This window comes from Micromonospora cynarisoli (genome assembly GCF_030518815.1).
Classification (GTDB): Bacteria; Actinomycetota; Actinomycetes; order Mycobacteriales; family Micromonosporaceae; genus Micromonospora; species Micromonospora wenchangensis.
In genome coordinates this window covers 6,062,168-6,176,090 of sequence record NZ_CP130426.1, presented here as the reverse complement: position 1 = coordinate 6,176,090, position 113,923 = coordinate 6,062,168, and the positions used below count along the sequence as shown (strand labels likewise).

At 71.9% G+C, this 113,923-nt stretch carries 107 protein-coding genes, 3 tRNA genes and 2 pseudogenes (1 of these 112 only partly in view); 60 read left to right on the top strand and 52 right to left on the bottom strand.

The features are described 5' to 3' along the window. The 17 genes and pseudogenes from yhhB to Q2K16_RS27160 all read left to right on the top strand — a co-directional run. A protein-coding gene (yhhB, locus tag Q2K16_RS27235; RefSeq protein ID WP_302740985.1) for a cyclophane-forming radical SAM/SPASM peptide maturase YhhB crosses the window boundary here: on the top strand, positions 1-1,212 show its 3' portion. The gene continues 966 nt to the left of window position 1, outside the view; only the last 1,212 of its 2,178 coding nucleotides appear in the window; the start codon falls outside the window, past its left edge; its stop codon occupies positions 1,210-1,212. Beyond that, positions 1,209-2,228: a hypothetical protein gene (locus tag Q2K16_RS27230; protein WP_302740984.1), complete on the top strand. Its 1,020-nt coding sequence runs from the start codon at positions 1,209-1,211 to the stop codon at positions 2,226-2,228. The genes yhhB and Q2K16_RS27230 overlap by 4 nt, the downstream gene beginning before the upstream one ends. 6 nt (positions 2,229-2,234) lie before the next feature. Beyond that, positions 2,235-2,720: a GNAT family N-acetyltransferase gene (locus Q2K16_RS27225; RefSeq protein WP_302740983.1), complete on the top strand. Its 486-nt coding sequence runs from the start codon at positions 2,235-2,237 to the stop codon at positions 2,718-2,720. Next, positions 2,717-3,310: a hypothetical protein gene (locus Q2K16_RS27220; protein ID WP_302740982.1), complete on the top strand. Its 594-nt coding sequence runs from the start codon at positions 2,717-2,719 to the stop codon at positions 3,308-3,310. Before Q2K16_RS27225 ends, Q2K16_RS27220 begins: the two co-directional genes overlap by 4 nt. A gap of 16 nt (positions 3,311-3,326) precedes the next feature. Next, a pseudogene (locus tag Q2K16_RS33305) lies at positions 3,327-3,419 on the top strand (IS5/IS1182 family transposase); the annotation flags it as partial. A 165-nt stretch (positions 3,420-3,584) separates the two neighbouring features. After that, entirely contained in the window at positions 3,585-4,244 is a 660-nt protein-coding gene (locus Q2K16_RS27215; RefSeq protein ID WP_302740981.1) for a WD40 repeat domain-containing protein, read from the top strand. Between the two features lie 647 nt (positions 4,245-4,891). After that, positions 4,892-6,730, top strand: coding sequence for an asparagine synthase (glutamine-hydrolyzing) (asnB, locus tag Q2K16_RS27210; RefSeq protein ID WP_302740980.1), 1,839 nt, complete (start codon positions 4,892-4,894; stop codon positions 6,728-6,730). Between the two features lie 69 nt (positions 6,731-6,799). After that, positions 6,800-7,651, top strand: a complete 852-nt coding sequence (locus tag Q2K16_RS27205) for a TauD/TfdA dioxygenase family protein (RefSeq protein ID WP_302740979.1) — start codon at positions 6,800-6,802, stop codon at positions 7,649-7,651. Positions 7,652-7,653: 2 nt separating this feature from the next. After that, a complete protein-coding gene (locus Q2K16_RS27200) occupies positions 7,654-9,264 on the top strand; it encodes a GMC family oxidoreductase (RefSeq protein ID WP_302740978.1) in 1,611 nt (536 codons plus the stop codon). Continuing rightward, the gene (locus Q2K16_RS27195) at positions 9,261-11,069 is read left to right on the top strand and encodes a GNAT family N-acetyltransferase (protein WP_302740977.1); all 1,809 of its coding nucleotides are present in this window, start codon (positions 9,261-9,263) and stop codon (positions 11,067-11,069) included. Before Q2K16_RS27200 ends, Q2K16_RS27195 begins: the two co-directional genes overlap by 4 nt. 42 nt (positions 11,070-11,111) lie before the next feature. Next, entirely contained in the window at positions 11,112-12,491 is a 1,380-nt protein-coding gene (locus Q2K16_RS27190; protein ID WP_302740976.1) for a DUF8614 domain-containing protein, read from the top strand. Then, positions 12,488-13,189, top strand: a complete 702-nt coding sequence (locus tag Q2K16_RS27185) for a class I SAM-dependent methyltransferase (RefSeq protein WP_302740975.1) — start codon at positions 12,488-12,490, stop codon at positions 13,187-13,189. The genes Q2K16_RS27190 and Q2K16_RS27185 overlap by 4 nt, the downstream gene beginning before the upstream one ends. Position 13,190: 1 nt before the next feature. Further along, positions 13,191-14,444 carry a diaminopimelate decarboxylase gene (locus tag Q2K16_RS27180; protein ID WP_302740974.1) on the top strand — a complete coding sequence of 418 codons (1,254 nt, stop codon included), beginning with the start codon at positions 13,191-13,193 and terminating at the stop codon, positions 14,442-14,444. Continuing rightward, positions 14,441-15,271, top strand: coding sequence for a 2,3,4,5-tetrahydropyridine-2,6-dicarboxylate N-succinyltransferase (locus Q2K16_RS27175; protein WP_302740973.1), 831 nt, complete (start codon positions 14,441-14,443; stop codon positions 15,269-15,271). The genes Q2K16_RS27180 and Q2K16_RS27175 overlap by 4 nt, the downstream gene beginning before the upstream one ends. Before the next feature lie 4 nt (positions 15,272-15,275). Beyond that, complete coding sequence (locus tag Q2K16_RS27170; protein WP_302740972.1) at positions 15,276-16,427, top strand: aminotransferase class I/II-fold pyridoxal phosphate-dependent enzyme; 1,152 nt, start codon at positions 15,276-15,278, stop codon at positions 16,425-16,427. Then, positions 16,424-17,842, top strand: a complete 1,419-nt coding sequence (locus Q2K16_RS27165; RefSeq protein WP_302740971.1) for a M20/M25/M40 family metallo-hydrolase — start codon at positions 16,424-16,426, stop codon at positions 17,840-17,842. The genes Q2K16_RS27170 and Q2K16_RS27165 overlap by 4 nt, the downstream gene beginning before the upstream one ends. Continuing rightward, positions 17,832-18,974 carry a GNAT family N-acetyltransferase gene (locus Q2K16_RS27160; protein WP_302740970.1) on the top strand — a complete coding sequence of 381 codons (1,143 nt, stop codon included), beginning with the start codon at positions 17,832-17,834 and terminating at the stop codon, positions 18,972-18,974. The genes Q2K16_RS27165 and Q2K16_RS27160 overlap by 11 nt, the downstream gene beginning before the upstream one ends. Positions 18,975-19,040: 66 nt before the next feature. On the opposite strand, the gene Q2K16_RS27155 is transcribed toward Q2K16_RS27160, so the two are convergent. The 3 genes and pseudogenes from Q2K16_RS27155 to Q2K16_RS27145 form a co-directional block, all read right to left on the bottom strand. Next, positions 19,041-20,351 carry an MFS transporter gene (locus Q2K16_RS27155; RefSeq protein ID WP_302740969.1) on the bottom strand — a complete coding sequence of 437 codons (1,311 nt, stop codon included), beginning with the start codon at positions 20,349-20,351 and terminating at the stop codon, positions 19,041-19,043. Between the two features lie 221 nt (positions 20,352-20,572). Next, positions 20,573-20,746 carry a hypothetical protein gene (locus tag Q2K16_RS27150; protein ID WP_302740968.1) on the bottom strand — a complete coding sequence of 58 codons (174 nt, stop codon included), beginning with the start codon at positions 20,744-20,746 and terminating at the stop codon, positions 20,573-20,575. A 417-nt stretch (positions 20,747-21,163) separates the two neighbouring features. Continuing rightward, a pseudogene (locus Q2K16_RS27145) lies at positions 21,164-21,331 on the bottom strand (transposase); the annotation flags it as partial. Between the two features lie 66 nt (positions 21,332-21,397). On the opposite strand from Q2K16_RS27145, the gene Q2K16_RS27140 reads away from it, so the two are divergent. Further along, a protein-coding gene (locus Q2K16_RS27140; protein ID WP_489671812.1) for an IS3 family transposase occupies positions 21,398-22,602 on the top strand; the annotation gives its coding sequence in 2 pieces (ribosomal slippage) (positions 21,398-21,685 and positions 21,688-22,602; 1,203 coding nt in all). 27 nt (positions 22,603-22,629) lie between these two features. Here Q2K16_RS27140 and Q2K16_RS27135 read toward each other — a convergent pair. The 10 genes from Q2K16_RS27135 to Q2K16_RS27090 all read right to left on the bottom strand — a co-directional run bounded on the left by Q2K16_RS27135 (position 22,630) and on the right by Q2K16_RS27090 (position 32,128). Further along, positions 22,630-23,130 carry a helix-turn-helix domain-containing protein gene (locus Q2K16_RS27135; protein WP_302740967.1) on the bottom strand — a complete coding sequence of 167 codons (501 nt, stop codon included), beginning with the start codon at positions 23,128-23,130 and terminating at the stop codon, positions 22,630-22,632. An 11-nt stretch (positions 23,131-23,141) separates the two neighbouring features. Next, positions 23,142-23,696: a hypothetical protein gene (locus Q2K16_RS27130; RefSeq protein ID WP_302740966.1), complete on the bottom strand. Its 555-nt coding sequence runs from the start codon at positions 23,694-23,696 to the stop codon at positions 23,142-23,144. 450 nt (positions 23,697-24,146) lie between these two features. After that, positions 24,147-24,701 (bottom strand): class IV adenylate cyclase, encoded by a 555-nt coding sequence (cyaB, locus tag Q2K16_RS27125; RefSeq protein ID WP_302740965.1) that lies wholly within the window; start codon positions 24,699-24,701, stop codon positions 24,147-24,149. 13 nt (positions 24,702-24,714) lie between these two features. Further along, complete coding sequence (locus tag Q2K16_RS27120; RefSeq protein WP_302740964.1) at positions 24,715-25,761, bottom strand: aldo/keto reductase; 1,047 nt, start codon at positions 25,759-25,761, stop codon at positions 24,715-24,717. Positions 25,762-25,772: 11 nt separating this feature from the next. Next, positions 25,773-27,911 (bottom strand): B12-binding domain-containing radical SAM protein, encoded by a 2,139-nt coding sequence (locus Q2K16_RS27115; RefSeq protein ID WP_302740963.1) that lies wholly within the window; start codon positions 27,909-27,911, stop codon positions 25,773-25,775. 239 nt (positions 27,912-28,150) lie between these two features. After that, complete coding sequence (locus Q2K16_RS27110; RefSeq protein WP_302740962.1) at positions 28,151-28,303, bottom strand: hypothetical protein; 153 nt, start codon at positions 28,301-28,303, stop codon at positions 28,151-28,153. A gap of 565 nt (positions 28,304-28,868) precedes the next feature. Further along, positions 28,869-29,018 (bottom strand): hypothetical protein, encoded by a 150-nt coding sequence (locus Q2K16_RS27105; protein WP_302740961.1) that lies wholly within the window; start codon positions 29,016-29,018, stop codon positions 28,869-28,871. Between the two features lie 394 nt (positions 29,019-29,412). Beyond that, on the bottom strand, positions 29,413-30,297 hold the full coding sequence (locus Q2K16_RS27100) for a phosphotransferase (RefSeq protein WP_302740960.1): 885 nt from the start codon (positions 30,295-30,297) through the stop codon (positions 29,413-29,415). A 7-nt stretch (positions 30,298-30,304) separates the two neighbouring features. Next, entirely contained in the window at positions 30,305-31,672 is a 1,368-nt protein-coding gene (locus tag Q2K16_RS27095; protein WP_368052515.1) for an NsdA family TPR-like regulatory protein, read from the bottom strand. Between the two features lie 380 nt (positions 31,673-32,052). Next, positions 32,053-32,128 (bottom strand) — tRNA-Lys (locus tag Q2K16_RS27090). Positions 32,129-32,315: 187 nt separating this feature from the next. Between Q2K16_RS27090 and Q2K16_RS27085 the strand changes: the two genes are divergently transcribed. Next, positions 32,316-33,590: a L,D-transpeptidase gene (locus Q2K16_RS27085; protein WP_302740958.1), complete on the top strand. Its 1,275-nt coding sequence runs from the start codon at positions 32,316-32,318 to the stop codon at positions 33,588-33,590. A gap of 173 nt (positions 33,591-33,763) precedes the next feature. After that, positions 33,764-35,044: a L,D-transpeptidase gene (locus tag Q2K16_RS27080; RefSeq protein WP_302740957.1), complete on the top strand. Its 1,281-nt coding sequence runs from the start codon at positions 33,764-33,766 to the stop codon at positions 35,042-35,044. A gap of 152 nt (positions 35,045-35,196) precedes the next feature. Here Q2K16_RS27080 and Q2K16_RS27075 read toward each other — a convergent pair. After that, positions 35,197-35,269 (bottom strand) — tRNA-His (locus tag Q2K16_RS27075). A 99-nt stretch (positions 35,270-35,368) separates the two neighbouring features. Then, a complete protein-coding gene (orn, locus tag Q2K16_RS27070) occupies positions 35,369-35,959 on the bottom strand; it encodes an oligoribonuclease (protein ID WP_088641757.1) in 591 nt (196 codons plus the stop codon). A gap of 73 nt (positions 35,960-36,032) precedes the next feature. Between orn and Q2K16_RS27065 the strand changes: the two genes are divergently transcribed. Next, the gene (locus Q2K16_RS27065; RefSeq protein ID WP_302740956.1) at positions 36,033-37,307 is read left to right on the top strand and encodes a glycosyltransferase 87 family protein; all 1,275 of its coding nucleotides are present in this window, start codon (positions 36,033-36,035) and stop codon (positions 37,305-37,307) included. A 206-nt stretch (positions 37,308-37,513) separates the two neighbouring features. On the opposite strand, the gene Q2K16_RS27060 is transcribed toward Q2K16_RS27065, so the two are convergent. Next, positions 37,514-38,245: a YcnI family copper-binding membrane protein gene (locus Q2K16_RS27060; RefSeq protein ID WP_302740955.1), complete on the bottom strand. Its 732-nt coding sequence runs from the start codon at positions 38,243-38,245 to the stop codon at positions 37,514-37,516. A 17-nt stretch (positions 38,246-38,262) separates the two neighbouring features. Next, positions 38,263-39,918, bottom strand: a complete 1,656-nt coding sequence (locus Q2K16_RS27055) for a copper resistance CopC/CopD family protein (protein WP_302740954.1) — start codon at positions 39,916-39,918, stop codon at positions 38,263-38,265. 352 nt (positions 39,919-40,270) lie between these two features. Between Q2K16_RS27055 and Q2K16_RS27050 the strand changes: the two genes are divergently transcribed. Genes Q2K16_RS27050 through Q2K16_RS27040 form a run of 3 tightly spaced genes read left to right on the top strand, consistent with a single transcriptional unit; the run spans position 40,271 to position 42,583 of the window. Continuing rightward, entirely contained in the window at positions 40,271-40,801 is a 531-nt protein-coding gene (locus tag Q2K16_RS27050) for a MauE/DoxX family redox-associated membrane protein (RefSeq protein ID WP_302740953.1), read from the top strand. Continuing rightward, positions 40,788-41,504: a thioredoxin domain-containing protein gene (locus Q2K16_RS27045; RefSeq protein WP_302740952.1), complete on the top strand. Its 717-nt coding sequence runs from the start codon at positions 40,788-40,790 to the stop codon at positions 41,502-41,504. The genes Q2K16_RS27050 and Q2K16_RS27045 overlap by 14 nt, the downstream gene beginning before the upstream one ends. After that, the gene (locus tag Q2K16_RS27040; protein WP_302740951.1) at positions 41,501-42,583 is read left to right on the top strand and encodes a hypothetical protein; all 1,083 of its coding nucleotides are present in this window, start codon (positions 41,501-41,503) and stop codon (positions 42,581-42,583) included. Before Q2K16_RS27045 ends, Q2K16_RS27040 begins: the two co-directional genes overlap by 4 nt. A 41-nt stretch (positions 42,584-42,624) precedes the next feature. Here Q2K16_RS27040 and Q2K16_RS27035 read toward each other — a convergent pair whose 3' ends face one another. The 4 genes from Q2K16_RS27035 to Q2K16_RS27020 are packed head-to-tail and all read right to left on the bottom strand — an operon-like array spanning position 42,625 to position 45,336. Continuing rightward, the gene (locus tag Q2K16_RS27035) at positions 42,625-43,389 is read right to left on the bottom strand and encodes an energy-coupling factor ABC transporter ATP-binding protein (RefSeq protein WP_302740950.1); all 765 of its coding nucleotides are present in this window, start codon (positions 43,387-43,389) and stop codon (positions 42,625-42,627) included. Beyond that, positions 43,386-44,156, bottom strand: coding sequence for a cobalt ECF transporter T component CbiQ (gene cbiQ / locus Q2K16_RS27030; RefSeq protein ID WP_302740949.1), 771 nt, complete (start codon positions 44,154-44,156; stop codon positions 43,386-43,388). The genes Q2K16_RS27035 and cbiQ overlap by 4 nt, the downstream gene beginning before the upstream one ends. Before the next feature lie 14 nt (positions 44,157-44,170). After that, positions 44,171-44,620, bottom strand: a complete 450-nt coding sequence (locus tag Q2K16_RS27025) for a PDGLE domain-containing protein (protein WP_302740948.1) — start codon at positions 44,618-44,620, stop codon at positions 44,171-44,173. Further along, positions 44,617-45,336 (bottom strand): energy-coupling factor ABC transporter permease, encoded by a 720-nt coding sequence (locus Q2K16_RS27020; RefSeq protein WP_302740947.1) that lies wholly within the window; start codon positions 45,334-45,336, stop codon positions 44,617-44,619. Before Q2K16_RS27020 ends, Q2K16_RS27025 begins: the two co-directional genes overlap by 4 nt. Before the next feature lie 251 nt (positions 45,337-45,587). Here Q2K16_RS27020 and bcp point away from each other — a divergent pair, with 251 nt between their 5' ends. The 3 genes from bcp to Q2K16_RS27005 all read left to right on the top strand — a co-directional run bounded on the left by bcp (position 45,588) and on the right by Q2K16_RS27005 (position 47,285). Further along, complete coding sequence (gene bcp / locus Q2K16_RS27015; protein ID WP_088641767.1) at positions 45,588-46,064, top strand: thioredoxin-dependent thiol peroxidase; 477 nt, start codon at positions 45,588-45,590, stop codon at positions 46,062-46,064. Positions 46,065-46,606: 542 nt separating this feature from the next. Then, positions 46,607-46,692: transfer RNA gene (locus tag Q2K16_RS27010), tRNA-Leu, on the top strand. Between the two features lie 65 nt (positions 46,693-46,757). Further along, the gene (locus Q2K16_RS27005) at positions 46,758-47,285 is read left to right on the top strand and encodes a GNAT family N-acetyltransferase (protein ID WP_302740946.1); all 528 of its coding nucleotides are present in this window, start codon (positions 46,758-46,760) and stop codon (positions 47,283-47,285) included. 84 nt (positions 47,286-47,369) lie between these two features. On the opposite strand, the gene Q2K16_RS27000 is transcribed toward Q2K16_RS27005, so the two are convergent. Beyond that, positions 47,370-48,446: an expansin EXLX1 family cellulose-binding protein gene (locus Q2K16_RS27000; protein ID WP_302740945.1), complete on the bottom strand. Its 1,077-nt coding sequence runs from the start codon at positions 48,444-48,446 to the stop codon at positions 47,370-47,372. Between the two features lie 63 nt (positions 48,447-48,509). After that, positions 48,510-48,827, bottom strand: a complete 318-nt coding sequence (locus Q2K16_RS26995) for a hypothetical protein (protein ID WP_302740944.1) — start codon at positions 48,825-48,827, stop codon at positions 48,510-48,512. Between the two features lie 479 nt (positions 48,828-49,306). Between Q2K16_RS26995 and Q2K16_RS26990 the strand changes: the two genes are divergently transcribed. From Q2K16_RS26990 to hutH, 7 genes are all read left to right on the top strand, one after another. Beyond that, positions 49,307-50,347: an LCP family protein gene (locus Q2K16_RS26990; protein ID WP_302740943.1), complete on the top strand. Its 1,041-nt coding sequence runs from the start codon at positions 49,307-49,309 to the stop codon at positions 50,345-50,347. Between the two features lie 93 nt (positions 50,348-50,440). Continuing rightward, complete coding sequence (locus Q2K16_RS26985) at positions 50,441-51,289, top strand: MurR/RpiR family transcriptional regulator (protein ID WP_302740942.1); 849 nt, start codon at positions 50,441-50,443, stop codon at positions 51,287-51,289. Positions 51,290-51,301: 12 nt separating this feature from the next. Next, complete coding sequence (gene hutU / locus Q2K16_RS26980) at positions 51,302-52,954, top strand: urocanate hydratase (protein ID WP_302740941.1); 1,653 nt, start codon at positions 51,302-51,304, stop codon at positions 52,952-52,954. A gap of 55 nt (positions 52,955-53,009) precedes the next feature. Beyond that, positions 53,010-54,224 carry an allantoate amidohydrolase gene (locus Q2K16_RS26975; RefSeq protein ID WP_302740940.1) on the top strand — a complete coding sequence of 405 codons (1,215 nt, stop codon included), beginning with the start codon at positions 53,010-53,012 and terminating at the stop codon, positions 54,222-54,224. Beyond that, the gene (locus Q2K16_RS26970) at positions 54,221-55,576 is read left to right on the top strand and encodes a formimidoylglutamate deiminase (protein ID WP_302746628.1); all 1,356 of its coding nucleotides are present in this window, start codon (positions 54,221-54,223) and stop codon (positions 55,574-55,576) included. The genes Q2K16_RS26975 and Q2K16_RS26970 overlap by 4 nt, the downstream gene beginning before the upstream one ends. A 54-nt stretch (positions 55,577-55,630) precedes the next feature. Beyond that, positions 55,631-56,821: an imidazolonepropionase gene (hutI, locus tag Q2K16_RS26965; RefSeq protein ID WP_302740939.1), complete on the top strand. Its 1,191-nt coding sequence runs from the start codon at positions 55,631-55,633 to the stop codon at positions 56,819-56,821. Next, positions 56,809-58,347, top strand: a complete 1,539-nt coding sequence (gene hutH / locus Q2K16_RS26960; protein WP_302740938.1) for a histidine ammonia-lyase — start codon at positions 56,809-56,811, stop codon at positions 58,345-58,347. Before hutI ends, hutH begins: the two co-directional genes overlap by 13 nt. Before the next feature lie 60 nt (positions 58,348-58,407). On the opposite strand, the gene rdgB is transcribed toward hutH, so the two are convergent. From rdgB to Q2K16_RS26915, 9 genes are all read right to left on the bottom strand, one after another. Further along, a complete protein-coding gene (rdgB, locus tag Q2K16_RS26955; protein WP_302740937.1) occupies positions 58,408-59,022 on the bottom strand; it encodes an RdgB/HAM1 family non-canonical purine NTP pyrophosphatase in 615 nt (204 codons plus the stop codon). Continuing rightward, positions 59,019-59,747, bottom strand: a complete 729-nt coding sequence (rph, locus tag Q2K16_RS26950; protein ID WP_302740936.1) for a ribonuclease PH — start codon at positions 59,745-59,747, stop codon at positions 59,019-59,021. The genes rdgB and rph overlap by 4 nt, the downstream gene beginning before the upstream one ends. A gap of 54 nt (positions 59,748-59,801) precedes the next feature. Next, entirely contained in the window at positions 59,802-60,548 is a 747-nt protein-coding gene (locus Q2K16_RS26945; RefSeq protein WP_302740935.1) for an MBL fold metallo-hydrolase, read from the bottom strand. Between the two features lie 193 nt (positions 60,549-60,741). Continuing rightward, entirely contained in the window at positions 60,742-61,707 is a 966-nt protein-coding gene (locus Q2K16_RS26940) for a PLP-dependent cysteine synthase family protein (RefSeq protein WP_145918121.1), read from the bottom strand. A gap of 11 nt (positions 61,708-61,718) precedes the next feature. Beyond that, the gene (locus Q2K16_RS26935) at positions 61,719-62,084 is read right to left on the bottom strand and encodes a MoaD/ThiS family protein (protein WP_145918120.1); all 366 of its coding nucleotides are present in this window, start codon (positions 62,082-62,084) and stop codon (positions 61,719-61,721) included. 62 nt (positions 62,085-62,146) lie between these two features. Beyond that, positions 62,147-62,635, bottom strand: coding sequence for a M67 family metallopeptidase (locus Q2K16_RS26930; protein WP_204927214.1), 489 nt, complete (start codon positions 62,633-62,635; stop codon positions 62,147-62,149). Positions 62,636-62,690: 55 nt separating this feature from the next. Next, positions 62,691-63,191, bottom strand: coding sequence for a DUF2017 domain-containing protein (locus Q2K16_RS26925; RefSeq protein ID WP_088641876.1), 501 nt, complete (start codon positions 63,189-63,191; stop codon positions 62,691-62,693). A 61-nt stretch (positions 63,192-63,252) separates the two neighbouring features. Continuing rightward, entirely contained in the window at positions 63,253-63,543 is a 291-nt protein-coding gene (gene clpS / locus Q2K16_RS26920) for an ATP-dependent Clp protease adapter ClpS (RefSeq protein ID WP_088641781.1), read from the bottom strand. A 130-nt stretch (positions 63,544-63,673) separates the two neighbouring features. Then, the gene (locus Q2K16_RS26915) at positions 63,674-65,239 is read right to left on the bottom strand and encodes a hypothetical protein (protein ID WP_302740934.1); all 1,566 of its coding nucleotides are present in this window, start codon (positions 65,237-65,239) and stop codon (positions 63,674-63,676) included. Between the two features lie 197 nt (positions 65,240-65,436). On the opposite strand from Q2K16_RS26915, the gene Q2K16_RS26910 reads away from it, so the two are divergent. The 4 genes from Q2K16_RS26910 (at position 65,437) to Q2K16_RS26895 (ending at position 71,379) form a co-directional block, all read left to right on the top strand. Then, on the top strand, positions 65,437-68,115 hold the full coding sequence (locus tag Q2K16_RS26910; protein WP_302740933.1) for a helix-turn-helix transcriptional regulator: 2,679 nt from the start codon (positions 65,437-65,439) through the stop codon (positions 68,113-68,115). Between the two features lie 16 nt (positions 68,116-68,131). Then, positions 68,132-69,418 (top strand): nicotinate phosphoribosyltransferase, encoded by a 1,287-nt coding sequence (locus Q2K16_RS26905; protein ID WP_302740932.1) that lies wholly within the window; start codon positions 68,132-68,134, stop codon positions 69,416-69,418. 67 nt (positions 69,419-69,485) lie between these two features. Next, positions 69,486-70,067 (top strand): isochorismatase family protein, encoded by a 582-nt coding sequence (locus tag Q2K16_RS26900; protein ID WP_204927218.1) that lies wholly within the window; start codon positions 69,486-69,488, stop codon positions 70,065-70,067. A gap of 64 nt (positions 70,068-70,131) precedes the next feature. Next, the gene (locus tag Q2K16_RS26895) at positions 70,132-71,379 is read left to right on the top strand and encodes an MFS transporter (protein WP_302740931.1); all 1,248 of its coding nucleotides are present in this window, start codon (positions 70,132-70,134) and stop codon (positions 71,377-71,379) included. Positions 71,380-72,170: 791 nt separating this feature from the next. On the opposite strand, the gene ctaD is transcribed toward Q2K16_RS26895, so the two are convergent. Both ctaD and Q2K16_RS26885 read right to left on the bottom strand, forming a co-directional pair. Continuing rightward, positions 72,171-73,928: an aa3-type cytochrome oxidase subunit I gene (gene ctaD, locus Q2K16_RS26890; protein ID WP_302740930.1), complete on the bottom strand. Its 1,758-nt coding sequence runs from the start codon at positions 73,926-73,928 to the stop codon at positions 72,171-72,173. A gap of 137 nt (positions 73,929-74,065) precedes the next feature. Continuing rightward, positions 74,066-75,172, bottom strand: coding sequence for an FAD-dependent monooxygenase (locus tag Q2K16_RS26885; RefSeq protein WP_302740929.1), 1,107 nt, complete (start codon positions 75,170-75,172; stop codon positions 74,066-74,068). 194 nt (positions 75,173-75,366) lie between these two features. Here Q2K16_RS26885 and Q2K16_RS26880 point away from each other — a divergent pair, with 194 nt between their 5' ends. Together Q2K16_RS26880 and Q2K16_RS26875 are read left to right on the top strand one after the other, a co-directional pair. Beyond that, positions 75,367-76,146 carry an IclR family transcriptional regulator gene (locus Q2K16_RS26880; protein ID WP_302740928.1) on the top strand — a complete coding sequence of 260 codons (780 nt, stop codon included), beginning with the start codon at positions 75,367-75,369 and terminating at the stop codon, positions 76,144-76,146. Positions 76,147-76,299: 153 nt separating this feature from the next. Further along, positions 76,300-77,427, top strand: coding sequence for a glycoside hydrolase family 12 protein (locus tag Q2K16_RS26875; protein WP_302740927.1), 1,128 nt, complete (start codon positions 76,300-76,302; stop codon positions 77,425-77,427). Between the two features lie 73 nt (positions 77,428-77,500). Here the strand turns inward: Q2K16_RS26875 and Q2K16_RS26870 are convergent, their stop codons facing one another. After that, a complete protein-coding gene (locus Q2K16_RS26870) occupies positions 77,501-78,283 on the bottom strand; it encodes an aldo/keto reductase (RefSeq protein ID WP_302740926.1) in 783 nt (260 codons plus the stop codon). 115 nt (positions 78,284-78,398) lie between these two features. Between Q2K16_RS26870 and Q2K16_RS26865 the strand changes: the two genes are divergently transcribed. Next, positions 78,399-79,586 carry a threonine synthase gene (locus Q2K16_RS26865; RefSeq protein WP_302740925.1) on the top strand — a complete coding sequence of 396 codons (1,188 nt, stop codon included), beginning with the start codon at positions 78,399-78,401 and terminating at the stop codon, positions 79,584-79,586. Positions 79,587-79,637: 51 nt separating this feature from the next. Here the strand turns inward: Q2K16_RS26865 and Q2K16_RS26860 are convergent, their stop codons facing one another. Together Q2K16_RS26860 and Q2K16_RS26855 are read right to left on the bottom strand one after the other, a co-directional pair. After that, positions 79,638-80,030, bottom strand: a complete 393-nt coding sequence (locus Q2K16_RS26860; protein ID WP_088641792.1) for a cupin domain-containing protein — start codon at positions 80,028-80,030, stop codon at positions 79,638-79,640. Between the two features lie 266 nt (positions 80,031-80,296). Then, positions 80,297-80,704, bottom strand: a complete 408-nt coding sequence (locus tag Q2K16_RS26855) for a hypothetical protein (protein WP_302740924.1) — start codon at positions 80,702-80,704, stop codon at positions 80,297-80,299. Positions 80,705-80,993: 289 nt separating this feature from the next. Between Q2K16_RS26855 and Q2K16_RS26850 the strand changes: the two genes are divergently transcribed. Further along, positions 80,994-81,683 carry a response regulator transcription factor gene (locus Q2K16_RS26850; protein ID WP_302740923.1) on the top strand — a complete coding sequence of 230 codons (690 nt, stop codon included), beginning with the start codon at positions 80,994-80,996 and terminating at the stop codon, positions 81,681-81,683. A gap of 136 nt (positions 81,684-81,819) precedes the next feature. Here Q2K16_RS26850 and Q2K16_RS26845 read toward each other — a convergent pair whose 3' ends face one another. Then, positions 81,820-82,101: an adhesin gene (locus Q2K16_RS26845; RefSeq protein ID WP_088641796.1), complete on the bottom strand. Its 282-nt coding sequence runs from the start codon at positions 82,099-82,101 to the stop codon at positions 81,820-81,822. Between the two features lie 312 nt (positions 82,102-82,413). Between Q2K16_RS26845 and dacB the strand changes: the two genes are divergently transcribed. Further along, positions 82,414-83,997: a D-alanyl-D-alanine carboxypeptidase/D-alanyl-D-alanine endopeptidase gene (dacB, locus tag Q2K16_RS26840; protein ID WP_302740922.1), complete on the top strand. Its 1,584-nt coding sequence runs from the start codon at positions 82,414-82,416 to the stop codon at positions 83,995-83,997. 14 nt (positions 83,998-84,011) lie between these two features. Here the strand turns inward: dacB and Q2K16_RS26835 are convergent, their stop codons facing one another. From Q2K16_RS26835 to Q2K16_RS26825, 3 genes are all read right to left on the bottom strand, one after another. After that, on the bottom strand, positions 84,012-84,449 hold the full coding sequence (locus tag Q2K16_RS26835) for a nitroreductase family deazaflavin-dependent oxidoreductase (protein WP_302746627.1): 438 nt from the start codon (positions 84,447-84,449) through the stop codon (positions 84,012-84,014). Between the two features lie 76 nt (positions 84,450-84,525). Then, the gene (locus tag Q2K16_RS26830) at positions 84,526-85,425 is read right to left on the bottom strand and encodes a hypothetical protein (RefSeq protein ID WP_302740921.1); all 900 of its coding nucleotides are present in this window, start codon (positions 85,423-85,425) and stop codon (positions 84,526-84,528) included. 223 nt (positions 85,426-85,648) lie between these two features. Further along, entirely contained in the window at positions 85,649-86,242 is a 594-nt protein-coding gene (locus tag Q2K16_RS26825) for a pentapeptide repeat-containing protein (protein WP_302740920.1), read from the bottom strand. 77 nt (positions 86,243-86,319) lie between these two features. On the opposite strand from Q2K16_RS26825, the gene Q2K16_RS26820 reads away from it, so the two are divergent. After that, entirely contained in the window at positions 86,320-87,552 is a 1,233-nt protein-coding gene (locus tag Q2K16_RS26820) for a serine hydrolase domain-containing protein (RefSeq protein WP_302740919.1), read from the top strand. A 42-nt stretch (positions 87,553-87,594) separates the two neighbouring features. Here Q2K16_RS26820 and Q2K16_RS26815 read toward each other — a convergent pair whose 3' ends face one another. After that, positions 87,595-88,653: a hypothetical protein gene (locus Q2K16_RS26815; RefSeq protein WP_302740918.1), complete on the bottom strand. Its 1,059-nt coding sequence runs from the start codon at positions 88,651-88,653 to the stop codon at positions 87,595-87,597. Positions 88,654-88,781: 128 nt separating this feature from the next. Here Q2K16_RS26815 and Q2K16_RS26810 point away from each other — a divergent pair, with 128 nt between their 5' ends. Further along, on the top strand, positions 88,782-89,423 hold the full coding sequence (locus Q2K16_RS26810; RefSeq protein WP_302740917.1) for an NAD(P)-dependent oxidoreductase: 642 nt from the start codon (positions 88,782-88,784) through the stop codon (positions 89,421-89,423). Between the two features lie 77 nt (positions 89,424-89,500). Here Q2K16_RS26810 and Q2K16_RS26805 read toward each other — a convergent pair whose 3' ends face one another. Continuing rightward, positions 89,501-89,965: a PPOX class F420-dependent oxidoreductase gene (locus tag Q2K16_RS26805; protein WP_302740916.1), complete on the bottom strand. Its 465-nt coding sequence runs from the start codon at positions 89,963-89,965 to the stop codon at positions 89,501-89,503. Between the two features lie 28 nt (positions 89,966-89,993). Next, positions 89,994-90,629: a DUF6642 family protein gene (locus tag Q2K16_RS26800; protein WP_145918097.1), complete on the bottom strand. Its 636-nt coding sequence runs from the start codon at positions 90,627-90,629 to the stop codon at positions 89,994-89,996. 318 nt (positions 90,630-90,947) lie between these two features. Between Q2K16_RS26800 and Q2K16_RS26795 the strand changes: the two genes are divergently transcribed. Next, positions 90,948-91,727, top strand: coding sequence for a D-Ala-D-Ala carboxypeptidase family metallohydrolase (locus tag Q2K16_RS26795; RefSeq protein WP_302740915.1), 780 nt, complete (start codon positions 90,948-90,950; stop codon positions 91,725-91,727). A gap of 79 nt (positions 91,728-91,806) precedes the next feature. On the opposite strand, the gene Q2K16_RS26790 is transcribed toward Q2K16_RS26795, so the two are convergent. The 3 genes from Q2K16_RS26790 to Q2K16_RS26780 all read right to left on the bottom strand — a co-directional run bounded on the left by Q2K16_RS26790 (position 91,807) and on the right by Q2K16_RS26780 (position 94,418). Continuing rightward, positions 91,807-92,298 (bottom strand): hypothetical protein, encoded by a 492-nt coding sequence (locus tag Q2K16_RS26790; protein WP_302740914.1) that lies wholly within the window; start codon positions 92,296-92,298, stop codon positions 91,807-91,809. Between the two features lie 154 nt (positions 92,299-92,452). Further along, a complete protein-coding gene (locus Q2K16_RS26785) occupies positions 92,453-93,058 on the bottom strand; it encodes a response regulator (protein WP_489671938.1) in 606 nt (201 codons plus the stop codon). 118 nt (positions 93,059-93,176) lie between these two features. Next, a complete protein-coding gene (locus tag Q2K16_RS26780) occupies positions 93,177-94,418 on the bottom strand; it encodes a sensor histidine kinase (protein ID WP_302740912.1) in 1,242 nt (413 codons plus the stop codon). Positions 94,419-94,551: 133 nt separating this feature from the next. Between Q2K16_RS26780 and Q2K16_RS26775 the strand changes: the two genes are divergently transcribed. The 4 genes from Q2K16_RS26775 (at position 94,552) to Q2K16_RS26760 (ending at position 98,502) form a co-directional block, all read left to right on the top strand. Then, complete coding sequence (locus Q2K16_RS26775) at positions 94,552-95,451, top strand: ABC transporter ATP-binding protein (RefSeq protein WP_302740911.1); 900 nt, start codon at positions 94,552-94,554, stop codon at positions 95,449-95,451. A 5-nt stretch (positions 95,452-95,456) separates the two neighbouring features. Beyond that, complete coding sequence (locus Q2K16_RS26770; protein ID WP_302746626.1) at positions 95,457-96,230, top strand: ABC transporter permease; 774 nt, start codon at positions 95,457-95,459, stop codon at positions 96,228-96,230. Between the two features lie 2 nt (positions 96,231-96,232). Next, positions 96,233-96,940, top strand: a complete 708-nt coding sequence (locus Q2K16_RS26765; RefSeq protein ID WP_302740910.1) for a YqeB family protein — start codon at positions 96,233-96,235, stop codon at positions 96,938-96,940. Positions 96,941-97,068: 128 nt separating this feature from the next. Continuing rightward, a complete protein-coding gene (locus Q2K16_RS26760; protein WP_302740909.1) occupies positions 97,069-98,502 on the top strand; it encodes an amino acid permease in 1,434 nt (477 codons plus the stop codon). Here Q2K16_RS26760 and Q2K16_RS26755 read toward each other — a convergent pair. Further along, on the bottom strand, positions 98,436-99,638 hold the full coding sequence (locus Q2K16_RS26755; protein WP_302740908.1) for a hypothetical protein: 1,203 nt from the start codon (positions 99,636-99,638) through the stop codon (positions 98,436-98,438). The genes Q2K16_RS26760 and Q2K16_RS26755 overlap by 67 nt on opposite strands. A 56-nt stretch (positions 99,639-99,694) precedes the next feature. On the opposite strand from Q2K16_RS26755, the gene Q2K16_RS26750 reads away from it, so the two are divergent. The 5 genes from Q2K16_RS26750 (at position 99,695) to Q2K16_RS26730 (ending at position 103,702) form a co-directional block, all read left to right on the top strand. Next, positions 99,695-100,627 (top strand): ParA family protein, encoded by a 933-nt coding sequence (locus tag Q2K16_RS26750; protein ID WP_302740907.1) that lies wholly within the window; start codon positions 99,695-99,697, stop codon positions 100,625-100,627. Then, positions 100,624-101,037 (top strand): Rho termination factor N-terminal domain-containing protein, encoded by a 414-nt coding sequence (locus tag Q2K16_RS26745; RefSeq protein WP_302740906.1) that lies wholly within the window; start codon positions 100,624-100,626, stop codon positions 101,035-101,037. Before Q2K16_RS26750 ends, Q2K16_RS26745 begins: the two co-directional genes overlap by 4 nt. 199 nt (positions 101,038-101,236) lie before the next feature. Further along, the gene (locus tag Q2K16_RS26740) at positions 101,237-101,458 is read left to right on the top strand and encodes a TM2 domain-containing protein (protein ID WP_302740905.1); all 222 of its coding nucleotides are present in this window, start codon (positions 101,237-101,239) and stop codon (positions 101,456-101,458) included. A 126-nt stretch (positions 101,459-101,584) separates the two neighbouring features. After that, positions 101,585-102,781, top strand: a complete 1,197-nt coding sequence (locus tag Q2K16_RS26735; protein WP_302740904.1) for an endonuclease — start codon at positions 101,585-101,587, stop codon at positions 102,779-102,781. 69 nt (positions 102,782-102,850) lie between these two features. Next, positions 102,851-103,702, top strand: coding sequence for an aldo/keto reductase (locus Q2K16_RS26730; protein ID WP_302740903.1), 852 nt, complete (start codon positions 102,851-102,853; stop codon positions 103,700-103,702). 11 nt (positions 103,703-103,713) lie between these two features. Here the strand turns inward: Q2K16_RS26730 and Q2K16_RS26725 are convergent, their stop codons facing one another. Beyond that, positions 103,714-104,535, bottom strand: coding sequence for a helix-turn-helix domain-containing protein (locus tag Q2K16_RS26725; protein ID WP_302740902.1), 822 nt, complete (start codon positions 104,533-104,535; stop codon positions 103,714-103,716). Positions 104,536-104,637: 102 nt separating this feature from the next. Between Q2K16_RS26725 and Q2K16_RS26720 the strand changes: the two genes are divergently transcribed. Together Q2K16_RS26720 and Q2K16_RS26715 are read left to right on the top strand one after the other, a co-directional pair. Further along, the gene (locus Q2K16_RS26720) at positions 104,638-105,387 is read left to right on the top strand and encodes an SDR family oxidoreductase (RefSeq protein ID WP_302740901.1); all 750 of its coding nucleotides are present in this window, start codon (positions 104,638-104,640) and stop codon (positions 105,385-105,387) included. 147 nt (positions 105,388-105,534) lie between these two features. Next, positions 105,535-106,413, top strand: coding sequence for a cellulose binding domain-containing protein (locus tag Q2K16_RS26715; RefSeq protein WP_302740900.1), 879 nt, complete (start codon positions 105,535-105,537; stop codon positions 106,411-106,413). 6 nt (positions 106,414-106,419) lie between these two features. On the opposite strand, the gene Q2K16_RS26710 is transcribed toward Q2K16_RS26715, so the two are convergent. Next, positions 106,420-106,791: a globin family protein gene (locus tag Q2K16_RS26710; RefSeq protein WP_302740899.1), complete on the bottom strand. Its 372-nt coding sequence runs from the start codon at positions 106,789-106,791 to the stop codon at positions 106,420-106,422. Positions 106,792-106,824: 33 nt separating this feature from the next. After that, on the bottom strand, positions 106,825-108,153 hold the full coding sequence (locus tag Q2K16_RS26705) for an AAA domain-containing protein (RefSeq protein WP_302740898.1): 1,329 nt from the start codon (positions 108,151-108,153) through the stop codon (positions 106,825-106,827). Positions 108,154-108,256: 103 nt separating this feature from the next. On the opposite strand from Q2K16_RS26705, the gene Q2K16_RS26700 reads away from it, so the two are divergent. Continuing rightward, a complete protein-coding gene (locus Q2K16_RS26700) occupies positions 108,257-108,727 on the top strand; it encodes a macro domain-containing protein (protein ID WP_302740897.1) in 471 nt (156 codons plus the stop codon). Between the two features lie 224 nt (positions 108,728-108,951). Here Q2K16_RS26700 and Q2K16_RS26695 read toward each other — a convergent pair whose 3' ends face one another. Beyond that, the gene (locus Q2K16_RS26695; protein ID WP_302740896.1) at positions 108,952-109,638 is read right to left on the bottom strand and encodes a hypothetical protein; all 687 of its coding nucleotides are present in this window, start codon (positions 109,636-109,638) and stop codon (positions 108,952-108,954) included. Positions 109,639-109,820: 182 nt separating this feature from the next. On the opposite strand from Q2K16_RS26695, the gene Q2K16_RS26690 reads away from it, so the two are divergent. Then, positions 109,821-112,883 (top strand): DEAD/DEAH box helicase, encoded by a 3,063-nt coding sequence (locus tag Q2K16_RS26690; RefSeq protein WP_302740895.1) that lies wholly within the window; start codon positions 109,821-109,823, stop codon positions 112,881-112,883. Next, complete coding sequence (locus tag Q2K16_RS26685) at positions 112,880-113,776, top strand: phosphorothioated DNA-binding restriction endonuclease (protein ID WP_302740894.1); 897 nt, start codon at positions 112,880-112,882, stop codon at positions 113,774-113,776. Before Q2K16_RS26690 ends, Q2K16_RS26685 begins: the two co-directional genes overlap by 4 nt. Positions 113,777-113,923: the final 147 nt, after the last annotated feature.

Here is a 113,923-nt window from a genome sequence, read left to right as displayed (position 1 = left end):
CTCCTTACCAGGGACGGCCTTTCGCACACATGCCGGGTCTGCCCCGTGGTCGACGTCTGTGGGGGCGGCTCCGTGCCGCACCGGTACGCCGACAATGGGTTTGACAATCCCACAGTCTACTGCGCCGAGATGCTCGCGCTTATCCAGCACGTCGAGCGCCGAATGGCATCCACCGTCTCCAAGCAGCGCGATGGCCGTGCAGCCCGAGGAGCGGCCGACCGGGTCGACGTCGACGCCTTCGAGCAAGCCGCAACCGCGGTGGCTGCCGTCGACAGATTGATGAGTGACTGGCGTCGCACCGCATCAACGGATATCCGGGCACTGGTCGCACATCATCTGGCGCTGGGTGGATCCACCAAAGAAGCCCGCACGGCTCTCCAAGTGCTCGCCGACGCCGATGACAATCGACTGGCCCGCGTGGCGATCCGGCCCAGTGTGGTGCTGTGGACCCGGGTCGGGAACGACGAGCGATCAGGCACCACGTTACGACGCTTGGACGGCACCCCGGTGCCCTTCGACCCGGCTTACGCGACCACGGTGGCTCAGATGATGGACGAGCCGTCCGATGCGCCGGTACCCGTCCACCGAGACGACCCGTGGCTGCGAGTGCCGTTCAGCGAGCCCATCGTGTTCGCAGATGAAACCGAAGCCGCCCCCGGCCGCCGCCTCGTCGCCGAAGCGATCACGTTGATCACCGACTACGATCCCACGCTGGCCGCCGAGATCAAGTTGATCAGCCCGGAGATTCAGTTCGTCCGTGACACCTCCGCGCATCCGGACAAGGTGGTGTCCTTCAGCGACGACGTTGTGCCCGGGGCGCTCTACCTCGGGCTGGGCAGCCGGACCGGCGGTGTCGATGTCTACGATCTCGCCGACAGCATGATCCATGAACACCGCCATCAGAAGCTCTACCTGCTCAGCCGAGAGGTCGAGCTGGTGGTCGTCGACCGACCGTTGATCGCCTCACCATGGCGGGAGGAACCACGCCCGCCCAGCGGTCTCCTGCACGCCGCCTGGGTCTTCGTCGAGTTGCTACGCTTCTGGCACTTCGTTGAGCAGCATGCGGATCCCGCCGTCCGCACTCGCGCGGCCAGCCAGATCGCCACCACTCAGAAGAGGCTGACTCAAGCGTGGCAGACCTTGGCCACCTGTCAGCTCACGCCAGCTGGCAGGCACCTCACGGCGGTGCTGGAGCAGCGATCCCGAACGTGAACACGCAGTCAATCTCGATTCCCGCTCAACGGCTCCCCGCCGACCCTACGCATCGAGACCAGATACTGACGGACTACTTCGCCGATCGGGTGCCTTACTCCGCGCCGGACGACAACGGCGACTGGAGAGTCACCGTCGATGCCGCGCCCACAGCAGAGTTCTACATCGACCCACGGCTCGATGAGGGGCTCCGCTGGTGGGGCTGCACCGTGGCCGACATTCCGTTTGCCTACCGTAGGAAGAGGGGGGTGTTTCTCAGCCTTTCCGACGCATGGACCTTGCTCTCCATGAGTCAATGGCTCGCGAGGCAGAACGGGCTTCCGCCGCACGTCACCGTTATCCATGTCGATGACCACGACGACCTTATGTGCCCCAGACTCGGTCTGCGCGATGGGCAGTTCGCCGACCTCATCACGGGCCAAACGATGAGCCTGCATGATCCAAGGTCGGTCGCGGATGCCATCAACAGCAGCGCCATCGGAATGGGTAGCTTCCTCGCTCCGCTCCTGCACACCCTGCCGTCAGTCGACATTCGCCACTTGTGCGACACCGCCTACGCGCGCACTCGAGTCGGCCGGTTCTGGCTTGTGCAGGCCACCGAGGCGGACGAGCTCCTCGCTCTCGGCACTCCCAGGCCATCGGTACGGATCATCCCGAGTGCCGGATCATCCTCTTCCGAGCAGGCAGTGGGTACCTACCAGGTGGTAGACGACGAGATCAAGCTCCTCGCTGACATTCAGGACGGGCCGATCCTGCTTCATATTGATCTTGACTTTTTCAACAATCGCTTCAACGGCGACTCCGACTGGGCTACCCACAGCCGCAGACACGACCCAACCTACGACCAAGTGATGCGGCGCGTCGAACGGCTCGTCACCACGCTGACGCCGGTCCGGCATAGAATCGTGGACGTGGAAATCGGCATCTCCCCCGGCTTCTTCCCCGCCGAGCTATGGGCACCGGTCTGCGACGCGCTCATCGAGCAACTCGCCCGCACCTCCGCTGATGGCGCATAGCCCGCGATGACCACACGCAAGTCCGGCGCCAGCCGACCACGCCGCAAAGCCCCTACACAGCGGCGTACCCCACCACCGCCCGCCAGCATCCGCAGCGGCATCCGACCCGCCGTCGACCCCGACAACGTTCGCCTCGCCAGGGGGACCGGCAGCACGGGGCGAGGCGGCGGAACCGGCGGCGGCTTCTGGCACATATTCGTCGGTGATACCCGAGCCGGCAGCGTCTACATCAACGTCATCAACGAGCCGCCGCTCGGCCCGCACGCCAGCATCCAGATCCAGGTGAACCAGAGCTGGCAAGGTCGAGGGGTCGGCCGCGTCGCCTATCGCCTCGCCAGCGAGGCCAGCGACCACGACATCGTCTACGCCCACATGCGCAAGTCCAACCTCGCATCCCGGGCCGCCGCGACCCACGCTGGCTACACGCCCATCCATGACGAGACCGTTCGTCAGCTCATCATGATCTGGAAACGACCCACTCGACGGCGATGACCGGCTGGCTCGACCTGCCCTGGGCCGACTTGCCGGCCAGCGTCCGCGTCGATGTCCTGGGGATCCTGGCCTACCGCAAGCCCGCCATCCGCATCCCGCTTGGTGACCACACCGTGGCCGAGCGCGTCGCCGCAGTGATCACAGAGGTCGGTTGGTCGCACGCCAGCGACGAGGAGTACCTGGTCGCGGCACCGCTCCCGGAGGTCGCCTTACACATCCTTGACGTCGACCGCAGGACCGAGCACCACACACTGGAACTGGGCCTGCTCCTCGGATATCCGCTGTGCTGCGCCCGAGCCGCAGCAACCGCTGGCGAGGAAGACATTGATCGCCTCGCCGCACGTCTCGGTGCGAACTGCGACCGCGCAGGGGCCCCACAACTCGATCCGCGCGATTACCCTTCGGGAATTGCCCTGGTGTCATACATTGCATGCTCACCGCGATGCCCGAGTGCCCTGCGGGACGCACGAGCGGCAATCGGCTGTATCGACACAGCAATCCCGGAAGTGGACATGTCGACAGAACCTTGGCGGACGTGGGGTCAAGCCGCCAGAACGCTGCGAACCAGAACAACTGGCGGTGCATCCTGATCCGCCCATCAGCGACCTCGTGCTGGCCCCGGTCCGCCGACGCCGGATCGACCAGATCGCCATCGTCGACGGTACCCTGACCCGGCCTAAGACCATCGGGCTGGCGTCCCACCAACTCGGACGCACTCGCGCCTTGGCTCGCCGGGTGGCGTCGGGCTCGGGCAGCGGCCGTGCGGCGTTCGACCGGGCCGGAGCCCTACCGGGCTGAGCCCTTACCAGGCCGAGGACGCCGGTTGGGACGGATCGGGCCGGCGGCTCGGAAGCAGGCAGGTCGGTGCCGCGAATCGTGCTGACGGTGACGTTCGGCCCGGACGGCCGGCTGCTCGCCTCGGCCAGCTCGGACGGTGCCGTCCGGCTGTGGGACGTCACCGGTGGTGGTGATCCGGCCCCGGTCGGACGCCCGCTCGTCGGCTTCCGCGGCTATGCCTACAGCGCCGCCTTCAGCCCGGACGGACGCACCCTGGCTGCCGCGAGCGCGGACAGCCACGATGGGTCTGCGCGACGTCCGGCGTGCCCATCAGCCGGGAGGACTGGCACCGTTACCTGCCGGGTGTCCTGTATCCGCCGCCATGCGGCTGACGCGGCCTTGTCGGGCGGCTTCGACCAACATCCGGTCCGCGAGCAGGTGTCATGGTCGAGGACCGAGGAGAAGAGCGAACAGACCCACCGCCGCCAAGGAGGTCGAACCGGCTGCCGGATCAGAAGTTCGGTCCTTGGGAAGCACTTCACGATCAAGGCCGTGAACAGTCGACCGGCACCTTTCGTGCGGCAGTCGATGACGTTGTCGTCGCACCGACCGTGGTGCACGGCGGGCGCTTGGCAGCGACATCATGCGAAGCATCCCGACTGGGGGCGAATCCGCCAGATCAACGTCGCCCTTCGCCGTGGCCCGCCGCTGGCTTGCGCCCTGCGAGACCGCTTCACCGGTCAATGATCAGGACAAGGTGACCCGATCATGGTTGGCCGGCGGGCAAGGACACCTCATCGTGGGAACGTCAGTCTTCACCCTTGTGCTACATACCGGCGGCGGTCATTATTGTTTCGGTCCAAGGCGGAAGATCGGTCCAGCTCCGTGGGATTTGCGAGTGCAACCGTTCACAAGTGTCGGGATCCTGACACCTGCGAGTGGCCTAAGGTCGCCTTATCTTACGGAATTGTTTCAGCACGTCGATCAGGCGCCCTTGGCTGTGCAGGTCGGGGCACGGCGCGACGGGGAGGTGTCCAGCGATTGAGAAGATTGTGGCTAACACTCTCGATCGGACAGCCACGAGTATCGTGATGTGATCACGGGCTTCGATCGATGAACCGATCGCTCAGATGTCCCGGTTGCTTGCGATCCAATCGCATGCGTCTTCGCGTCATGATTCACATCTTCTTCTGAAACCCGTTAATGGTCGGAGCATGCCGGCGGCGTGGCTGGAGTCTCCTCGGTCGCTTGTTCTAGCTAGTTCGGTGCTGGTCTCGCGCGGCAGTTGCGGCGTCGCGGCGGCTGGTGACGAAAAACCGTGCAGGTAAGGCGGCTTCCACCTGCCCGCATCTGCTCTCACATTGCGCTGCGCCGTGTGCACACAGGAGAAAAAGATGAGTGGAATCGTTGGCTGGGTCGACTTTCAACAGGACGTCAGCACCCGCCCGGACATTCTGGAGACGATGACCGCGACCCTGCGACATCGGGGCCCGGACAGCTCCGAGGTGTGGCTGTCACCGCACGCCGGCCTCGGGATCCGAGTTTCGGCCGCCGGCGCGACGCAGGAGGGCGAGCACTTGGCCCGAACGAGGATCGGCGACGCCACGGTGGCCCTCGCCGTGGCCGGGCCGATCTACAACCCTCAGGAACTGCGTCGGGAGATCGGGTCGGCCCACGGCCCGTCCCGGTCCGGGGCGACCGTCGCCGACCTGCTGCTCCAGGCATACCTGCGCTGGGGTGAGCGGTTCGTCGAGCGGCTCGACGGCATGTTCGCCATCGCCGTCTGGGACGGTCGCGACCGGCAGTTGTTGCTGGCACGCGACCGGATCGGGCTCAAGCCGCTCTATGTCCACGCCTACTCCGGAGGGGTGTTGTTCGCCTCCGAGCCGAAGGGCGTCCTGGCGCACCCTCGGTTCACCGCCCGACTCGATCTGACCATGCTGCCGATCGTCCTCCAGCCGCGTCTCGCCATGGCCGGGGAGACCCCTCTAGCGGGCCTGCGGGAACTGGCCCCGGCCGAGATCGTGACCTACGGCGTGGAGGGTGCGTCCAGCCGGCGCTACTGGCAGCTAACCAGCGCCCCGCACCACGACTCCTTCGACAAGACCGCATCACACCTGCGTGAACTCCTGGAGGACGCCGTCGGGCGGCAGCTCGGCACGGACGCCGCGGGCGGTGCGATGCTCTCCGGCGGGGTCGACTCCACCTCCGTGGTCGCGCTGGCTGCACACCTGCTGCGCCGTTCTGGGAGGCAACTCGACACCTACTGTGTGGAGTTCGCCAGCGATCCCTCCCACTTCACCCCCACCGAATTGCGCCCGGACGTGGACGCCCCGTACGCCGCAGCGGCGGCGAGGTTCATCGGCACCCGACACCACACCCTGACCGCAAGCGTGGAAGACCTGCTGGCCGCCATTCCGGCCACCCGTCGCGCCCGGGACCTGCCCGGGTGGGGGCAGTTCGACGCCTCGATGTATCTCATCTTCGGACAGATGCGTGAGCGCACCGCGGTCGCCCTGACCGGGGAGGCAGCGGACGAGTTCCTCGGCGGCTACCCGTACTTCTTCAAGCAGGACCGTCTCCAGCGCCCCACGTTCCCGTGGATCGGCGACGGGCCCCGGCTGGTCGACTACCTGTCACCGGAGTTGCGGGAGGTCGTCCGACCCGAGCAGGACGAGCGTGACCGTTACCACGAACTGCTCGCCCGGGTCCCCGTGCTGCCCGGAGAGGAGCCGACGGAGGCTCGGATGCGCGAGGTCTTCTACCTCGGCATGTGCGGGCCACTCGCGGTGATCCTCGACCGCAAGGAGCGCATGAGCATGGCCCACGGCCTGGAGATCCGCGTCCCGTTCTGCGACCACCGGATCGTCGAGTATCTGTGGAACGTGCCCTGGTCGATGAAGTCGGCCGGTGGGGTTAAGGGACTGCTCAAGGCGGCCATGGCCGACCTGCTCCCGCCCGAGACCGTGAGCCGACGCAAGAGCGCCTATCCGCACCTGCACAGCCCGCAGTACGACCAGTCACTGATCCGCGAGGCCGCCTGGATCGCAAACGACCCGGCGTCCGAGATCGGCTGGATGTTCGACACGCCCCAGCTCAACGATCTCATCGGACAGATCGCCGCGGGCCGGCTTCGCTCCGAACTACCGGGCGGCGCCAGTCCCGCCCACCTGCTCATCCAGCTTGTCGAGATGCGGGCCTGGGTCGAGGCCAATGACGTGGCGGTCCGATGACCACCGGGTCGCACCCGCTACCACCCGTTCCCCGCGTGTGAGCCATCCGAAAGGAAAGTAGGGCGAACTATGCTCGAACTGGTCCCCCTCTCCCAGGGCGTCGGCACCGAGGTACGCCGGATCGACGTCACCGCCGACATCTCCGACCGCGACTTCGAACGCATCCACCAGGCGTGGATGGACACGGCGGTGCTGCTCTTCCGCGACCAGAAGATGACCCCGGAGCAACACATCGCCTTCACCCGACGGTTCGGCGAGGTGTTCTGTTACACCCGCTCGCAGTTCAACGACATCGAGCACCCGGAAATCTTGCTTCTGTCCAACCTCACCCGCGACGGCAAGCCGATTGGCTCGGCCTACAGCGGACGGGTCTGGCACACCGACGGGCACTACCTCACGTCCCCGCCGGTCGGTTCGATGCTCTACGCCATCGAGGTGCCGCCAGTGGGCGGCGACACCTGGTACGCCAACATGTACGCCGCCTACGCCGCCCTTCCCCAGCGGGTCAAGGAACGCATCGAGGACCTGCGGGTGGTGATCAGCCGGGTGCAGTCGCGGCCGTACAACTACCCGGACCGGCCCGCCCCCACCGAACAGGAGCGTGCCGAGTGGGTCGACGTGTCCCACCCGGTGGTCCGCCGGCACGAGGTCAGCGGGCGGAAAGCCCTCTACGTCGGCGGGAACGTGCCGTGGCGGATCGAGGGTATGCCCGAAGACGAGAGCGCACCGCTGGTCACATTCCTCCAGGAGTTCGCCGTGCAGCCCCGGTTCACGTACTGCCATCGGTGGCGGCCGGGGGACATCGTGCTCTGGGACAACCGTAGCGCCATGCACCGGGCCACGCACTATGACCACGTGGCGCACCGCCGGCTGCTGCACCGCACCACCATCGCCAGCAGCCGCCCGGCGGTCGTGGCCTGATCATGACAATGTACGACTACATCGTGGTGGGTGCCGGCGCGGCCGGTTGCGTGCTGGCCGGCCGGCTCACCGAGGACCGCTCGGTCAGGGTGCTGCTGCTGGAGTCCGGTCTGGAGCGGCGCAGCCCGCTGTTGTCCATCCCGGCAGCCGAGACGATCCTGATGGGCAACCCGAAGTACGACTGGTGCTTCGACACCGAGGCCGACCCGACCCTGGACGGGAGGGTGCTGCGGATCCCTCGGGGCCGGCTGCTCGGCGGCTCCAACGCCATCAACGGCATGATTTTCGTTCGGGGCCAGCGGCAGGACTACGACGACTGGGCTGCCCTGGGCAACCCTGGCTGGTCGTGGGCCGGCGTGCTGCCGTACTTCCGCAGCATGGAACGGGCCTGGGAAATCGACGGGGAAAGCCGAGGGCGCGGCGGACCGATCGCGGTGAGCCTGCCCCGCGACCGCGACGAACTCTGCGACGCGTTCCTCACCGCCGCGGTGAAGGCCGGCTACCCGGAGAACCCGGACTACAACTCCGGCGACCAGGAGGGCTTCGGCTACTACCAGGTCAACCACGAGGGCGGCCGACGATCCTCGGCGTTGGGCGGCTACCTCCAACCGGCTCGCCGTCGTCCGAACCTCACCGTGCTGACCGGCGCGCACGTCGATCAGGTCCGCTTCGACGGCTCCCGCTGCGTCGGTGTGCGATACCGGCACGGCGGCGTCGCCCGGGAGGCGACCTGCGGCCGCGAGGTGATCCTCAGCGCCGGGACGGTGCAGTCGCCACAACTGCTGGAACTCTCCGGCGTCGGCTCGGCCGAGGTGCTGAAGCGGGTCGGCGTTCCGGTGGTGCACCACCTGCCCGGGGTGGGCGAGAACTTCCGCGACCACTTCGCCGCCCGGCTGCGCTGGCGGGTCCGCAAGCCGATCACCTTCAACGAACGCTCCAGGGGACTGCGGCTCGCCGGTGAGGTGCTGCGCTACCTCTCCACCCGACGCGGGCTGCTCAGTCTCCCGATCGCCCTGGGGCACGGCTTCATCCGCACCAGCGACAGCCTGGACCGGCCGGACGTCCAGTTCCACTTCGCCCCGGCAAGCTATGGCGAGGGCAAGACCCGGCGGCTGGACACCCGGCCCGGGATGACCCTGGGGGTATACCCGCTGCGACCGGAGTCGAGCGGGTCCATCCACATCCGCTCCGCGGACCCGGGGCAGCCCCCGACCATCCGCCCCCGCTTCCTGGACACCGATCACGACCGGGCGACGCTGGTGGCGGGCATGCGGATCGCCCGGCGGATCGTGGAGAGCGCGCCGCTCGACGAGTACCGCGAGTTCGAGACGCAGCCCGGCGCCGACGTCCGCACCGACGACGAGCTGCTCTCCTACGCCCGCGCGAAGGGCGACACGTCCTACCATCCGGTCGGCACCTGCCGGATGGGAAGCGACCCGATGGCGGTGGTCGACGAGCGGCTGCGGGTGCGCGGGCTGCACGGGCTGCGGGTGATCGACGCGTCGGTGATGCCCACCATGGTCTCGGGCAACACCAACGCGGCCAGCATGATGATCGGCGAGAAGGGTGCGGCGCTGGTCCGGGAGGACCAACGCGCCGGGACCACGCCGTGAGCGCTACCCGGTCGCCCCGCGACCAGTCCGCCAGGACACTTGACCCGGCGGCCTTCGTGGTGGAACCCGGCGACCCCGATGATGCCGACGTGGCGGCCCTGTTGCTCCAATCCGAGGAATACTCGCACTCGCTGTATCCGGCGGAGAGCGTGCACACACTGCCGGTGGGCGAACTGCGTAGATCCGGGGTCCGGTTTCTCGTCGCCCGTGACGCGGCCGGCGGCGAGCTGCTCGGCTGCGGCGCAGTGGTCCGGGTCGACGACACGTACGCCGAGCTGAAGCGGATGTTCGTACATCCCGGGGCGCGTCGTCGGGGCGTCGCGACGGTGCTGCTCACCGCCCTCGAGTCGTGGGCGCGTCGCGCCGGGACGCCCGTGGTCCGGCTGGAAACCGGGGTCAGCCAGCCGGAGGCGGTGAGCTTGTACCGCCGGTTCGGCTACGTGCGGAGGGAACGCTTCGGCGGATACCCCGACGACCCGCTCAGCATCTTCATGGAGAAGTCCCTCGACGGGCGATCTGCGACATGGGAACAGGAGTCTGCGATGGACACGATGCCGCAGCGGGTGCTGGTGCTGGTCGACGGCTACTCGTCCGGGGCCCAGTTGCCGGGGGTGCTGCGGGAGCGCGGTTGGCGGTGCGTGCACGTGCAGAGCACCCCCGACCTCGCACCGTACTTCCTGCGAACCTTCGACGCGGCCGACTACCTCGACCGGTTCACCTATACGGGTGACGTCGACGCGCTCGTGGCCGGCCTGGCCCGGCACCGTCCGTCGGCGGTGCTGCCCGGCGCGGAGAGCGGCGTGGTCGTCGCCGACCTGCTGGCGGCGGCGCTCGGCCTGCCCGGCAACAGCACCGACACCAGCAGGGCCCGCCGGGACAAGTACGAGATGCACAACCGGGTAAGAGCCGCCGGCCTGCGCAGCATGGACCACTTCCTGGCGCGTGACCTGGACAGCCTGGTCGAGTGGGCGTCGGCCGGGGCCTGGCCGGTGGTGCTCAAGCCCACCGACAGCTCCGGCACCGACTCGGTGACGTTCTGCGCCGACCAGGCCGAGTTGGCCGAGACCTTCCGCCGGATGCACGGGACGGTGCACCAGATGGGCGTACGCAACGACGCCGTGCTCGCCCAACGCTTCCTGACCGGGCGGGAGTACTTCATCAACGGCGTCAGCGGCGACGGCCGGCACGTCGTGACGGAGATCTGGCGCACCGACAAGATCCAGGTCCCGGGTGCCGGCTGGATCTACGACCGCAGCGTCCTGTTCGACCCCACTCAGCCGCAGCTAAAGGAGATCGTCGACTACGTACACGGTGTTCTCGATGCCCTCGGCGTACGGTACGGCGCGCACCACACCGAACTGATGGTCGGCCCCGACGGGCCCACCCTGGTCGAGTGCGCCTCCCGTCTCTCCGGCGGCCTGCACCGGGCCGCCGCCGCGCACGCCGTCGGGGCGAGCATGCTCGACCTAGTCGCCGACATCGTCGTCGAGGGTCCCGCCTTCGTGTCCCGCTATGCCGACGAACGGACGGGCCACGCGCACCCGTTGTGGCAGGTGCAGTTCATCTCCGAACAGGAAGGCGTGGTGGTCGAGTCCCACTACGCGCAGTTGCTGGAGACGCTGCGCAGTCGCACCTGGCTACAGCGGGCACCAAAGGTCGGGGACCGGGTCACCCGCACCACCGACCTCTTTTCCAGCCCCGGAATCGTCTTCATGACCCACCCGGACGTCGATGTCCTCGCCGCCGATTACGCCCTCGTCCGTCAGTGGGAGCGGGAGAGACGGCTCTTCACCGTCGCCCAGTGACCCATCCCCCGGGCCAAACCGATGTCGAGAAGGGACACCAGCGTGCCTGACCGCCTTAGCGACCGCTTCGACTATGCCGCGAACCTTGCCCAGGCCGGCAGATACCGCCAGCACCGAGCCGCCTTCTGGCCGCCGACGACCACGTACGACCTGATCCCTGTGGAACTGGCGCGGCACGCGCCCGACCTCGGTCCCGAGTTCCCGGCAGCCCTCGCACAACTGCGTGCCGCGATCGAGGCCGAGTGGGACCATGCCAAGAACCAGGGGATCGCGCAGCGCCGCCGCTTCGCCGTCCCGAACGCCGTAGCGACGGCAATGCGCCGGCTCGCCGGGCACCTGCCGACGGAGACCGATCGGCGGGCCGCCCTGCTTCGGGCCGAGGCCGTCGAGCACGGCTACGAGGACCGGATCCTCAAGGAACTCGCCGGCCTGGAGGAGGAGGTGACCCTCGTGGCCGGTCAGATCTCCACGTGGTATGGCAAGGACCTGCGGGGGCTGCCCACCGCGTTCGCCTGCCGCCGCGACGAGGACCGTCAGGCCGACGTGGCGCGGGCGCTGGAGTTCCTGCCGGAGGTCGCGCCCTACCTGTCCCGGCTGCACGCCGACCTGACCCTGGGCGACCTGCCTGCCTTCGGCGCGTCGGAGCTGTTCTTCATGGCCGGCGAGGGCGACCTACACCCCAAGCACGTCGCATACTTCCTTCCCGAGGACGAGGGGGTGAAGTACTCGCCGTTCAAGAAGACGTACTACTTCACCAACACCCACGCCGCGCTGGTGCGCGGGGCCTCCGGGCCGCTGGCCGACGAGTTCCTCGCCCTCGATGTCGCGTTCGAGCCCGAGGCGGAACGCTTCGCCTCGATCCCCACCCTCGGCGTGCTCAGCCACGAGTTCGGTCACTTCGTGCAGCGACCGGCCACCAGCTTCAAGGATCTCAACGCCGAAGACCGGTGGGCATCGGTGGTGCTACAGGAGGTCGCCGCCGATGTCTTCGGCATCCTGATCCTCGCCGAGGTGTGGGCCGGACGGCTAGGGCTCGCCTCGGCCGACGTGATCGCCTACTACCTGGCCGAGTGCCTGCGCTACGTCAGCCGGGGGCTGGGTCACTTCCCCGACAGCGACGGCATGTACCTGCAATTGTCGTACCTCGTCCAGGTCGGGGCGCTGGAACCCGCCGGTGCCCGGCTGGCCGGCGAGACCAGCGTGGTCGTGGCTGGCCTGCGCTCGCTCGCGCGGGTGCTGGCCGACTTCCTGCTCGCCGGAAACGCCGGCCCCGCCGCCAAGCTGTACCGCGACCACGGGCCGGCCAACGCCGAGGTGCTCGCGCCGCTCGTCGCCGAGTTGCGCGCCCGCCCGGCCCGGTCGGTCGAGTACGGACAACCCCACACCACGAGCGCCACGTCAGCCGGGGAGAGCCGCCAGTGACCATCGACGTCGAGCAGCACCTGGCAAAAGTGCGCGAGTACTACCACGCCCAACGCTCGGTCGACGGGAGTCCCGCGGGCACCATCTACGCCATCTGGGAGCAGGGCAAGGCGTTCAACGACTCGGTCACGCCGTCGACGTACGTGCCCGAGTACCGGTCGCACATGGCCCTGAAACTGCTGTCGCTGACCCCACAGGCCGGTTCGATCTTCTCCCTCGGCTGCGGCAACGGCTTCGTCGAGGGTGACCTGGTGGCCCTGGAGAGGACCGTGCGGGCCATCGACTGCAACGACGAGGCCGTGACCCTGGCCCGCAGGCGGGGCATCGACGCATTCGCGGCCGACTACTTCGACCTGCGGCCGGCCGACGTCGCGGGTACCGACCTGATCTATGCCGACGGGTTCCTCGGACATGTCTTCACAGCCGAGGAGGCCGCCGCGCCCGCGCTGACCAAGCTGGCCGAGTTGGGCCTGCGCTCCGGGACGTACGTGGTCATCTCCAACGACGCCCCGCACGATCCGAAGGCCGACTACGCGCCGCACGAGCGGGTGGCGGGCTTTTGGTTCGTCTCCCGCGACTACCTGAACAATGAGCTCACCCGGTCCGGGTTCGTGCCGGTGGAGAGCTACTACTTTCCCTACCTGCGGCCGGTCAGCGGGTTGCGCAATCGCACCATCTGCATCGCCCGGGTGCCCTGACATGCCACTGCCCGAGGAGTTCGCCGGCCGGCTGCTGCCGCTGCTGCCGGAACTGGTGGCCGGCTACGGCACCCCGTTCCACATCTACGACCAACGCGGGCTGATCGACCAGCACCGGGAGATGGCCACCGCGTTCGGGACGGAACCGTACCGGCAGTACTTCGCCGTGAAGGCGCTGCCCAACCCGGTGGTGCTGAGCACGCTGCTCGCCGAGGGGAGCGGGTTGGACTGCGCCTCACCGGTCGAACTGGAGCTGGCGCAGCGGGTGGGGGCCGTCGCCGACGACGTCGTCTTCACCTCCAACAACACGGCGGTGAGCGAGTACGAGTTGGCGCTCAAGGCGGGCGCGCTGGTCACTTTCGACGACCGCTCCCTGCTCGACAAGGTGGAGCGGCTGCCGGACCTGGTCGCGTTCCGGGTCGCACCGCACGGGACGGCAGCCCGATCCACCCTCATGGGCAGCGCCACCCACTCCAAGTTCGGGGTGCCGGTCGGCGATCTCGCCGACGCCTACCGCGAAGCCCGGCGGCGGGGCGCGCGGCGCTTCGGCATCCACGGAATGATCTGCGCCAACGAGCTTGACCTGGACCGGGCCGTCCGGGCCGCGTCCGACGTGGTCGAGCTGGGCGCATGGCTGGCCGCCGAGGTCGGCGTCGAGCTGGAGTACGTCAACATCGGCGGCGGACTCGGCATCCCCTACCAGCCAGGGGAACGGGCGATCGACTTCCCGGCGTACGCGGCAGCCGTCCTGGCCTCCCGGCGGCGGGCCTTCGGGCGGCGGCGGCCCCGGATCGTCTCCGAGTTCGGCCGCTACGTCACCGGCCCACACGGGGTGCTGGTCACCCGGGTCATCAACCGGTGCCGCAAGGGGCAGGACGTGGTCGGCGTGGACGCCTCCATGGCCGCCCTGATGCGCCCCGGCTACTACGGCGCCTACCACCACATCAGTCTGCCGTTCGCCACCGGCCGGAGGGAGACCCTCGTCGACGTGGTCGGCTCGCTGTGCGAGAACAACGACAAGTTCGGCATCGACCGGATGCTGCCCGACCCGGTGGAGGGGGACATCGCGCTGGTCCACGACACCGGGGCCCACGGGCACGCGATGGGTTTCACGTACAACGGGCGGCTGCGCCCGGCCGAGCTGATGCTGACCACGGCAGGGGAGGTCGTTGAGATCCGCCGGGCGGAAACCTTCGACGACTACCTCGCCACGGCCCGCTGGAACCCCGTTCCGATCATGGAGGTGACCAGATGAGTGACGCACAACGCAGGGCGTACGTCGAGGAGGCATTCGCCCGGCGGGACCGGCTCACGCCGGACGAGATCGCCGCGCTGCGGCCGTACGTCACCGACGGGATGGCCCGGTTGGACCGGGGTGAACTGCGTGCCGCCCGGCCGGTGTCCGGCTCCTGGGTCGTCGACCCGTACGTCAAGCAGTTGATCCTGCTGTCCTTCCTGACCAACCCGAACGCCTTGGCGCGCTCCGGGCCGGGCCGGCCTATGACGTACGACAAGGTGCCGTTGAAGTTCGAGGGCTGGGAGGAGGCCAACTTCGAGAAGGCCCGGTTGCGGGTGGTGCCGGGCGCGGTGGTCCGGTACGGCTCGTTCGTCGCCCCGGGGGCGGTGCTGATGCCGTCGTTCGTCAACGTGGGCGCCTACGTGGGAGCGGGCACCATGGTAGACACCTGGGCCACCATCGGGTCCTGCGCGCAGATCGGTGAGCGCTGCCACATCTCCGGTGGCGCCGGCATCGGCGGGGTGCTCGAACCGATCGGGGACAGCCCGGTCGTGATCGAGGACGACGTGTTCGTCGGCGCCCGCAGCGAGGTGGCCGAGGGGGTGCGGGTGCGCGCCGGCGCGGTCATCGGCATGGGGGTCTACCTGGGGCGGTCCACGCCTGTCGTGGACCGGGCCACCGGGGCGGTGACGTACGGCGAGGTGCCAGAGAACGCCGTGGTGGTGGCCGGGTCCCGGGCCACCACGCAGCAGCCCGGCCTGTCGGTGTACGCCGCCGTCATCGTCAAGTACGCCGACGCGGGAACCCGCAGTAGGACGTCGCTCAACGAACTGGTGCGGGACTGACCCGGTGTCCAGCACCCACAACGCGTTCGACCGGCTGCGGGACCTGCTACGGGACGTGGCGGCACCGGTCGGACTCGACCCGATCCGCCTGCACCTGGGGGAGTCCCGGCTGGTCGCCCCGCCGATCGACACCGCTGTCCTGGCCGGGCTCGACGGATGGAGCCGTTACCCGGAACTCGGCGGCCCGGTCGCGCTCCGGAAGGCATACCAGAGCTGGTTGGGCCGTCGCTTCGGGATCCCGCCGCCGACCATGGCCTCGCGGGCCCCTCTGGCGGTCGAGCCGACCCCGGGCAGCAAGCAGGCATTGGCGGTGCTCATCGCCCAGGCCGTGGGACGGGCGACGGCCGCGGGCGTCACCGATCCGGTGGTGGTGTCGCCCAATCCCGGGTACCCCACCTACCTGGCCGCCACCCTCGCGGCCCGCGCCCGGCCGGTCCTGTACGCCGGCGACGACCTCACCTCCTGCCTCGCGGCAGAAACCGGTCGGGTGGCTGCCGTGATCGTCTGCCATCCCGGCAACCCGCGTGGGGAGACCCGGAACCGTGACCAGTTGCAGCAGCTCGCCGATCTCGCCTGGAAGGCTGGCGCGGCACTGGTGGTAGACGAGTGCTACATCGACCTCTGGCTCGGCACGGCGCCGCCCGGGTTCCTCTCGGTGGCCGTTCACCCGAGTCTGGAGTTCGTGGTCGTGCACACGTTGTCGAAGCGCTCCGGCGCGCCCGGCCTGCGCAGCGGTTTCGTCGTGGGGCACCCAACGACCGTCGCCGCCTACGCCGAGTACAACCGCACCTGCGGGGTGCCGTTGCCCCGGCCGGTCTGCGAGGCCGCCGCGGCGCTCTGGGCCGACGACGCCCACGTGGCCCGGGCTCGGGCCGCCCTGGCCCGCAACTGGGATCGCGCCGACGTGCTGCTCAAGGATGTCCCCGGGTACCGGCGGGCCGAGGCAGGGTTCTTCCTGTGGTTGCCGGTCGCCGACGACACCGAGACAGCGCGCCGGCTCTGGGGCAACCACGCGCTGACGGTGATGCCGGGCCGGTTCCTCGCGGCCGACGACAGCACTGGCGGCAATCCCGGTGTCGGGCACCTCCGAATCGCGCTAGTACATGACGAGAGCCGGACCGAGGCCGCCCTCGCCCGACTTCGGGAGGGCCTGTGACAGCCGGACGGGAGGGCTGCCCCGGCCCGACCGACCGGCCCGGGAGGTCCGACCGGCATCGTCCGCTGGAACCGACCCGGGCGCAGGTCGGCGATTCTCCGGCGGCCATCGCGCAACGGCTGGTCCGCTTCGTCACGACGAACCCGCCCGGTGCGGAGGCCGAGTGCATCGCCTGGATCCGGGACCTGCTCGCCGAGGCGGGGTGGGAGACCCGGCTGCTGGGCGACCCGGCCCGGCCGAACCTGGTGGCCCGGCTACCAGGTCGTGGCCTGGAACCGCCGCTGCTGCTGCACGCTCACGTCGATGTCGTCCCGGTGGCGGGTCAGCCGTGGACCCGTGCCCCGTTCGCCGGGGAGATCGTAGACGGGGAGTTGTGGGGCCGCGGAGCGGTCGACATGAAGGGCCACCTGGCGATGATGCTCTCGGCGCTGCTGCGCATGTCCGACCACGCGGTGACGCCACCCGGTGACATCATTCTCGCCGTGGTGTCCGACGAGGAGACCGGCAGTGACGCCGGGGCCCGCCTGCTGGTCCGCGAGCATCCGCACCTGTTCGCCGGCGTCCGGTACGCGTTGGGCGAGGATGGTGGGGCGGAGCTCGGTCTCGGCGGGCACGCCCGGCTGCACCCTGTGGTGGTGGCCGAGAAGAGGACCTGCTGGGTACGGGTCACCTTCCGTGCTGCGGGCGGTCACGCGTCCCGGGTCGCCGGGCCTGGTTCGAGCGTCCAGCAGCTCAACCGGTTTCTCACCGCCGTCTCCTCCGGCGGACTCGGGGTCGAGATGACCCCGGTGACGCACCGCATGCTGGACGAGTTGGCCCGCGCCCTGCCGCCCGAAGTAGGGGCGCGGATAGCCGCCTTCCACGCCGACCCGGCCGACCCCGACACGCTCGCCGGCCTACCCGAGGTGACCGTCCGATACCTGCGCTCGGTCGTGCAGCACACAGTGAGCGTCACGGTGCTGCGAGGCGGAACCGGCACCAACGTGCATCCCGCCGAGATCACCGTGGAGGTCGACGGGCGGGTGCTGCCGGGGGCATACTCCACCGAGGATTTCCTCACCCAGCTTCGGGCGCGCACCGGCCCCGAGGCCGACCTGGAGCTCTTCGTCGAGGGGGAGATCATGCCCGCTCCCCGGCTGGACATCGGGTACGACCGGTTGGTGGCCACGCTGCGGGCGCACGATCCGGCGGGCACGCCGGTGCCGGTGCTGACCACCGCTTCCACTGACGCCCGGCTCTTCAGCCAGCTCGGCATTCAGTGCTTCGGCTGGTTGCCGCTGCCCTCCGGGGGCGACGGCGGCTACCGCGACCGACTGCACCAGGCGGACGAGCGAATCTCCATCGCGGCGCTGGACTTCGGTGCCGAGTGTTTCTACACCCTCCTGTCCGGACGGAGCGATCCACATGCCCACTGACCCGCAGCCCCGACTGAGCACGGTGCCGACGATCGGTGCCGTGCCCCCTGATGAGTGGGACCGGCTGGCCGCCGGGGCCCAGCTCTACCAGAGTCATGGCTGGCTGCGCTGGGCGGAGGAGTACTTCGCCGAACTGCGCCCCCGCTACGTCCTGGCGCACGATGCAGACGGCGCGCTCCTCGGAGGGGTGGCCACATACCTGATGACCGAGGTGCCCACCCGGTACACCACCTGGTACGACCCCGTACGCATGTTCCTCGCCCCGCACTGCGACCCGGCCGGGGCCGCCGAGCGATGGTTCCCGGTGCTGCTGGTGGGCGGGTGCAGCGGGTACCACGGGGAGCTGCTCGTCGCGTCGCACCTCGACGGCGAGGGCCAGGCGAGGATCGCGCGGGCCCTGCTCGACCGCTGCCGAGACCTTGCCGCCGAACTGGGCGCCCAAACCACCACCTTCATGTACGCGACAAAGCAGACCGCCGAGGACATCTCACGGATCTGGGGTGGTGCCGGGCCGGTCATCGCCACCTCGGCGGAGGCAATCATCCCGCTGGACGGAGCGGCCGACTTCGAGGGCTACCTCGCCCGCTTCCCCAGCGCCCGGCGCAGCAAGCTGCGAAAGGAATTGACGGCCTTCACCGGGTCGGGGTCCCGGCTGGGGCGCTACCGGCTCGTGGACGTGTTGACCGAAGTAACCCCGCTGATGGGTGGTCACCAACGCAAGTTCGGTGCGGACATCTCGGATGAGGAGATCGGTCGCTATCTCCGCCTTCAGGACAAGCATCTCGGCAGCGGCAGCGTGGTCTTCGTGGATGAGCGAGACGGTCGTATCAACGGCTTCACCCTCTGCTATGCCCACGGCGACACCCTCTATTCCCGGGCTGCGGGGCTCGCCCCTGAGGCCGGGCCGTTCGCTTACTTCAACCTGGCTGTCTATGCCCCGATCCGGCACGCGATCGAAGGCGGACTGCGGGCGGTCGCCCTAGGCGCCGGCAGCTACCAGGGCAAGGTACTGCGTGGCGCGGAGGTGCACGGGCTCTGGTCGGCGGTGGTGCCACCCGAGCCGCTGGAGGACGGCTGGCGGGAGGTGCTCGGCCGGCCTTTTCCCCAGGCTGTCGAGGCCGGGTGCGCCTGAGCGGCGAGCCCGGCCCCATGCCTGCAGGCTTCAGCGCCAACGGGCCCGACGGCCGCACCGGCGCGATCAGGTCGTGACCGGGTGCTTCCCCGTGGCCCCGACGACGGCGAAACGGTTCTGCACGCCATACCAGAGAGCGCCGAATGCGACGACGCCCAGGACGGCGCAGACCGCCCAGGCAGCGCGCCCGAAGAGCTGGAACAGGGTGGTGCCGAGCAGCGGACCGAACGCGTAGCCCGCCGACTGCACCGCCGACAGAGCCCCGATGTACCGGCCACGCAGTGGCACCGGGGCGGCCATCGCCGGGTATGCGTTCAGCGACGGCGCGTTGACGATCTCACCGAACGTCCAGATCAGCGCCCCGACCACGAAGATCCAAACACCCCCGGCGAAACCGAACAGGGCTAGGCCGAGCCCGATACACAGGGATCCTGTCGCGATGGCGGTCCTGATCGGCAACCGCTGGACACTGCGGGTCAGGGGCAACTCCACGGCGATGATGATGGCGCCGTTGAGCGCGATGATGATGCCGTAGAGCGACACCGGGTGCCCCTGTGATCCGAGGTGCAGCGGCAGAATCACCTGGTATTGCACTTCCGCGAGGGCGGTGGCGAACATCGCCACCAGTACGGCGAGGTACCGGCGGTCGTGGAACAGCCCTCTGCCGCCGAGCACTTCGCCGACCTGGCCAGGGGCGTCCTGGGATCGTGCCGGGGGTGTACCGGCCTCGCTGGTCGTGGCGGCCTGCTCTGCGGCGGAGCGGTCGCCCGGTCGTCCGGCGGACCGCACGTCGGGTAGCAGGAAGACGGCGACCATCCCGAACACGAGCGCAGTCCCAGCATTGACCAGGAACACGGCGGTGAAAGAGTGGGTCGCCAGCCACGCACCGATCAACGGGCCGAGGGTGGCGCCCACGTTGAGGCCCAGCCGGCTCGCGGCGGTGGTGGTGACGAGGCGGTGCAGCGGGGTCAACTCGGCCAACATCGCGGAGGCGGCCGGGCGGTACGCGGCGGTGAGGATTCCGGCGGCCAGGCTGGTGACGAGCAGCCAGTTGTAGTCCTCTTCGAAGGCGATGGCGGCCACCGCCACGCTGGACAGCAGCGTGGAGGCGATGATGACCTGGCGGGATCCGATCCGGTCCGACAGCAGCCCGCCGGCGAACACCCCGACGATCGAACCCACCCCGTAGAGGGTCAGCACCACTCCCGCCGCGGCGGGGCTGAACCCGAGGCTGGTCAGGTAGAGGATCAGGAAGATCGCGAGGAAGGCGCCCATCCGGTTTACCGCGATGCCCACAAGCAGCACGATCACCGGGCGGGGAAGTGCACGTAGGGTCTGTAGGGTGCCCGGCGGGGCTGCGGATTCTGGTTCGGCCATGGGCGCCGCGTTCCTCTCCATCGGTCGGCACTCCGGCAGTGCCGGTGCCAGTCGGCCGCTTACCGTGCGTATCGACCCGGGTGCATTATAGTGCCGGCCGGCGCGTCGCGAGGCTGTCCTATGTGGAGCCCACAGCCGCCGTGGACCGGCACACCTGATCGGCTCGCGGGAGCGCGCCGGCCCTGGCCGGCAGGGTCAGGGCCGGTGCGTCGCCGGGTAGATCAGTAGTTGCAGACGTCCACGCCCCGGATCCAGTTCGCGTATCCCGTGCAGGTGCAGTAGTGGGCGACGTGCCCTTCCTCGCCGCTGTACGAGATGTAGTTCCACACCAGGTCGCCGTAGATATCCTGACCGGAGTGCTGGCAGATGATGTGCGCCGCGGTGCCGGCCGGCACGGTCTTGATGGGCGTGCAGCTCTGGCTCAGCTGCGCCGCCTTGCTCGGGTGGTAGCAGTCCGCAGGGTCACTGCGGTGTTGCCGATGCTCGCGCTGTACCAGCTCGCCTGCGCCGGCCCCGTGGTGACGGTGAGCAGCGCGGCGGCCAGGGTCGCGGCGGTGGCGGCGCGCCGCAGCCGGCCCTCCCGTCCGGGGCGAGAGGCGCATGCTATCGGTCGATATCAACGTCCGTCACGAGCTGACCAACGAACCCGATCCGAATACGATTCGCCTACTGCCGATGCAGTACTAGCCCGTGTTTCGTAAGTGGGCGTTGGCCGGGTGAGGTCGCGGCGTGGCGGTGATCGATAACTGGAGAGGTCTCCGGTGAGTGGGTTAGCGACCAAGCAAACCTGAATACCGGAGACCTCATGGCCAGACCCAGGCCTGGGTGACCGTCGGAGTGTGCTCGACGACCTTGTCGAGCAGCCGTATGCCGATGGCGTTGTCGGTGACCGACGCCGCTGTCACCACGACCGCGATGACCAGACCGAGGGTGTCCACGGCCAGGCCACGCTTGCGGCCGGACACCTTCTTCCCGACGTCTGGGCTTCCCCCTGAGATGTGGACACCCTGAGACTGGATGTTGGTCCAGAGGAAGGGGTGTCCCCGTTGGGGCGTCCATCGAAGTACACGGAAGAGTTTCGGCGTGACGCGGTTGACCTGGTCCGCTCGTCGGGGCGGCCGATCAATCAGGTGGCCCGTGAGCTGGGGATGAGTCACGAGACGCTGCGGAACTGGGTCCGCGCCGCTGAACGTCGAGCCGGGGCCGCAGCGGCCTCCTCGGGTGGGGACGGGTTGTCGGTGGCGGACAAGGACGCCGAGATCGCCCGGCTGCGGCGTGAGGTCGCGGAGTTGCGGCAGGAGAAGGAGATCCTGCGTAAGGCAGCCGCCTATTTCGCGAAGGAGATGGCTCGGTGACCAGCCGCTTCCGGTTCATCTCCGCCCACCGCGCCGCCTTCGGCGTCAAGCGGCTGTGCCGGGTCCTGGCGGTGTCCCGCTCCGGGTTCTACCGCTGGATCGCGGGTGAGCCGGCCCGGCAGGCTCGCGCCGCCGCCGAGGACGCCCTCGCTGAGCAGATCACCCAGGTTCACGCCGACTCCGGCGGCGCCTACGGCTCCCCGCGGGTGACCGTCGAGCTGCACCACCAGGGCATGCGGGTCAACCGCAAGCGGGTCGAGCGGATCATGCGCCAACGCGACGTGGTGGGCCGACACCTGCGCCGCCGCAAACGCACCACCATGCCGGATCCGACCGCTGTGCCGGTGCCGGACCTGATCGGCCGGGACTTCACCGCCACCGCACCGGATCAGCGGTGGTGCGGCGACATCACCTACCTACGCGTCGGTGGCGGCTGGTTGTATCTGGCCACGGTCATCGACATCGCCACCCGCCGGCTGATCGGCTGGTCGATCAACACCCACATGCGCACCGGCCTGGTCATCGACGCTCTCGACGCCGCGGCCGCCGCCCGCGGCGGCCGGGTCGACGGCGTGATCTTCCACTCCGACAGGGGCGCCCAGTACGGCAGCGGCGACTTCGCCGACGCCTGCCAACGGCACGGCATCCGCCGCTCGACGGGGCGGATCGGCTCGTCGTACGACAACGCCCTGGCCGAAGCCTTCTTCGCCACCCTGAAGCGAGAGTTAGACGTCGACCACCGACGCTGGACATCCGAGACTGATGCCCGCCGCGACGTGTTCCGGTGGATCGCCTTCTACAACCACCGACGCCGCCACTCCGCACTCGGCTACCTCAGCCCCACCGACTACGAACAGAACCTCGCACCGACTACGCTGCATCAGATCGCGGCATAACCCGGTGTCCACATCCCGGGAGGAACCTCAGTGGCGGGCGAAGTCGTGGACGGTCATCCGGAGGGCCTCGCGTAACGCGCGGGTCTCCTGTCCGGTCCACCGGCCGACGACCACCGTCCCGCACCCGCAGTCACCCGTCGCCGCGTGACTGGCCCGGGGGGCGGTCCGGCCAGCGCGTCGCTGGCGTTCCTCGTCCCGCGCCTGCGCCTGCTGGGCGTTGAAGTCCCGTACCAGCGCGGCCATCTGGTCGAACGCGGCCAACAACGCCCCTCGTGCGTCGACCGCCCGGTCGGCGTCCTGCCAGAACCGACGAACGCTGGTGTCCCGGCCGATCTCGGCGTTAGCGACCGAACTACGGGAGTAACAGATGCTTCTGGCGAGCTGCATCTGCGTCAGCCCTCGCTCGACACGCCACGCGGCCAACCGCCGACCGAGGTCCCTACGCGCCTCGGCCACCTGCTGCTGACTGATCAGCCCCGGCAAGCGCAGACCCGACGAACCCCGGCCGTCCATGGCCGACTGCGTCACCCGCACATTCGTCACCGGCACCGCCGAGCCGGAAGCCGACACACCTGGCCAGGGCCAGCCGCAGTTGCCGGTATACCGAGTCCAGGCGCGAGGCAGTCCCTCACCACACCCGACGGTTCGATCATCACTTCGACCGGCGCCGCGAGGACCGCGACAGCGCCGGTCATGTCGTCGCGAGGGACCAGCACCGTGACCGTCTCGGCGTAGATGCTCACGGTCACCCGCACCACCGCCGCTCGGGCCATCATGACCGGACCATCCGCCGCCGCTACCGATACCGGGCGGCCCAGGTCGGCACCGGAAGCCGACAATCTCCTGCCACTTAGTCTGGATTCCTCCGGACTCACCTCAGGGTCCTGGGCGTGTCCCTGGATGATGAAGAACCCGAGGTCGGCGTTGGTCGTCTTACCGAGGATCTCCCGCAGCGCCGTGCGGTACGGCTCGAACGGCCACCGGTGCTCCCCACGCCCCAGCCGGCCAACGTAGCGGGCACCCACAGTACGACAGCACCCCGCGGGCGCGTGGGCGTAGGCGTTGACCGCATCGGCCAACTCCTGCCGGGACACCGGCCGCCCCGACCCCGACGAAGACCGCAACGCCAGCCGCCCCCCGCGAAGCAAGTTGTCAGGCCCCGATTGATGGGCCACGAAGTCCTCTCCCAACTTCAATTTCGCCTGCCGCCTCCATGGGCAACCCGCAGAGCCCGCAAACGGCACGGTCAGGCGCAGGGCCAGGGGAGCTGCCCCACGCGACAGCCACCGATCGGCGTGTCAGCGGGCTGCACTGTTCCTGCCTGCTCAGCCGGCGGGTTCCGGACACGCACGGCCGTCAACCGAAGCCGTCGCCCGAGCAGGGACACCTTCGCCACGGCGCACGTTCCGGCCGGCACGCTGCTCGAAGCTCCCGCCGCAGGAGGGTGAGGCTTCAGGCGCGGATCTGTCGGTACGCCTGATGGTCACGGGACAGCAGGACCCGCGAGTGCCCCTGTCCCAGGGCATCCGATGATCGGCGGAGGTCTAGTGGTCGCGGCCGAGAAGGATGTGCGGATACCCCTTGTTGACCTGCTCACCGAGGGCGACGTCGAGGGAGGCGATGAACTCGTCCAGGCGTTGGGTGGCATCGCCGACGTCGGTGGCCTCCCCCTTGAACTCGAACTCGACGAAGTCACCGGCGTCCACCACGTGATCGAAGACGACCTCGACGTCGGAGAGAGTCCACGCCTGACGGGTCTTGTCGACCGTCACCATGGGGCGGAAATCGAGAGCCGCCAGCAGGAGACGAACCGCCTCGACGTCCCCGACAGGACTCTCGTACTCGTCAGCGTGAGTCTTGACGACGGCGTCGACCGGGTGCCACCGCTTGAAATTGATCGACGCTCCGTGGTCCTCGATGCGGACGCGTAGCCACTCGGAGATCGTGTCGGCAGCGAGGAAGTTCCGGTGCGGCGCGTTGTAGTAGGCGTCGACCTGCCGGGTCGGCTCAGCGGACTTCGCGCCAAGCTCCACGAGCCGGGCCTTGAGGCCCTCGGCGTCGGGCAGGCTGTACTTCTTCTCGACCTCGATGTAGCGCACGGTGTAGTTCCTATCAGTTGGTGTGTGGGCTGGCGTGGAGCACAGCCCGGATCTGGGTGATGTCGTCGGCGTGGAGTGGGTGGTCGAGGCTGGCGATGATGGTGTCGATCTGGCTCTCATTGCGAAAGCCGACGAGTACGGCGGCATCGGGAGCGTGGTGCAGGGCGTACTGCACGCAGAGGCGCGCCATGGCGGCAGGAGTGTGTCCGTACCGGGCGCGGAGGGGTGCGAGTCGGGCGTGTAGCTGCCGGCGGTTTTCCGGGTTGAAGGCCGGGTCGGTGCTGCGGTGGTCACCGACGCTGTACCGCCGCTGATCGGCACTTGTCTCGGTACGTAGCAGGAGGCCCTGTCCGAGGACCTGTTTGATCAGGACGCCGACACCCCTGCGGTGGGCGAATCGGAAGATGTCGGTTTCGTGGTCGGCGTAAAGCGGACTGACCAGGTTGTAGCGGGTGGTGAGCACGTCGGGGCGTACCTGGTCGAACAGGTGCAGCCAACGGCGCGTTTCGGCTGCCTCCGGCCGGTCGGTGGCGGCCCACTCTTCGGCGAACCGGTGTGGTGCGCGCATGCCGACCGCCCGGATGATTCCCTCGTTTCGCCAGGCCCGCATCAAGCTGACGGCGTCCGGCAGGTACCGGTTGTGCGAGCCGAAGTCGCTGCTGTGCAGAAAGTAGATGTCGAGGTGATCGGTGCCGAGGTTGTCCAGGGTGGTGGCGAGCTGGGCACGCATCTGCAGGGGGTGGTAGGCGTGGCGAGCGGTGCCGGTGAAATAGCCGACCTTGCTGGAGATGGTCAAGTTGTGGCGTGCGGTGACTCGGATGAGTTTGCCGAGCAGGCGTTCGGAGTGGCCGAGGCCGTAGACGTCCGCGGTGTCGTAGAGCGTGACGCCGCGTTCGAAGGCGCGCTCGAGCCCGGCGAAGGCAGCGTCGGGATCGACGCCGTCCCAGCCGATCGGGGTGCCCCGGTTGGTGGCTTGGCCGCCGATGGTCCAGCAGCCGGCCCCGATAGCGGAGACCTGCGCGTTGAGGCCGGCGAGGTGGCGGTGTGGCATGGAGATCATGGGTTGTCCGTTCAGGTGCCGCACGGGTCGGCTGCGTTGATCAGCTGCCAGCTGCGGGTGGCGGTCCATCGGTGGTGTTCGTGCCGAAGGATGTCCCGACGGTCGGCGGGCAGGACCGCACCGACCGTGGCGACAACCGGCTCCAGGTCGGTGCGCAGTTGGGTCAGGAGTATGTTGGCCGCCGCCTGGCATCGCACGTCGAGGTCCCGGTGGTCCGTTGCGGTCGGATCGGTGCGGTCGAGTTCGTCGAGCATCGTGCCGAGGAGCCGGTAGGCGGCGTTCTTTAGCAGCCGGCGCAGGTGGCGGACCATGGCGTAGGGCTGACCGGTGAGGATCTTCTCCAGGGACTTAAGGGTGTAGTCCAGGGCGAAGTTCCGGTCGATCCACAGCTGGGAGCGGTGGGCGAGCACGCCGATGCGCCAGTCGGCGTAGCGGGCCTCGACTCGTCCCATCGACGGGTCCGCCGCTCCGGTGAGTCTGGCTGCTTCGGCGCGGCGGGTGTAGGCGGCGCCGATCAGGCATTCCATGCCGACGAGCATGTAGCTGATGCCGGTGTAGAAGGGGCGGCCGGTGGTGTGGGCGGCGACCCACCGCTCGTCACGAACCCCGTCGATGATCTCGGCGACGCTCAGGTCGAGCTGTGGCCGCAGCAGCAGGTCGGTGCGGCCCTGGAAGGCGTACGTCTGCCGTAGCTCGGCTGCGGTCATCAGCTGGTCGAAGGTGATGTAGGTGAATCGTGGTGGCACGCCCAGCGCGGTGAGAGTGCGGATGGCCAGGGCGTTCTGCTCGCCGGTGGTCTCCTTGTTGAAGCGCTCCAGGATCGAGGTCACCCCGGACTCCACCCCGAACAGGCAGCGGCGCAGGTTCCGGTCGACCAGACCGCGCCACAGGTGGCCGCGTTCGAGGTGCCAGGTACGATCCCGGTCGGGACGGACCACCTGATCGACCCGGCAACTCGTCTCCCAGGTGAACCCCGTTTGGGCGAGCGTGTCCGCTACCTGCAGGGCCCTGGTGGCCGCGTCGTCACCGCGTCCGATGAACTCCTCGTCGACCAGATAGATCGTCTTGTTCAGGTTCGGGTGCCGGTCGAACACCGCCCTCATTTGGCGCAGGAGCCAGGGCAGCGCATCGGGCTGCGCCCCGGACCACTGCCCCTTGTGTCCCCGCGGGCAGAAGGAGCAGTAGTTGGTGCAGCCTCGCGACGACTCCAGCTGCGCCACGCCGCCGTGCGCGAAGGTGTGATCGAGTAGATCGAGTTCCGGCCACATGTCGGTCTGCGACCGGTTCGCCACAGTCGCGGTCCGGCGGGAACGGCTGATCGGCATCAGGAGGCGGGCCTGCGAGGTGTCCCGGAAACCGATACCTCGGATCTGCCCGATTTGAAGGTCACCGTGCCAATGGGCCAGTACGTCGGTGATCGTCGGTTCCCCCGCGCCCCGGCAGATGAGCAGGTTCGGATAGCGGTCCAGCAGGATCCGCTCGTTGCGGGCGGTCAGCGAGCCGCCGGCGACCACCAGCGGCGGCCGGTCGAGCGAAGCAACGGCATCCAGCAGTCTGGTGGCCAGGTCATGCTGGCCGAAGGTCACCGACACACCGAGTATCTCCACACCCTCGCGGACCCGGGCGACGATGTCGTCCAATCCGGTGCCGAGCTGCATATCCATCAGCTCGACCTGCCCGATCAGGGTGGACCGCGCTGCCCGGGCCAGGTCGGAAATCGCCAGCGGGAACCGAGGAAGTGGGAAGTGCTCCGGGTGGTACAGCGACGCGAGCAACAGCCGTGGTCGCAGCAACCGCCGCTGTCCCTCGGCGGTGATCCGTGCGGTGGACAGCCAGCTGTCCTGGTCGGCGACATGTAGGTGGCCGACGGTCCAGTTGGGCCACACACGGCTGCGATGTGGCTGCCCGGAGAGGTCTGCCGCCGTCCACGATCCTGACGGTTGCAGGATGAGAACCAGCCGACGATCGAGCGTTCCGGTCACCACCACCGTTCTCTCCTCCCCGACCGCCGAGGTCAGCGCGGCACGCACGGCATTCGGATCCTCCAACGGCACTTCCATCAACGGCCCGCCACGTGGGGGTATCGAGCCAGTGGCGTGCGCGTACGCGTACAGCAGCCGATCGTGGGCGGACGGGGGCAGGTCACGCATCGAACACCTCCGTGACGAGCAGAGCTTTGCGGGTGTGGGCGTGTGCCACCGCCCGCGCGAGACAGCAACGGGAAGAAGGGCTACGAGATGTGGGGACAGAGCCGGAAACGGCCTGCTCAGTGCGAGATGGCAGGAACGAGTCCGGACGGCGCGCCGAGCAAACCCGTCAGGCGCATCGCATCGACGTCGTTCAGTTCGATAAACGTAGAAGCGCCCGGCGATCAGGGCGGACGGTCTTGCTAACGATGCATTTGCTCAACCGGCACCTCCGGACGTCTTATCCAGGCGATCATGCGGACGTGCCAGGCGGCGAGGTCGATGCACAGCCCAAGCCGGTACGCGTCCTGGACGGCCTCGTTGAGCATCACGACAAGGTAGAGCGCCAGGGACACCCGACATCCTTCGTACTCGCGCAGCAAGCGGAGCCGGGCCGGCGAGCAGGGCCACTCGGCACCGCAGGCTCGGCACCGCCACAACGGGCGCATCGGCAGGTGCGGGCGGGGCTGTTCGACACGCGTCACCACCGACCGCCCCGCCCGCGCCACTCCTGCGCCAACGTCGGACAACCGGCCCGGCCCACCCCCAACGAGTCGGGAGTGGCGTCCTCCGCCAACCGATGATCATCCTGGATCCCTGTGGCCATCGGTCCCATCGCCCGGGCCGGCGACGCGGATCCTGTCGCCGACCGCTGAGCTGCCCGCACACCACCCTCACCTCGGCGGGGACGGGCACCCAGCGGGGTCGCGTGAGGGGTGCAGTGGCGGCGATGCCGGCCGTGTGATCGCCCGGCCCCACCGGGTGCAATCGCTTCGCGCCCGAGCAGAAAGCGCCAGCCCCGGCGCAGCATCTGGGTTGCCGTAGACAGACCCTGCATCCGCCACCGCGAGTTGAGCGGATCCGGGGCCGGCATCGGAAACCGACCATCGGGCTGGACGGTGTGGGATGAGACATACAAGGTCATGACCAGTTCTCCAGGAACCCGGCCGCAGTTGTGGTGGTCGAGGGCGGTGGCAGCGTGCGGATGGCGGGCACGCGCACCTGGACGACGATGCCGGTGCCGCCCGGAGCAGCAGGGCCAGCCTTGAGCCAGGTCGTAGCACCGGTCACGGGGCCTCCCCCGACTCCCGGGTCCTGCGTTCTTCGCGGATTCCTGCTGGAGGTTGCTCTGCGTGCAGGCATGCTCCTACCCCTGTTCCGACAGGCACCGAGAGGGTGGCACGGTGTCGCGGCTCTGGGAGCACGTCCGCCCCCGTGCCGCACCCACCTCGGGCCGGTACGTCGACCGGTGTTGACTCCGGTCGGGACACGGGCGGCTCGGTCTGGCTATCCAGGTTTCAGGACTTCGCCCGGACCGTTCCGCCTACGCGTTTCCTGGGGTCCACGATCGCTTCGTGGCGGGCGGGAAGATAGACCCAGCGTGGCAGGCCACGGTGGACCTCATCGTGTCTGAGCACGACCGCCCGCGATTCGGCGAACGGCGAGAGTATTCGGCGGGCTGGGTTCAGAGAATCTGCCACCGACGGATCTCTGCGCCGTCGTCGATAAGGCCCGCGATCCGATGACGCACCTCCTCGGCGGCATCGGTCCCGGGACGGGACTTGCGGGCGTTGGTCGCGATCATCTGCAATTCGCGGAGCTGGCACAGCTCGTCGAATCGGGGCCAGGAGGTAACATCCCAGCCGTAGGCGGCGGTGAAGTCGGCGAAGGCCGCCCAGCCGGGAGGGTCGAACCGGCGGCAGTGAACAGCGACTGTCGCGATGTCCCACTCCCGGGGCCCGAGGACGGCACCGTCCCAGTCAGCCAGCACAGGCGTGCCATCGAAGCGCCGAAGCGCGTTGCGGATCTGCGGGTCGGACTGGATAAGGCTCGGACCGTGGGGAAACCGCATCGCCTCCCAGCCAGCCGCTAGCACCTCGAGCCGGTCCATCAGCAGATCCTGCTCCTTGCCGTTCAGGATCTCGGAGCGGGCGACGGACCGGGCGATGCCGTTGATCGGTTGCAGGATCGGCAGCGGTATCGGCGGGGCGGGCAGGGCGTGCAGGTCACGGAGAAGTGTTCCGAGTTCGGCGACGGTGATCGGGCGGTGGTCGGCAGGGTCCAGTCGCTGCCAGACCGTGACGGCGTGACCGCTCACCCGCAACGGCTGTGCCAGGCCCGGATGCAACTCCACCGTGGGAAACCGTCGAGCGGCCAGCCAGTCCACCACGGCTACCACCGCCCGCACCCGTTCGATGCCAAGGTCACCGGGGGCGATCTTGATCACCACGTCACGGACGGCGTAGACGGCGTTGGTGTGGTGCCGGAGCAGGGCCGCCTCCGATTCTGGGTAACCCAGACGACGACACACCTCGGCGAGCACCGGTCGGGTGCGCGCCTCGACGAACATGGGGCTCCTAGGGACCGAGTGCAGCGGCTGCGCTCCCCAGCCTACGGGCGCGCTCGCGGCACACCTGCACGTAGTCCGTCAACGCGGCCACCTCACCGCGCCGGTTGCTACCAGGGATCGCCGACACCACATCGATTGCCCTGGTCAGGACGATTTCCGTCCGCTGCATCTCGGGCAGGTCCGCGATAGCCTCGCGTGCCGTCGCTGCCGCTTCGGCCGCCCGCCGGTCATGGGCAAGACACATCGACCTGTCCAGGGCGATGAGCGCCGCGTCGATCGGTACCGCTGGAGCCGCCCCGTACAGCCGCAACGCCTCGTCCTGGACCCGGTACGCCTCCGTCGTGTCGCCGAGCCACGTGTGCGTCCCGGAGAGGTACAGCAGCAGCCGCTTCGCCGGAAACCTGAACGCCACGTCGGTGTCCTCGTCGCCGGCCTGGTCGAACATCCGGCGTGCCTGGTCGATGGCCGCCCGCGCCTGCCCGGTGGCACCGACCCGAGCCAGAGCCCGAGCCCGGCCCGCCGCCGCCAAGGCACCTGACGGTGAGGCTGTCGAGGTCACCGCCAGTGCCTCCTCAGCGACAGCGACGGTCTGACGCGGATCTCCGAAGTAGTAGGGCAGCATCGCCGCCTGGGCCCGCACCAGCACCCTCAACCACGCCTGTCCACTGTCATCCGCCGCATGGATCGCCGTGCGGTACCACCGTCGGGCCTCGCCCACATCCCCCAGCCGCATCAGCGCATCGGCACACATCGTCGCCAACAGCGCCGCCACCCCCGACAATCGGGCCTGGACCACCGCCGGCTGACGCCGACGCGACAAGACCTGAACCTCCCGGCAGTCAGCGGCCAACAGCGACAACACCACCTGGGGCGAAGCAGACGGGTACACCCGCATGTGCTCGCCGGCCGACTCCTCGATCAGATCCAGCTGCCGCGGAGCGACGCTCGCCGACGCCAAGGCCTCGTCCAGTTCCAGCCGGAGCCGAGCAAGACTGCTCACCTCGACGCTTGTCCCCTCACCCGCCAACGGCCGCTCCGCCCCGACGCCCACACCGGTCGCGTGGCTGCGATCCTGCACCGCGTCCGCGTCGTCGGTCCGGCCAAGCCCCATCGCCGGACGCGGAATACTCAGACCGACCGCGATCCGTTCCAGGACCTCGTAGGCCGTGACCTGCCGGACGCCCTTGGCGATCTCCGCAGCACGGTTAGGTGAAACGCCGACAAGAGCCGCGATCCTGCCATAGGACACACCGCGAGCATGAAGAAACCGGAAGGCGGCGGTCACGTCTCGCCGCTGCAGGAACTCGCCGATCGGCCGACCGTTCCAGACTCCCGAACTCCACCACTCGGGATCTACCTGCACGCCCACGACCACCCCGCCAGGACGACCAATCCATCGATCAGCAGCTCAGCGCATCAGCCCTGTGACGGCAAGTCAACATGCAGGCCGGCGCCGACGAACATCCACCACAGGATTGAGGCACGCCGCCCCGCCCGGAACCCCCACGGTGGGCCCTCACGGTGGCCAGACCCGGGCGCGATCACTCGTACGGACACCACCAGGCGTCATCACCAGCACAAGACGAGCCGCACCAAGGAGCCCGTACGACCGACAGCCTCCACGACAAGGCCACCAGTCCACCGGAAGCCGCAACGGTCCAACGGCTCCCGAGCACCCACCGAGACACCGCACCACCGACAGAAACGCCAAAAGGCTCCGACCCAGGGTGAAACCCCAGGTCAGAGCCTTTTCGGTGGTGCGCCGCCAGGGACTCGAACCCCGAACCCGCGGATTAAGAGTCCGCTGCTCTGCCAGTTGAGCTAGCGGCGCTCGTTGGCAACGGAGAGAACACTAGCACGGGCCATGAGCGGGGTTCCAATCCGATACCCGGCTCCATCCTTCGGGCGAGCTTAACGGGCAAAAGCTCGCACATCCCCCCGACGGCGCACGTCCGGGATCGAGCCGGTGGCCGGCATGGGGCACGATGTCCGCCAGGCACGCGAGAACAGAGGTGGGGATGGGCAGGTTCACGCGGGGCAGGGCGATGGCGGGCGCTCTCGTCCTGGCGGCGTCGCTGGCTCTGGCCGGTTGCGGCGGCGACCAGAAGAAGGAAGTCGAGTTCGTCGGCGGCACCGTGGCTTCGCCGAGCGCCGAGGCGGCAACCCCGGCGCAGTCAGGCGGCGCGTCGCCGTCGGCGTCGACGGCGGACGGCCTGACGGTCAGCCCGGCGGACGGGGCGAAGGGCAGACCGGTCAGCACCGAGATCAACGCCGACCTCCCGGGTGGCGGAAAGGTCTCCTCGGTCACCCTCACCACGGGTGACGGCAAGCAGGTCGACGGAAAGATGCGTCTGGACGGCAGCTCCTGGGTGCCGTCGTCGGCCCTGAAGTACAACACCAAATACAAGGCCACGGTGACCGGCACCGGCGCGGACGGCCAGCCCCGGCAGGGGGTGAGCACGTTCACCACGATGGCCAAGCCGAGGTCGATGATCGGCTCCGGCCTGTACCTCTTCGACGACCGGACGTACGGCGTGGCCATGCCGGTGGTGGCCGAGTTCAGCCCGGGTATCCCGAAGAAGGACCGGGCGGCCGTCCAGAAGCGGATGTTCGTCAAGACCGATCCGCCGCAGCCGGGGGCCTGGCACTGGGTCTCCAACGGCACCCAGGCGTACTACCGGGCGCCTGAGTACTGGCAGCCGGGGACGACGTTGAGCGTCCGGATCGCGCTGGCCGGGATTCCGCTGAGCAACGGCCGGTACGGCAACGTGGACCGGTCGGCCACCGCCAAGATCGGGCGGGCCTTCGAGATGAAGGTGGACAACGCCACCAAGCAGATGGAGGTCTTCCAGGGCGGGCAGTTGATCAAGACGCTGCCGGTCAGCCTGGGCAAGAAGAGCACCCCGTCGTCGAGCGGCACCATGGTGGTGATGGAGAAGAAGGAGAAGACCGTCTTCGACACCATGGACGAACCGGACCCGGCCAACCAGTACCGCACCGAGATCGATTTCGCCCAGCGGCTGACCTGGGGCGGCGAGTACATTCACGCGGCACCGTGGTCCGAGGGGGTGCAGGGCCGCCGGAACGTCTCGCACGGCTGCGTCAACGTGTCGATGGCGATGGGCCGGTGGCTCTTCTCCCAGACGAAGGTGGGCGACCCGATCACGGTCAAGGGCACCCCGCGCAAGCTCGAACCGGGCAACGGGTGGACGGCATGGAGCCTGACCTGGGCGGATTTCGTCAAGGGCAGCGCGGTGCCGGTGCCGCACGGCGGCTCGGGTCCACTGGTCTGACCTCCGGTCCGGGTCGGTGCGCCGTGCCGACCCGGACCGGCACGGGCCGATGACCCAGCGTGGTCGCGCCCCGCTCGGCGGCGTGTTTCAGTTCACCGTTCGCAACCGATGGGCGTGCCGCCGCGTCTGTGAGGGACGATGGGGACATCGGGGACCACGACTGTGAGGGAATCATGCGAGTTGTCCAGGACCACCTGACCGGGCGTACCGGTCGACGCCGGGTGCTCGCGGCGGGGGTCCTCGCCGCGGCGCTGGCCCTCACCTCCGCCTGCACCGGCTCGGGCGGCGACAAGCCGTCGAGTTGGCAGGGCGGCGGCGAGCAGGCCGCGCCGAAGGCCAGCGCGACGATCACCGAGCCGAAGGCCGACGCCACCGACGTCCCGGCCTCCACCGGCATCGTCTTCACCGCCAAGGACGCGAAGGACACCACCGTCGCGCTCACCGACGACGCCGGCAAGGCCGTCGAGGGGAAGCTCGCCGCGGACGGCGCGAGCTGGCTGCCCGACGGTGCGCTGGAGTACGGGAAGAAGTACACCGCCACCGTCACGGCGACCGGTGAGGACGGCAAGCCGGCCACGGCCACCAGCGCCTTCACGGTGATGGCCAAGCCGGACAAGCAGGTGCGGGTGACGAGTTTCCTCGGCGACAACCAGGTGGTCGGCGTGGGCATGCCGCTGATCGTGAAGTTCGGTCGGGCCGTCCCGGAGGACTACCGCGACGACGTGCAGCGCCGGATGACGGTCACCAGCACCCCGGCGCAGGAGGGCGTCTGGCACTGGGTCAGCCCCACCGAGGTCCGCTACCGGCCCAAGGAGTTCTGGCAGCCGGGCACGACGGTTTCGTACCGGGTGCGGGCCGGTGGGCTGCCGATGGGCGACGGCTGGTACGGCCGGTCCGACCTGACCGTGGACGTCAAGATCGGCCCGTCGGTGGTGATGCAGGTCGACAACAAGACCAAGCGGATGACCGTCACCAAGGACGGCAAGGTGGTCAAGACCATCCTGGTCAGCCTGGGCAAGAAGAGCACCCCCTCGTCCAGCGGCACGATGGTGGTGATCGAGAAGCTGCGCAAGACGGTCTTCGACACCATGGAGGAGCTGGGCCCGGAGGAGGGCTACCGCACCAAGATCGACTACGCCCAGCGGCTCACCTGGGGTGGCGAGTTCATCCACGCCGCCCCCTGGTCGGAGGGGCAGCAGGGCACCACGAACGTCTCGCACGGCTGCGTGAACGTGTCGATGAAGGACGGTGCCTGGCTGTTCGCCAACACCAAGATCGGTGACCCGATCACCGTCAAGGGCACCGAGCGCAAGCTCCAGAACGGCAACGGCTGGACCGACTGGAACATGAGCTGGGACGAGTACGTCAAGGGCAGCGCCCTGCCGTACGACCCGGACGCCGGGCAGCCGGACGCCGGGAACACGCCGACGCCGAGCGCCGAGCCGACGTCCTGACCCCTGAGGCAGACCGCACGGACCCGGCCCCCGCCACCAGGCGGGGGCCGGGTCCGTGCGTAGGGCAGCCGAACCCGGGGCGACTCCAGACCCGGAAACGACTCAGGCCCCCTCGCGTGAGGGGGCCTGCGGTGGAGAACATCCACCAACCGGGTGACTGATGGGAATTGAACCCACGACAACCGGGACCACAACCCGGTGCTCTGCCAACTGAGCTACAGCCACCATGCCGTCCGCGTCGGTTTCCCGGGCGGGTGCGGACTAATAATAGCCACACCCGGGCAGGGCCCGTCCAGCGGGTTGCGCCCATCGGCGGGCACCTGCCTAGAGCTGCGCGGCGATCGCCTTCGCCGTCTCGACGTCCGGGCCGGGCAGCGGCACGAACAGGGTGCGCCGGTAGTACTCCAGCTCGCGGATGCTCTCCCGGATGTCGGCCAGTGCCCGGTGCGCCAGCCCCTTGCGCGGCTGGCCGAAGTACACCCGGGGGTACCAGCGCCGGCACAGCTCCTTGATCGACGACACGTCGATCATGCGGTAGTGCAGGTGGGCGTCGAGCCGGGTCATGTCCCGGGCGATGAAGCCCCGGTCGGTGGCGATCGAGTTGCCGCACAGCGGCGCGGTACGCGGGTCCTTCACGTGGCTGGTCACGTACTCCAGGACCAGGTCCTCGGCCTCGGCGAGGGTGACCGTGGAGCGGCGCACCTCCTCGGTGAGACCCGACTTGGCGTGCATGGTGCGGACGATCTCCGGCATCGCCTCCAGGGCCGCCTCGTCGGCGTGGATGACCACGTCCACACCCTCCCCCAGCACGTTGAGGTCGGGGTCGGTGACCAGTGCGGCCACCTCGATCAGCTTGTCGCTGCCGAGGTCGAGCCCGGTCATCTCACAGTCGATCCAGACGAGAAGGTCAGCCACCGGAACAGACTACGCGCAGCCCAGGTGCCCGCGCCTCGGCACCGTCGCGGGGTGGGACCGCTAGGGTTTCCCCGTGCCCGCCGAATCCGTCGCGTCCCCCGTCACCGCCCCGGAGGACCAGCGAAGTCGTACGGTCCGCCGGGTCGTCACGGTGTTGGCGCTGGCGGCCGTGCTGCCGGCGCTCTACCTGCCGGGCCTGGTGCACGACTTCTTCGACCTGAAGATCTACATGCGGGCGATGGACTGGTGGGCGTCCGGGCACCCGCTCTACGACTACGTGCAGCCCGACCGGGTGCAGGGTGAGCTGTACTTCACGTACCCGCCGTTCAGCGCCCTGCTGCTGCGGCCGTTCGGGGTGCTGCCGCTGGGCCTGACCATCGTCATCTTCACGGCGTTGACCTGCGTCGCCGTCGTGGTCACCACCCGCTGGCTGGTGGGCCCGGTGATCGCCCGGCACGGTCTGCACCGGACGTACGCGCTCACCGTGGCGGTGCTGCTGGTCTTCGCGGTGGAGAGCACCAGGGAGACGATCACCTTCGGTCAGATCAACATGCTGCTGGTGGTGCTGATCCTGGCCGACCTGCTGTTCGCCGTGCCGCAGGCACGGCGCTGGGCCGGGGTGGGTGTCGGGCTGGCCACGGCGCTCAAGCTGTTCCCGGGCATCTTCATCGTCTACCTGCTGGTGACCCGGCGGTGGCGGGCGGCGGCGGTGGCGAGTGTCACGGCGGCGACGGCGACGCTGCTGGCCGCTGCGGTGGCCCCCCGCGACTCGTGGCGATTCTGGACCCACGAGTTGTGGGCCACCGACCGGGTGGGGCGCACCGACTACACGGGCAACCAGTCGCTGTTCGGCCTGCTCAGCCGGATCGACGCACCGCAGGAGCCGAACCGGCTGCTCTGGCTGGTGCTGGTCGTGGCGATCCTCGGGTACGGGTTGTGGCGGGCGGCCCGCGCCGCCGGGTCCGGTGACTGGCTGACCGGCCTCACCCTCACCGGGCTGGTCGGCGGGCTGGTCAGCCCGATCACCTGGACCCACCACATCTACTGGTTCATCCCGGCGGTGGTGGTGCTGGTGGACGCGGCGCTCGACGCCGACCCGCAGACCCCGGCGGGGGCGCGCCACCGACGACGGCTACTCACCCTCGCCACCGGCACCGGCCTGGTGATCGTCTACGGGGTGGTCTCGTTCTACGACTGGGGGGTGGCGCCGGCCCGCACGGACAACCCCTGGGAGTTCCTGCTGCGCAACGCGTACGTGCTGCTGGCGCTGCTGTTGCTCGTGCTGCTGCCGGTCCGGCGGCAGCGGGCGCGGGAGCCCGTGCCGACCGCCGTCCGGCAGCACCAATAGGACATATATTCCCTTGTCCGATCTTTGGCGCTAATCTTGTTTTAGTCGGTCACGACTCACGGCACACCGATCCCCCGGTGAGACGGCCCTCCGCGTCGGCAGCGCGGAGGGCCGTCACCGCGTCCGGGCCCGTCCGGCGTCGACGTCACCGCACGACGCGACCGGCCCGCCGGACGGGTCCGACGGGCCGGTGCGGGTGGTACGGGTCAGGACTTCGGCGTCGGCTCCCGCCGGGTCCGGGCGAAGGCCAGGCCGCCGAGGGCCAGCCCACCGAGCCCGGCCAGCAGACCGGCGACGCCCAGCACGACCGCCGTCGAACCCGAGTCGTCGTCATCGTCGTCGTCCTTCGCGGCCGACGCGCCCGCCGGCGGGGCCGCCGAGGGGGACCCGGCCGCCGCCGTCAGGGTCAGCACCGGCGCCGGGTTCTCCGGCTCCTCCGCACCCGGCATGGGCTCCTCGATCCAGCGCGACACGTTGCCGTCGGAGTAGGTCTGGAGCGTCTTGAGGACCATCCTGTCCACCTGCGGCAGCGGACCCAGCGAGACCGGGAACTCCTGGAACTCGCCAGGCTTGACGCCACCGCCGGCGGCGGCCGTCCAGGTGAGCTTCGACACCGCCTCGGTGAGCTGGCTGCCGTGCACCTCGATCGGCGGGTCCACCTTGCGCTTCTCCACCGCCACCGTCCACCCCGGCACCGGCATCGTGGAGACCGAGCCGACCGGGGCGTTGTCCGGCAGGTTCACCTCGATCTTGACGGTGGAGGCGGTGTCGCTCTCGTTGGGCACCCGGATGGCGAACCGGCCGTAGCTGCCCTGGGTCGCCTCCTTCGGGTTGACCGTGACGTGCGCCGCGGCCGGCCCGGCGAAGCCGAGCACCGTGGCGGTGACGGCGGCGAGGGTGAGCGCGGCGGCGGATGCGGAGCGCCGGAGACGGATCATCGGGGACGGACCCTTCTTTACTTGATCGGCACGGTGGCGGTCACCGTGGCCTGGTCGATGTCGGACGTACGGACCGTGAAGCGCAGTTGCCACTCACCCGCCGACGGGAAGCTGAACTCCCCGGTCGCGTGGTTGTCGGTGAGCTTGAGCAGCGGGATGTCGATCGGTTCGACGCCGGCCGAGGGCAGCGCGGCCGTGGCCTTCCACTCCACCACCGGCTGCGGCCGGTTGTCCGGCGTGTACGCGTACAGGTGCATCGAGTTGTTGCCCCGCTCGGCCGGGTCCAGCTCCACCTGGAGCGAGTAGATCGGGCTGGTCAGCGTCGTCGAGTAGTAGCCGGCGTCGGCACCGGAACCCCCGTCGACGGTGGTCCGGGCCGGCGGGGTCTGCACCAGGGTCGCCGTCACCCCCAGGATCACCGCGGTGATCGCCAACTCCACCCAGACCGCGCGCCGCACCGGCAGCGGCCGGGCCGCCGCCGTCCGTCGGCGCACCAACTGCCGGGAGTACGCGGCCACGGCCACCACCAGCGCGAACAGCCCGATCTTGGCGAGCAGCAGCCGGCCGTACGTGGTGCCGGTGAGCGCCTCGACGCTGGCCACCTCGATCAGCCCCTGCACGACGCCGGCCAGCAGCAACGCCGCCACCGCCAGCGCCGCCCAGCGGGACCAGATCGGCAGGATCGCCCCCAGTTCCCGCTCGTCGGCCCGGCGCAGCAGGAACCCGGCCAGCATCACCAGGCCGCCCAGCCAGACCGCCATGCTGCCCAGGTGCACCGCGTCGACGAGGACCGACACCGCCGGGGCCGGGGAGGCCGCCGGGTGCCCGGCCAGCGGCCAGGTGAACAGCCCGGCCACCCCGAGCCCGGTCAGGATGATCCCGTCGGTACGCCCCACCGGCCCCCTGGTCAGCGGCCGGAGCAGGAACACCGCCGCCGCGAGCAGGCCCAGCCGGATCAGGTGCGCGGTGCCGTAGCCGCTGCCCAGCACCTCGGACAGGCCCTCCCCGGTGACGTCGAACAACCCCCCACCTGCGGTGTACGGCACCTGCATCCACACCTCGGCCACCGTCGCGACGGCCAGCAGCCCCACGCCGGACCAGAGCAGCCGGGCTGGCCCCCGCCGGGACAGCCGCAGCGGCCAGAGGGCGGCCAGCACCAGCGCCGGACCCACCACCAGCAGCAGGCCCGCGTACCCCAGGTACTTGGTCACCTTCACGCCCACGCCGACCACCGGGTCGGCCCGGCTGTCCGAGCCGGCGTCGGTCGGCGGCGTCGACGGAGCCCCCACCGAGTAGGTGAACGCCCCGGACACCGGGTGGCTGTCGGCGGAGATCACCCGGTAGCTGACCAGGTAGGTGCCCTGCGGGCCGGCCGGGTCCACCCCGATCGTCACCACCGACCCCTCGAACCGGGGCTCACCCCGGTCGGCGCGGGAGCCGTCCGGCGCGATGACACGTACCTTGTCGGGCACCTTGCGGACCGACTCGCTGAACGTCAGCACCACCTCTGACGGGGCGGTCGGCACCACGGACGAGGCCACCGGGCTGCTGCTGGAGAGCACGGCGTGGGCGCTCGCCGGCCCGGCCGGGGCGAGCAGCAGGGCGACGAGGGTGACCAGCAGGCCGGCGGCGGCCCCCAGCCGGGCCAGCCGGCGACGATCGACTGCGTTCATCCCGCCATGCTCGCTGACCGCGGCCCGGTACGCCCACCCGGCCACCCCGCGACGGCACGGGGCGTCCACGGCGGCCGGGGCGCCTGCCGCAGGTGGTGGGGCGTCATGAGCAGGTAGTCGTACGGCAGCGGGAAAAAGTTCCCGGCGTGAGCGGGACCATGGAAAGGGCCGAACGACCCTGCCCGCCCCCGCCACGCCGCGTAGCCTGGCTTGTCGTGATCCCCGCTCACCGCGACCCCTCCGCCACCGGCCGTAGCGGGCCACCGCCCGGCCCCGACCGGCACCCGGTGCCCCGGCCGGCGACCCGGCGACCGGTCACCCCGGGGAACCCGAGGCCCGGGCGGGACGACCAATGAGGGTGACCACCACACGCAGCCCGGCCGGCCGCTGGCCGCTCGTCCGCCCCTGGCTCGGTGTCGCCGCCCGGCTCGGCCTGGCCGCCGTCTGGCTGTACGCCGGCGCGACGAAGGTCGGTGACCTCGCCGCGTCCGGCCGGGCCGTCAACGCGTACCAGGTGATGCCCTACGAGGTGGCGACGGCGGTCGGGGCCGCGCTGCCGTTCGTGGAACTGGCGCTGGGCCTGCTGCTGCTCGCCGGGCTGGCGACCCGGCTGAGCGCCGGGATCTCCGCCGCGCTGCTGGTGGTCTTCGTCGCCGGCATCGCCTCGGCCTGGGCGCGCGGCCTGGCCATCGACTGCGGGTGCTTCGGCAGCGGCGGACAACTCGCCGCCGGCCAGTCCCCGAGCTACCTCCCGGAGATCCTCCGGGACCTGGGATTCCTGGCCCTGGCCGGATTCCTGCTGATCTGGCCCCGCACCCCGTTCTCGGTGGACGGCTGGCTCGCGGGCGACCCATCCGTGGAGGACGACGATGAGCAGTCGTAAGGGACGCAACCAGGCCGCGCGGGTGGTCCGCGAACAGATCGCCCGGGAGAAGCGCCGCAAGCGGACCCTCTGGACCTCCGTCGGGGCGGTGGTGGTGCTGGTCATCGCCGGGCTGATCGGGTGGAGCGTCTACTCCAGCCAGAAGTCGGACACCTTCACCGCCCCGCCCGGCGCGAACGACGCCGGCACCGGCGTCGTGCTCGGCACCGGCCCGGTCACCATCGACCTCTACGAGGACTACCTCTGCCCGGCCTGCAAGCAGTTCCAGCAGACCAGCGGGGAGACCATCAACCAGCTGGTCAGCTCCGGCAAGGCGAAGGTGGTCTTCCACCCGGTCGCCTACCTCAACCGGTTCTCCACCACCGAATACTCCACCCGCTCCTCGGCCGCGTCCGGCTGCGCGGCCAAGGGCGGCAAGTTCAAGGAGTTCACCGACGCGCTGTTCGCCCAGCAGCCGGCGGAGGGCAGCGCCGGGCTGAGCAACGACCAACTGATCGACATCGGCGCGGGCGTCGGGCTGAACAGGGACGACTTCGGCTCCTGCGTCAGGGACGGCACGTACACGGCGTGGACCGAGCACGTCACCGACGACGCCAGCAAGGCCGGGGTCACCGGCACCCCGACCATCAAGGTGAACGGCACCGCCGTGGAGGACCGCAGCCCGGCGGGCATCACCGCCGCCGTGGAGGCGGCCGGCAGGTGAACCAGGCACCCCTGCGGCGGGCCGTCCTGCTGGTCACCGCCGTACTGCTCGGCCTCCTCGGCTGCGCCGCGCCGGCGTACGCGCACGGGGCGGACGCCCCCGACGGCACCGACTACCGCACCACGGTGACCGGGATCACCCCCGCCCGGCCGGGGCTGACCGCGCGGGCCGTCGAGGCGGGCGCCCGGCTGGAACTGGTCAACCACTCCGACCGGGACGTCGAGGTGATCGGCTACTCCGGGGAGCCGTACCTGCGCGTCGGGCCGGGCGGGGTGTACGAGAACGTCCGCTCCCCCGCCACGTACCTCAACCGCACCCTCGCCGGGGACACCGCGCTGCCCGCCACCGCCGACCCGGCCGCCGCCCCGCAGTGGCGACGGATCGGCGACGACCGGCGGGTCCGCTGGCACGACCAGCGGGCCCTGTGGCGGGAGTCCGGGGTGCCCGCCCCGGTGGCCGCCGACCCGAACCGGGAACACCGGGTCCGGGAGTGGAGCGTCGCGTTGCGCGACGGCGACGAACCGGTGGAGCTGCGCGGCACCCTCGACTGGGTGCCGCCACCTGACCCGTACCCCTGGTGGGTGGCCGTCACCCTCGGCGCGCTGCTGGTCGGCGCGGCGGGGCTGCTGCCGGCCGGGACCCGGGCGTTACGCGGCGTCGGCGCGGTGCTCGCCCTCGGCGGGGCCGCCGCCGTCACCCTCGTGCTCGGCCGCGAGTGGGACGCCGGGGCGCAGGGCGTCGGCGGACTGCTGCTCGGGCTGGCCGCCGGGCAGCTCTGGCCGCTGCTGACCGGGCTGGGCGCGGTGGCCGCCGGCGGGTGGGCGCTGGCCCGCCGGCCCGCCGCCGACTTCGTGCTCGCGCTGGCCGGGGCGTGTCTGGCCCTCTTCGTCGGGGTCGCCAACCTGACCGTGCTGTCCCGCGCCGTCGCCCCGGTGCCCTGGTCGGGCGGCACCGCGCGGGTGCTGCTGACCGTGGTGCTGGTCGCCGGGGTGGGTGCGGTCGCCGCCGGCCTGCTCCGGCTGCACGCCGCCGCCCGCGCCGCCGCGCCCCGGCCCGCCGCCGAGCCGGCCCGGACCTGACCCGCCACCGGACGTGGCCCGGCGAACGGTGTCCCCGGTCGTCAGCCGATCGGTCGGGGGTGGAAGCCGTAGGGCAGTTCGAGGCGGTGGCGGGAGAGCAGGTCGGCGTCGGCGAGCAGGTCGACGGTGGGCGCGTCGGCGACGATCCGGCCCGCGTCCAGGATGACCGCCCGCTCACACAGCTCCGCCGCGTAGGGCAGGTCGTGGGTGACCATCAGCAGCGTCACCGGCAGGGCACGCAGGATCCCGGCCAGCTCCCGGCGGGCCGCCGGGTCCAGGTTGGACGACGGCTCGTCGAGGACCAGGATCTCCGGGCGCATCGCCAGCACGGTGGCCACCGCCACCCGACGCCGCTGCCCGAACGACAGGTGGTGCGGGGCGCGGTCCCGGTGCTCGGCCATCCCCACCGCGGTCAACGCCTCGTCCACCCGGGCGGCCAACTCGGCACCGCGCAGGCCCAGGTTAGCCGGGCCGAACGCCACGTCCTCGGCGACCGTGGGCAGGAAGAGCTGGTCGTCGGGGTCCTGGAAGACGACACCCACCCGGCGGCGGATCTCGGCCAGGGTGTCCCGGTCCCGGGACACCGCCAGCCCGCCCACGCTCACCGACCCCCCGGTCGGGGTGAGGATGCCGTTGAGGTGCAGCACCAGCGTGGTCTTGCCCGCGCCGTTCGGGCCGAGCAGGGCCACCCGCCCACCGCGCGGCACGGCCAGGTCCACCCCGGCCAGGGCGACGTGACCGTCCGGGTAGGCGTACCGGAGGCCACGGACGTCCAGGGAGACAGCGTCAGGCACGCCCCCGATCATGTCAGGACGACGGCGGCGGCGGCGATCGCCACCGCCGCCAGCGGCACGGTCGCCGCCGACACCCACTGCCCGGCGGTCGCCGCCCCGGCCCCCTGCCAGACCGCCGGCATCCGCCCGGTGTACCCCCGGGAGAGCATCGCCAGGTAGACCCGCTCACCCCGCTCGAAGGCCCGCAGGAACAGCGCGCCCACCCCGGCGGCGAACCCGCGCAACTGCCACAGGAACCGCGGGTCGTCACCCCGGGAGATCCGGGCCACCCGCATCCGGCGGGCCTCGCCGACCAGCACGTCGAGGTAGCGCAGCATGAACGTGGCGATCTGGGTGACGATCTGCGGGCAGCGCAGCCGGTCCAGGCCGACGATCAGGTCCCGGGTGGTGGTCGTGGCGGCCAGCAGCAGCGACGCGAGCACCCCCAGGGTGCCCTTGGCGACGATGTTCCACGCCCCGTGCAGACCGTCCACCGACAGGCTCAACCCGGCGAAGTCGGTACGCGGGCCCGCCCCGAGGAACGGCAGGGCGACCGCGAACAGCACGAACGGCACCTCGATCGTGGCGCGCAGCAGCAGCCAGCGCGGGCCGACCCGGGCCAGCGCGGCGACCACGGCGACCAGCAGGGCGTACCCGCCGAAGGCCCAGAACGCCTCGCGCGGGGTGGCCACCACCGCCACGGTGAACAGCACCATCGCGGCGATCTTCACCTCGGGCGCCAGCCGGTGCACCGGGGAGGGGGTGTCCCGGTAGAGCACGTGCGCGTGTCCGGCACCCATGTCGTACCGCCCGGTCAGCCGGCGGTGCCGGCGGACTGCCGGTCGCCGGTGTGCCGCCCGTCGGCCGGGGACTGCCCGGTGCCGGATGCGTCGGCCGGGAACCGGCCGCCGGTGTCGGGGGCGTCGGCCGGGCCACGACGGCGCAGCAGCCAGAACACGCCACCGCCGACGGCGAAGGTGAGCAGCACGCCGGCCACCCCGGACAGGCCGGTGGAGAGGAAGCCGTTGTCCACGCCCCGGATGCCGTAGTCGGCCAACGGGCTGTCGGCCAACTCGTGGTCCTTCGCCTGCTGGGCCGGGCAGGAACCGCCGGTGATCTCGTCGTCGGCGTTGACCGTGCAGCCCTTGAGCAGCGACGAGTCCAGACCGTCGGGGTGCGACGAGGCGTAGTTGCTGACCACCCCGGCCAGCACCAGGGCGACCAGCAGGCCGGCCGCCACGAAACCCCAGGAACGCTTCCTCACCGGGCACCTCCGACAGCCGGAACGGGGGCCGGCGCGGTCGCCGGTTTCAACGCGCGCAACGCGTACACCAGATCGGGTCGGACCTTGGCCACGGTGGCGACCGTGGTCGCGGTGATCAGCCCCTCGCCGATGCCGATCAGCAGGTGGACGCCGGCCATCGTGCCGGCCAGGCCGGTCAGGTTGCCGCCCAGGTCGGTGGTGCCGCCCAGCCAGTACTGCACGACGAACCCCTGGGCGGCGACGACCACGCTGACCAGCGCCGAGACGAACGCGGTCACGGCCAGGCCGGTGGGGGTGCGGGGCAGCACCCGCAGCAGGCCGGCGATCAGCAGGTATGCCGCCGCGGTGCCGAGCAGCGCCATGTTGGTGATGTTCAGGCCGAGCATCGCGACGCCGCCGTCGCCGAAGACCAGGGCCTGCACGATCAGCACCACCGAGACGCAGAGCGCGCCGACCCAGGGGCCGACCAGCAGGGCGGCGAGCGCGCCACCGAGCAGGTGACCGGAGACCCCGGCCGTGAAGATCGGGAAGTTGAGCATCTGCACGGCGAAGATGAACGCGGCGACCAGGCCGGCCATCGGCGCGAGCCGGTCGTCCAGGTCACGCCGGCCGCGCAGCACGCAGAAGGTCAGGGCCGCCAGCGCGACGGCGGCGAAGATCCCCGCGACCGGACCGTTGATGATGCCGTTCGAGATGTGCATCGCCAGGGTTTCCACGTGACCTCCAGTTGGCCGGCGGGCCCAGCCTATTTCCCGGCGCGGGTTGTTGCCAAGATGCGGCAACAAGGCAGGGGTGTTGTTCACCGCCGGGCCACCGTCGGTCCCCCACGGGCCGCCGTACCGCACGCAGCGGGAACGCCGGGGCGTGGCGCGCGCCGCACCGGGCGGGGCCGTGCGGCGGGGGAACGTCCCGGGTGTCCCGGCGGGGAGCGGCCGGGGTGTCGTAGCCCGGCGGTAGGGTCGTCGCCATGACCGCGCCCGACCGGCTCGCCCCCGGCGACCCCGCACCCGACTTCACCCTCCCCACCGACACCGGGGAGACGCTCTCCCTGGCCGCGCTGCGCGGTCGCCGGGTCATCCTGTACGCCTACCCGGCCGCGATGACGCCCGGCTGCACCAAGCAGGCCTGTGACTTCCGGGACTCGCTCGCCTCGCTCCAGGCCGCCGGTTACGAGGTGGTCGGCATCTCCCCCGACCAGCCCGCCAAGCTGGCGAAGTTCCGCGAGCGCGACGCCATCACCTTCCCGCTGGTCGCCGACGTCGACAGGGCGGTGCTCACCGCGTACGGGGCCTTCGGCGAGAAGCAGTCCTACGGCCGTACGGTGACCGGGGTGATCAGGTCCACCTTCGTCATCGACCCGGACGGGAAGATCGAGCACGCGTTCTACAACGTCAAGGCCACCGGCCACGTCGCCAAGCTGCGCCGCGACCTCGGTCTCGACTGAAAGCGTCACACCCCGCCGCTACTTTCCGCGCATGACCCGATACAGGTACACCCCTGAGATGCTCGCCCAGGCGGCGGCGCAGTCCCGCAGCGTCGCCGACGTCCTGCGCGTTCTCGGGGTGCGGTTCAGCGGTGGTTCGCACGCGCATACCAGTCGTCAGCTCCACCGGTTGGGCATCGACACGTCCCACTTCACCCGCCGGTCGGTCGGGGTCGGCCACCGAACCTGCGCCTGCTCTGCCCGAACTGCCACAGCCACACCCCGACCCACGCCGGACGCCACCGGTCCGGCGTCGGGGCCCGCCCGACCGGCGCGGTGCCCGGCGTCGCCGTCCCGCTCCGACCGCGCGACGGCCCGACGCACCAGCGGACCGTCATCCGGTACGCGCTGAACCGCCCCGATCTGGGGCCACGGAAACTCGCCGCGTTCATCCGCGAGGCGACCGGCGACGCCTGCGTCGTCAGTCACGGGACGGTATCGAACATCCTGCGCCGGGCCGGGCTCTCCACCGTTTCCGCGCGACGCTCTAAACTCTGACCCGAGCGGGAGTGGCGGAATGGCAGACGCGGTAGGTTTAGGTCCTATTGTCCGAAAGGACGTGGGGGTTCAAGTCCCCCCTCCCGCACCACACGGCCCTGTCGGGAGGGTCACGATCGCGGGCGTACGACGCGCCGGCGCAGCAGGATCGGCAGGGTGAGCCTGCGTTTCGTCCTCGACCCCGACCTCACCCCCGCGCTGCGGGAGCAGATCGTCGACCTCTGGGTCGACGTCACCAACGCCGGCGGTGCGGTCGGCTTCGTCGCCCCGGTCACCACCGCCGACGTGCTCCCTCTCGCCGAGACGACCTTCGCCGCCGTCACCGACGGTCCGGACCGGATGCTGGTCGGCTACGCGGGTGACCGACCGGTCGCGGTGCTGTTCCTCGCCGACAACCGGTTCGGGTTGAAGGCACACTGGGGCATCCTCAAGCGGGTGATGGTGCACCCGGCCACCCAGGGGCGCGGCCACGGGCAGGCCCTGATGCGGGAGGCCGCCCGGCGCGCGCCCGAGCTGGGTTGGCGGGCGCTGCACGTGACGGTGCGCGGCGGGCTGGGCCTGGAGCAGTTCTACGACCGGCTCGGTTACCGCGAGGTGGGCCGGCTGCCTGGCGCGCTGCGGGTGGCGGCCGACGACGACCGCGACGAGATCCTCATGTGGCGGGACCTGGACACCCCGGCCTGACCGTCCGCCGCGCGACCGACGCGAGGCCGACCCGGCGGAAGACCGGTCCTCCACGCGTCGATCCCGGTGCGGGACCGGTGGCAGTCAGCTCCGGGACGCGCAGTCGACCGGCCGGCCCGCGTCCGGCTGCGCCGCTGCGGCGAGCGCGGGTGGGGCGCTGACCTGCGGTGCGCCGGGTGAGCCGGTGGGGGCGACCGTCGACGGGCTGGCGGTGGCCCGGGTCGGGGTGACGCCGGGGCTCGGGGAGGACGGCCGGCTGGTCGGGTTCTTCCGCGCGGCGGGGGCGCTGCCGCCGTACATCGTCACGGTGCTGCGCTGGACCCGGCCGGGGGACATGGTGACGCCGGTGGCGGTGACGCGGTGGCCGTACACGTCGGTGACCCGGACGGTGTACGGGCCGGGACCGGCACCGGAGTCGATCTGCCAGTAGTTGTAGTCCTGCCGGGCGGCGGTACGCCAGGTGCCGGAGCCCTGCCGTACCTCGACGGCGCGCAGCGGGTTGCCGTGCCCGGCGACCAGCACGGCGAACCAGTACCGTGACGCGCCCTCCTTGATCCGGAAGGTGAGCGGGCCGGACAGCGGCGGGTCGACCGCCGCGCGGTACCTGACGTCGACGATGCCCTGCACCGGGTCGGCGATCCGGGCGAACGCCTCCCGGGAGAGGTCCACGTGCCCGGGGGCGCACTCCGGGCACTGGTCCATGATCAGGACCCGGACGGTGCCCCGGGGGCCGGTGACGTCGAGGTACCCGCCGCAGGCCGCGCCGGCGCTGTACTCGCCGGGGCCGAGCGCCACGTACATCCGGTCGGCCGGGGCGGACGGGTAGGAGCAGTTCCCGCCGGCCCCCTTCGAGTCGTAGAAGGTGGCCTTTCCCTTGTGGACCGTACTCCCGGTGGGTGGAGCCGCCAGTGGCAGCGGCCCGGCGGCGACCGGCCCGACGCCGGCCAGCCCGATCGGCGGGGCGGCGCAGGCGGGAGCGGCGCCGGAGCGCAACGCGAGGCTCAGCCCGAGCACGGTGGCGAGCGCGGCGACGCCACCGGCGGCCAGCCAGCGGCGACGTCCGCCACCCCGGGCACGGCGACGCCCCGGCCCGGGACGCCCGGCGGGGGCCCGGCCGCCCGGCCCGGGGTCGGGTTCCTGGGACACGCTGCCGTCGGTCACGCCGACCGATGCTGCCGCAGCGGGCGACCCGGGGACAAGCGGGCTAAGCGAAAGCTAAGCCGGTCAGCCGATCCGGTCGCGGTGGAGTCCCGACGCGATCACGGTGAGCGACCGCAGCGGCTCGGCGGTCTCCGGCCGGGTGCGCAGCAGGTCCTCCAGGCGGACCCGCCAGCGGCCGGCTTCGACGGCGGCGGCGTCGGGCGTGGTGCGGGCCCACGGCTGGAGCCGCCACCTGGTGTCCCGGAGGGCGCCGGCGTGCTCGGGGCCGAGCAGCGCGCCGACCTCGGTGCACAACCAGTCGAAGAGCCGCTCGTCGGGGACGGCCGCGACGATCAGGCGGGCCATGTCCCAGGCCACGCGGGGGTGGTGGAGAACCTGCATGCCGGCTCCTTCGTCGATGGTGGTGGTTCGGCAATCATCGATCCGCGACCGGCCCGGGGGCAACACCCGGCCGGCGGAGTACGGCTCGGCCGGCCGGTGCCGCCGCTGCGGCGGCGGGTCCGCGGCCGGCCCGGGTCACCGTCGGTCGGGCCTCACCAGGCGACGCCGATGCCGTCGGGCGGTGGCCTGTTCGTAGGTGTAGTTGTGGTGCTCCCGGGAGGTGGCCAGCCAGCGGGCCGAGGTGTGCAGCACCTTCGCGTCGTACCTGGCGACCCGGCCGAGCCGCCCGGGAAGGCGACCACCGGTGCCAGCGGGGTGCGGGCGATGGCCCGGCGCAGTCTCGTCGCATCCACCGCGCGGTTCTGCCAGCCGCAGCTGACGGGCGGCTGAACGTCCAGCGTACGGCGGCTTTTCGGGCCTCGGGCCGTCGGGCGTACGCGGGCTGCCGTGCCCGGGTGACGGCTCAGTAACATGCGGCCATGCCAGCAGGTGAGAACATTTCGGACTCCGCCCCGACCCCGTCCGTCGCCGGCCCGAGGTCGGCACCGAGGCGTCGGCGGGGCTGGCGGATCGCGCTGGTGGCGCTGCTGGCGCTGGCCCTGCTGGGGGCGGGCGGCGTCGGCGCGGGCGCGCTCTACCTGCGCTCGGTCGAGAAGGACGTCGAGCGGGTGGACGCCTTCACCGGGGTGCCGACGGAGAACCGGCCGCCGGTGGTGGCCCGGGACGCGATGAACATCATGATCCTGGGCAGCGACTCCCGGGACCCGGAGCGGACCGAGGGGTCACGCACCGACACGATCATCCTGGCCCACCTGCCGAAGGACCGGAGGAGCGCCCAACTCGTCTCGATCCCCCGGGACACCTGGGTCCGCGTACCCCGGTCGGCGTACGGCAGACACGGCGGCCGGACCGCGAAGATCAACGCGGCGTACGCCTGGGGTGGGATTCCGCTGATGGTGCAGACCGTCGAGGAGTTCACCCGGGTCCACGTCGACCACGTGGCGGTGGTCGACTTCGCCGGCTTCCAGGAGATCATCGACGCCCTGGGCGGGGTGGACATCACCGTCGACCACCGGTTCACCTCGATCCACCCGCCGCTGCGCACCTTCCCCGCCGGCCGGCAGACGATGGACGGAGCCACGGCGCTCGACTACTCCCGCCAGCGCAAGCAGTTCCCGGACGGCGACTTCGCCCGCATCCGGCACCAGCAGCAGGTGATCCGGGCGATCCTCGACAAGGCGGCCGGCGGTGGCATCCTCACCAACCCCGGAAAGCTCAACGACTTCGTCCGGGCCGCCTCGGCCTCGGTCTCCGTCGACCGGGACATGTCGCTGCTGGACCTGGCGACCGAGCTGCGCGGCCTGCGGGGCGGCAACCTCACCTTCGTCACCAGCCCGTCGCGGGGCACCGGGCGGGTGGGCACCGAGAGCGTGGTGTTCGCCGACGAGCGGAAGGTCGAGGCGTTCTACGACGCGGTCCGCCGGGACGCCACCGCCGAGATCGTCCGCGCCGCCCGCTGAGCCCGGCGTCGCCGCCGGCCGGGAAGCCGCTGCCTGCCTCGCGACAGGAAGCCGCTGCTTGCCTCTGAAATTTTTCATGCATAGAGTCACGGCATGAATGACGGAGCCGTCGCCGCGCCACCGGACCGGCTGCTCGACCTGTTCCACGGGGTCCGGCTCACCCCCACCCAGCGGCGCATCGCGCACTGCCTGGTGCAGCACGCCGCCACCGTGGCCTACCTGTCGGCGGCCGAGGTGGCCGAGCTGGCCGGGGTCAGCCAGCCGTCGGTGACCCGGTTCGCCGTGGCGCTCGGCCACGACGGCTACCCGGCGTTGCGCCGCCGGCTGCGCGAGCTGACCGCCGGCCCCGACGGCCGCGCCGACGACGGCAACGAACTGCAACTCGCGGTACGCGCCGAGATGGCGAACCTGGACCGGCTGGCGGGCGAACTGGCCGACCGGGAGAAGATCGCCACCGCCGGTCGGCTGCTCGCGGCGAGCCGCCCGCTGCCGGTGCTCGGCCTGCGGGCCGCCGCGCCGCTGGCCGCCTACTTCGCCTACTTCGCCGCCAAGGTGCTGCCCGACGTCCGGGTCCTCGACGACGGTGGCAGCCTGCTCACCGACCGGCTCGAACAGGCCGCCTCGGCCGGGGCGGACGCGTTGCTCGCCTTCGTGCTGCCCCGCTACCCCCGGGAGACCCTCGACGCGCTGCGCGCGGCCCGCGACGCCGGCCTCACCGTCGTCGCGATCACCGACTCCCCGGTCAGCCCCGCCACCGAGTACGCCGAACTGGTGCTCCCCGCCGCCGTCGGCACCGACCTCGTCTTCGACCTGCACACCGCCCCGATGACCCTGGCCATGGTGGTGCTCCAGGCGATCTGCGACGCCGCCCCGATCCAGACCCAGCGCCGCCTGGAGGCGTTCGAGTCGTCCGCCGCCCGTCGTCAGTTGTTCCTCGGCTGAGAGGAGTACGCCATGCACCAGCCCGTCCGTGCCGCCCGTGGCACCACCCGTACCGCGCAGGGGTGGCCGCAGGAGGCCGCCCTGCGGATGCTGATGAACAACCTCGACCCGGAGGTGGCCGAACGCCCCGACGACCTGGTGGTCTACGGCGGCACCGGGAAGGCCGCCCGGGACTGGCCGTCGTACCACGCGCTGGTGCGCACCCTCACCGGGCTGCGCGACGACGAGACGCTGCTGGTGCAGTCGGGCCGCCCGGTCGGGGTGCTACGGACCCACGAGTGGGCACCCCGGGTGCTGCTGGCCAACTCCAACCTGGTCGGCGACTGGGCCACCTGGCCCGAGTTCCGCCGCCTGGAATCCCTCGGCCTGACCATGTACGGGCAGATGACCGCCGGCTCGTGGATCTACATCGGCACCCAGGGCATCCTCCAGGGCACCTACGAGACGTTCGCCGCCGTCGCCGCGAAGTGCTTCGGCGGCAGCCTCGCCGGAACGCTGACCCTCACCGCCGGCTGCGGCGGGATGGGCGGGGCGCAACCCCTCGCGGTCACCATGAACGACGGGGTCTGCCTGATCGTGGACGTCGACCGGACCCGGCTCGACCGGCGGGTGCACGACCGCTACCTCGACGAGGTCGCCGACTCGCTCGACGACGCCGTCGCCCGGGTGCTGGCCGCCAAGCGGGACCGGCGGGCGCTGAGCGTCGGCGTGGTCGGCAACGCCGCCACCGTCTTCCCCGAACTGAGACGCCGGGGCGTCGCCGTCGACGTGGTCACCGACCAGACCAGCGCGCACGACCCGCTGTCGTACCTGCCGGAGGGGGTGGAGTTGGCCGACGCCCGGGACTACGCGGCGGCCAAGCCGGCCGAGTTCACCGACCGGGCGCGGGCGTCGATGGCCAAGCACGTCGAGGCGATGGTGGGCTTCCTCGACGCGGGCGCGGAGGTGTTCGACTACGGCAACTCGATCCGGGGCGAGGCGCAGCTCGGCGGGTACGCGCGCGCGTTCGACTTCCCCGGTTTCGTGCCCGCGTACATCAGGCCGCTGTTCTGCGAGGGCAGGGGGCCGTTCCGCTGGGCGGCGCTCTCCGGCGACCCGGCCGACATCGCCGCCACCGACCGGGCCGTGCTCGACCTGTTCCCCGAGAACGAGTCGCTGGCCCGGTGGATGCGGATGGCCGGCGAACGGGTCGCCTTCCAGGGGCTGCCGGCCCGGATCTGCTGGCTGGGCTACGGCGAGCGGGACGTCGCCGGGGTGCGGTTCAACGACATGGTCGCCGCAGGGGAACTGTCCGCGCCTGTCGTGATCGGCCGGGACCACCTGGACTGCGGCAGCGTCGCCAGCCCGTACCGGGAGACCGAGGCGATGGCCGACGGCTCCGACGCGATCGCCGACTGGCCGCTGCTCAACGCACTGGTCAACACGGCCAGCGGCGCGTCCTGGGTGTCGATCCACCACGGCGGTGGGGTGGGCATCGGCCGGTCGCTGCACGCCGGTCAGGTCTGCGTGGCCGACGGCACCGCGCTGGCCGGGCAGAAGATCGAACGGGTGCTCACCAACGACCCGGCGATGGGGGTCATCCGCCACGTCGACGCCGGCTACGACACCGCCCGCGACGTCGCCGCCCGCACCGACGTGCGCATCCCCATGGCGGAAGACCGGTGAGCGCGAGGAGCGCAGCGCAGCGGAGCCCCGCAGTCGCGAACGAAGGGGAAACCGCGTGAGCCGCGGGACCGGCCGGTTCCGGGAGTTGTGGGACGAGATCGCGCCGATCGGCCGGGACGCCGGCAGCGGCGGCTATCTGCGGTACGCGCTGACCGCGCCGGAGCTGCGGCTGCGGGAGTGGTTCCGGGCGCAGGCCGACCTGCGGGGCATGCCGGTCAGCGGGGACGGCAACGGCAACCTGTTCGCCTGGTGGGGCGACCCGGACAGCGGCGGGCCGGCCGGCGTCGGGGCGGTGCTCACCGGCAGCCACTTCGACTCGGTGCCGCACGGCGGGGCGTACGACGGGCCGTTGGGCATCGTCAGCGCGTTCCTCGCCGTGGACGAGCTGCGGGCCGCAGGCGTCACCCCGGTCCGGCCGGTGGTGGTGGCCGCGTTCGTCGAGGAGGAGGGGGCCCGGTTCGGCGTACCGTGCCTGGGGTCGAGGCTGCTCACCGGCGAGATCGACGCCGACCGCGCGGCCGGGCTGCGCGACGCGGCCGGGGTGAGCTTCGCCGAGGCGCTGGGCCAGCGGCCGGCGGGTGCCGACCCGGCGCTGCTCGGCCGGTTCGCCGCCTTCGTGGAGCTGCACGTCGAGCAGGGGCGGGCGCTTGTCGACGCCGACGCGCCGGTCGCGGTGGCGAGCGCCATCTGGCCGCACGGCCGGTGGCGCTTCGAGCTGCGCGGCGAGGGCAACCATGCCGGTACGACCCGGATGGCCGACCGCCGCGACCCGATGCTCACCTTCGCGTTCACCGTGCTCGCGGCGAACAAGGAGGCCCGGCTGCGCGACGCGCACGCCACCGTCGCCCGGGTGGCGGTGGAACCGAACGCCACCAACGCGATCCCGTCGACGGTGACCGGCTGGCTGGACGCCCGCGCCGCCGCGCCGGAGACCCTGGACGGCCTCGTCGAGGCGGTCCGGGCCAAGGCCGCCGAACGGGCCCGCCGCGACGGCACCGAGCTGACCGTGACCCGGGAGTCGGCCACCCCGCTGGTCACCTTCGACGGTGGGCTGGCCGACCGGCTGGCGGGGCTGCTCGCCGCGCCGGTGCTGCCCACCGGGGCCGGCCACGACGCCGGGGTGCTCGCCGCCCACCTGCCCACCGCGATGCTGTTCGTGCGCAACCCGACCGGGGTGTCGCACTCCCCCGCCGAGTCGGCCACCGACGCCGACTGCGCGGCCGGGGTGGTCGCGCTGGCCCGGGTGCTGGAGGAGCTGGCATGCCACTGACCCGTTGGCTGGCCGAGCAGGCGTGGCTACCCGACCGTGCCGCGCCGACCCCGGACGTGCTGATCGAGGCCGAGGACGGCCGGTTCACCGCCGTCACCCCGCTGGCCCGGGGCGACGCGCCGCACACCGGGGTGGAGGTGCTCGCCGAGGCGGTACGGCTGCCCGGCCTCACCCTGCCCGGCCTGGCCAACGCCCACTCGCACGCCTTCCACCGGGCGTTGCGCGGGCGCACCCACGGCGGGCGGGGTGACTTCTGGAGCTGGCGGGAGGAGATGTACGCCGTCGCCGGCCGGCTCGACCCCGACTCGTACCTGGCGCTGGCCCGGGCCGCGTACGCCGAGATGGCGCTGGCCGGGGTGACCTGCGTCGGCGAGTTCCACTACCTGCACCACGGCCCCGACGGCCGGCCGTACGACGACCCGAACGCGATGGGCGCGGCGCTGGTCGAGGCGGCGGCGCAGGCAGGCATCCGGATCACCCTGCTGGACGCCTGCTACCTGACCGCCTCGGTGACCGGGGATCCGCTGGCCGGGGTGCAGCGGCGCTTCGGCGACGGGGACGCGCGGCGCTGGGCGGACCGGGTCGACGGGTTCCGCCCGGCCGGGGGGCACGCGCTGCGCGGGGCGGCGGTGCACTCGGTCCGCGCGGTGCCGGCGGAGCAGCTCGCCACCGTCGCCGGGTGGGCGTACCGGCAGGGTGCGCCGCTGCACGTGCACCTGTCGGAGCAACCGGCCGAGAACGACGCCTGCCGGGCGGCGCACGGGCGTACCCCGACCGGGCTGCTCGCCGAACGCGGGGTGCTCGGGCCGGACGTCACGGCCGTGCACGCCACCCACCCGACCGGTGCCGACCTGGCCCTGCTGGCCGAGCACCGGACCGGCGTGTGCCTGTGCCCCACGACGGAACGGGACCTGGCCGACGGGATCGGGCCGGCCCGGCTGATGGCCGACGCCGGCATCCCGCTGAGCCTGGGCAGCGACAGTCACGCCGTGGTCGACCTGTTCGAGGAGGCCCGCGCGGTGGAGCTGGACGAGCGGCTGCGTACCAGGCGGCGCGGACACTTCACCGCCGCCGCGCTGCGTGACGCGGCCACCGTCACCGGGCACGCCGCGCTGGGCTGGGCCGACGCCGGGCGGATCGCCGTCGGGGAACGCGCCGACCTGGTGACCGTACGGCTGGACAGCCCGCGTACCGCCGGGGTGCCGCCGGTGGCGGTGTTCTTCGCGGCCACCGCCGCCGACGTCGACCAGGTGGTGGTCGACGGGCGGCAGGTGGTGCGCGACGGCCGGCACCTGACCGTGGACGTGCCGGCGGAGCTGAGCGCGGCGGTCACGGCGGTGACCGGTGACTAGCCGCACCGGGCCGAAGCCGGGCGGGACGCGGCGGTCGGCGGCGGGAGGTGTGTCGTGAGCAGTCTGCTGGTCGACGACATCGGCGAGCTGGTCACCAACGTGCCGAGCCCCGGCGGCGGGCCGCTGGGCCTGCGGCGGGGGGTGGCCCTGTTGGTGGAGGCGGGTCGGGTCGTCTGGATCGGGCCAACCCGGTACGCCCCGGCCGCCGACCGGCGGATCGACGCCGGGGGCGGCGCGGTGCTGCCCGGGTTCGTGGACAGCCACGCCCACCTGGTGTTCGCCGGGGACCGGGCGGCCGAGTTCGCGGCCCGGATGGCCGGTGAGCCGTACACCGGGGGTGGCATCCGGACCACGGTCGGCGCGACCCGCGCGGCCTCCGACGACGACCTGCGGGACACCGTGCGCCGGCTGCGCGACGAGGCCATGCGGCAGGGCACCACCACCATGGAGATCAAGAGCGGGTACGGCCTGACCGTCGCCGACGAGGCCCGCTCGCTGCGGATCGCCGCCGAGGTGACCGTCGAGACCACCTTCCTCGGCGCGCACGTCGTTCCCGCCGAGTACGCGGGCCGCCCCGACGACTACGTGGGGCTGGTCTGCGGGCCGATGCTCACCGCCGCCACGCCGTACGCCCGCTGGGTGGACGTGTTCTGCGAGCGGGGCGCGTTCGACGCCGACCACGCGCGGGCCATCCTCACCGTCGGGCAGGCCGCCGGTCTGGGGCTGCGGTTGCATGCCAACCAGCTCGGCCCGGGGCCGGGGGTGCGGCTCGGGGTGGAGTTGGGCGCGGCCAGCGTCGACCACTGCACCCACCTGTCCGACGCCGACGTCGACGCGCTGGCCGGTTCGGCCACCGCCGACGATCCGACGGTGGCGACCCTGCTGCCGGGGGCCGAGTTCTCCACCCGGTCGCCGTACCCGGACGCCCGGCGGCTGCTCGACGCGGGGGTGACCGTGGCGCTGGCCACGGACTGCAACCCCGGGTCGTCGTACACCTCGTCGATGCCGTTCTGCGTCGCGCTGGCCGTCCGCGAGATGCGGATGACCCCGGCGGAGGCGGTGTGGGCCGCGACGGCCGGCGGCGCGCGGGCGTTGCGCCGCACCGACGTCGGGGTGCTGCGCCCCGGGGCGCGGGCCGACCTGATGATCCTCGACGCCCCGTCCCACCTGCACCTGGCCTACCGGCCGGGTGTTCCCCTGATCCGCCAGGTTCTGCACAACGGAGTGCCGCAATGTCGACTGTGACCGTCCAGCCCACCGGAATCACCCCCGCCGACGTGCTCGCCGTGGCGCGCGGCGACGCCCGGGTCGTCCTCGCCCCGGCGGCCGTCGAGGCGATGGCCGCCAGCCGCCGCATCGTGGACGGCATCGAGGCCGCCGGCCGCCCGGTGTACGGCGTCTCCACCGGCTTCGGGGCGTTGGCGAACACGTTCGTCGCCCCGCAACGCCGGGCCGAGTTGCAGCACGCGCTGATCCGCTCGCACGCCGCCGGGATCGGCGCGCCGATGCCCCGCGAGGTGGTCCGGGCGATGATGCTGCTGCGGGTCCGCTCGCTGGCGCTGGGCCGCTCCGGGGTCCGGCCGCTGGTCGCGCAGGCGCTCGTCGACCTGCTCAACGCCGACGTCACCCCGTGGGTGCCGGAGCACGGGTCGCTCGGCGCGTCAGGTGACCTGGCTCCGCTGGCGCACTGCGCACTGGTGCTGCTCGGCGAGGGGTGGGTGCTCGGCCCGACCGGCGAGCGGGTCGACGCCGCCGACGCGCTGCGCTCGGCCGGGCTGGCCCCGGTGGCGTTGGCCGCCAAGGAGGGGCTGGCGCTGATCAACGGCACCGACGGCATGCTCGGCATGCTGCTGCTGGCCGTCGCGGACGCCCGGCACCTGTTCGCCATGGCCGACGTGACCGCCGCGCTGGCCATCGAGGCGATGCTCGGCTCGGAACGGCCGTTCCTGCCGGAGCTGCACGCCATCCGGCCGCACCCCGGGCAGGCCGCGTCGGCGGCGAACATCCACCGGCTGCTCCAGGACTCCCGGGTGATGGACTCGCACCGCGACGACCTGGCGCACGCCGTGCAGGACGCGTACTCGATGCGGTGCGCCCCGCAGGTGGCCGGTGCGGCCCGGGACACCCTCGACTTCGTCGCGACGGTGGCCGACCGGGAGCTGGTGTCGGTGGTGGACAACCCGGTGGTGCTGCCGGACGGCCGGGTCGAGTCGACAGGCAACTTCCACGGTGCCCCGCTCGGCTTCGCCGCCGACTACCTGGCGATCGCCGCCGCCGAGGTGGGGGCGATCGCCGAACGTCGGGTGGACCGGCTGCTCGACGTGACCCGCAACCGGGACCTGCCGGCGTTCCTGTCCCCCGACGCCGGGGTGAACTCCGGGCTGATGATCGCCCAGTACACGGCCGCCGGGATCGTCGCGGAGAACCGCCGGCTGGCCGCGCCCGCTTCGGTCGACTCGCTGCCCACCAGCGGCATGCAGGAGGACCACGTCTCGATGGGCTGGGCGGGGGCCAAGAAACTGCGCACCGTGCTGGACAACCTGACCAGCCTGCTCGCCGTGGAGCTGCTCGCGGCCGTCCGGGGGCTCCAGTTGCGCGCCCCGCTGACGCCGTCGCCCGCCGGCCGGGCCGCGCTGGACGCGCTCGGCCCGGCGGCCGGCCGGCCCGGCCCGGACGTCTTCCTCGCCCCGGTGCTGGCGGCGGCCCGGTCGGTGCTCGCCGGCCCGGACCTGCGGGCCGCCATCGAACGCGAGGTCGGCCCGCTGCGCTGACCGCCGTGGCGTCCACACCGGACACCGCCGCCCGTCCCCATCCGGGGACGGGCGGCCGGGTCAGCTGGCGGGGAGCACCTTGGCGGCGAGCTTCGCCAACTCGCGCAACGCCTTGCCCCGGTGGCTGATCGCGTCCTTCTCCTGGGGGGTCAGCTCCGCGTTGGTCCGCTCCTGGCCGTCGCCCACGAAGATCGGGTCGTACCCGAAGCCGCCCTCGCCGCGCGGGGCGCGCAGCAGCCGGCCGGGCTGGCGGCCGTCGACCAGGTGTTCCTTGCCGCCGGGCAGCACCAGCGCCACGGTGCAGACGAACGACGCCCCCCGGTGCTCATCGGGCAGGTCGGCGATCTGGTCCAGCACCAGCTGGAGGTTGGCCCGGTCGTCGCCGTGCCGGCCGGCCCAGCGGGCGCTGAACACCCCGGGCATGCCGTTGAGCGCGTCGACGGCGATGCCGGAGTCGTCGGCGATGGTGGGCAGGTTGGTACGCCGACAGCCCTCCCGCGCCTTGATCAGGGCGTTCTCGCCGAAGGTGAGACCGGTCTCGGGCAGCTCCGGGTACTCCTCGACGTCGTCGAGACCGAGCAGGGCGATCCGGTGCGCGCCGAGCGCGCCGTCGAGGATGCGCTGCAACTCCACCAGCTTCTTGCGGTTACGGGTGGCGAGCAGGACCTTGTTCATGATGCGAGAGCCTTCCGCTGCGCCTCGGCCAGTTCCAGACAACCCAACGACGCGACGTCCAGCAACGCGTCGAGCTGCGTCCGGGAGAAGACGCCGTCCTCGCCCGTGCCCTGCACCTCCACGAAGTCGCCCTCGCCGGTGCAGACGACGTTCATGTCCACCTCGGCGGCGACGTCCTCCACGTAGCAGAGGTCGAGCAGGGGTTCCCCGCCGACGATGCCGACGCTGACCGCGGCCACCGACCGGTGCATCACCTTCTCCGGCTTACCGGCCAGCGACTTACGGCCGGCAAGCCAGCTCACCGCGTCGTAGAGGGCCACGTACGCGCCGGTGATCGAGGCGGTACGGGTGCCGCCGTCGGCCTGGAGCACGTCGCAGTCGAGCACGATCGAGTTCTCGCCGAGCGCCTTGAGGTCGACGCAGGCGCGCAGGCTGCGGCCGATCAGCCGGGAGATCTCGTGGGTCCGCCCACCGATCTTGCCGCGCACGCTCTCCCGGTCGGAGCGGGTGTTGGTGGCCCGGGGCAGCATCGCGTACTCGGCGGTGACCCAGCCGAGCCCGGAGCCCTTGCGCCAGCGGGGCACACCCTCGGTGACGCTGGCGGTGCAGAGCACCCGGGTGCCGCCGAACTCGACGAGCACCGAGCCCTCCGGGTGGGTGCTCCAGCCCCGGGTCAACGTCACCGGTCGGAGTTGGTCGGGCCGCCGCCCGTCAGGTCGTGCCATCCCTGCACCCTATGCGGTCGCATGATCGGCGCATGGCCGGGTGCCCGGGTGGGCTCAGACGTCGTAGCTGGCACCGGCCCGCACCACTTCCAGCGGCCCGGTGAACGCCCCGGACGCCGAGGCGACCGTGTGTGACTCGCTGCCCCAGGCCGCCACCAGGTGGGTCAGCAGCAGCCGGCCCACCCCCGCCTTGGTGGCCGTCTCGCCCGCCTCCCGGCCGGTCAGGTGCAGATCCGGTGGATTGTCCACCCCGTCGAGGTAGCTGGCCTCGCAGAGGAAGACGTCGGCGTCCTGGGCGAGCCGCAGCAGCGCGTCGCAGGGGGCGGTGTCCGAGGAGTAGCAGAGCACCCGGCCCTCGTGCTCCAACCGCACCCCGTACGTCTCGATCGGATGGTTGACCCGGTCGACGGTGACGGTGAACGGGCCGATCGGGAAGGTGCCCGGCTGGAGGCCGTAGAACTGGTAGACGTCCTCCACGCTGCTGTCGTCCTGGCCGTAGGCGGTGGCGAGCCGGTCCGGGGCGCCCGGTGGCGCGTACACCGGCAGCGGCGGGTAGGGGCCGTCCGGGGCGTACCGCCGGACCACCACGTACGACGCGGCGTCGAGGATGTGGTCGCAGTGCAGGTGGGTGAGGAGGATGGCGTCCGGGGCGTGCAGGCCGGCGTACCGCTGGAGGGTGGACAGCGAGCCCGGCCCGAAGTCGACCAGCAGCCGGAAACCCTGCGCCTCGATCAGGTAGGCCGAACAGGGGGATTCGGGGCCGGGGAAGCTTCCCGCACAGCCCAGGACGGTCAGCCGCATCCGGTCGCCCCACCATTACGGTACGTAGTCGACACGCCGGGGTCAGCACCGATTATGATCTCTACCGACGCGTACGCCACGGTGCGCAGCCTACGCGCAGCGACGGCAGGGCAAGAATCATCTTCTTGAAGTTGTCACCAACGTGACACCCGCGGGGGCCGGCCAACCCTCCGCCGACCGGCCCCGCGCCGGGTCAGGCCCAGAGCTGCCCCTCCAGGGAGCTCTCGGCGTCGGCGAGGGTGCCGCCGTACGCCCCGGTGGAGAGGTACTTCCAACCGCCGTCGCAGACCACGAAGGCGACGTCGGCCCGTCGGCCGTCCCGGACCGCCTCGTGTGCCACCGACAGGGCGGCGTGCAGGATCGCCCCGGTGGAGAACCCGGCGAAGATCCCCTCCACCTCCACCAACTGCCGGGTACGCAGCACCGCGTCCCGGGTGCCGACGGAGAAGCGCCTGGTGAGCACCGCCGCGTCGTACAACTCCGGGACGTAACCCTCGTCGATGTTGCGCAGGCCGTAGACGAGTTCGCCGTAGCGCGGCTCGGCGGCCACCACCTGGATGCCCTCGACCTTCTCCCGCAGGAACCGCCCGGTGCCCATCAGGGTGCCGGTGGTGCCCAGGCCCGCCACGAAGTGCGTGATGGTGGGCAGGTCGTGCAGCAGTTCCGGGCCGGTGGTCTCGTAGTGGGCGCGGGCGTTGGCCTCGTTGCCGTACTGGTAGAGCATCACCCAGTCCGGGTGGTCGACCGCGATCTGCTTCGCGGTGGCGACCGCCTGGTTCGAGCCGCCCGCCGCCGGCGAGAAGATGATCTCCGCGCCATACATCCGGAGCAGCTGGACCCGCTCGGTGGAGACGTTCTCCGGCATCACGCAGACCAGCCGGTAGCCGCGCAGCTTGGCCACCATGGCCAGCGAGATGCCGGTGTTGCCGCTGGTCGGCTCCAGGATGGTGTCCCCGGGCCGGAGCCGGCCGGCCTGCTCCGCCGCGCGGACCATGAACAGGGCCGCGCGGTCCTTGATGCTGCCGGTCGGGTTCCGGTCCTCCAGCTTGGCCCACAGCCGCACCGGCGGTGCCCCGTCGGGCACCGTCGGCGAGAGCCGGGGCAACCCCACCAGGGGGGTGCCGCCGCAGGCGTCGAGCAGGCTGTCGTACCGCGCCATGACGCCCGCTCTCAGCGGGGGGCGACGGCCGCGCGCCGGGCGGCCACCGCCGCGGTGGCCGCCCGGTGCTGGCTGATCGCCGCCGCGGCGGCGAAGCCGAACGCCCCACCGGCGACGGCCGGCAGGACGGTGACGCTGTCGCCGTCGTTGAGCTTGGCGTCCAGCGCGCCCAGGAAACGGACGTCCTCGTCGTTGACGTAGACGTTGACGAAGCGGTGCAGCGCACCGGCGTCGGTGACCAGCCGGGCCTTCAGGCCGGCGTGCCGGGTGTCCAGGTCGGTGAGCAGGTCGCCCAGGGTGTCCCCGGCGCCCTCGACGACCTTCGCGCCGCCGGTGTAGCTGCGCAGGATGGTGGGGATGCGAACCTCGATGGCCATGACGTACTCCTTGGTCGGGTGTGCCTCGGTGCCGGACGGAACAGGGTGTGCGGAGCTGGAGGTCAGCTGCCGGAACACTCGTAGTCGACCGTCGCCGGGCTCTGCCCGAACATGTAGGACTGGACCGCGTGCGGGTCCACCCCGGCGTCCACGATCCGCACCGGCTCCTCGGTCACCACACCGTCGACGATCCGGAAGGAGCGGATCTCCTCGGTGTCCGGTTCGCGGGTGGAGACCAGCAGGTAGTGCGCGCCCGGCTCACCGGCGAAGGCGACGTCCGTGCGGGACGGGTACGCCTCGGTGGCGGTGTGCGAGTGGTAGATGACCACCGGTTCCTCGTCGCGGTCGTCCATCTCCCGCCAGACCCGCAGGTGCTCCATCGAGTCGAACTCGTAGAAGGTCATCGAGCGGGCCGCGTTGTCCATCGGGATGTGCCGGGTCGGGGTGTCGCCGCCCACGGGTCCGGCGACCACCCCACACGCCTCGTCCGGGTGGTCCCGGCGCGCGTGGGCGACGATCGCGTCGACGATCGACCGGTCGATGCTCAGCACGTCGCCCAGCCTAGCGCCCACCCGCCGGGCCCGGCGAGGCGGTGACCGTCACAGTTCAGTCGATCATGGCGTTGAGCAGGGATTCCTGGAGATAACCCAGATAGGCGTAGACCGACAGTTGGAACACCCGTGACGAGGTGGGGTCGTCGGCGACCGCGTCGTCGAGCTCCTCGCCCAGGTCGGTGCCGTCCCTGATCTCCAGCCGGACGCCCATCGCCAGCCGGGCGTCGTTGAGCGCCCGCAGCCACGCCTCGGCCGCCTCGGCGTCCAGCCGCACCTCGCCACCGGCCGACTCGGGCAGCGCGGCCAGCACCGCGCCCGCCTGGTCGATCTTGGCGGTCTTCAGGTCGCCCTCGGTGTACCGGCGGAACTCCGCCGTGCCGGCCGGATCGTCCGGGTAGGCGTCGGGGAAGAGCCGCCCGACGACCGGGTCGGTGTGGTCGAAGCCGTCGGTCAGCAGGCCGACCACCTCGGTGGCGACCTTGCGCAGCACCCGGACCTCGTCGACGGCGAAGGTCGCCACGTAACAGCCGCCCTGGCGACGGAACATGCTCACCGCGTCGACCTCCATCGCCACCGCCGGACCCGCAAACCCGGCTCACTCCGCACGTTCACGCTCACGACCGGTCCACCGTCGCCCAGAGGCCGTAGGCGTGCAACTGCGACGCGTCGTGCTCCATCCGCTCCCGGGCGCCGCTGGAGACCACCGCCCGGCCCTTGTGGTGCACGTCCAGCATCAGCTTCTCGGCCTTCTCCCGGCTGTAACCGAACAGCTTCTGAAAGACCCAGGTCACGTACGTCATGAGGTTGACCGGGTCGTCCCAGACGATCGTCACCCACTGCCGGTCCTCGACCGGCACCTCGTCGGTGTCCGGCGTCTCGACCGGGGCAACCTGTGGAGCGGCCATGCCCCCCATCGTGCCACCGGAAGTGGCGATCCGATGAACCGGAACGCCGGGGCAGCGGGGATCACCCTCCCGAGCTGCGGAAACCGGGCGGAGTACGGACACGGCGGGGATACGCACCGGGACGCTCGGTTCAGGCGAGCAGGATGCCGTGGTCGAGGGCGTCGGTGAGGACCGCGTCGAGCGCGAGCCGGAACGCCTCGAACCGCCGTGACACCTCCCGGGACAACTCCAGCTCGACCTCGCGCAGCGCCCGCTGCGCCCAGGACCGGGCGGCGTTCGGATCGTCGTTGCCGGGGCTGCGCCAGTGCTGCCAGCACCCGCCGGACAGGGCGACCCCGATCCGGGGCAGCACCTCGGTCCGGGGCGCGCCGGGATGACCGAGCAGGGCGTCCAGCGCCCCGGCCCCGGGCAGCACCGCCACCCCGGCGGTGCCGGTGACCAGGAGCACCCGGTCCAGTTCCTGACCGGACGGATGGTCGGTCAGCCCCCACCGCACGGCCGCGCGGATGCGCTGGCGTACCCCCTCGGCCAGCGGAGCGCCGAAGATCCGGGCGGTGGCCCCGTCGAGGATCTCCCGCACGGCCCGGTCCTGCTGCTCGGTCGCGAGCAGGGAGAGCGCCTCCAGTTCCCGGTCGAGCAGTTGCGGCAGGCCCGCGCAACCGACCCCGAAGACGATCTCCTGGACGGTCCGCAGGTGGATGTTGGCCAGTTCGAGCGCGAGCTGCTGACGGATGCCTCGGGCGCAGAGGCGGCTCTGCCGTTCCAACCGGTCGGCCCAGTCGTCGCCAGGTGGTTCGGGTGCCACCGGCACCCGCCCGTGCGCGCCGGGCGGCACGGGCGGCCGGGAACTCGCCCGGCGCAGCCCCTCGATGGCCGACCAGCCGACCAGCGCCCGGCGCAGGGCCGGGTGCTCGGCCCGGTGCACGGGATACCAGTTGGCCTCGGCCAGCCCCGGCACCGCGGCCAGCAGCGTGGCCCGGTGCGCCGCGACGGTCACCGCCACCGGGTCGACCGGGCCGCCGGCCGGGGGCGCGTCGGGCGGCGACGGGAGGACCACCCCGGTGTCGTCGGTCGCGGCCGGGTCCGACGCCGCCCAGCCGCCCGCGCCGGGGGTCACCACGAAGAAGACCCGCACCCGGGTACGTGCCACCTCGGCGAGCAGTTGCAGGTCGGCGGCGGTGAAGGTCTGGTCGGCGCCGATCACGAACAGCAGCGCGCCGGACCGGACGACCGCGTCGAGCAGGACCCGGCCGCCGGCCACGCCGAGGGTGTCGGTGTCCGGTGCGTCGACCACGGCGAAGTGCCGCAGCAGCGGTTCCGGCAGGCTCAGTTCGACCCGCCGTGGCGCGCGGGCCAGCGCCGGACCGGCGGCGGCCTGGTCGGCGCCGTAGGAGTGCGGCTGCCGGTAGCCGGGCACGTACGCCGCCCGGGTCGCCACCCGGGCGTGCCGGACCAGCAGGCAGCTGCCCGCCGGGGTGACGAGCATGCCGGAGGAGACCCCGAGCAGCGCGGCGAGCACCTCGCGGCGGGCCGCCCCGGCGGGACCGGCGGCCACCACGGCGAGCGGCTCGTCGGGGTCGGCCTCGGCGGCCCGCGGGTGGGCCGGGAGCGGACCCCGGGGCGGCAGCCCGACGGGGTCGGGATGGTCGGACGGGTCGTCGGTCATGTCGACCCCGGGGAGTGGACCGGGCTTCATTCGGCCTCCGCTCGACGCGGGCAACTGAGTGCACCCGCGGTAGGACGTCCGATCGGTGACGATGGGCTGCGGGAAGGTTACGGGCCGCACCGGGTTCCACCGGAACATCTCGGATACTCAGCAGTAACTGCGACATTACTCAACTTCACAGCGTGACCGGGTGTCTCCGGACCGATTTACATCGATATGCTGCTCGGATGAGTCGGTGGAGTTTCGTCGGCCGAACGGATGAACTCAACCGTCTGTTGGCAGCGGTGCACGAGGGCCAGGGGCACGGGCTCTTCTTCAGCGGCAGCGCGGGCGTCGGCAAGAGCCGGTTGCTCCGCGAGGCGGTGGCCGCGCTACCTCCCGAGCGGTACGCGCTGTCGTTCGTCGCGGCCAGCACGGCCACCGCGGCGCTGCCCTTCGGAGGGCTCGCCCCGGTGCTGCCGGCCGAGCACCCACCCGGGCTCTCCCCCGCCGGGGTGCTGCGCTGGGGCGTCGACGTGCTCCAGGAGCAGGCGGCCGGGCGGCGCATCGTGCTCGCCATCGACGACGCCCACCTGCTCGACCCGCCCTCGGCGGCGCTGGTCCACCTGCTCGCCCGCGCCGAGAACACCACCGTGCTGGGCACCCTGCGCAGCGGCGAGCAGATCCCGCTGCCGATCCGAGCACTGTGGACCGACGACCTGGTCGCGCACGCCGAGCTGGCCCCGCTCGGCCCGGGTGAGACCACCGGCCTGCTCACCGCCCTGCTGGACGGACCGGTCGACGCCGGCTCCGCCGAGCGGCTGTTCCGGCTCTCCGCCGGCAACCCGCTGCTGCTGCGGGAGCTGGTGCTGGCCGCCAACACCGGGGGTGAACTGGTCCGCACCTACGGGATGTGGCGGTGGACCGGGCGGCTGGAGCTGGCCCCCAGCCTCACCGACCTCATCGACACCCGGATCGGCCAGTTGGACCCCGCGGTCCGCGCGGTGGTCGAACTGGTCGCCTTTGGTGAACCGCTCGGCCTGCGCCTGCTCGACCGGGCCGCCGACCCGGCCGCCGTGGAGGTCGCCGAGGAACGCGGGCTGATCACCGTCGTGCCCGACGACCGGCGGATGGACGTCCGGCTCGCCCACCCGCTGTACGGCGAGGTGATCCGCCGTCGCTGCCCGGTCAGCCGGACCCGCCGCCTCCAGGCCCAACTCGCCGAGCAGGTGGAGTCGGTCGGGGCGCGCCGCCGGGGCGACCTGCTCCGGGTGGCGGTGTGGCGGCTCGACTCCGGCACCGCCCAGGACCCGGCCCTGCTGCTGCACGCGGCCGTCCAGGCGTTCTCCAGGTACGACGTGCCGTTGGCCACCCGGCTGGCCCGGGCCGCGCTCGACGCCGACGGCGGCTACGACGCCGCCGAACTGCTCGCCACCATCCTGATGTTCGGTGACCGGCCGGCCGAGGCGGTCGGGGTGCTCGACGCGGTGGCCGACGACATCGCCTGCGAGGAACGCCGCAGCCGCTGGCTCACCGTACGCGGGATGGTCAGCTACTGGGGGCTCAGCGAACGATCCACCGTGGACACCATCGCGGCGGCCGGGCACGCCCTGACCGACCCCGGGCACCAGGCCCGGGTGCGCGCCTTCGAGGCGATCATGCGGCTGCACGGTCTGGAGGTCGACACCGCGCTGCGGCTCGGCCGCTCGGTCCTGGACCGGCCGGCGGCCAGCGTCGCCGCCCGGGAGCTGGCCCGGTGCACCATCGCCCACGCCGACGCGGTGCGCGGCCGGCTCCGGGCCAGCGCCACGGCGATCGGCCGGGTGCAGGCGGAGGCGGCGAACTGGCGGGCCGACATGCCGTACCTGCAACTGGCCATGGAACTGGCCCGGGGCACCCGGCTGGCGCTCTCCGGGGACCTGGCCGGCATCGACGCCATCGTGGCCGACGAGTTCGCCGACCAGGCCGGCGCCGGGGACTTCCGGCTCGGCACCGGCTACCTGTCCATCCTCCAGGCGTACGCGGCGCGGCTGCGCGGTCGTGGCGACGATGCGCTCAAGGCCAGCCTCGGCGCGTGCGCGGTGCTCGCCACCAGCCGGGTCTTCGCAGGACTGGCGCACGCCGAGCGGGCGCAGGCGGCGGTGCTGCGCGGCGACCCGGCCACCGCCGCCGAGGCGATGGCCGAGGCCGACCGGACCCAGGCCCCCGGCATGGCCGTGCTCCAACCGTGGCTGGAGCAGGCCAGGGCCGCGGTGCTGGCCGCCGGGGGCGACCTGGCCGGGGCGGCACGGCACCTCGGCGCGCTGGTCGACAGGTTGCGCGCCGACGGGTTCGCCGGCCACGAGGTGCTGGTGCTGCACGACCTGGTCCGGCTCGGCCGGGCCACCGCCCCGGTCGGGCCGACCTGCACCGACGGCAGCCAGCGTACGGTGGCGCAGCGGTTGACCGAACTCTCCGAGACCGTCGACGGGGCGCTGACCCCGCTGCTCGCCCGGTACGCACGGGCCGCCGCCGCACGCGACGGGGAGGCCCTGCTGGAGGTGGCGGACGGCCTCACGAAGCTCGACCTGACGGTCTGGGCGGTCGACGCCACGGCGACCGCGCTGCACGGGTGGCGACGGGACAGGTCGACGTCGGCCGCCGCCGCGCACGAACGGCTCGCCGCCCTGCTCACCCGCTGCGACCAGATCCGAACCCCGGCGCTGGACGCCTTACGGCCCATGCTCAGCGGCCGGGAGCTGGAGATCGCCGTACTCGCCGCCGCCGGGGTGACCAGCCGGGCCATCGCGGGCCGGCTGTTCCTGTCGCCCCGGACTGTGGAGAACCATCTCCAGCGGGTCTACAGCAAGCTCGGCATCACCGGCCGGGCCGAGTTGGGTGCCGCGCTGCGGGCGATCCCGGGCCACGGCGACGGTCCGACCGGCTGAACTCTAGGCTGGGCAGGTGAGCCACCTTCGCCCCGCGCTGCTGACCGACCACTACGAGCTGACCATGGTCAGTGCCGCCCTGCGCGACGGCACCGCCGACCGCCGGTGCACCTTCGAGGTGTTCAGCCGACGCCTGCCCGCCGGACGCCGGTACGGGGTGGTCGCGGGGACCGGCCGCCTGATCGACATGGTCAGGGAGTTCCGGTTCGCCCCGGAGGAGGTCGAGTTCCTGCTCCGCACCGGGGTGGTGGACGAGCCCGCCGCCCGCTGGCTGGCCGACTACCGCTTCACCGGCGACATCGACGGGTACGCCGAGGGCGAGCTGTTCTTCCCCGGCTCCCCGATCCTCACCATCTCCGGCGGCTTCGCCGAGTGCGTGGTGCTGGAGACGCTGGTGCTGTCGGTGCTCAACCACGACTGCGCGGTGGCCGCGGCGGCCGCCCGGATGGTCACCGCGGCCCGGGGCCGGGCCCTGATCGAGATGGGTTCCCGGCGGGCCCACGAGGAGGCGGCGGTGGCCGCCGCGCGGGCGGCGTACCTGGCCGGGTTCCGGTTCACCTCCAACCTCGCCGCCGGCCGGCGCTACGGCATCCCCACCGCCGGGACCGCCGCGCACGCGTTCACCCTGCTGCACGACGACGAGCGGACGGCGTTCGCCTCGCAGGTCGCCACGCTGGGTCGGGACACCACGCTGCTGGTCGACACGTACGACATCAGTCAGGGCATCCGGACCGCCATCGAGGTGGCCGGGCCACAGCTGAGGGCGGTCCGGATCGACTCCGGCGACCTCGCGGTCATCGCCCAGCAGTCCCGGGAACTACTCGACTCGCTCGGCGCCACCGAAACGAAGATCATCGTCTCGGGGGATCTCGACGAGTACGCCATCGCCGCGCTCGCCGCCGAACCTGTCGACATGTACGGCGCGGGCACCGCCGTGGTCACCGGCTCCGGCGCGCCCACCGCCAGCCTCGTCTACAAGCTGGTCGAGGTGGACGGGCGGCCGGTGGTCAAGCGTTCCGAGAACAAGGCCACCATCGGGGGCCGGAAGGTCGCGGTACGCCGGCACAAGCCCACCGGCACCGCCACCGAGGAGATCGTGGTCTCGCAGGGCGTGCCGGACCGGCAGGCCAACGACCGGCTGCTCCAGCACTCGTACGTGGTCGACGGCGAACCTGTGGACCTGCCCACCATCGCCGAGTCCCGGGAGCACCTGCGCCAGTGCCTGATCTCGATCCCGTGGGAGGGGTTGAAGCTCTCCGCAGGTGATCCGGCGATCCCGGTCACGGTCGTCCCGGCCGGTTGAGCCGTCGGGGCAGACTGGGTCGTGCCGCAGGTGGGGTCACCGGCGGCGAGCGGAAGGAAGGGCACCGATGGCCAACGCGCTGATCATCGTGGACGTGCAGAACGACTTCTGTGAGGGCGGTTCCCTCGCCGTCACCGGGGGTGCGGGCGTCGCCGCCGGCATCTCGGGTCTGCTGGCCGGGGAGCCCCGGCGGTGGGACCACGTGGTCGCCACCAAGGACTACCACGTCGACCCGGGGGCGCACTTCGGCGACCCGCCGGACTACGTCGAGTCGTGGCCCCGGCACTGCGTGGTCGGCACCCCGGGCAGCGAGTTCCACCCCGACCTGGTGACCGACCGGGTCGAGGCGGTCTTCCACAAGGGCGAGCACGCCGCCGCGTACTCCGGGTTCGAGGGGCACGCCGACGACGGCGAGTGCCTGGCCGACTGGCTGCGCCGGCACGACGTGGACCGGGTCGACGTGGTCGGCATCGCCACCGACCACTGCGTACGGGCCACCGCCCTGGACGCCGCCCGGGAGGGCTTCGCCACCACCGTGCTGCTCGACCTGACGGCGGCGGTCGCGCCGGCGACGCTGGACGTGGCGCTGCGGGCGATGGACGGTGCCGGGGTGACCCTGCGCGGGGAGCCGGTGATCAGCGCCGCATGAGCCGGTAATCGCTTGCCGATGTCGTACCCCCGGTTCAGGATGACCGCCGGAGGTACGGAGCATCATGACGTTGACGCCTTACCGGCAGGCCCTGGCCCAACCCGGCCTGCGGGCCCTGCTGCTGGTGGCGGTGCTGGCCCGCATCCCGCTCACCGCGACGGGGGTGACGCTCACCTTCTACGTGGTGCTGGAGCTGGGCCGGGGTTACGGTGCCGCCGGCCTGGTCGGTGCCGCGTCGGTCGCCGGCACGGCCATCGGCTCGCCCCTGCTCGGCCGGCTGGTCGACAGGCGTGGTCTGCGCCCGGTGGTCGCCGTGACCACCGTCGTCGAGGCGGCCTTCTGGGTGAGCGCCCCGACGTTGAGCCTGCCGCTGCTGCTGCCCGCCGCGTTCGTGGCCGGGCTGTTCGCGCTGCCGGTCTTCTCGGTCGTCAGGCAGTCGATCGCCGCGCTGGTGCCGGCCCAGCGCCGCCGCCCCGCGTACGCGCTGGACTCGATGTCGATGGAGCTGTCCTTCATGATCGGGCCGGCGCTGGCCGTGGCGCTGGCCACCGCCGTCTCGCCCCGGGTCACGCTCTGGGCGGTCGGCGCGGGCATCGTCGGCGCGGGCATCGTCCTGTGGCTGCTCGACCCGCCTACGCGCGGCGTCGACGAGCCGGTCGGCCCACAGCCCCGGGTGCCCCGGCGGCAGTGGCTGACCAGCCGCCTGCTCGCGGTGTTCGCGGTGAGCGCCGCCGCGACCCTGGTGCTCGGCGGCACCGACGTGGCGGTGGTGGCGGTGCTGCGGGCCGGCGGCGAGGTCGGCTGGACCGGCGCGGTGCTCACCGCCTGGGCGGTCGCCTCGCTGATCGGCGGCTTCGCGTACGGGGCCGTCCGTCGCTCCTTCTCCCCGCTGGCCCTGGCCGCCCTGCTCAGCCTCTGCACCATTCCGGTCGGGTTGGGCGGCGGCCACTGGTGGCTGCTCTGCCTGACCCTGCTCCCGGCCGGCGCGCTCTGCGCCCCCACCATCGCCGCCACCGCCGACGCGGTCAGCCGGCTCGCCCCCGCCGGGGTACGCGGTGAGGCGATGGGCCTGCACGGCTCCGCCACCACGGTCGGCATCGCGCTCGGCGCTCCACTGGCCGGAGCGGTGATCGACGCCTCGGTGCCGCTCTGGGGCTTCGTGGTCACCGGGGCGGTGGGGCTGCTGGTGACCCTGGCGGTGCTGCCCGTGGTACTGCCCCGCCGCCGCCCACCCGCGACCGCCGCCACCGAGCCGGCGGTCACCCCCGCCACCAGCGATCCCGCCGTCGACCTGACCCCCGCCACCCCCTGACACCGCCCTCCCCGGACCGCCCGGTCCCGGCGGCCCGTCCCGCCGGCCCGGCCGGCGGCCTGGCCGCCCAGCGCGGCAGCCCAGCGGTCGGCTCGACGGCCCGGGGCCCAGCGGTCCAGCCCTGGCGGTTCAGCGGTCCGGCGTTGCGGCTCGACGGCTCGACGGCTCGACGGCTCGACGGCTCGACGGCTCGACGGCTCGACGGCTGCATATCCCTCGGTGGAGTGATATGCCACAGAGTCATATTTATGCCGCTGTGTCATGAGCCCTTCGGCGGCATGTCACGTCCCGACCGGCACGGTCCGTTGCCGCCGGCGTCGTCGACACCCGGCAGCGCGGCGGAAGGTCGGCGGCGCGTGCCCCCGCCGCGCGGTCATCGGTCGCCGCCCGGCAAGGGTCGGCGGCACGGATTGGGTCGGTGACGCGGGAAGGGTCAGCAGCGCGGGAAGGGCCAGCAGCGCGGGAAGGGTCAGCAGCGCGGGACGCCGCCGGGTGATCGTCGGTCGCCGCCCGCAGCGGGACCGGCAGACGGACGGGACCGCCGAAGCGGACGGCACCCAGCGGAGAATGCTGCCCGGTTGGCGAGCACTCCGGGCGGGTGATCACCCGCATGCTGGGCCACCGCAGCGGATGGCCGGCAGCGGATGGCCGGCGGAAGATGCGGCCTCGACGCGCTGACCGGGCACGTCGGTTCCGGAAGGGCCACCGGGTCGACCCCGAACGGTCCGGGAAAGCCGACGGGCGTCGTACCCGGGTGGGTACGACGCCCGTCGGCGGTGTCGGTGTGGTGGTCAGCGCTGGTCGAGGTTCCCGGCGGTGTCCTCCCGGTAGCTGGCGCCGCCGTTGACCTCGCTGGTCAGTGGCTTGGCACCACCCTCCGGCGGGCCGGCGAGGCTCTGCCCGGCGGCCAGCTCGGGGAACTTCGCGTCGAACGCCGGGCGTTCGGAACGGATGCGGGGCATCCGGTCGAAGTTACGCAGCGGCGGCGGGGAGCTGGTCGCCCACTCCAGCGAGTTGCCGTGGCCCCACGGGTCGTCCACCTCGACGACCGGCCCGGTCTTGTACGACTTCCAGCAGTTCCAGATGAACGGCAGGGTCGAGATACCGGTGATGAACGCGCCGATCGTGGAGATCATGTTGAGCGTGGTGAAGCCGTCGCTGGGCAGGTAGTCGGCATACCGGCGGGGCATGCCCTCGGCACCGAGCCAGTGCTGCACCAGGAAGGTGGTGTGGAAGCCGATCATCGTGAGCCAGAAGTGAATCTTGCCCAGGCGCTCGTCGAGCATCCGGCCGAACATCTTCGGGAACCAGAAGTAGATGCCGCCGAAGACGGCGAACACGATGGTGCCGAAGAGCACGTAGTGGAAGTGCGCCACGACGAAGTAGTTGTCGTGCAGGTGGAAGTCGAGCGGCGGGCTCGCCAGCAGCACCCCGGTCAGACCACCGAAGAGGAAGGTCACCAGGAAGCCGATGGCGAACAGCATCGGCGTCTCGAAGGTGATCTGGCCCCGCCACATGGTGCCGATCCAGTTGAAGAACTTCATGCCGGTCGGCACGGCGATCAGGTAGCTGAGGAAGCTGAAGAACGGCAGCAGCACCTGGCCGGTGGCGAACATGTGGTGCGCCCAGACGCTCATCGACAGGGCGGCGATGGCGATGGTGGCGGCGACGAGACCCTTGTAGCCGAAGATCGGCTTGCGGGAGAAGACCGGGATGATCTCGGTGATGATGCCGAAGAACGGCAGCGCGATGATGTACACCTCGGGGTGGCCGAAGAACCAGAAGAGGTGCTGCCACAGCATCGGGCCGCCGGTGGCCGGGTCGTAGACGTGCGCGCCGAGCAGCCGGTCCGCGGCCAGCGCGAAGAGCGCGGCGGCCAGCAGCGGGAAGACCAGGATCGCCAGCAGGCTGGTGACCAGCATGTTCCACGTGAAGATCGGCATCCGGAACATGGTCATGCCGGGGGCGCGCAGGGTCAGGATCGTGGTGATCAGGTTGACCGCGCCGAGGATGGTGCCCAGACCCGAGATGGCCAGGCCGACGACCCACATGTTCGCGCCGACGCCTGGCGAGTGCTCGATGCTGCTCAGCGGGGTGTAGGCGGTCCAGCCGAAGTCGGCGGCGCCACCCGGGCTGATGAAACCGGCGGTCGCCATCGTGCCGCCGAACAGGTACAGCCAGTAGGCGAAGGCGTTCAGCCGGGGGAACGAGACGTCGGGGGCGCCGATCTGCAACGGCACGACGTAGTTGGCGAACGCGAACACGATAGGCGTCGCGAAGAACAGCAGCATGATCGTGCCGTGCATGGTGAACAGCTGGTTGTACTGCTCCGGCGACAGGAACTGCATGCCCGGCCGCGCCAGCTCGGCTCGCATGATCAGGGCCATCAGGCCACCGATCATGAAGAACACGAACGCGGTGACCATGTACATGATCCCGATCTGCTTCGCGTCCGTGGTGCGCAGCAGCCGCGCGATGGCCGACCCCTTGACCGGCTCTCGGACCGGCCATGGCCGGGTCACGACCGGCTTGGGTGCGACGGTGGTCACGAATGGCCTCCGGTTCTCGGTTGTCCCGCTCGGCACGCCTCGTCAGCTGCGGGCCGTCATCCGAAAGGATGTTAGTCCCCGGCAGGTGGCAGCACCGCTCGGGGTGCTCTGGCACCATGTCCGGTCACCCGTGGCACCTACAGCGGGCCGACCAGGAGGCGGTAGTGCTCGCCGAAGATCCGCCCGCCCCGCCCGCGCAGCAGAGGGTCGCGCAGCGCCGGCGGCACGTCCCGGGTGCGGTTGCGGTCGCGGGTCCGGTCCCGCACCCATCGGGTACGCGGACGACGGCGGCTCTCGTACGCGACCAGGGCCGCCTCGACGCTGCCGGCGGCGCGGAGCGACTCGGCGAGGACCACCGCGTCCTCCAGCGCCATCGCGATCCCCTGGGACAGGGTGGGTGCGGTGGCGTGCGCGGCGTCGCCGACCAGTAGCACCCGGCCCCGGTGCCAGCGGCCCAACTCGACCTCGTCGGTGAGCCCGACCTGCACGTCGCGCCAGGCGGCCAGCACCGCCGGGACCGGGCCGCCGTAGTCGCCGAACAGTTCGTGCAGCCGGGCGACCGGGTCGGCCGGGGCGACGGCGCCGGCCTCGTCGGCATAGCAGTAGAGCCGACCGGCGCCCAGCGGCACCACGAGGAAGCTGGCCCGCCGGCCGAGCAGCGCCGTCCAGTCGGCCACGTCCGGGCCGTCGCGCACCACGCCCCGGTAGACCACCTGGCCGGCGGGGCGGGGCGGACCGCCGAGCGCGGCCAGGGAACGGACCGCCGAGCGGGGGCCGTCGGCACCGATCACCAGGTCGTACTCGCCGCCGGTGCCGTCGGTGAAGGTGACCGCGACCCCGGCCGGCAGCAGTTCGACGGTGCTCACCTCGGCCCCGTGCCGGACGGCGCCCCCGGCCCCGCTGAGCAGCACCTGGTAGAGGTCGCGGCGGGGCAGCGCCCGGCACTCCCCCACCTCGGCCCAGAGCGTGTCGAGGTCCACCTCGCAGAGCGGGTCGCCGGCGGCGTCGAGGAAGCGTTGGCGGTGGATCACCTGCCCGAGCGGGCGGACCGGTCCGTCGAGGTCGAGCCGGCGCAGCGCACGGGCGGCGTTGCCGGGCAGGTAGAGGCCGGTGTCGGCCAGTTCGTTCGGGGGGAGTTTCTCGGTGACGTCCGGCCGGAAGCCGGCCAACCGCAGGGCCCGGGCGACGGCCAGACCGGCGATGCCCGCGCCGACGACGAGGATGCGCAGGGGGAAGCCACGCATGGTGGTGTACGCCTCCGGAGGGGATCGGTACGCGGTGAAGGCAAGACACTACTCCGCGCGATCGACGCACACCAGAGTCGATGATCCCCACCCGACCGCTCCGAACTGGACAGAAAGTTGTCCAGCCAGCTGAACGAGGTTCGATCGAAGAATACCCATCGGCCGGATGTCGTCCGTCTCACTACAGTGACGGCGTGACGACGGACGAGTCATACCGCTCGGTCAAGTCGGCGGGGCGGGCGTTGGACGTGCTGGAGGCGCTCGCCACCCCGGACGGCCCCCGCTCACCGGTGGAGCTGAGCCGGGCCCTGGGCATCCCCAAGAGCAGCCTGCACGCCATCCTGCGGACCCTGCTGGACCGTGAGTGGGTGGCCGCCGACCCGACCGGCACCCGGTTCTCGGTGGGGTTGCGGGCGCTGGAGGTGGGCGCGACGTTCCTGGCCGGCGCGGACCTCGCCGCCCTGTACGAGGTGACCCTGGACCGACTGGCCGAGTGTTCCGGGGAGACGGTGCAGCTCTACCGGCTCGACCGGGGCGCGGTGGTGCTGCTGGCGCGGCGGGACTCGGCGCACGTCGTCAGGCCGGTCTGCGCGGTGGGTCGCCGGCTGCCCGCGCACGCCACCGCGGCCGGCAAGGCGCTGCTCGCCGCGCGGTCCGACGAGGAGGTCGACCGGCTGTTGCAGTGGCCACTGCCGGCGGTCACCGGGCGGACGGTCACCACACCGGAGGCGCTCCGCACCGAGCTGGCCGCGGTGCGGCGGCGGGGCTGGGCCGAGGAGTGGGAGGAGTGCAGTCCGGGGCTGGCCGCGGTGGCGGTGGCCGTACCGCTGCGGGAGCCGACGGTGGACGCGATCTCGGTGGCCGCGCCGGTGGACCGGCTGGGGCCGGAGGCGCGGACGCGGCTGGCGGCGGTGCTGCGGGAGGCGGTGGCGCAGATCCGGATGGCGCGCACGCTCTTCGCACCCAACCTGTAGAACGCGGTTCACGTACGTGGACGAGATCGGCAGCCGACTTAACCGGTTCAGTTGCATCACAGTTTCAAGTATGTAAATGTGTTTGCGACCGTGGGAGCGCTCCCGGTCAGGTCCGAGACACCTCCGGCGTCCGCGCCGCAGCCAAGGAGCATCATGAAGCGTCCATTGCGGGCCCTCGCCGCCGCCGGCCTCCTGGCCGTCGGCACGATCGTGGCCGTCGCCGTCGGCGGCACCGCCTCCGCCGACACCCAGATCTGCGAGCAGTACGGCTCGACCGTCATCGGCGGCAAGTACGTGGTGCAGAACAACCGCTGGGGCACCACCGCCCAACAGTGCATCAACGTGACCGGCAGCGGGTTCAGCATCACCAGCCAGCAGGGTTCCGCGCCGACCAACGGCGCGCCGGTGTCGTACCCGTCGATCTTCGTCGGCTGCCACTACACCAACTGCTCGCCGGGCACCAACCTGCCCGCCCAGGTGAAGTCGATCAGCAGCGCGCCCGGCAGCATCTCCTTCAACTACGTCGGCGGCGCGATCTACGACGCCGCCTACGACATCTGGCTCGACCCGTCGCCCAAGCGGGACGGGGTCAACGCGATGGAGATCATGATCTGGTTCAACCGGCAGGGCAGCATCCAGCCGATCGGCTCGCCGGTGGGCAACACGAACATCGCGGGCCGCAGCTGGGAGGTGTGGCGCGGCAACAACGGCGGCAACAACGTCATCTCGTACGTCGCGCCGTCGGCCATCGGGTCCATGAGCTTCAACGTGCTGGACTTCATCGCCGACACCCGCAACCGTGGGGCGATCACCAACGACTGGTACCTGACCAGCATCCAGGCCGGTTTCGAGCCCTGGCAGGGCGGCGCCGGGCTGGCCGTCACCAGCTTCTCCCAGACCGTCAACACCGGTGGCACCCCGCCGCCCACCACCGCCCCGCCGACCACGCCGCCGGCCAACGGCGGCGGCTGCGCGGTGAAGTACACGTCCAACTCGTGGAACAACGGGTTCACCGCCGACGTGACGATCACCAACCGGGGCTCCAGCGCCATCAACGGCTGGACGCTGACCTACAACCTGCCCAACGGGCAGCAGGTCACCAGTTCCTGGAACGCCACCGTCACCCAGAGCGGGTCCACGGTGACCGCGCGCAACGCCTCGCACAACGCCAGCATCTCCCCCGGTGGCACCGCCAGCTTCGGCTACCAGGGCTCGCTGAACGGGACGTACTCGACGCCGACCAGCTTCTCGCTCAACGGCGTCGCCTGCTCCCGCGCCTGACCCCACACCACCCACCACCACGCGGGGGCGTGGCCGGCAGGTCACGCCCCCGCGAACCGTCCGGGTGCCGGGCTCAACCGCCCAGGGCGTCGATGTCGCGCATCTCCTCGGCGGTGAGCGAGAAGTCGAAGATGTCGACGTTGGCGCGGATGCGTTCCGGGGTCACCGACTTGGGGATCACCACGATCTCGTGGTCGACGTGCCACCGCAGCACCACCTGCGCCGGGGAGACATCGTGCGCGGCGGCGATCCGGGTCAGCACCGGCTCGGCCAGGTCGCTGGTCTTGAACGGGCTGTAGCCCTCCAGCACGATCCCCCGGTCCCGGTGCTCGGCGTGCCGCTGCCGGTCGTACAGCGACGGGCTCCACCTGATCTGGTTGACCGCCGGGTTCTCCTCGGTCGCCTGGATCAGCTCGTCGAGCTGGGCGGTGGCGTAGTTGCTCACCCCCACCGCCCGGGTGAGGTTCGCGTCCCGGGCGGCCAGCAGCTCACGCCAGACCGGGATGCTGTCCGACGGCGACGACGGCGGCCAGTGGATCAACCAGAGGTCGACATGGTCGGTGCCCAGCGCCCGCAGGCTCGCCTCGATCGTCTCCCGTTCCCGGCCGACCCGGTCCGGCGGCAGCTTGGTGGTGATGAAGACGTCCTCGCGGCGCAGCCCGCTCTCCCGCACCGCCCGGCCCACCTCCTCCTCGTTGCCGTACATGGTGGCGGTGTCGATGTGCCGGTAGCCGGCGTCCAACGCGGCCAGCACGGCGTCGTAGCCGGCCCGGCCGGTCGCCTGCCAGGTGCCGAAGCCGAGCAGCGGCATCCGGACGTCGCCGGGGAGACCGACGGTGGGTTGGTCGAGGTCCATGCCGACGGTTCTACCCGTGATCGGCGTGGGCATGCCGGGCGAGCGGCGAACCCGGGCCGATTGCCGGAGAATGCCGGTGTGCCGAGCACCGACCGGGCCGACGGCGAGGAGCATCGTGTACCTGACCCACCTGGAGTGTCCCCGTTGCGGCCGGGAGCACGACGCCCACCGGCTTACCAACCTGTGTGGCTGCGGGTCACCGCTGCTGGCCCGCTACGACCTGGCGGCGGTGGCCGCCGCCGTGACGCCCGAACGGTTCGGGCTGCGCCCGGCCGACCTGTGGCGCTACCGGGAACTGCTGCCGGTCGCCGACGAGCGGCACGTCACCACGTTGGGTGAGGGCTGGACGCCGCTGTGGCGCGCGCCGGCGTACGGCCACGAGATCGGCGTCGCCGACCTGATCGTCAAGGACGAGGGGCTCACCCCGACCGGGTCGTTCAAGGCCCGGGGCGCCGCCGTCGGCGTGAGCCGGGCCCGCGAGTTGGGCGTTCGACGGTTCGCCATGCCCACCAACGGCAACGCCGGAGCGGCCTGGGCGACGTACGCGGCGCGGGCCGGGATGGCCGCGACCGTCGTGATGCCGCTGGACGCCCCGACCATCTGCCGCCGCGAGTGCGTGGCCGCCGGCGCCGACCTGCTCCTGGTGGACGGGTTGATCAGCGACGCCGGACGCCGGGTGGCCGAGCTGGTGGCCGACGCGGACGGGGCGGTCTTCGACGCCGGCACGCTGCGCGAGCCCTACCGGCTGGAGGGCAAGAAGACGATGGGGTACGAGATCGTCGAGCAGCTCGGCTGGCAGGTGCCCGACGTGATCATCTATCCCACCGGTGGCGGGGTGGGCCTGATCGGCATCCACAAGGCCCTGCACGAGCTGCGCGAACTCGGCTGGGTGAGCGACCGGCTGCCCCGGCTGGTGGCGGTGCAGTCGACGGGCTGCGCGCCGATCGTCCGGGCGTTCGCCGCCGGTGAGGAGCGGGCCCGCCCCTGGACCGACGCGCGCACCGTGGCGTTCGGGATCACCGTGCCGGCCCCGCTCGGCGACGAACTGGTCCTGACCGCGCTGCGGGAGAGCGGCGGAACGGCGGTCGCCGTCGACGACGCGGAGATCCTCACCGACCTGCGGGAGTTCGCCGCCCGGGAGGGGCTGCTGCTCTGCCCCGAGGGGGCGGCCTGCCTCACCGCCGCCCGGCACCTGCGGGCCGGGGGCTGGATCCGCCCCGACGAGCGGGTGGTGGTGCTGAACACGGGGTCGGGGTTGAAGTATCCGGAGACGGTGGACGTCTCCGCCGTACCCGTGGGCTGACCGCCGCACCGGCGTCCCCCGGTGGCGGGGCGCCGGTGCGGCGGCTGCGGGTCAGGACGTCGGCGGTTCGTCCTCGCCGGCGGCCTCCGCCGCGTCGGCCTCCTCCTTGGTGTGGTGCACCACCTGGTCGGCGTGCTCCGGCGGGCCGTAGACGGTGTAGAGGACCAGCGGGTTGGGCCCGGTGTTGACGAAGTTGTGCTTCGTCCCGGCCGGCACCACCACCAGGTCGCCCTGGGCGACGTCCCGGGTCTCCCCGCCGACCCGGGCCTCGGCGGTGCCGCTGACGAAGGTCAGGATCTGGTCGATCCCGTCGTGGACCTCCTCACCGATCTCCCCGCCCGGCGGAATGGTCATGATCACCAACTGGGTCTTCTCGCCGGTCCAGAGCACCCGGCGGAAGTCCGGGCTCTTCTGGGCGACCGTCGCGATCGTGAAATGCTCCATGTCCCGCTCATACCCGCAACGACAACGGATCACGCCGCGTCGGGGGGATGCCGCGTCGTGCAGATGGGGCAATTCCCGGCCCCGGGCAGGTTTGCGCGCCGCCGGATCGGGCATCGAGCACCCCAGACCGGCGCGGGGCACCGCACCGGTCGCACCAGGTCCCCGCTGGCGTACCGCCGGAATGGCTGCGGTGGTGGGAGACGGTCGGAGCGCGGCGACGGACGGCCGGTGTGCCGTACGGCGCCGTGCGCCCGTATCCGCCGGCCTCAGGCCAGGACCGCCAGGTGGAACGGACGGTCCGAGACGCTGCCGTCGGTGGCGAACGTCTTGACGAACACCCCGTTCGGGATTCCCGTCCGACCGACCACGCTGATCCCGCCGGGCGGCGCGAGCCCGGCGCTGCCGGCCAACCCGATCGTGCCCACGTAGCCGGCGTAACTCACGTCCTGGTCGAAGACGACCTGGTACATGCCGGGGGCGAGCCGGGTGGCCGACGCCGCGCCGAGCCCTCGGGCCAGGGTGCCGTTGGCGTGCACCACGGCGTAGAGCATCCGGGCCGAGGCGGGCAGGCCCACCCGCCGGTCACCGGCCAGTTGGGCATCGGCCATGGCCAGGTCGTTGCGGCAGGGTACGGGCTGGTTGACCGGACGACGCCGGGAACCGGTGCTGGACATCGTGGTGCTCCTGCCTGCCGGCCACCTGCGGGCCGGGAGCGATGGGGGGATGGCGATCCGCGCCGACCGAGCGGATCCGTACCTCGAAAATATGTCGGTTACACCTTTTGCGACCACCCGCCCAACTGTCCTTTACCTGACATCCAGCTACCCTGAGCTGCGAAAATGTTTCCGCGCGTGATCCGTCGCCGCCGACGGCGGTGGCGGCACCGGCCCGACGAACGGACGCCGGACCGGCCGACCGCGCCGGTCGACGGCCGGGGTCCCCGCCCGGGGCTAGCCTGCTGGGGTGGCCCGCCTGCTGCTCGTCGAGGACGACCTGACCATCCGCACCCCGCTGGTCCGGGCGCTGCGCGACCGGGGGCACGCGGTGGCCGCCGCGTCGACCGCGATGCAAGGGCTGCGGCACACCCTCGACGACCGGCCCGACCTCGTCGTGCTCGACCTCGGCCTGCCCGACCTCGACGGTGGCGAACTGCTGCGGATGCTGCGCGCGGTCAGCGCCGTGCCGGTGATCGTGGCCACCGCCCGGGACGACGAACGGGAGATCGTCCGGCTGCTCGACGCCGGTGCGGACGACTACCTGGTCAAGCCGTTCACCGCCGCCCAGCTCGACGCCCGGGTCCGGGCGGTGCTGCGCCGGGGCGGGGCCGAGCGGCCCGACGGCGGGCCCGTGCTGGTGGTCGGCGGGCTGCGCATCGATCCGCGCGCCCGCCAGGTCACCCTGGACGGCACACCGGTGGAGCTGACCCCGCGCGAGTTCGACCTGCTGCACCACCTCGCCGGCCGCCCCGGCACGGTGGTGACCAAACGGGAACTGCTCACCGAGGTCTGGCAGATCCCCTACGGCGGGGCGGACAAGACCGTCGACGTGCACCTGTCCTGGCTGCGCCGCAAGCTCGGGGAGAGCGCCCAGCAACCCCGCTACCTGCACACCGTACGCGGCGTCGGGGTGCGGCTCGCCGCGCCCGGGGCGTAGCGGTGGCGCACGTGCCGGCGGCGTCGACCGGCCCGGCCGGCGGGCGGCGTCGCGGCCCGCCGGCACCCGTCGAGGACGGTGCCGGGTTCGCCCGCCCGCATCGGGGCGGTGAGCACCGGCGGGGCCGCTGACCTGGTCACTCCTGCTCGGTGAACCCGAACTGCACCACGCCCTCGTCGTCGACGGAGGCGTCGACCGAGCTGTCGTTGAGCAGTTCGGCGGCCTCGGCGTCGAGGAAGATGCGCGCCCCCTCGGTGTCGACCACCTGGTCGCCCTGCGCCGGCACGGGCACCAGTTCGATGGTGAGCGCGCCGGCCTCGGTGTCGGCGGCGATCCGCAGCCCACCGTCCTGGGCGACGTCCTGCTGGGCCGCGAGGTCACGGATCACGAGCACGGCGTTGTCGGTCATGGTGAGCATGATGGGACTCCTTGGGAGTTGTCGGGCGGAACGTGGCGCGACGACAGATGCGCGCCCCCTGCGGCGGGCCGGTGCCCGCCGGGCGGTTCCGGGGGCGCCGCCACGCGGCCCTCTCCCCCACCGTGCCCCCTGACCAGGGGTTCGTCAAATAGACGAGCCGGCACTTCCGCGCCGAACCCGACGCCCCCGACCCGGCCGCGCCGGACCCGACCTGACCGCACCGGCGGACCACCGACCCGGGCCACCAGCCACGGAAGAAAATCTACGGCGTCGAGCCTTGCCCGACGGAAACCTTCGTGACAGCGTCGTCGCATGCATCGTCGTCTCTTCCCCCGGACGCTGGCGCTGGTGGCGCTGGTCGCCACCGTGGCCGCCGCCGGTGCGCTGCCGGCGACCGCCGAGTCACCCACACCGGCGGCCACCCGGCTGCACGCCACCATCGACGCCGTCCTCGCCGACCCACTGCTCGCCGGGGCGCAGGCCGGGGTGGTCGTGGTGGACACCACCACCGGCCGGACCCTCTACGACCGCAACGGCGACCGCCGCCTGGTGCCCGCCTCCAACACCAAGCTGTTGACCTCGACGGCGGCCCTGGCGCTGCTCGGCCCCGGGCACCGGTTCGGCACCGACGTGCTCACCGACGGCCGCCGCCGGGCCGGGCTCGTCTCCGGCAACCTCTACCTGCGCGGCGGGGGCGACCCGACGATGCTGGCCGCCGACTACGACGCGCTGGCCGCCCAGGTCGCCGAGAGCGGGGTACGGATGGTGACCGGCAACCTGGTCGCCGACGACAGCCGCTACGACGCCACCCGGCTCGGCCCGGAGTGGGCCTGGGACGACGAGTCGTACTACTACGCCGCGCAGGTCTCCGCGCTGACCCTCGCACCGGACACCGACTACGACGCGGGCACGGTGATCGTGCGGGCCGCCCCGGCGGGCAGGGCCGGGGCGCGACCGGTGGTCACCATGACTCCGCCCAACGGCTACCTGCGGATCGACAACCGGGCCGAGACGGTGGCCGACGGCGAGACGACGCTGTCGTTCGAGCGGACGCACGGCGGCAACACCATCGTGGTCACCGGCCGGATCGCGGCCGGCGCGGCGGCGGTCGACGACTGGATGACCGTCTGGGAGCCCACCGGCTACGCCGCCGCCGTCTTCCGGGACGCGCTGCGCCGGCACGGGGTGCGGGTGCTCGGGCGTACGGTGCCCGGCCGGGCCACCCCGACGGACGCCACCCCGGTGGCCCGGCACGACTCGATGACCCTGGCCGAGCTGCTGGTGCCCTTCCTCAAACTGTCCAACAACGGGCACGCCGAGGTGCTGACCAAGGAGATCGGCCGGGTCATCTCCGGGTCGGGAAGCTGGCCGGTCGGGCTGGCCGCGATCAGCGAGTACGTCGCCGACACCGGAGTGGACACCGGCGTCCTGCGTCAGCTCGACGGCTCGGGGTTGTCCCGGCGCAACCTGATCCCGGCCGGCGAGTTCGTCGCGCTGCTCGCCGCCGTCCGCCGGGAACCCTGGTTCGACACCTGGTACGCGGCCCTGCCGGTCGCCGGCAACCCCGACCGCCTCGTCGGTGGCACCCTGCGCAGCCGGATGCGCGGCACCCCGGCGGCGGACAACGTGCGCGCCAAGACCGGCAGCCTGACCGGGGTGTCGGGCCTCTCCGGCTACGCCACCGACGCCGACGGCCGGCTGCTCGCCTTCTCGGTGGTGTTCAACAACTACCTGACCTCGTCGGTCAAGGGGCTGGAGGATCAGATCGCCATCGCGCTGGCCAGCTACCGCGAGGGGGACGGCGGGTCGGCGCGGGTCACCCCGCCGGTGGCCCCGGAGACGCCCCGGGCGCCCGAGGGCCGGGAGTGTTCCTGGGTCAAGCCGATCGTCTGCTGAGCCGGCCGGCCCGGTCAGCGCCGGTGCAGCACCACCACCGGGATCTCCCGGTCGGTCTTGCTCTGGTACTCGTCGTAGGCGGGCCAGATGGCGGTCATCGTCGGCCACGTCCGGGCCCGTTCGGCCGGCTCGGCGGTGCGTGCCCGCACGCCGAACGTCTCCGGGCCCACCTGCACCTCCGCCTCGGGGTCGTCGAGCAGGTTGAGGTACCAGGAGGGGTGCTGGGGCGCGCCGCCCTGGGAGGCGACGATCAGGTAGTCGTCGCCGTCCCGGCCGTAGATCAGGGCGGTACGGCGCAGTTTGCCGCTGCGCCGGCCCCGGGTGGTCAGCAGCAGGGTGAACACGCCCGGCTGCCACTCGTGCCCCTCCGCGCCGTCGGTGGCGACGTACCGGCGGATGTGGTCGGCGACCCAGCCCTCGGGGCTGTCCAGCACCTGTTCGTCGGTCGGCATCGGCGTCTCCGGGTGGCTCGTGGGCATCGACCCGGACACGCTATCCCGACACAAACCCCGAAAACGGGCGAATAACTCAACGCACCGCTGCCGCCTGAAGGTTCACGTTGCCGCAGCTGTTGCGGAACGCCCCCGCGACGGTCCAGCGGATCAGCAGCTTCTCGCCCTTCGGCACCCGAAACTTGATCACGAACTGGGCGGTGTGCGTGGTGTGCGGGTCCTCCAGCCGCAGGGTGCGGGTCGACCCGCCGGTGGACAACCGTACGTCCAGCCGCCCCTGGGCCATCCAGATCCCGGCGAACAGGTGCACCGTACGCGGTTCGCCGTCGCCCGCCACGGACAGCGCGAACCCGTTGCCGGCTCCGCAGACGAACACGCCGACGCCGGTGGCGGAGACGGCCGGCACCGGGGCCCCGTCGCGCCACCCGAACAGCTCGGGATTGGTGTCGTACCGGTCGCGTGCGCCCCGGCCGCCCTCGTCCCGGATCTCGCCGGTGCCGCCGCCCTTGCGGACCAGGGTCTCCGGCCGGTTGAGCCCCCAGTGCACCCAGTCCCGGGTGCCCAGCGCGGTCAGGTCCACCTCGGCGGGCACGTCGGCCCGGGAGACGCTCAGCGTCGGCGCGGCCGGCGACGAGGACGCCGCCGGGGTGACCGTCGGCGTCGGCGGCTCGCTCGGCGGCGGGGTGCGCTCCCGGGGCTGCAGGCCGGGCGTGGCGATCCCGGCCTCGGCCGACACGCCCACCCCCGCCGCCCCGGTCGGATAACCGGCCGGGGTCGGCGCGCCGGCCGGCAGCACCAGGTCGGGCTCCGGCGGGTCCGAATCCGGGCCCAGATAGGTCACCAGCACCGCGAGGCAGGCCAGGGCGGCCACCGCCTCGATCGCCCAACGGCGACGTTGCCGACGGCGGGCCTCCCGCCGCTGCGCGCTGCGCGTCGTCGGGCCCGGCCCGATCCGCCAGGTCTCTTGGTCGTTCACGCGTGTCCCACTCCCCAGCCCGACGCCCGCGACCGGTCGGGGAGGGGGGTTCGGTCGCGGCGTGAGCGTTCTCACGTTTTCATTTCAGGGCCGGGATGCGCCATATGCCAGCGGGTGGGCGTTTCCAGTTTGTTACCGACTGATCCCGATGGAAAGTTTCCTGCCCATTGACAAAGCGCAGCTCAGGGCCACAACGACGGGGAGATCGACAGGTGGCGGGCCATCAGCGGATCTCGAAACCCAACGCCTGCGCCAGCACCATCGCCTGCTCCGGGTCGATCACCGCGCCGGCCCGCTCGACCGCCGTCGGATCGAGCCCGGTCAGGTCGCTGCCCCGCAGGTCGGCCCCGGTGACCCGGGCCGCGCGCAGTTGGGCGGCCGAGAGGTCCACCCGGGCCAGGGTCGCGCCGCCCAGGTCCGCCCCGGACAGGTCGGCCTCCCGCATCCGTACGTCGCTGAACTGCGCGCCCCGCAGGTCGGCGCCGGGCAACCCGACGAACGACCAGTCCCCGCCCGACACCCGCAGCGGACGCAGCGCGCACTGGTCGAACGTGCTGCCGATCAGCTTGCACCCGGTGAACTCGGCCTCGAACAGGTTGCACCGGCGGAACCCGCAGCGGACGAAGGCCGAGTCGGTGTGCCGGGAGGCGTTGAACGACACCCCGCCGAAGTCGCACCCGGTGAACGAGGCGCCCCGGCTCACCGCCTCGGTCAGGTCGACGTCGGTGAAGACGCAGCGCACGAAGTGCCTGTCGGTCAACTCCTCGGCGTACCAGTCGGTGTGGCGGAACGTCTCGTCCTCGATGGTCTGCGGCACCGCCCCACCCTAGGTGCGAGCACCGACACCGCCGCCGCACCTTCCGTCCGGCGCGTACCGGCTAGTAGGTTCGGCGGGTGAGCGTGGCACCCAGCAGCGACCCGGCCCGCACCGGCTTCGACCCGGCCCGGCTGGCCCGCATCGACGAACACTTCGGCAGGTACGTCGACGACGGCCGGCTCGCCGGCTGGCAGGTCGTGGTCACCCGCCGTGGCGAGGTCGCGCACTCCTCGGTGTACGGGCTGCGCGACGTGGAGGCGGGCACCCCGGTCGAGCCGGACACCATCTGGCGGATCTACTCGATGACGAAGCCGATCACCTCGGTCGCGGCGATGATGCTGTGGGAGGAGGGGCGGTTCGAGCTGACCGACCCGATCAGCCGCTGGCTGCCGGAGTTCGCCGACGTCCGGGTCTTCGACAAGGGGTCGGCGCTCAAGCCGTACACGGTGCCGGCGGTCGAGCCGATCCGGGTGTGGCACCTGCTCACCCACACCGCCGGGCTGACCTACGGGTTCGCGCAGACCTCGGTGGTCGACGCGCTCTACCGGGCCGCCGGCTACGACCTCGGCGTCCCGCCGGGGCTCGACCTGGCCGGGGCCAGCGTCGGGATGGCGAAGCTGCCGCTGCTGTTCCAGCCCGGCACCGGCTGGAACTACGGGGTCTCCACCGACGTGCTGGGCCGGCTGATCGAGGTGGTCTCCGGGCAGAGCCTGGCCGACCTCCTCACCGAGCGGGTCCTCGCCCCGCTGGGCATGACCGACACCCGGTTCTGGGTCGACCCGGCCGACGCCAAACGGCTCGCCGCCCTCTACACCCCGCACCCGGGCACCGGCCAGGCGCTCCGAGCCGACCAGCTCGGGGCCGCCGCGCTGACCCGCCCGCAGTGCTTCTCCGGCGGGGGTGGGCTGGTCTCCACCGCCGCCGACTACCACCGGTTCACCCAGCTGCTGCTGCGCGGCGGCGAGCTGGACGGCGTACGACTGCTCGGGCCCCGCACGGTGCGCTACATGACCCGCAACCACCTGCCCGGTGGCGGCGACCTGGCGTCGCTTCAGCCCCAGGGGTTCGCCGAGACGGTGCTGGACGGCATCGGCTTCGGCCTGGGCTTCGCCGTGGTGCAGGACCCGGTCCCGGCCAAGGTGCCGAGCAGCGTCGGCGAGTACTACTGGGGCGGGCTGGCCAGCACCGCGTTCTGGGTCGACCCGGCCGAGGAAATCACCGCGCTGCTGTTCACCCAGCTGATGCCGTCGAGCACCTACCCGCTGCGGTCCCAGCTCCGCCAGCTCGTCTACGCCGCCCTGGTCGGCTGAGCCGACGGGCCGCCACCACCGGGGTGACGGCCCGATCGCGGCTCAGAGCAGGTGCTGGACGCGGGTTGCCCGCACGGTCGCCGGGCCGCCGGGCGACAGGCCGGAGACGAGGTACGCCCGGACGGTGCCGTCCGGGCGGACGGCCCACAGGTCGGGGACGCCGTCGGCGTTGATGTCGGCCACCGAGATCGTGGTGACGGTCGTGGCGGTGTTCCAGTTGCTGGCGACGTGGTACTGGGTGTGGGTCAGCGAGCCGGTGCCGTCACCGTTGTCGACCAGGGTGACCCCGGTCCAGAGGAAGAGGTCGCCGGTGGCCGCGTTGCGCAGGTACATCGCCACCCCGGTGGCCGTCTCGGTGCTGGCGATGGTCCAGTTCTGCCAGTCCGTGCCCCCGGTCGGCGTGGCGTCGGCCAACACGACCCGGAAGAGATAGCCGCCGGGCACCCCGAGGTTGGGGTGGTAGACCAGCCGGTGACCGTTGACGGCGTCGCCGGTGACCGAGATCAGATCCGGGTACTCCGGGTCGACGCCATCGGCCCCGTAGGCGTTGACCACCTGCAGCGGCGCGTTACCGTCGTCGTCGACGAGTTGCCCGCTGTCGACGGACATCTGGTTGCCGCTGAGGTTCGGGTTGAGCATGGTGCCGTCGCCGGCGCCCCGGATGATGCTGGCCGTCCCGGCAGCGGCGCCGCCCGGGTAGTAGGCGAGGAAGTCCTGCTGGTGGGTGCCGAAGAAGCGCCCCGTGATCACCTGCGCCCCGTCGAACTCGGTGGGCGAGTTGGTGCCGCCGACGCCGTTGCCGAGCAACCCGATGTTGCCGGCCGGCGTGTGCACCCGGCCGGTGCCGACGCCGGTGCGGCGGGACGTCAGGCCGGTCGCGGACCAGACACCGGAGCCGAGGCCGGCGGTGCCGCCGACGGTGACCAGGTCCGGCACGCCGTCGCCGTCGAGGTCCCGGTCGACCGGGCCGGTGACCGCCGACGTCGGATGCCGGTCGGCCGGGGCGGCCAGGGCGGGCGCGGCCGGCACGGTCGCGGCGAGGGCGAGGGCCGCCGGAGCGCTCCAGGCGAGCAACCGGCGTGGTACGGAAAGAACGGCCATGGTGTCTCCCCCGTGGTCAATGGATCAAGGTCGACCCGACCGTAGTCGATGTCCGCAACGTGTGCCCACACCGGCCGGATCGTCCGTTACACCACCGCGACGGCGACCCGCTGCCTAGCCTGGACGGCATGGGCAACGTGGTGGTGTACGGCGCCGGGGGCACCGCAGGCTCACGGATCGCCACCGAGGCGGCCGGTCGTGGGCACCGGGTCACCGCGGCGGTCCGTCGCCCGGAGGCGGTCACCTGGCTGCCGGCCGGGGTGCACGTGGTGACCGGGGACGTGACCTCGACGCGCAGCGTCGCCGAGCTGGCCCCGGAGGCCGACGTGATCGTGGTGGCGGTCGGCGGCGGTGAGCGGGCGCTGTGGCGTACGGCGGCGGAGAACCTGGTCACCGTCCTGCGGGACCTGCCCGACCCGCCCCGGGTGATCCACGTCGGCGGCGGGGCGACCCTGCTGACGGAACGGGACACCCCCTTCCTCGACGAGCCGGACTTCCCCGACGGGTACCGGGAGCCGGCGCTCGGGCAGGCCGACGCCCTGGCCCTGTACCGTTCCTCGGCCGACGGGGTGACCTGGACGTACGTCTCGCCGCCGCCTGTGGAGTTCCATCCCGGCGAGCGGACCGGCCGGTACCGCACCGGCACCGAGCACCCGGTCACCGACGAGCGGGGCCGCTCGGTGCTCAGCTACGAGGACCTGGCGGTGGCGATCGTGGACGAGATCGAGGAGCCCCGCTTCGAGAACATGCGGTTCACAGCGGCGTACTGAACCGGGCGTCGACGAAACGGCAGCCGTCGTCGCACCGGAGGGGTCGTCGTACCGGAGGGGTCGTCGTACCGGAGGGGTCAGTCGGCGAGGCGGGCGGGGAAGCCGCCGGTGGCGATCGGGCCCCAGCCCTCGACGGTGATCCGGATCAGCGACTTGCCCTGCGCCACCATGGCCGCCCGGTACTCGTCCCAGTCCGGGTGCTCCCCCGCGATGCTGCGGAAGTACTCCACCAGCGGGTCCAGCGCCTCGGGCAGGTCGAGCACCTCGGCCACGCCGTCGACCTGCACCCACGGGCCGTCCCAGTCGTCGGAGAGCACGCAGACGGAGACCCGGGGGTCACGGCGGATGTTGGTGACCTTGGCCCGTTCCGGGTAGGTGGAGATCACCAGGCGTCCGGCGGCGTCCACGCCGCAGGCGACCGGGGAGGACTGTGGCCGGCCGTCGGCGCGGGTGGTCATCAGCAGGACCCGGTGCCGGGGCCTGACGAAGTCGAGCAGGGCGTCCCGGTCGACCCGGGTGTTGGTTGCGACGCTGCGTGCCATTCCCCGGTTCTACCAGGCCCACCGGGCGTCAGCCGGACCGGCCGCCGACCCGGCCCGGTTGGGCGGGGACCCGGGGCCGGGCGGCGGGCCGCCAGGCGCGGCCGTTGGCGTAGATCACCCGGAAGCCGAGGTACGCCGCGAGCGGCGCCCAGTGCGCCGAACCCATCCGCAGCTCGGCGGCGTTGTGCCGCTGGCCGTTGGCGAGCACGTCGAGCAGCACCGTCTCGAAGGCGGCCGACTCGACCCAGTCGACCTCGCGGGTGAAGCCGCAGATCAGGGCCGCGCCGGTGACGTCGAGGAAGTCCCGCAGGGTGGCGTCCGAGGCGCGCAGCACCGAGCAGCTGCCGAAGTAGAGCCGCCGCCCCTCGCCCCGGCCGGCCATCCGCTCGGCGACGTCGGACAGCTCGACGGAGTCCCAGTCGGTGAGGCAGAGCCGGCTGGGTTCGCCGTGCATGGCGAAGAAGCCGACCCGGTGGTCGGCGTACTGCTTGAGCAGCCACCGGTCGAGGAAGTAGAACAGCTCGTCGCGGGTGGCGGCGTCCTTGTGGATGTAGCGGATGCGGCCGAGCCGTTCGAGCAGGTCGAGGGTGGGCAGCACGGACCCGCGCTCGTTGAGGTCGCGGTGCCACTGCCCCTCGACACAGAAGACCCCGCCCCGCGCCACGTCCCACCTCCCCGTTCCGGCCGGGACGACGTTACCGGGTCCGGGTCACGGACCCCCATCACCCTCGGTGCCCGGCTGATCCGTTTCGGGGCACTTCACCGGTGTCGGAATTGGCGTCCCTCCCGTCACCGGCTGATACCTCCTGACCGAATCGCCATTCATCGCCGTTCACAGGCAATACCCAGCTATCGCCGACTGCGAGGATTATTCCTTTTTATTGCCGCGAATCGGCCAGATAGCTGTCAGGGTGGAAGTTGCAGGACGTCCCGGGCGATGCCCTGTTCACCACCCCATTCACTTCCAATCGGGAGGACTTCTGTGCGCCAGAACACTGTGAAGCGGGCACTCGTCGCGTTCGCCCTGGCTCTGCCAGGAGCCGCGATCGCCACGGTGGCCGCCGCGCCAGCGGCCCATGCCGACGGCTGCTACACCTGGAAACGCGACCTGTACCAGGGGCGCTCCGGAGACGACGTCCGCCAGTTGCAGATCCGGGTGGCCGGCTGGTCGGGGCGCGGGGAAATTGTCCGGATCGACGGGGACTTCGGCCCCGAGACCGCCGCCGCGGTCAAGCGCTTCCAGACCGCGTACGGGCTGCGCAGCGACGGCATCGCCGGCAAGCAGACCTTCAGCAAGCTCTACCAGTTGCAGGACAACGACTGCACGCCCGCCCACTTCAGCTACCGGGAGCTGGACGGCGGCTGCGGCAAGGGCGGCTGGAGCGGCGGTCCGCTCTCCGCCACCGACACCAAGGCCAACGCGGTACGCACCATGTGGAAACTGGAGGCGCTGCGGCGTGGCCTCGGCGACAAGCCGCTCAACGTCACCAGCGGCTTCCGGGACTCCAGCTGCAACAAGCAGGTCGGCGGGGCGTCGGACAGCCAGCACCTCTACGGCAACGCCGCCGACGTGACCTCGCAGCACAAGTCGCTCTGCGAGATCGCCCGCGCCTCCCGTGACCACGGGTTCAGCGGCATCTACGGCCCCGGCTACCCCGGGCACGACGACCACGTCCACGTGGACTCCCGGCGGGAGAACAACCGGGACAACTCGACGAACCGCACCAGCTGGGCCGCTCCGGACTGCGGCGTCAGCCGCTGACCGGCGCAACGGCCGACGCCGGCCCGGCCCCACGGGATCACCAGGGCCGGGCCGGCGTCGGGGCACCGGGGCCGGGCGCTCAGCTCGCCCGGGGCCAGCGCGGCGCGGCGACGGGGGGCGTCACCGGCCGGCCGGGAACACCGGGACGCACGCCCGGCCGCATCCCCGTCGCAGCGGGCCGCGCCCCGGGCGCAACCGGCCGGCCGGCCTGGCCACGGGCCGGGTAGCCGGCCGCCGGGGCGGTCCGCGCCGGAGCCGCGCCCGGCCGGGGCGTGGTGTAGGTGAACGGGAAGGGCACGTGCACGAACGGGTTGCCGTGTCGGATCAGCGCGTCGATCTGACGCTCGTTCAACCCGTGGTTCTCCAGCACCCGCCGCCCCCAGCGGTGCAGCCGACACGGGTACGACGCGCCGTCGTTGCGGCACAGCGGCCCGTTGGGCCATTCCTCGGCGGCGTGCACCACGACCGCTCGCACCGCGAGCCGGACGTCCTCGGGTGTCAACGAGGCGGGCACCGGCACCTCGCCCAGAACCTGATCGATGGGGTCCGTCGACTGCTCACCAACTCGCACGGCAGGCCTCCCGCAACTCGGCAGCGACTGCGGCTGAATCGCCGCAACGCATCCTCGCGCAGTGGTACGGACGGTGACCGGCGGCGGTTCAATCTTCCCAGGCGTGCCGCCCGAGGATCTCCCGGACGCCGGCAGGGCTCAACTGCGAACCCCGTCAGACCAGGCCCGCGTCGTGGACCAGCAGCGCCACCTGGACCCGGTTGTTCAGCGCCAGCTTGGTCAGCAGCCGGGACACGTACGCCTTCACCGTCGCCACGCTCATGAACAGCTCCGCCGAGATCTCCGCGTTGGTCCGGCCGTGCCCGAGCGCCACCGCGACCTCGTGTTCCCGCTCGGTGAGCCCGGCCAGCAGCCGCAGCGCCCGGTCCCGACGCCGGTCCGGACCCGGCGTGGGCCCCACGGTCAGGTGGCTGATCAACTGCCTGGTCACCGTCGGCGACAGGGTCGCCTCACCGGCGGCCACCCGCAGCACCGCCCGGACGATCTCGGCGGGCGGGGTGTCCTTGAGCAGGAAACCGCCGGCCCCGGCCCGCAGCGCCCGCAGCACCTGCTCGTCGGCGTCGAAGGTGGTCAGCACCAGCACCTCCGGCGGGTCCGGCAGCGCCCGCAGCGCCTCGGTGGCGACCAGCCCGTCGACCCGGGGCATCCGGATGTCCATCAGCACCACGTCCGGCGTACACCTGGCGACGGCGGCGGGCACCTCGTCGCCGTCGGCGGCCTCGCCCACCACCCGGACGTCCGGCACGCCACCGAGGATCATCGACAGCCCGGCGCGGACCAGCGGGTCGTCGTCGACGATCAACACCCGCACCGGGGCGGTGTCGCCGTCCGTCGTGCCGGTCACCGGGCACCGCCGGGCGGCCGGTCGGCCGGTCGGCTCATGCCGGCCACGGCAGCCGGGCCGCCAGCCGGAAGTCCCCTGTCGCCCCGTCCCGGCCGTGGGTCAGCCGGCCACCGGCCAGGGTGACCCGCTCGGCGATGCCGACCAGCCCGGTGCCGGCGCCCGGCAGGGCCGGCACGGAGGTGCCCACCGGCCACGGGTTGCGGATCTCCACCGCCAGCTCCCGCCCTGGGCCGCCGGTCAGCCGGACGCCGACCGTCGTGTCGGGGGCGTGCTTGCGCGCGTTGGTCAGCCCCTCCTGCACGATCCGGTACGCGCTGCGCCCCACCGCCGTCGGCACCCGCGACGGTTCGGCGACCTCGTCGACCAGGGTGACCCGGACGCCGGCGGCCCGGGACTCGGCGATCAGCGCGGGCACGTCGGCGAGGGTGGGCTGGGGGCGTTCCGGAGCGGCGTCGCCGCCGGCGGTGTCGGCCCGGAGCACCCCGATCACCTCGCGCAGGTCCTGGAGTGCGGCGTGGGCGCTGCCCCGGATCACCCCGGCCGCCCGCGCCACCTCCTGCGGCGGCGCGTCCGGGCGGAACTCCAACGCCCCGGCGTGCAGGCTGAGCAGTGAGATCCGGTGGGCCAGCACGTCGTGCATCTCCCGGGCGATCCGGGTGCGTTCGAGCTGGCGGGCCTGTTCGACGCGGAGCTGCTGCTCGGCCTCGGCCCGATGGGCCCGGTCCCGCAGCGACAGCACCAACTGCCGACGGGCCCGGACGAACAGCGCCCACGCCACCACGATCCCGACGAACATCGCCGTCCAGGCCACCGTGGGCCAGTAGGGCAGCGTGGGGTCGGGGCGCACGACGGTGTAGAGCGGAATGACCGCCAGGTGGAAGCCGACCAGCGCCGCGCCGATCGGCAGCGGCCGGTGGACCAGCACGGTGAACACCACGACCAGCAGCGCCAGCCCGGCGGTCACCGAGAACAGCGCCAGCGGCAGGCCGGCCACGGCCAGCCCGACCGGCCAGCGCCGGCGCAGCCACAGCGCCGCGCAGTAGCTCAGGCCCGCCGCCAGGTCCACCCCGACCAGCCAGGACGGCCCGGCGTTGTGGGCGAACTGCGGGTCGGGCGACACCGCGTCGGCGAACGCCAGCAGCGCCCACCCGACGGCGAGCAGGAACGCCACCGTGTCGACCAGCCAGTCCCGGGGCGTCCGCCGGGCCGCCCTCGCCTCGGGCGTCAGCGCCCCCGGCAGCAGCCAGGGGTGATCGGGTACGACGGCAGCGCTCACCCACCCATGCTAGAAAGCCGAAAGGCGTCGCGGACACCAACCAAAGTCGAGGTCTGCGGGTAGACCGAGGTAGGGACTGCTCTCGACGGTCGGCCGCAGCGCCCGGCCGGGTGACTGGGACAGGCTCGACGGCATGATCGCAGTCGACCACCTCACCAAACGGTACGGCCCGCATCCCGCCGTCGACGACGTCTCGTTCCGCTGCGAAGCGGGCACGGTGACCGGTTTCCTCGGCCCGAACGGGGCGGGCAAGTCCACCACCATGCGGATGCTCTGCGGGCTGACCCGCCCGACCTCCGGCACCGCCACCGTCGCCGGTCAGCCCTACCGCGAGCTGCCCAACCCGGGCCGCGAGGTGGGTGTGCTGCTGGACGCCTCCGCGCAGCACGTCGGACGCAGCGGGCGGGAGACGTTGTTCCTGGCCGCCCGGACCATGGGCGTGGACGCCGACCGCGTGCCCGCCGTGCTCGACCGGGTGGGCCTGAACCCGGTGGCGGCGAAGCGACGGGTCGGGGCGTACTCGCTGGGGATGCGGCAACGGCTCGGCCTGGCGCTGGCGCTGCTGGGCGAGCCCCGGGTGCTGGTCCTCGACGAGCCGGCCAACGGCCTGGACCCGGAGGGGATCTTCTGGATGCGCGGCCTGCTGCGCGACTTCGCCGACCGGGGCGGCACGGTGCTGCTCTCCTCCCACCTGCTGCGGGAGGTGGAGGCGGTCGCCGACCGGCTGGTGGTGATCGGCGGCGGCCGGGTGGTCGCCCAGGGCGGCAAGGACGAACTGCTGGCCGGGGCCGGCACCCTGGTCCGGGCCCGCGACCCGCACGCCCTGCGGCTCACCCTCGACCGGGCCGGGCTGGACGCCACCGCCGGCGCCGACGGCGGGTGCGTGGTCCGCGCCGAACCCGACGCCGTCGGGCAGGCCGCCGCCGATGCCGGACTGGTCCTGACGGAGCTGCGGCCGGCCGGCGGCGGTGGCCTGGAACAGCTCTTCCTCACCCTGACCGCCGGCGCGAGCACCAAGGAGGCCGTGCAGTGACCACCATGACGACCATTCCCCCCGCCACCGTCCGGCCCGTCGTGACCGGGCCGTCCCTGACCCGGCTGGTCGGGGTGGAGCTGCGCAAGCTCGGCGACACCCGGGCCGGCCGTTGGCTGCTGGCCTCGATCGGGCTGATCGCCGCCGCGATCGTCGCGCTGCAACTGCGTTTCGTCGACGACGCCGCGCAGACCTTCACCAACTTCTTCACCGCCTCGCTGGCGCCGGTGGCGCTGCTGCTGCCGGTGCTGGGCATCCTGTCGATCACCGCCGAGTGGTCCCAGCGCACCGCGCTGACCACGTTCGCCCTGGTGCCGCGCCGGGAACGGGTGATCGTCGCCAAGCTCGCCGCCGTGCTGCTCGCCGCGTTGGCGTCGGTGCTGGTGAGCCTGGCCGTCGCCGCCGTCGGCACCCTGCTCTCGGGGGTCACCGGCGGGGCGGGGAGCTGGGACTTCGACCCGACGGTGGCCGGGCACGCCGCCGTGTTCCAGTCGATCAACGTGCTGATCGGCGCGGGGTTCGGCTTGCTGCTGCTCAACACCCCGCTGGCGATCGTCACCTCGCTGCTGCTGCCGACCGTGTGGGGCATCCTGTCCGCGATGATCGCGGCGCTGCACGGCCCGGCCCGCTGGCTGGACACCTCGATCACCATGGAGCCGCTGCTCGGCCCGGACATGACCGCCGGGCAGTGGGGTCGGCTCGGGGTGTCCCTGCTGGTCTGGGTGGTCGCGCCGCTCGCCGTCGGGATGGTGCGCACGTTGCGGCGTGAGGTGCACTGACGATGCGGGCGCGGGGGCCGGACGCCGCGACCAGGGTCGGTGGTGACGTCGGGGAACTGGTGGTGCTGTGGGTCGGCTTCCCGCTGCTGGGCGTCGCCGTGGGCGGGCTGCTGCCGCTGGTCGCGGACTGGGTGGCGGGGCTGCCCTGGGCTCCGGTGCAGGGGTGGTTCGAGCTGGTCGCCGGGCTGCCGTACCGGCGGGCGCTGGCCGGGGGCGTGACGCTCGGGGCGCTGGCCGGCCTGTTCGTCGCCCACGTCGGCACCCGGGAACGGTTGATCGTCACGGTGGACCGGGGCGGGGTGCGGTGGCGTCGTGACGGCGTCGACCGCGAGCTGCCCCGGCGGGCCGTCACCGCCGTCTTCGTCGACGGCGGGGAGCTGGTGCTGCTCGGCCCGGCCGGTGCGGAGCTGGCCCGGGAACGCTCCGACCTGAGCCGGCGGCGGCTGCGGGACGCCTTCGACGGGCACGGGTGGCCGTGGCGGGACGCCGACCCGCACCGGGACGCGTACCGGCGGTGGGTGGAGGGGTTGCCCGACCTGCCGCCGGGGACGGACCCGCTGCTGCGCGCCCGGCAACGGGCCGTCGACGCCGACCGGGCGCGCGACGTCCGGGAGCTGCGCGGGGAGCTGGCCCGGCTCGGGGTGGTCGTCCGGGACGAGGGCGGACGGCAGTACTGGCGGCCGGGTGGGCAGACCACGCCGCAGTCGTAGCCCGGGGTGCCCGGTCCGGCCACCCGACGCCTCGGGGTTCGAGCGTGACCGGACCGTCGCCGATTGTGCATCCGCCGCCCAGGGAGTATCAACCTAGGTGGATGCATTCCCGGCGGAAGGGGACGACGATGGCCTCCACAGTCGACAGTGGCGGGATCTTCCGCCGCAAGCCGGTCGAGGAGATCGCCGACGACACCGACCGGGGGTTGTCCCGCTCGCTGGGGTTGTGGCAGCTCACCGCGATCGGCGTCGGCGGCATCATCGGCGCCGGCATCTTCGCCCTGGCCGGGGCGGTCGCCAACGAGACGGCCGGGCCGGCCGTGCTGGTGTCGTTCCTGATCGCCGGGCTGGCCAGCGCGGCGGCGGCGCTGTCGTACGCCGAGTTCGCCGGCATGATCCCCAAGGCCGGCTCGGCGTACACCTACGGCTACGCGGTGCTCGGTGAGGCGGTGGGCTGGTTCATCGGCTGGGACCTGCTGCTGGAGTACACCGCGATCGTGGCGGTGGTGGCGATCGGCATCTCCGGTTACTTCGGTTTCCTCGTCGGGCAGCTCGGCGTCGACCTGCCGGCCTGGATGCTGGGTGCCCCGGGCACCGGCGACGGGCACGTGGTGGACCTGTTCGCCGTGCTGCTCTGCCTGCTGATCGCCTTCCTGCTGACGCTGGGCATCCGGACCGCCGCCCGGTTCGAGACGGTCGTGGTCGGGGTGAAGGTGGCCGTGGTGCTGCTGGTGATCGTGGTCGGCTTCTTCCACGTCCGCACCGCCAACTACTCGCCGTTCTTCCCGTTCGGGCTCGGCGGGGCGTTCACCGGGGCGGCCACCGTCTTCTTCGCCGTCTTCGGTTACGACGCGATGAGCACCGCCGCCGAGGAGTCCCGCGACGCCCGTCGGCACATGCCGAAGGCGATCGTCTGGTCGCTGGTCATCTCGATGGTGCTGTACGTGCTGGCCACGCTGGTGCTCACCGGGATGCAGAACTACCGGGACATCGACCCGGAGAGCGGCTTCTCCTCCGCGTTCGCCTCGGTCGGGCTCTCGGGCCTGGCCAGCGTCATCGCCGTCGGGGCGATCATCGGCATCCTGACCGTGATGTTCACCTTCATGCTCGGGGTGACCCGGGTGTGGTTCTCGATGAGCCGCGACGGCCTGCTGCCGGCCTGGTTCGCCAAGGTGCACCCGGTGCGCCGGGTGCCCACCCGGGTCACCTGGATCGTCGGGGTGGCCTCGGCGGTGATCGCCGGTCTCCTGCCGATCCGGCAGGCCGCCGAGCTGACCAACATCGGCATCCTGCTCGCCTTCGTGGTGGTCTGCGTCGCGGTGATCGTGCTGCGCTACCGCAGCCCGGACACCCCGCGCACGTTCCGGCTGCCCGGGATGCCTGTGGTGCCGGCGCTCGGGGTGGTCTTCTCGGTCTGGCTGATCAGCTTCCTCGACCACGTCACCTGGCTGCGGTTCGCCGCCTGGTTCCTGCTCGGCGGGCTGATCTACGCGTGCTACGGGTACCGGCGCTCGGCGCTGGCCGGGCGCGCCGACCCACCTGCCGACCAGTCCGGGCGGTGACCGGGCCGCCCCGGTACGCCTGCCGTCCGGGCCAGCAGCAGCGTGGTGCCGAGGCCGGCGGCCAGGCCGGCCAGCGAGGGGAGCACGTCCGCGTCGCCACCGCCGACCGGGCTGTTGCCGGCCAACGCGGTCAACGGCGCGCCCGGTGAGAGGGCCGCGCTGACCAGCAGCGCGACGTGCCACAGCGCGAGCGGGGCGAGCAGGGCCACCGGGCCGACCACCGGGTAGCGCCGCGCCGGCAGGGCGGGCCGGGTCAGCAGCGTCACCCCCAGCAGCAGGACCGCGCCGAGCAGCGCCGCCGGCACGAGCCGGCCGGCCGGCCCGACGAGCCGGACCAGCGGCAGGCCGATCCCGCCTGCCACGGCCAGACCCGCCGCCGTCGCGAGCCGACGCCGGCCCCGGGCGGGGGCGGCGGCCACCGCGCCGGTCACGGTCACCGCCAGCAGGAGCAGGGCGGTGACCAGGGCTGCCGGGTCGAGTGCCGGTTCCCGGCCGGTCGGCGACCGGGTCAGCACGGCGGCCAGCGCCAGCACCGCCGCGACCCCGGCCACCCCGGCCAGGACTGCCCGGTCGCGGCCGGCCACGCCGACCGTCCGGTGCGGGCCCGCCGGACCGACGGTCCGGTCCGGGCCCGCCACTGCTGCCGCGCCGGCCAGGCCCACTCCGCCGGGCGCGTCTCCCGGGCCGGTCCCGTCCGCCCGGCGAGGACCGTCCACACCTGTCGCGCCGTCCCGGCGTACGGCGGACGCGACGGTGATGCCGACGGCCAGCCAGCCGGCGACGGCGAGCAGCGCGGTCGCGCCGGGGCCGGTGGGGTCGGCCCGGTCGACGGCGACGTCGACGGCCAGCGCGCCACCGCCGAGCAGCACGGCCGGCACCAGCCACGAGCGGCGGCCCGCACCCGCCAGCACCAACCCGGACGCGACTGCCAACAGCGCCATGAAGCGCAGGTCACGGGCCCAGTAGGTGGATGCCTCGGGGAGCCGCTCCGACCACGGGCCGGCCGGTTCGGTGAGCGGTTGCCACACGGTCATGCCGACCGCCCAGAGCGGCACGGCCAGGGCGGCGAGCCCGGTGCCGACGGCGGCGAGCCGGCCGCCCGATCGCGGAGCGTGACCGGTCGGGATGGGCATCATGGATGGTCAGACGCCATCCGGGCGGCTACGGTTCCCCCTCTGGGGAGGTGCCGTCGGTGTACGTCGTGTCCGTGATCAACTACAAGGGCGGGGTGGGCAAGACCACCGTGACCGCGAACCTCGGGGCCGAGCTGGCGAACCGGGGGATGAAGGTGCTGCTGATCGACCTCGATCCGCAGACCAGCCTGACGTTCAGCTTCTACGACCCGGAGGACTGGCGGGAACGGCTGCGCGACGGCCGCACCGTGAAACGCTGGTACGACGGCCTGCGCGGGGACACCCCGGCGGTGACGCTGGGTGAGCTGGTGGTCTCCCCCGGCCCGGCCAACGCCCACCTGACCGGGGCCGGCCGGCTGGACCTGATCGCCTCGCACCTCGGCCTGGCCGACATCGACCTAGCGCTGGCCCGGGGCGTGGCCGACGGGGAGGACTACGACCGGGAGCTGTTCCGGGTCCGTGGCGCGCTGGCCGAAGGGCTGCACGACGCGGCCCTCGACGGCTACGACCTGGTGCTGATCGACTGCCCGCCGAACTTCAACGTGGTCACCCAGTCCGCCGTCATCGCCAGCGACCACCTGCTCATCCCGGCGAAGGCCGACTACCTGTCCACACTGGGCATCGACCACCTCTGCGGCAGCGTCCGGGAACTGGTGGACCGGTACAACGCCGACGCCCGCCGGTTCGCCACCAGCCGCCGGCACCACAAGGTCGCCCCGGACGTGGCCGGGGTGGTCTTCACCATGATCCAGTTGACCGCGCAGCGGCCGATCGCCGCCCACCAGGGCTACCTGGACCAGGTACGGGCACTCGGGCTGCCGGTCTTCCCCACCGCGCTGCGGGAGAACGTCACCCTGTTCGCCGGGAACACCCCGCGCGGCGTGCCGGTGGTGCTGCGGCACCGGGTCACCGCGCCGGTGGTGCAGGAGGAGCTGCGGCAGATCACCACCGAGTTCATCGCCCACCTGCAACCCCGCGAGGTGACGGTGTGAGCGGTCCGGAGTCGACGGGGGACGTCGCGGTCGGCGTCCTGGCCCGGGTGGGCGAACTGCTGGCCGGGCTGTCGGCCGCCGACGTCGCCGCGCTGGCCGACGGGCGGGCCCGGCTGGTCGTCGCCCCGGTGACGCCGCCCCGGGACGTTCCGGACCGGCCGGTCGGGCCGACGACGTCCGCCCCGTCGGGCGTCGACCTGGCCGCCGCCTCGGCCACGTTGGACACCTTCGTCCATCGGCGAGACGGCACGGCGTACCTGACGCCCTGGGCGATGCGGGACCTGCGCGCGTTGGCCGCCGGGCTCGGCCTGCGCGGGGTGGCCGGCCTACGCAAGGCGGAACTGGTGGAACGGCTGGTCGACCGGACGATCGGGTTCCGGGCCGCCTCCGCCGCCGTCCGCGCCCGCTGAGCCGGCCCCGGCCCGACCGCCCCTGGCCGGGGCACCGGGCGTCGGCGGTCGACGCGGCGTCGGCCCGCAGCCGGGGCGAGCCGGCCTGACCGGTCCGGGCCTGCTCGTCCGTCCGGACGGAGCCGTCGGTCTCGATCTTGTGCGGCACCGGGCCGGTGGATACGCTCCCGCGGCCGTATCCACCCGAGAAAGGACCGCCGTGACCGCTCCTGTCACCACCCAGAAGTCCTGGGTCGTCGCCCTGCTGCTCTGCTTCTTCATCGGTGTGCTCGGCGCGCACCGGTTCTACACCGGCAAGGTCGGCACCGGCGTGCTCCAGCTGATCACCATCGGCGGGTTCGGCATCTGGGCGTTCATCGATCTGATCATGATCCTGGTCGGCGCGTTCCGCGACAAGCAGGGCCAGCCGCTGGTCAAGTGAGGCGACGGGCCGGGACCGTGCGGTCCCGGCCCGACCGGCGTCCGTCGCGGCCCGGTGCGCGCCGCGACGGGAATTCACCTCGGCGACCTCCCGCCGGGCGGGTTCCGGCCGATAACATCGCCGGACATGGATATGAAGAGCAGCATCCGCCCGCGAACCGGGCGGCTGGTCACCGTGCTCACCGCCGCCGTCACCCTGGCGGTCCCGGTGGCGGTGGCCGCGACGTCGGCGTCGGCGGCAGCCACGTCGACCGTGGCGCAGGCCCTCGCCACCCAGGACGGCCGGACCGCCACGGTCACCGGGTACGTCATCGGCCAGCCGACCGCCACCAGCACGGTGCTCACCTCCGGCTACACCGCCGACACCGCCATCGCCCTGGCCGACACGGCCACCGAGACCGGCACCAGCCGGATGCTCTACGTCCAGATCACCGCCGACTACCGCGGCACGTTCGGGCTGCTGACCAACCCGTCGTTGCGCGGCCGGCAGGTGACCGCCACCGGGACCCTCACCGCGTACTTCAGTCACGGTGGGTTGAAGAGCCCGACCGCGATGAGCCTCGGCGGCGGCAGCACCCCGACGCCGCCCACCACCGCCTCCCCCACCCCGGTGCCGACCGGCTCCACCGGGCCGTACGACTCGACGTACTACGCGAACGCGATGGGCAAGACCGGCGGCGCGCTGCGCACGTCCCTGCACGCCATCATCAAGACCCAGACGAAGCTCAGCTACGACCAGGTGTGGGAGGCGTTGAAGGACACCGACCAGGACCCGGCGAACGCCAACAACGTGATCCTGCTCTACAGCGGACGGTCGCAGAGCAAGAGCAGCAACGGCGGCGGGGCCAACGACTGGAACCGGGAGCACGTCTGGGCCAAGTCGCACGGTGACTTCGGCACCGCCACCGGGCCGGGCACCGACGTGCACCACCTGCGCCCCGAGGACGTCACGGTCAACTCCACCCGCGGCAACAAGGACTTCGACACCGGCGGCAGCGCGGTCGCCGAGGCCCCGGGCAGCTACAGCGACGCCGACTCGTTCGAGCCCCGCGACGCGGTCAAGGGCGACGTCGCCCGCATGATCATGTACATGGCGATCCGGTACGAGGGCGACGACGGCTGGCCGAACCTGGAGATGAACAACTCGGTCAGCAACGGCTCCGCGCCCTACCTGGGCCGGCTGCCGGTGCTGCTCCAGTGGCACCGCCAGGACCCGCCCGACGCCTTCGAGCAGCGCCGCAACCAGCGCATCTACGAGCGCTGGCAGGGCAACCGCAACCCGTTCGTCGACCACCCGGAGTGGGCCACCGCGATCTGGGGCTGAACGGGCCGCTTGTCGCAGATCACCCCGGTCGGGCGGTGAGGAAACCGCCCGACCGGGTAACCCACGGGCATGTCCAACACCGTTCCCGACATCAGCCTCAACGACGGCAACACCATCCCGCAGCTCGGCTTCGGGGTCTACCAGATCGAGCCGAAGGACACCGCCGAGGCCGTCGGCAGGGCGCTGGAGATCGGCTACCGGCACATCGACACCGCCGAGATGTACGGCAACGAGGCGGAGGTCGGTGCGGCGGTCCGCGCCTCCGGGCTGGACCGGGGCGAGGTCTTCGTGACCAGCAAGCTGAACAACGGCTTCCACCGCCCGCAGGACGCCCGCCGGGCGTTCGAGTCGACGCTGTCCGCGCTGAAGATGGACTACGTCGACCTGTTCCTCATCCACTGGCCGCTGCCCACCCGCTACGACGGCGACTTCGTCTCCACCTGGAAGACCCTTGAGGAGTTCCAGCGCGACGGCCGGGCCCGCTCGATCGGCGTGTCGAACTTCCAGGTGCCGCACCTGGAGCGGCTGGCTGCCGAGGCCGACGTGGTGCCGGCGGTCAACCAGATCGAGGTGCACCCGTACCTCACCAACGAGCAGGTGCGCGCGTACGGCAGTGAGCACGACATCCTCACCGAGGCGTGGTCCCCGATCGCCCAGGGCCGGGTGCTCGACGACCCGACGATCGTCGACGTCGCCGAGCAGGTGGGCCGCACCCCCGCCCAGGTGGTGCTGCGCTGGCACGTGCAGCGTGGCGACATCGTCTTCCCGAAGTCGACCACCCCGAAGCGGATCGAGGAGAACTTCCAGCTCTTCGACTTCACCCTGAACGACACGGCGATGGAGCGGATCAGCGGGCTGGACCGGGGCGAGGCCGGCCGGACCGGCCCGAACCCGGACGAGTTCGACTACATCCCCGCCTGAGCGGGCGCGGTTCAGCCGGCGATCCGCTCGCCGAGACGGCGGAAGACCTCGCGGGTCGGCGAGCCGGGCGCGGCGGTGTAGACGATCAACCGCTGGTCGCTCTCCGGCACCAGCAGCACCCGGCACTCGAACTCCAGCGGTCCCAGCTCGGGGTGGGCCACCCGTTTGACCACCGGGCGGCGGGTGGCCACGTCGTGTTCGGCCCACAGGGCGGCGAACCTCGGCGAGACGCCGAGCAACTCGGTGACCAGCTCGGCCAGCTCCCGGTCGCCGGGGTAACGCCCGTAGGCGGCGCGCAGGTCGGCCACCGAGTCGCGGGCGAAGCGCAACGTCTCCGCGTCGGTCCAGGGCACGGACGCCTCCTGCCGGAACCACCACCGGATCATGTTGCGGTCGTCGGGCGGCAGGTCGCCCACGAAGTGCCTGGCCAGCCGGTTCCAGGCCAACACGTCGTACCTGGCGTCCGCCAGGTACGCCGGGGTCTCCGTCATCGCGTCGATCAGGTGCCGAATTCCCGGCGCCACCACCGCGCTGGGGCCGGCCACCGGTGGCGGCCCCTGACCGGCCAGCCGGAACAGGTACTCCCGTTCGTCACGGCCGAGCAGCAGCGCGCGGGCCAACGCGGCCAGCACCTGCCCCGACGGGTGTGCTCCCCGGCCCTGCTCCAACCGGACGTAGTAGTCGACGGAGATGCCGGCGAGTTGGGCGACCTCCTGCCGGCGCAGGCCAGGCGTGCGGCGGCGTACTCCCTCGGGGAGGCCGACCTCGACGGGACGTAACCGGGCGCGGCGGCTGCGCAGGAAGGTGGCCAGTTCGGCGCGGCGCGACGTCATGCGTCCAGCTTGCCGCAGCGTGGGGCACGCAGGGTGGTACCGCCGGTACCAGGCTGCGCCGACCCCTCCCGCGCCCGGCGTGGAGCCGGCACGCTCGACACCATGACGACGACGCCACTCGCCCTGGTCACCGGGGGCAACAGGGGAATCGGGTACGCCACCGCGCGGCAACTCGCCGCGCGGGGGATGACGGTGCTGGTCGGGGCACGGGACGCCGACCGGGGCGCGGCGGCGGTGGCCGCGCTGCGCGACGGCGGGGCGGACGCCCGTCCGCTGCCGCTGGAGGTGACCGACCCGGTGTCGGTGGCCGCCGCGGCGGAGCAGGTGGAGCAGGAGTACGGCCGGCTCGACGTGCTCGTCAACAACGCCGGCATCGTGCGGGCCGACGGGATGGCGCGGCCCAGCGAGACCACCCTGACCACCCTGCGCGAGGTGTTCGAGACGAACGTCTTCGCGGTGGTCACGGTGACCAACGCGTTCCTGCCGCTGCTGCTGCGCGCCCCGGCCGGTCGGATCGTCAACGTCTCCAGCGAGGTCGGCTCGATCACCGCGATGACCGACCCGGAGAGTTCCGTGTGGCCGTTGACCTCGGTGCCGTACCCGTCGTCGAAAGCCGCGCTGAACATGGTCACCGCGATGTACGCCAAGGAGCTGCGGGACACCCCGGTCAGGGTGAACGCGGCGAATCCGGGCTACTGCGCGACCGACTTCAACGGCCACTGCGGGTACCGCAGCGCCGAGCAGGGCGCCGAGGTGAGCGTGCGGCTGGCGACGCTGCCGGCGGACGGGCCGACCGGGCAGCTCTGGGGGCATCTCGCCGCCGACGACTCGTACGGGGTGCTGCCCTGGTGACCGGCGTCCGCCCTCCGCGGGGCCGCCGCGCGTCCTCGATGGTCGGCGGTGCCGTGGGGTGAGGTGGATGCTGTCGAGCTGACGACGCGAACGAATCATCGGTTCTGTCATTGATGAGCGTGTATGGCGCTCCGTACCATCCGGGGTATGCGTGCCCGTCGTGTCACCGCCACCGCCGCTGCTGCCGTGCTCGTCAGCCTGGTCGCGGTCAGCGCCGCCCGCGCCGACGACACCCCGGCGCTGACCACCCCCGGCGCACCCGTGGTGGTCGCCAACGACCCGCACCGGCTCAGCCTGACCTGGACCCCGTCGACGTGGAAGGGCGAACCGGGCGGCCCGATCACCTACGACGTGCGCTCGCCGATCGGGCCGAACGCCTACCGGGGCCTGGGCAGCACGCAGACCAACGCCGTCACCCTGACCGACCTCGCCCCGGGCACCGACTACCGGATCGCGCTCCAGGCGTACGCCGTCGGCGGCTACTCCGACACCTCGGCGGTCACCGCCGTGCGCACCGCGTACGGGCGGGCGAAGGTCGACTACCTCAACCTCGACTGGGCGCCCACCGACAACCAGGCCCAGTTCCGCCTCGACGTCACCAACACCGGCAGCCGGCCGCTGGACCTGACCACCGTACGGGTCCGCTACCACCTGCGCTTCGAGAACGGCAACGCCGCCCTGACCACCGAGTGCGACTGGGCGACGCTCGGCTGCGACCACATCCGGCGTACCCTCCAGTATTTTCCGCCGCCCGCGCCGCCGCCCGGCCCGACGCCGACGCCGACCGTCTACCCGGTGCCCGGGACCCCCTTCCCCGGCTGGGTGGAGCTGACCTTCGACACCGGCGTGCTGGCCCCCGGCGCGTCCTCCGGGCCGATCCAGCTCCGGCTGCACCGGCCCAACTGGACCACGATCGACGAACGCGACGACCCGAGCTGGCAGGCGGCCACCGGCGCGTGGACCCCCAACAGCCGGATCACCCTCGACGTCGACGGGGTCCGCGAGTACGGCGACACCTGGGGCTGACCGCCGTCAGGCGTGGGCTTCCCCGGCGACGGCACGCTGGGCCGCGACGATCGTGTCGACCGGCAGGCCCAGGCCGCAGAGCACGGCGGCCAGGTAGTCCAGCACCCGCCAGTGCTGCTCGTCGGTCAGCCCGAGCCGCCGCCACGCCCCACCGGCCGCCCGCCCACCGGGGCTGGAGCCGGGGCCGCCGAGGGCTGAGGCCAGTTGGGCGGTCAGGCGGCCGGCCAGCCGGGGCCGGTCCAGCCCGATCAGGTACGGCGCCAGCTCGGCGTCCGCCGCGACCAGGCGCAGCCAGCGGATCACCACCGCGCGTACCCCGGCCGGCCCGAGCCAGTCGAACGCGCTCCGGGGGCAGGTGACCAGTTCCGTCGTCCGCACACCCTTCAGTACGGACCGCCGCGTACCCGCAGTTCACCGTCCCGTCGACGGGCGGTGCCCCGCGAGGAACGTCATGGTGGTCTGGTTGGCGGCCCAGCCGTCGGGGAACTTCACCGGCACGTCCAGGTGCACCGACTCCGTCGACGGGTGGGCGTCCAGCAGCTCACCGATGCCGGCGCGGGCCACCACGACGCAGGCGTGCCGGTGCCGGGAGGTCAGCACGCACAGCCGGCCCGACTCCAGGTGGAAGTTCGTCGCGTCCCGCCGGCCGGACAGCGGGTGCAGCACGACCGTCACGTCGTACTCGCGGCCCTGGAGCCGGTTGGCGGTGTCCACCGTGACGTCCGCCCCGGCCGGGCCGAGGTGGGCGCGGATCGCGGCGACCTGGTCGCGGTGCGCCGCGCCGACGGCGATCCGGTCGGCGGTCACCGGCGCGCCGTCCGGCGCGTGCTCGGAGACCGCGACCGCGCCCCGGGCCAGCACCCGCAGGGCGAGCGCGGCGCACGCCGCCGCAGCCTCCGCATCGGTACGCAGGGTGTGCCGGGCCGGCAGCTCGTGCAACGCCCAGCCGGTGCCGGCGGCCAGCTCCACCGCCGCGTCGAACGCGTCGCCCGGCCCCGGCCGGGTCAGCGTCAACGCCCGGTCGGCCGGGCCGGTGCCGGCGCGGAAGCCGGTGAACGGGTAGAACGCCGCCGCGACCACCGGGGCCGCCGACGCCGGCAGCCGCCAGGACACCGGCAGCCGGTGCACCGGCAACTCCGGGTTGTGCCGCAGCAGCACCGCCACCGCCGCCTGCATCGGGTCCCAGCTCAGGCCCGTCCAGCGCAGCGTCTCGACGGTGGAGAACGGGTCGAGCTGCCCGGGATCGCCCACGAACAGCGCCCGCTCGAACCGCCCGGCCACCCGCAACAGGGCGTCCGAACGCATCTGGTACGCCTCGTCGACGATCGCCCACGGCCACCGGCCCTCGGTGACCGTGGCCCACTTCGCCGCCGTACCGATGGTGACGGCCGGGTCGCCCAGATCGGCGACCTTCGACGCGACCCGGACCGTGTCGTGCCCCAGGACCCGCTCCGACGGCCGGTAGTCGGTCGCCGACAGCCGGCCGACACGCAGCTCGGGGGCCCTGGTGGCGAGCCGGTCGATGAGGTCGTCGACCTGCTCGTTGGTCTGCGCCACGATCATCAGCGGCTCGCAGGCGGCGGCCAGCTCGACGGCGGCCCGCACCACGAGGGTCGACTTTCCGGCACCGGGCGGGGAGTCGACCACCACGCCCCGGTGGTCGCCTGCGCGCAGGTCGGCCAGGACGGCCGCGACGACCCGTTCCGCCTCGACGGCGGGCGGCACCTCAAGCCCGAGCATCGACCTCTCCTCCCCAGCGCTCCCGGCACACTACCGGCCTGCGCCGACAGGACGTCCACGTCACACCCGACTGGTACGACAGCACCACCGGGAAGGGGTACGAATGATCGTCCTGAGCGACGGTGACCTGCTCACCGCCGACGTCGAAGCACTAGTCAACGCCGTCAACACCGTGGGGGTGATGGGCAAGGGGATCGCCCTCCAGTTCAAGCACGCCCACCCCGCCAACTACGCCGCCTACCGGGCCGCCTGCGCGGCGAACGACGTGCGGCCGGGCCGGATGTTCGTGGTCGACTCCGGCCGGCCCGGCCGCCACCGCTATGTCATCAACTTCCCGACCAAGGGGAACTGGCGGGCAAGCGCGAAGCTGCCCGACATCGAGTCGGGCCTGTCCGACCTCGCCCGGGTCGTCCGGGAACGGCAGATCCGCTCGGTGGCGGTGCCCGCCCTCGGCTGCGGTGCCGGCGGACTCGACTGGGAGGTCGTCCAGCCGATGATCGCGCGGGCGTTCGGTGACCTGCCCGACGTGCGGGTGCTGGTGTTCCCCCCGGAAGGCGCTGTTGGTCGGTCTTGAGCCCTGCGCCCGACACGCATTCATGATGAGTGCTCCTCTGCTCCTGACGTTCAGGTGGACCAGCGGACAGCGCATCGGGCTGACGTGGCGGGACACCTGATCGCGAACCCTGTCGGGCAGCTCTTCCCAGGGCTGACGGCGTGGCATGTGGCATTGCGTGCGGGACCTGCACGGCAGGTGTGAGCCGGACACCGGTCGTCGCGGGCGACCGGTTCGCCGGGCCGCTACGCCAGAATTCTGCTCGCCGCAGAGGTCGGTATCCCTCGCCTGGTGAACGCCAGGTAGACAGCGACGAAAGCCATCAGCATCAACGACACGGCGAGCGAGACGAGGGCGGCGACGGCGGGAATCTTCGGATCGTGAAACAGCACGACGAACGCGTAGACCTGGAAACCCGTCAGAGCAACGATGCCCGACCATGCGTCCAGTGATCTCATCGTCCGGTGCAGGCGATTGACTCCGGGGTGCTCGCCGACATCGAGTCGTACCGCGCTGGCATGGGTCGACATCGGTCCGTTCCAGGGGCTGAGCAACGGTACAAGCCCGGAATCCTGCCAACCCGGCAGGTACCGCGCCACTACTTCGCCGAAGACGCGACGATAGAACAGGGAGATTCGCAGGAGGGTCACCGCCCGAAGCACCGTGAACATCACGGCAATCGGAATGGCGACCCGCACGGGCGAAATGTCCTGGACCTTCACCCCCAGCAACTCCACCTCCAGCAGTTTGCCGTAGGTGAGGACGACGAATACCAGCCCGAGGCCGGCTCCCCGCGCCAGCGCCCGGCTGGCACTGCGCCCCTGATCCTCCTGGATCTGCAGCAGACGGGACAGGAAGAAACGGACGTCCTCCTTGTCGTTTCCGCCCTCAAGAAGCTTGCTAGCCCGTTGCTCGATCGTGAGGTCATCCACAGCAATGGATGGTATCGAGCGCCGACAAAGGTGTATTCGCGGAGGCGAGGGTATTGCTCGGCTCGGATCGTTTTCCCCACGTGCCGTCGCGGCGTACGTGCTGCGTGGTCACACCGACAAACGACCACGGCTGACGATCCAGCCACCCACGCCGTCGGGAGGACCCGTTAACCTCCACCGTCATGGACGAGCTTGAGGCGGGGATCTACGAGCATCTGGTCACCCACCAGTTCTCGGCACGCCTCAATTCCCTGGACCCCGCCCAGGTCCAGCACCACCCCCTCGACCCCGCCGACTCCCACCAGCCCCTCACCCGTCACCTCGCCGCCCTGATCAGCCGGGCCCTGCAAGCCGTTCCGAACGGCGACGACAAGCTCCGCCACCAGATCGAGCTGACCAACCGGATCGTCGAGGCCGTCGCCACCCTCAGCCCCGCCGCGACCGACCGGCACGACCAGATCGCCGACGCCCGCAACCTCCTGCACGCCATCGCCGCCCCGCCCACACCCCCGGCCCAGCCGACCTTCCCGCAGCGCCCCACCACCCCGCTGTCCACCGGTGCGCTACTCGTCAACGGCAAGCACCAGCCGCGCATCGGCCACGAGGTCAACCACGAGATGGCGTCGGCGCAGAGCGTGGACCTGCTCTGCGCGTTCATCAAGTGGTACGGCCTGCGCGTCGTGGAACCCGCCATCCGCGAGCTGATCCAGCGCGGTGGCAAGCTGCGCGTCATCACCACCACCTACCTGGGCGCGACCGACCAACGCGCCCTCGACCGGCTCGCCGAACTCGGGGCCGACGTCAAAGTCTCCTACGAGACCCGCACCACCCGGCTACACGCCAAGGCGTGGCTGTTCCGCCGCGGCAACGGCCTGACCACCGCGTACGTCGGTTCGAGCAATCTGTCGAAAGCCGCGCTGGTCGACGGGGTGGAGTGGAACGTCCGGATCTCGAACGTCGAGCAGCCGCACGTCATCGACACCTTCACGGCCACGTTCGAGGACTACTGGAACGACCCGGCGTTCGAGACCTACGACGCCGGACGGGACGCCGAGCGGCTGCGCCACGCCCTCAGCGGGGAACGGCGCGAGGACGCACCGACACAGATCGCCAACCTGGACGTGCGGCCGTACCCGTACCAGGCGGAGATCCTGGCCGACCTGGACGCCGAGCGGCAGGTGCACGGCCGGCACCGCAACCTGGTGGTGATGGCGACCGGTACCGGCAAGACGGTCGTCGCCGCCCTGGACTACCGGCGGCTGCACCGCGCCGGGCAGGTCGACTCGCTGCTGTTCGTCGCCCACCGGGAGCAGATCCTGCGGCAGAGCCTGTCGACGTTCCGGCAGGTCATGGGCGACGGTAGCTTCGGCGAAACCCTGGTGGCCGGCCAGGTGCCGAAAGACTGGACGCACGTCTTCGCCTCCATCCAGTCGCTCCAACGCCGGGAGATCGACCCGCAGGCGTACGACATGGTGATCGTCGACGAGTTCCACCACGCGGAAGCAGCGACGTACGCCCGGTTGTTGGAGCGGCTGGCACCGCGCGTACTGCTGGGGCTCACCGCGACGCCCGACCGGGCCGACGGCGGCGACGTGCGGCGGTGGTTCGACGGACGCGCGGCCGTGGAGCTGCACCTGTGGGAGGCATTGGAGCGGCAACTACTCGCGCCGTTCCAGTACTTCGGGGTGCACGACGACACGGACCTGTCGCACCTGCGGTGGCGGCGCGGCCAGGGGTACGATCTGGCGGATCTGGACGGGGTTTACACCGGTGACGACGCACGGGCGCGGATCATTCTGAAGGCCGTGCGGGACACCGTGGACACCGGTCGGATGCGGGCGATCGGGTTCTGCGTGGGTATCGGGCACGCCGAGTTCATGGCGGACTGGTTCACCCGGCACGGGGTGCCGTCGGCGGCGGTGACCTCGCGGGCGGACCGCGCGGAGCGCGACCGGTTGCTGCGGGAGTTCAAGGCCGGGAAGCTGCGGGTGCTGTTCACGGTCGACCTGTTCAACGAGGGTGTCGACCTGCCGATGGTCGACACGATCCTGATGCTGCGGCCCACCGAGAGCGCCACGATCTTCCTGCAACAGCTCGGCCGTGGGCTGCGCCTCGACGACGACAAGCCGTGCCTGACCGTGCTCGACTTCATCGGTGGGCAGCACGCCAACTTCCGGTTCGACCTGCGGTGGCGGGCGCTGACCGGGGTCAGCCGGAGGGCCGTCAGCGCCGCCGTGGAGCAGGACTTCCCGTCGCTGCCCAGCGGCTGCCACGTGCAGCTCGACCGGGTCGCCAAGGAGATCGTGCTCGCCAACCTGCGCACGGCGCTGCCCACGTCGAAGAAGGGCCTGCTGGCGGAGCTGCGGCAACTCGGCGACGTCGGCCTCGCCGAGTTCCTGCGGGAGACCGGCCTGGAGGTGGAGGACATCTACCGGTCGGCGTCGACCGGCGGGTGGGCCGGGCTGCGGCGGCTCGCCGGCCTCGACACCTCGGCCCCCGGCCCGGCCGACCGCGAGTTGGGCCGGGCGATCGGCCGGATGCTGCACCTCGACGACGTCGACCGGCTCGACCTGCTGGCCCGGGTCGCCGCCGGTTCATCGCCGCCCGACGGGCGGCTGTGGCACATGCTGCACTTCGATCTGTGGGGGCCGCAGGTGCCGCTGGCCGCCCGGGAGGAACGACTCAACCAGCTGTGGGCGGAGCAGTCCCGCTGCACCGAGTTGCGCCAGGTCGCCGAGGTGCTGCGGGACCGCATCCACCGGGTCACCGCGCCGGTCGGCGTGCTGCGGGTGCACGCCCGGTACAGCCGCAACGAGGCGTGCGCGGCGTTCGGCATTACCAACCCCGGGTCGCTGCGGGAAGGGGTGAAGTGGTTGGCGGCCGAGCAGGCGGACCTGTTCTTCGTCACCCTGGTCAAGTCGGAGCAGCACTACTCCCCCACCACCATGTACGCCGACCGGGCCATCACCGAGCGGCTGTTCCAGTGGGAGTCACAGAGCACCACGTCGGCGTCCTCGGCAACCGGGCAGCGGTACGTCCACCACGCGGCCCGGGGTTCGACGGTGCACCTGTTCGTCCGGGAGACCCGGGTGCCGGACCGGGACCTGGGCGCGCCGGCCTACCTGTACGCCGGGCCGATGACCTACCGGCAGCACAGCGGCGATCGGCCGATGCGGATCGTGTGGGAGTTGGCGACCCCGCTACCCGCCGACCTGTATGCGGCGGCCCGCACCATCGCCGCATGACCTTCTCTCAGGAGGTGCTGGCCCGCCTCACCTCCCTGCGACTGCACCAGCAGCACGGCCGTCGTGCGCCACACAAGCCGCTCCTCGTGCTTTTGGCCCTCGGTCAACTCACCCACACCGGCACCAGTGAGCTGCCCTGGTCACACGCACAGGAGCGGTTGAGTGACCTCATCGCCGAGTTCGGCCCGCCGTCGAGAACGAGCCGGGCGCAGAGCGCCGCATACCCGTTCACCCGCCTTCGCACCGATGGTGTGTGGACGTTGGACCGGGACGTACCGATGGACCTCACCGGTCCTCTGGCAACCCACGACGTGGCCGGGCGGTTCGACAGCGCCACCGAGTCGGCACTGCGACGGAGCCCCGAGCTGCTGCGGAGGGTGGCCCGTACGCTGGTGGAGCGGAATTTCCCGGCCACTGTCGCGCCGGACGTGCTGACCGCCGTCGGCCTGGACCCCGTTGACGTGCTCCAGGCCTCCGGGGTCGCGTCTCTGCCAGGCCGTAGACGTGACGCCGGCTGGCGGCGGGCGGTGTTGCAGGCGTGGGATCGGCAGTGCGCCTTCTGCGGGTACGACGGGCAGCTCGGCAACGCCAGTGTCGGGGTGGAGGCAGCACATGTGCGCTGGTTCGCCTTCGACGGCCCGGACGAGCCGGACAATGGACTGGCGCTGTGCGTGCTGCACCACAAGCTGTTCGACTTTGGTGTACTCGGGCTCGACGCGGATCTGCATATCCAAGTCTCCGCCGCCTTCACTGCCCGGACGCCGGTCGGCCGCGCCACCTACGAACTGCACGGCCGGGAGTTGCGTCCGCGCCCCGGCACTCTGGTACCGGCCGCTACACACGTCACCTGGCATCGTCGGGAGGTGTTCAAAGGCAAGCCGCTGTCGGTGTGAGGAGAAGTCAGATCGCGGAGCGAACGTGTGCTGTCTGAGGCTGCTCACGCGGCGCGTAGGTCGGCGGGGGGGGATGCTCTCCGGTTCTCGTGCGGCGAGCCGGGCAGACATCCAGGGGCGACAGTGGAACAATCCCCGGATCGGTCA

Coding starts and splice junctions, on each gene's coding strand:
- Q2K16_RS27225 (WP_302740983.1), top strand. CDS start 2,235: ATGACCACACGCAAGTCCGGCGCCAGCCGACCACGCCGCAAAGCCCCT.
- Q2K16_RS27220 (WP_302740982.1), top strand. CDS start 2,717: ATGACCGGCTGGCTCGACCTGCCCTGGGCCGACTTGCCGGCCAGCGTC.
- asnB (WP_302740980.1), top strand. CDS start 4,892: ATGAGTGGAATCGTTGGCTGGGTCGACTTTCAACAGGACGTCAGCACC.
- Q2K16_RS27205 (WP_302740979.1), top strand. CDS start 6,800: ATGCTCGAACTGGTCCCCCTCTCCCAGGGCGTCGGCACCGAGGTACGC.
- Q2K16_RS27200 (WP_302740978.1), top strand. CDS start 7,654: ATGACAATGTACGACTACATCGTGGTGGGTGCCGGCGCGGCCGGTTGC.
- Q2K16_RS27180 (WP_302740974.1), top strand. CDS start 13,191: ATGCCACTGCCCGAGGAGTTCGCCGGCCGGCTGCTGCCGCTGCTGCCG.
- Q2K16_RS27175 (WP_302740973.1), top strand. CDS start 14,441: ATGAGTGACGCACAACGCAGGGCGTACGTCGAGGAGGCATTCGCCCGG.
- Q2K16_RS27160 (WP_302740970.1), top strand. CDS start 17,832: ATGCCCACTGACCCGCAGCCCCGACTGAGCACGGTGCCGACGATCGGT.
- Q2K16_RS27155 (WP_302740969.1), bottom strand. CDS start 20,351: ATGGCCGAACCAGAATCCGCAGCCCCGCCGGGCACCCTACAGACCCTA.
- Q2K16_RS27120 (WP_302740964.1), bottom strand. CDS start 25,761: ATGATCTCCATGCCACACCGCCACCTCGCCGGCCTCAACGCGCAGGTC.
- Q2K16_RS27115 (WP_302740963.1), bottom strand. CDS start 27,911: ATGCGTGACCTGCCCCCGTCCGCCCACGATCGGCTGCTGTACGCGTAC.
- Q2K16_RS27100 (WP_302740960.1), bottom strand. CDS start 30,297: ATGTTCGTCGAGGCGCGCACCCGACCGGTGCTCGCCGAGGTGTGTCGT.
- Q2K16_RS27085 (WP_302740958.1), top strand. CDS start 32,316: ATGGGCAGGTTCACGCGGGGCAGGGCGATGGCGGGCGCTCTCGTCCTG.
- Q2K16_RS27080 (WP_302740957.1), top strand. CDS start 33,764: ATGCGAGTTGTCCAGGACCACCTGACCGGGCGTACCGGTCGACGCCGG.
- Q2K16_RS27060 (WP_302740955.1), bottom strand. CDS start 38,245: ATGATCCGTCTCCGGCGCTCCGCATCCGCCGCCGCGCTCACCCTCGCC.
- Q2K16_RS27055 (WP_302740954.1), bottom strand. CDS start 39,918: ATGAACGCAGTCGATCGTCGCCGGCTGGCCCGGCTGGGGGCCGCCGCC.
- Q2K16_RS27050 (WP_302740953.1), top strand. CDS start 40,271: ATGAGGGTGACCACCACACGCAGCCCGGCCGGCCGCTGGCCGCTCGTC.
- Q2K16_RS27045 (WP_302740952.1), top strand. CDS start 40,788: ATGAGCAGTCGTAAGGGACGCAACCAGGCCGCGCGGGTGGTCCGCGAA.
- Q2K16_RS27035 (WP_302740950.1), bottom strand. CDS start 43,389: ATGATCGGGGGCGTGCCTGACGCTGTCTCCCTGGACGTCCGTGGCCTC.
- cbiQ (WP_302740949.1), bottom strand. CDS start 44,156: ATGGGTGCCGGACACGCGCACGTGCTCTACCGGGACACCCCCTCCCCG.
- bcp (WP_088641767.1), top strand. CDS start 45,588: ATGACCGCGCCCGACCGGCTCGCCCCCGGCGACCCCGCACCCGACTTC.
- Q2K16_RS26995 (WP_302740944.1), bottom strand. CDS start 48,827: ATGCAGGTTCTCCACCACCCCCGCGTGGCCTGGGACATGGCCCGCCTG.
- Q2K16_RS26990 (WP_302740943.1), top strand. CDS start 49,307: ATGCCAGCAGGTGAGAACATTTCGGACTCCGCCCCGACCCCGTCCGTC.
- Q2K16_RS26985 (WP_302740942.1), top strand. CDS start 50,441: ATGAATGACGGAGCCGTCGCCGCGCCACCGGACCGGCTGCTCGACCTG.
- hutU (WP_302740941.1), top strand. CDS start 51,302: ATGCACCAGCCCGTCCGTGCCGCCCGTGGCACCACCCGTACCGCGCAG.
- hutH (WP_302740938.1), top strand. CDS start 56,809: ATGTCGACTGTGACCGTCCAGCCCACCGGAATCACCCCCGCCGACGTG.
- rdgB (WP_302740937.1), bottom strand. CDS start 59,022: ATGAACAAGGTCCTGCTCGCCACCCGTAACCGCAAGAAGCTGGTGGAG.
- rph (WP_302740936.1), bottom strand. CDS start 59,747: ATGGCACGACCTGACGGGCGGCGGCCCGACCAACTCCGACCGGTGACG.
- Q2K16_RS26945 (WP_302740935.1), bottom strand. CDS start 60,548: ATGCGGCTGACCGTCCTGGGCTGTGCGGGAAGCTTCCCCGGCCCCGAA.
- Q2K16_RS26940 (WP_145918121.1), bottom strand. CDS start 61,707: ATGGCGCGGTACGACAGCCTGCTCGACGCCTGCGGCGGCACCCCCCTG.
- Q2K16_RS26935 (WP_145918120.1), bottom strand. CDS start 62,084: ATGGCCATCGAGGTTCGCATCCCCACCATCCTGCGCAGCTACACCGGC.
- clpS (WP_088641781.1), bottom strand. CDS start 63,543: ATGGCCGCTCCACAGGTTGCCCCGGTCGAGACGCCGGACACCGACGAG.
- Q2K16_RS26915 (WP_302740934.1), bottom strand. CDS start 65,239: ATGAAGCCCGGTCCACTCCCCGGGGTCGACATGACCGACGACCCGTCC.
- Q2K16_RS26910 (WP_302740933.1), top strand. CDS start 65,437: ATGAGTCGGTGGAGTTTCGTCGGCCGAACGGATGAACTCAACCGTCTG.
- Q2K16_RS26900 (WP_204927218.1), top strand. CDS start 69,486: ATGGCCAACGCGCTGATCATCGTGGACGTGCAGAACGACTTCTGTGAG.
- Q2K16_RS26895 (WP_302740931.1), top strand. CDS start 70,132: ATGACGTTGACGCCTTACCGGCAGGCCCTGGCCCAACCCGGCCTGCGG.
- Q2K16_RS26885 (WP_302740929.1), bottom strand. CDS start 75,172: ATGCGTGGCTTCCCCCTGCGCATCCTCGTCGTCGGCGCGGGCATCGCC.
- Q2K16_RS26875 (WP_302740927.1), top strand. CDS start 76,300: ATGAAGCGTCCATTGCGGGCCCTCGCCGCCGCCGGCCTCCTGGCCGTC.
- Q2K16_RS26870 (WP_302740926.1), bottom strand. CDS start 78,283: ATGGACCTCGACCAACCCACCGTCGGTCTCCCCGGCGACGTCCGGATG.
- Q2K16_RS26860 (WP_088641792.1), bottom strand. CDS start 80,030: ATGGAGCATTTCACGATCGCGACGGTCGCCCAGAAGAGCCCGGACTTC.
- Q2K16_RS26855 (WP_302740924.1), bottom strand. CDS start 80,704: ATGTCCAGCACCGGTTCCCGGCGTCGTCCGGTCAACCAGCCCGTACCC.
- Q2K16_RS26845 (WP_088641796.1), bottom strand. CDS start 82,101: ATGCTCACCATGACCGACAACGCCGTGCTCGTGATCCGTGACCTCGCG.
- dacB (WP_302740922.1), top strand. CDS start 82,414: ATGCATCGTCGTCTCTTCCCCCGGACGCTGGCGCTGGTGGCGCTGGTC.
- Q2K16_RS26835 (WP_302746627.1), bottom strand. CDS start 84,449: ATGCCGACCGACGAACAGGTGCTGGACAGCCCCGAGGGCTGGGTCGCC.
- Q2K16_RS26815 (WP_302740918.1), bottom strand. CDS start 88,653: ATGGCCGTTCTTTCCGTACCACGCCGGTTGCTCGCCTGGAGCGCTCCG.
- Q2K16_RS26810 (WP_302740917.1), top strand. CDS start 88,782: ATGGGCAACGTGGTGGTGTACGGCGCCGGGGGCACCGCAGGCTCACGG.
- Q2K16_RS26805 (WP_302740916.1), bottom strand. CDS start 89,965: ATGGCACGCAGCGTCGCAACCAACACCCGGGTCGACCGGGACGCCCTG.
- Q2K16_RS26785 (WP_489671938.1), bottom strand. CDS start 93,058: ATGATCCTCGGTGGCGTGCCGGACGTCCGGGTGGTGGGCGAGGCCGCC.
- Q2K16_RS26775 (WP_302740911.1), top strand. CDS start 94,552: ATGATCGCAGTCGACCACCTCACCAAACGGTACGGCCCGCATCCCGCC.
- Q2K16_RS26770 (WP_302746626.1), top strand. CDS start 95,457: ATGACGACCATTCCCCCCGCCACCGTCCGGCCCGTCGTGACCGGGCCG.
- Q2K16_RS26765 (WP_302740910.1), top strand. CDS start 96,233: ATGCGGGCGCGGGGGCCGGACGCCGCGACCAGGGTCGGTGGTGACGTC.
- Q2K16_RS26760 (WP_302740909.1), top strand. CDS start 97,069: ATGGCCTCCACAGTCGACAGTGGCGGGATCTTCCGCCGCAAGCCGGTC.
- Q2K16_RS26755 (WP_302740908.1), bottom strand. CDS start 99,638: ATGATGCCCATCCCGACCGGTCACGCTCCGCGATCGGGCGGCCGGCTC.
- Q2K16_RS26735 (WP_302740904.1), top strand. CDS start 101,585: ATGGATATGAAGAGCAGCATCCGCCCGCGAACCGGGCGGCTGGTCACC.
- Q2K16_RS26730 (WP_302740903.1), top strand. CDS start 102,851: ATGTCCAACACCGTTCCCGACATCAGCCTCAACGACGGCAACACCATC.
- Q2K16_RS26725 (WP_302740902.1), bottom strand. CDS start 104,535: ATGACGTCGCGCCGCGCCGAACTGGCCACCTTCCTGCGCAGCCGCCGC.
- Q2K16_RS26720 (WP_302740901.1), top strand. CDS start 104,638: ATGACGACGACGCCACTCGCCCTGGTCACCGGGGGCAACAGGGGAATC.
- Q2K16_RS26715 (WP_302740900.1), top strand. CDS start 105,535: ATGCGTGCCCGTCGTGTCACCGCCACCGCCGCTGCTGCCGTGCTCGTC.
- Q2K16_RS26705 (WP_302740898.1), bottom strand. CDS start 108,153: ATGCTCGGGCTTGAGGTGCCGCCCGCCGTCGAGGCGGAACGGGTCGTC.
- Q2K16_RS26700 (WP_302740897.1), top strand. CDS start 108,257: ATGATCGTCCTGAGCGACGGTGACCTGCTCACCGCCGACGTCGAAGCA.
- Q2K16_RS26690 (WP_302740895.1), top strand. CDS start 109,821: ATGGACGAGCTTGAGGCGGGGATCTACGAGCATCTGGTCACCCACCAG.
- Q2K16_RS26685 (WP_302740894.1), top strand. CDS start 112,880: ATGACCTTCTCTCAGGAGGTGCTGGCCCGCCTCACCTCCCTGCGACTG.